At 66.4% G+C, this 115,343-nt stretch carries 96 protein-coding genes and 1 tRNA gene (2 of these 97 cut by a window edge); 54 read left to right on the top strand and 43 right to left on the bottom strand.

The window, feature by feature from the left end; translation table 11 throughout:
* A protein-coding gene (locus tag NMD1_RS19240) for a VWA domain-containing protein (RefSeq protein ID WP_125956578.1) crosses the window boundary here: on the top strand, positions 1–1,662 show its 3' portion. Its footprint begins 33 nt before the window's first position; only the last 1,662 of its 1,695 coding nucleotides appear in the window; its start codon lies off the left edge, out of view; its stop codon occupies positions 1,660–1,662.
* 121 nt (positions 1,663–1,783) lie between these two features.
* Complete coding sequence (locus NMD1_RS19235; RefSeq protein ID WP_125956576.1) at positions 1,784–2,326, top strand: helix-hairpin-helix domain-containing protein; 543 nt, start codon at positions 1,784–1,786, stop codon at positions 2,324–2,326.
* A 7-nt stretch (positions 2,327–2,333) separates the two neighbouring features.
* Here NMD1_RS19235 and NMD1_RS19230 read toward each other — a convergent pair whose 3' ends face one another.
* From NMD1_RS19230 to NMD1_RS19215, 4 genes are read right to left on the bottom strand one after another with little or no spacing between them, the layout of a single operon-like run.
* Positions 2,334–2,954, bottom strand: coding sequence for a DUF2238 domain-containing protein (locus NMD1_RS19230; protein ID WP_125956574.1), 621 nt, complete (start codon positions 2,952–2,954; stop codon positions 2,334–2,336).
* A gap of 4 nt (positions 2,955–2,958) precedes the next feature.
* The gene (locus NMD1_RS19225; RefSeq protein WP_124808456.1) at positions 2,959–4,083 is read right to left on the bottom strand and encodes a glycosyltransferase family 2 protein; all 1,125 of its coding nucleotides are present in this window, start codon (positions 4,081–4,083) and stop codon (positions 2,959–2,961) included.
* Between the two features lie 13 nt (positions 4,084–4,096).
* Positions 4,097–5,155, bottom strand: a complete 1,059-nt coding sequence (leuB, locus tag NMD1_RS19220; RefSeq protein WP_125956571.1) for a 3-isopropylmalate dehydrogenase — start codon at positions 5,153–5,155, stop codon at positions 4,097–4,099.
* Positions 5,156–5,168: 13 nt separating this feature from the next.
* Positions 5,169–5,774, bottom strand: a complete 606-nt coding sequence (locus NMD1_RS19215) for a DNA repair protein RecO (RefSeq protein ID WP_125956569.1) — start codon at positions 5,772–5,774, stop codon at positions 5,169–5,171.
* 91 nt (positions 5,775–5,865) lie between these two features.
* On the opposite strand from NMD1_RS19215, the gene apaG reads away from it, so the two are divergent.
* Both apaG and NMD1_RS19205 read left to right on the top strand, forming a co-directional pair.
* Positions 5,866–6,264 carry a Co2+/Mg2+ efflux protein ApaG gene (gene apaG / locus NMD1_RS19210; protein WP_124808459.1) on the top strand — a complete coding sequence of 133 codons (399 nt, stop codon included), beginning with the start codon at positions 5,866–5,868 and terminating at the stop codon, positions 6,262–6,264.
* A 19-nt stretch (positions 6,265–6,283) separates the two neighbouring features.
* Complete coding sequence (locus tag NMD1_RS19205; RefSeq protein ID WP_125956567.1) at positions 6,284–7,090, top strand: LysR family transcriptional regulator; 807 nt, start codon at positions 6,284–6,286, stop codon at positions 7,088–7,090.
* A 27-nt stretch (positions 7,091–7,117) separates the two neighbouring features.
* On the opposite strand, the gene NMD1_RS19200 is transcribed toward NMD1_RS19205, so the two are convergent.
* Positions 7,118–8,317: a multidrug effflux MFS transporter gene (locus NMD1_RS19200; protein ID WP_233497860.1), complete on the bottom strand. Its 1,200-nt coding sequence runs from the start codon at positions 8,315–8,317 to the stop codon at positions 7,118–7,120.
* A 146-nt stretch (positions 8,318–8,463) separates the two neighbouring features.
* On the opposite strand from NMD1_RS19200, the gene dinB reads away from it, so the two are divergent.
* The gene (dinB, locus tag NMD1_RS19195) at positions 8,464–9,606 is read left to right on the top strand and encodes a DNA polymerase IV (protein ID WP_124808462.1); all 1,143 of its coding nucleotides are present in this window, start codon (positions 8,464–8,466) and stop codon (positions 9,604–9,606) included.
* Between the two features lie 157 nt (positions 9,607–9,763).
* On the opposite strand, the gene NMD1_RS19190 is transcribed toward dinB, so the two are convergent.
* From NMD1_RS19190 to NMD1_RS19160, 8 genes are all read right to left on the bottom strand, one after another.
* Positions 9,764–10,708, bottom strand: coding sequence for a copper resistance protein B (locus NMD1_RS19190; protein ID WP_223806503.1), 945 nt, complete (start codon positions 10,706–10,708; stop codon positions 9,764–9,766).
* Between the two features lie 2 nt (positions 10,709–10,710).
* Complete coding sequence (locus tag NMD1_RS19185) at positions 10,711–12,441, bottom strand: copper resistance system multicopper oxidase (protein WP_125956562.1); 1,731 nt, start codon at positions 12,439–12,441, stop codon at positions 10,711–10,713.
* Between the two features lie 71 nt (positions 12,442–12,512).
* Positions 12,513–13,685, bottom strand: a complete 1,173-nt coding sequence (locus NMD1_RS19180) for an aminotransferase (RefSeq protein WP_125956559.1) — start codon at positions 13,683–13,685, stop codon at positions 12,513–12,515.
* A gap of 46 nt (positions 13,686–13,731) precedes the next feature.
* Positions 13,732–16,953, bottom strand: coding sequence for an error-prone DNA polymerase (locus NMD1_RS19175; protein ID WP_125956557.1), 3,222 nt, complete (start codon positions 16,951–16,953; stop codon positions 13,732–13,734).
* The gene (locus tag NMD1_RS19170; protein ID WP_375600811.1) at positions 16,950–18,356 is read right to left on the bottom strand and encodes a DNA polymerase Y family protein; all 1,407 of its coding nucleotides are present in this window, start codon (positions 18,354–18,356) and stop codon (positions 16,950–16,952) included. The genes NMD1_RS19175 and NMD1_RS19170 overlap by 4 nt, the downstream gene beginning before the upstream one ends.
* 40 nt (positions 18,357–18,396) lie before the next feature.
* The gene (locus tag NMD1_RS21610) at positions 18,397–19,242 is read right to left on the bottom strand and encodes an ImuA family protein (protein ID WP_233497827.1); all 846 of its coding nucleotides are present in this window, start codon (positions 19,240–19,242) and stop codon (positions 18,397–18,399) included.
* Positions 19,243–19,326: 84 nt separating this feature from the next.
* Positions 19,327–20,568 (bottom strand): DUF4010 domain-containing protein, encoded by a 1,242-nt coding sequence (locus NMD1_RS19165; RefSeq protein ID WP_125956552.1) that lies wholly within the window; start codon positions 20,566–20,568, stop codon positions 19,327–19,329.
* Between the two features lie 7 nt (positions 20,569–20,575).
* Entirely contained in the window at positions 20,576–21,268 is a 693-nt protein-coding gene (locus NMD1_RS19160) for a VIT family protein (RefSeq protein WP_199558176.1), read from the bottom strand.
* Positions 21,269–21,446: 178 nt separating this feature from the next.
* Here NMD1_RS19160 and dgcN point away from each other — a divergent pair, with 178 nt between their 5' ends.
* The 13 genes from dgcN (at position 21,447) to NMD1_RS19090 (ending at position 34,177) form a co-directional block, all read left to right on the top strand.
* Positions 21,447–22,457 (top strand): N-acetyltransferase DgcN, encoded by a 1,011-nt coding sequence (gene dgcN, locus NMD1_RS19155; protein WP_125956550.1) that lies wholly within the window; start codon positions 21,447–21,449, stop codon positions 22,455–22,457.
* Positions 22,442–23,434: an N-acetyl-D-Glu racemase DgcA gene (gene dgcA, locus NMD1_RS19150; protein ID WP_125956548.1), complete on the top strand. Its 993-nt coding sequence runs from the start codon at positions 22,442–22,444 to the stop codon at positions 23,432–23,434. The genes dgcN and dgcA overlap by 16 nt, the downstream gene beginning before the upstream one ends.
* A 309-nt stretch (positions 23,435–23,743) precedes the next feature.
* Positions 23,744–24,628 (top strand): LysR family transcriptional regulator, encoded by an 885-nt coding sequence (locus NMD1_RS19140; protein ID WP_125956545.1) that lies wholly within the window; start codon positions 23,744–23,746, stop codon positions 24,626–24,628.
* Between the two features lie 116 nt (positions 24,629–24,744).
* Complete coding sequence (locus tag NMD1_RS19135; RefSeq protein WP_125956543.1) at positions 24,745–25,863, top strand: acyl-CoA dehydrogenase family protein; 1,119 nt, start codon at positions 24,745–24,747, stop codon at positions 25,861–25,863.
* Complete coding sequence (locus NMD1_RS19130) at positions 25,860–27,065, top strand: acyl-CoA dehydrogenase family protein (RefSeq protein ID WP_125956541.1); 1,206 nt, start codon at positions 25,860–25,862, stop codon at positions 27,063–27,065. Before NMD1_RS19135 ends, NMD1_RS19130 begins: the two co-directional genes overlap by 4 nt.
* A gap of 16 nt (positions 27,066–27,081) precedes the next feature.
* Complete coding sequence (locus NMD1_RS19125; RefSeq protein ID WP_125956539.1) at positions 27,082–28,239, top strand: acyl-CoA dehydrogenase family protein; 1,158 nt, start codon at positions 27,082–27,084, stop codon at positions 28,237–28,239.
* 22 nt (positions 28,240–28,261) lie between these two features.
* On the top strand, positions 28,262–29,242 hold the full coding sequence (locus tag NMD1_RS19120) for a nitronate monooxygenase family protein (RefSeq protein ID WP_124808474.1): 981 nt from the start codon (positions 28,262–28,264) through the stop codon (positions 29,240–29,242).
* Positions 29,243–29,365: 123 nt separating this feature from the next.
* Positions 29,366–30,568: a glycosyltransferase family 4 protein gene (locus NMD1_RS19115; RefSeq protein ID WP_233497858.1), complete on the top strand. Its 1,203-nt coding sequence runs from the start codon at positions 29,366–29,368 to the stop codon at positions 30,566–30,568.
* Between the two features lie 72 nt (positions 30,569–30,640).
* Positions 30,641–31,567 carry a CmcJ/NvfI family oxidoreductase gene (locus NMD1_RS19110; RefSeq protein ID WP_125956534.1) on the top strand — a complete coding sequence of 309 codons (927 nt, stop codon included), beginning with the start codon at positions 30,641–30,643 and terminating at the stop codon, positions 31,565–31,567.
* An 85-nt stretch (positions 31,568–31,652) separates the two neighbouring features.
* The gene (locus NMD1_RS19105) at positions 31,653–32,129 is read left to right on the top strand and encodes a lyase (RefSeq protein WP_125956532.1); all 477 of its coding nucleotides are present in this window, start codon (positions 31,653–31,655) and stop codon (positions 32,127–32,129) included.
* Positions 32,130–32,310: 181 nt separating this feature from the next.
* Positions 32,311–32,592 (top strand): DUF2061 domain-containing protein, encoded by a 282-nt coding sequence (locus NMD1_RS19100; RefSeq protein ID WP_124808477.1) that lies wholly within the window; start codon positions 32,311–32,313, stop codon positions 32,590–32,592.
* A 36-nt stretch (positions 32,593–32,628) separates the two neighbouring features.
* A complete protein-coding gene (locus NMD1_RS19095; protein ID WP_125956529.1) occupies positions 32,629–33,117 on the top strand; it encodes a flavin reductase family protein in 489 nt (162 codons plus the stop codon).
* A 364-nt stretch (positions 33,118–33,481) separates the two neighbouring features.
* Positions 33,482–34,177, top strand: a complete 696-nt coding sequence (locus NMD1_RS19090; RefSeq protein WP_124808479.1) for a Crp/Fnr family transcriptional regulator — start codon at positions 33,482–33,484, stop codon at positions 34,175–34,177.
* A 160-nt stretch (positions 34,178–34,337) separates the two neighbouring features.
* Here the strand turns inward: NMD1_RS19090 and NMD1_RS19085 are convergent, their stop codons facing one another.
* Positions 34,338–35,021 carry an OmpW family protein gene (locus tag NMD1_RS19085; RefSeq protein ID WP_124808480.1) on the bottom strand — a complete coding sequence of 228 codons (684 nt, stop codon included), beginning with the start codon at positions 35,019–35,021 and terminating at the stop codon, positions 34,338–34,340.
* Positions 35,022–35,257: 236 nt separating this feature from the next.
* Here NMD1_RS19085 and ccoN point away from each other — a divergent pair, with 236 nt between their 5' ends.
* The 10 genes from ccoN to hemN are packed head-to-tail and all read left to right on the top strand — an operon-like array spanning position 35,258 to position 44,655.
* The gene (ccoN, locus tag NMD1_RS19080) at positions 35,258–36,919 is read left to right on the top strand and encodes a cytochrome-c oxidase, cbb3-type subunit I (RefSeq protein WP_125956527.1); all 1,662 of its coding nucleotides are present in this window, start codon (positions 35,258–35,260) and stop codon (positions 36,917–36,919) included.
* 25 nt (positions 36,920–36,944) lie between these two features.
* Entirely contained in the window at positions 36,945–37,697 is a 753-nt protein-coding gene (gene ccoO, locus NMD1_RS19075) for a cytochrome-c oxidase, cbb3-type subunit II (RefSeq protein ID WP_124808482.1), read from the top strand.
* The gene (locus tag NMD1_RS19070) at positions 37,694–37,870 is read left to right on the top strand and encodes a cbb3-type cytochrome c oxidase subunit 3 (protein WP_124808483.1); all 177 of its coding nucleotides are present in this window, start codon (positions 37,694–37,696) and stop codon (positions 37,868–37,870) included. The genes ccoO and NMD1_RS19070 overlap by 4 nt, the downstream gene beginning before the upstream one ends.
* A complete protein-coding gene (ccoP, locus tag NMD1_RS19065) occupies positions 37,860–38,795 on the top strand; it encodes a cytochrome-c oxidase, cbb3-type subunit III (protein WP_125956525.1) in 936 nt (311 codons plus the stop codon). The genes NMD1_RS19070 and ccoP overlap by 11 nt, the downstream gene beginning before the upstream one ends.
* A gap of 5 nt (positions 38,796–38,800) precedes the next feature.
* Positions 38,801–40,273, top strand: a complete 1,473-nt coding sequence (ccoG, locus tag NMD1_RS19060) for a cytochrome c oxidase accessory protein CcoG (protein ID WP_124808485.1) — start codon at positions 38,801–38,803, stop codon at positions 40,271–40,273.
* On the top strand, positions 40,270–40,752 hold the full coding sequence (locus NMD1_RS19055; protein WP_255352119.1) for a FixH family protein: 483 nt from the start codon (positions 40,270–40,272) through the stop codon (positions 40,750–40,752). The genes ccoG and NMD1_RS19055 overlap by 4 nt, the downstream gene beginning before the upstream one ends.
* Entirely contained in the window at positions 40,749–42,896 is a 2,148-nt protein-coding gene (locus NMD1_RS19050) for a heavy metal translocating P-type ATPase (protein WP_375600810.1), read from the top strand. Before NMD1_RS19055 ends, NMD1_RS19050 begins: the two co-directional genes overlap by 4 nt.
* Positions 42,893–43,042 carry a cbb3-type cytochrome oxidase assembly protein CcoS gene (gene ccoS, locus NMD1_RS19045; RefSeq protein WP_124808487.1) on the top strand — a complete coding sequence of 50 codons (150 nt, stop codon included), beginning with the start codon at positions 42,893–42,895 and terminating at the stop codon, positions 43,040–43,042. Before NMD1_RS19050 ends, ccoS begins: the two co-directional genes overlap by 4 nt.
* Before the next feature lies 1 nt (position 43,043).
* A complete protein-coding gene (locus NMD1_RS19040) occupies positions 43,044–43,316 on the top strand; it encodes a hypothetical protein (RefSeq protein ID WP_124808488.1) in 273 nt (90 codons plus the stop codon).
* Positions 43,306–44,655 (top strand): oxygen-independent coproporphyrinogen III oxidase, encoded by a 1,350-nt coding sequence (hemN, locus tag NMD1_RS19035; protein WP_125956521.1) that lies wholly within the window; start codon positions 43,306–43,308, stop codon positions 44,653–44,655. Before NMD1_RS19040 ends, hemN begins: the two co-directional genes overlap by 11 nt.
* Here hemN and NMD1_RS19030 read toward each other — a convergent pair.
* Positions 44,639–45,886, bottom strand: a complete 1,248-nt coding sequence (locus tag NMD1_RS19030) for a diguanylate cyclase (protein ID WP_125956518.1) — start codon at positions 45,884–45,886, stop codon at positions 44,639–44,641. The genes hemN and NMD1_RS19030 overlap by 17 nt on opposite strands.
* Positions 45,887–46,206: 320 nt before the next feature.
* On the opposite strand from NMD1_RS19030, the gene eda reads away from it, so the two are divergent.
* From eda to sthA, 3 genes are all read left to right on the top strand, one after another.
* Complete coding sequence (eda, locus tag NMD1_RS19025) at positions 46,207–46,821, top strand: bifunctional 4-hydroxy-2-oxoglutarate aldolase/2-dehydro-3-deoxy-phosphogluconate aldolase (protein ID WP_125956516.1); 615 nt, start codon at positions 46,207–46,209, stop codon at positions 46,819–46,821.
* A gap of 34 nt (positions 46,822–46,855) precedes the next feature.
* Positions 46,856–49,639: a phosphoenolpyruvate carboxylase gene (locus NMD1_RS19020; RefSeq protein ID WP_124808492.1), complete on the top strand. Its 2,784-nt coding sequence runs from the start codon at positions 46,856–46,858 to the stop codon at positions 49,637–49,639.
* A 198-nt stretch (positions 49,640–49,837) separates the two neighbouring features.
* Complete coding sequence (gene sthA, locus NMD1_RS19015) at positions 49,838–51,238, top strand: Si-specific NAD(P)(+) transhydrogenase (protein WP_125956514.1); 1,401 nt, start codon at positions 49,838–49,840, stop codon at positions 51,236–51,238.
* Positions 51,239–51,367: 129 nt separating this feature from the next.
* Here sthA and NMD1_RS19010 read toward each other — a convergent pair whose 3' ends face one another.
* The 8 genes from NMD1_RS19010 to pdeM all read right to left on the bottom strand — a co-directional run bounded on the left by NMD1_RS19010 (position 51,368) and on the right by pdeM (position 58,749).
* The gene (locus NMD1_RS19010; protein WP_125956512.1) at positions 51,368–52,486 is read right to left on the bottom strand and encodes a TrkA family potassium uptake protein; all 1,119 of its coding nucleotides are present in this window, start codon (positions 52,484–52,486) and stop codon (positions 51,368–51,370) included.
* A 78-nt stretch (positions 52,487–52,564) separates the two neighbouring features.
* Positions 52,565–53,821 (bottom strand): HupE/UreJ family protein, encoded by a 1,257-nt coding sequence (locus tag NMD1_RS19005; RefSeq protein ID WP_125956509.1) that lies wholly within the window; start codon positions 53,819–53,821, stop codon positions 52,565–52,567.
* Positions 53,814–55,175 (bottom strand): hypothetical protein, encoded by a 1,362-nt coding sequence (locus NMD1_RS19000; RefSeq protein ID WP_125956507.1) that lies wholly within the window; start codon positions 55,173–55,175, stop codon positions 53,814–53,816. Before NMD1_RS19000 ends, NMD1_RS19005 begins: the two co-directional genes overlap by 8 nt.
* A gap of 28 nt (positions 55,176–55,203) precedes the next feature.
* Positions 55,204–55,953 (bottom strand): DUF4331 domain-containing protein, encoded by a 750-nt coding sequence (locus NMD1_RS18995; protein ID WP_233497825.1) that lies wholly within the window; start codon positions 55,951–55,953, stop codon positions 55,204–55,206.
* Positions 55,953–56,630: a hypothetical protein gene (locus tag NMD1_RS18990; RefSeq protein WP_125956505.1), complete on the bottom strand. Its 678-nt coding sequence runs from the start codon at positions 56,628–56,630 to the stop codon at positions 55,953–55,955. Before NMD1_RS18990 ends, NMD1_RS18995 begins: the two co-directional genes overlap by 1 nt.
* Before the next feature lie 290 nt (positions 56,631–56,920).
* Entirely contained in the window at positions 56,921–57,442 is a 522-nt protein-coding gene (gene infC / locus NMD1_RS18985; RefSeq protein WP_124808498.1) for a translation initiation factor IF-3, read from the bottom strand.
* Between the two features lie 156 nt (positions 57,443–57,598).
* Positions 57,599–58,030, bottom strand: a complete 432-nt coding sequence (locus NMD1_RS18980) for a hypothetical protein (protein ID WP_125956502.1) — start codon at positions 58,028–58,030, stop codon at positions 57,599–57,601.
* Positions 58,027–58,749: a ligase-associated DNA damage response endonuclease PdeM gene (pdeM, locus tag NMD1_RS18975; RefSeq protein ID WP_124808500.1), complete on the bottom strand. Its 723-nt coding sequence runs from the start codon at positions 58,747–58,749 to the stop codon at positions 58,027–58,029. The genes NMD1_RS18980 and pdeM overlap by 4 nt, the downstream gene beginning before the upstream one ends.
* Positions 58,750–58,793: 44 nt before the next feature.
* Here pdeM and hemF point away from each other — a divergent pair, with 44 nt between their 5' ends.
* From hemF to NMD1_RS18945, 6 genes are all read left to right on the top strand, one after another.
* Positions 58,794–59,672 carry an oxygen-dependent coproporphyrinogen oxidase gene (hemF, locus tag NMD1_RS18970; RefSeq protein ID WP_125956500.1) on the top strand — a complete coding sequence of 293 codons (879 nt, stop codon included), beginning with the start codon at positions 58,794–58,796 and terminating at the stop codon, positions 59,670–59,672.
* Positions 59,673–59,762: 90 nt separating this feature from the next.
* Entirely contained in the window at positions 59,763–60,305 is a 543-nt protein-coding gene (locus NMD1_RS18965; RefSeq protein ID WP_124808516.1) for an N-acetyltransferase, read from the top strand.
* 76 nt (positions 60,306–60,381) lie between these two features.
* Complete coding sequence (locus NMD1_RS18960) at positions 60,382–62,475, top strand: bifunctional (p)ppGpp synthetase/guanosine-3',5'-bis(diphosphate) 3'-pyrophosphohydrolase (protein WP_125956498.1); 2,094 nt, start codon at positions 60,382–60,384, stop codon at positions 62,473–62,475.
* A gap of 279 nt (positions 62,476–62,754) precedes the next feature.
* Entirely contained in the window at positions 62,755–71,403 is an 8,649-nt protein-coding gene (locus NMD1_RS18955; protein ID WP_125956496.1) for an SdrD B-like domain-containing protein, read from the top strand.
* Between the two features lie 5 nt (positions 71,404–71,408).
* On the top strand, positions 71,409–75,701 hold the full coding sequence (locus tag NMD1_RS18950; protein ID WP_125956493.1) for a TonB-dependent receptor: 4,293 nt from the start codon (positions 71,409–71,411) through the stop codon (positions 75,699–75,701).
* 16 nt (positions 75,702–75,717) lie between these two features.
* Positions 75,718–76,290 (top strand): hypothetical protein, encoded by a 573-nt coding sequence (locus NMD1_RS18945; RefSeq protein WP_125956491.1) that lies wholly within the window; start codon positions 75,718–75,720, stop codon positions 76,288–76,290.
* Here the strand turns inward: NMD1_RS18945 and NMD1_RS18940 are convergent, their stop codons facing one another.
* From NMD1_RS18940 to NMD1_RS18920, 5 genes are all read right to left on the bottom strand, one after another.
* Positions 76,291–76,911, bottom strand: a complete 621-nt coding sequence (locus NMD1_RS18940) for a DNA-3-methyladenine glycosylase I (protein ID WP_125956488.1) — start codon at positions 76,909–76,911, stop codon at positions 76,291–76,293.
* A gap of 79 nt (positions 76,912–76,990) precedes the next feature.
* The gene (locus NMD1_RS18935) at positions 76,991–77,875 is read right to left on the bottom strand and encodes a polysaccharide deacetylase family protein (RefSeq protein WP_125956486.1); all 885 of its coding nucleotides are present in this window, start codon (positions 77,873–77,875) and stop codon (positions 76,991–76,993) included.
* A gap of 76 nt (positions 77,876–77,951) precedes the next feature.
* Positions 77,952–80,102 (bottom strand): TonB-dependent receptor, encoded by a 2,151-nt coding sequence (locus tag NMD1_RS18930; RefSeq protein WP_158454017.1) that lies wholly within the window; start codon positions 80,100–80,102, stop codon positions 77,952–77,954.
* 287 nt (positions 80,103–80,389) lie between these two features.
* Positions 80,390–80,737, bottom strand: a complete 348-nt coding sequence (locus NMD1_RS18925; protein WP_125956481.1) for an EthD domain-containing protein — start codon at positions 80,735–80,737, stop codon at positions 80,390–80,392.
* A gap of 92 nt (positions 80,738–80,829) precedes the next feature.
* Entirely contained in the window at positions 80,830–81,867 is a 1,038-nt protein-coding gene (locus NMD1_RS18920) for a homogentisate 1,2-dioxygenase (RefSeq protein WP_125956479.1), read from the bottom strand.
* A 258-nt stretch (positions 81,868–82,125) separates the two neighbouring features.
* Here NMD1_RS18920 and NMD1_RS18915 point away from each other — a divergent pair, with 258 nt between their 5' ends.
* Complete coding sequence (locus NMD1_RS18915; protein ID WP_233497823.1) at positions 82,126–82,548, top strand: MarR family winged helix-turn-helix transcriptional regulator; 423 nt, start codon at positions 82,126–82,128, stop codon at positions 82,546–82,548.
* Between the two features lie 51 nt (positions 82,549–82,599).
* Here NMD1_RS18915 and NMD1_RS18910 read toward each other — a convergent pair whose 3' ends face one another.
* Positions 82,600–83,574, bottom strand: a complete 975-nt coding sequence (locus tag NMD1_RS18910; RefSeq protein WP_125956474.1) for a 3-keto-5-aminohexanoate cleavage protein — start codon at positions 83,572–83,574, stop codon at positions 82,600–82,602.
* A gap of 152 nt (positions 83,575–83,726) precedes the next feature.
* On the opposite strand from NMD1_RS18910, the gene NMD1_RS18905 reads away from it, so the two are divergent.
* Both NMD1_RS18905 and NMD1_RS18900 read left to right on the top strand, forming a co-directional pair.
* Positions 83,727–84,128, top strand: coding sequence for a nuclear transport factor 2 family protein (locus NMD1_RS18905; RefSeq protein WP_125956472.1), 402 nt, complete (start codon positions 83,727–83,729; stop codon positions 84,126–84,128).
* Complete coding sequence (locus NMD1_RS18900; protein WP_125956470.1) at positions 84,128–84,886, top strand: SDR family NAD(P)-dependent oxidoreductase; 759 nt, start codon at positions 84,128–84,130, stop codon at positions 84,884–84,886. Before NMD1_RS18905 ends, NMD1_RS18900 begins: the two co-directional genes overlap by 1 nt.
* Positions 84,887–84,940: 54 nt before the next feature.
* Here NMD1_RS18900 and NMD1_RS18895 read toward each other — a convergent pair whose 3' ends face one another.
* Both NMD1_RS18895 and NMD1_RS18890 read right to left on the bottom strand, forming a co-directional pair.
* The gene (locus NMD1_RS18895) at positions 84,941–85,708 is read right to left on the bottom strand and encodes an SDR family NAD(P)-dependent oxidoreductase (RefSeq protein ID WP_125956468.1); all 768 of its coding nucleotides are present in this window, start codon (positions 85,706–85,708) and stop codon (positions 84,941–84,943) included.
* Positions 85,709–85,838: 130 nt separating this feature from the next.
* Entirely contained in the window at positions 85,839–86,753 is a 915-nt protein-coding gene (locus NMD1_RS18890; protein WP_158454016.1) for a LysR substrate-binding domain-containing protein, read from the bottom strand.
* A gap of 97 nt (positions 86,754–86,850) precedes the next feature.
* On the opposite strand from NMD1_RS18890, the gene NMD1_RS18885 reads away from it, so the two are divergent.
* From NMD1_RS18885 to hpaI, 5 genes are read left to right on the top strand one after another with little or no spacing between them, the layout of a single operon-like run.
* Positions 86,851–87,408, top strand: coding sequence for a carboxymuconolactone decarboxylase family protein (locus NMD1_RS18885; RefSeq protein WP_125956464.1), 558 nt, complete (start codon positions 86,851–86,853; stop codon positions 87,406–87,408).
* A complete protein-coding gene (locus NMD1_RS18880; protein ID WP_125956462.1) occupies positions 87,405–88,394 on the top strand; it encodes an ornithine cyclodeaminase family protein in 990 nt (329 codons plus the stop codon). The genes NMD1_RS18885 and NMD1_RS18880 overlap by 4 nt, the downstream gene beginning before the upstream one ends.
* Positions 88,395–88,424: 30 nt before the next feature.
* Positions 88,425–89,540: a cupin domain-containing protein gene (locus NMD1_RS18875; protein ID WP_125956459.1), complete on the top strand. Its 1,116-nt coding sequence runs from the start codon at positions 88,425–88,427 to the stop codon at positions 89,538–89,540.
* Positions 89,537–90,385 (top strand): 2-oxo-hept-4-ene-1,7-dioate hydratase, encoded by an 849-nt coding sequence (gene hpaH / locus NMD1_RS18870; protein ID WP_233497822.1) that lies wholly within the window; start codon positions 89,537–89,539, stop codon positions 90,383–90,385. Before NMD1_RS18875 ends, hpaH begins: the two co-directional genes overlap by 4 nt.
* Positions 90,386–90,410: 25 nt before the next feature.
* Positions 90,411–91,217 (top strand): 4-hydroxy-2-oxoheptanedioate aldolase, encoded by an 807-nt coding sequence (hpaI, locus tag NMD1_RS18865; protein WP_125956457.1) that lies wholly within the window; start codon positions 90,411–90,413, stop codon positions 91,215–91,217.
* Between the two features lie 30 nt (positions 91,218–91,247).
* On the opposite strand, the gene NMD1_RS18860 is transcribed toward hpaI, so the two are convergent.
* Positions 91,248–91,324 (bottom strand) — tRNA-Arg (locus NMD1_RS18860).
* A gap of 59 nt (positions 91,325–91,383) precedes the next feature.
* Between NMD1_RS18860 and NMD1_RS18855 the strand changes: the two genes are divergently transcribed.
* Positions 91,384–92,196: a queuosine precursor transporter gene (locus NMD1_RS18855; RefSeq protein ID WP_125956455.1), complete on the top strand. Its 813-nt coding sequence runs from the start codon at positions 91,384–91,386 to the stop codon at positions 92,194–92,196.
* 143 nt (positions 92,197–92,339) lie between these two features.
* Here the strand turns inward: NMD1_RS18855 and NMD1_RS18850 are convergent, their stop codons facing one another.
* Both NMD1_RS18850 and NMD1_RS21280 read right to left on the bottom strand, forming a co-directional pair.
* Positions 92,340–92,579, bottom strand: a complete 240-nt coding sequence (locus NMD1_RS18850) for a PspC domain-containing protein (protein WP_125956453.1) — start codon at positions 92,577–92,579, stop codon at positions 92,340–92,342.
* Positions 92,576–92,719, bottom strand: a complete 144-nt coding sequence (locus NMD1_RS21280; RefSeq protein ID WP_158454015.1) for a hypothetical protein — start codon at positions 92,717–92,719, stop codon at positions 92,576–92,578. The genes NMD1_RS18850 and NMD1_RS21280 overlap by 4 nt, the downstream gene beginning before the upstream one ends.
* Positions 92,720–93,127: 408 nt before the next feature.
* Between NMD1_RS21280 and rimP the strand changes: the two genes are divergently transcribed.
* The 4 genes from rimP to infB are packed head-to-tail and all read left to right on the top strand — an operon-like array spanning position 93,128 to position 98,628.
* The gene (gene rimP, locus NMD1_RS18845; RefSeq protein WP_124810766.1) at positions 93,128–93,706 is read left to right on the top strand and encodes a ribosome maturation protein RimP; all 579 of its coding nucleotides are present in this window, start codon (positions 93,128–93,130) and stop codon (positions 93,704–93,706) included.
* Positions 93,707–93,708: 2 nt separating this feature from the next.
* A complete protein-coding gene (nusA, locus tag NMD1_RS18840; protein WP_125956451.1) occupies positions 93,709–95,346 on the top strand; it encodes a transcription termination factor NusA in 1,638 nt (545 codons plus the stop codon).
* Positions 95,327–96,061, top strand: a complete 735-nt coding sequence (locus NMD1_RS18835) for a DUF448 domain-containing protein (RefSeq protein ID WP_125956448.1) — start codon at positions 95,327–95,329, stop codon at positions 96,059–96,061. Before nusA ends, NMD1_RS18835 begins: the two co-directional genes overlap by 20 nt.
* A gap of 5 nt (positions 96,062–96,066) precedes the next feature.
* Entirely contained in the window at positions 96,067–98,628 is a 2,562-nt protein-coding gene (gene infB, locus NMD1_RS18830) for a translation initiation factor IF-2 (protein ID WP_199558165.1), read from the top strand.
* Positions 98,629–99,040: 412 nt separating this feature from the next.
* Here the strand turns inward: infB and pnp are convergent, their stop codons facing one another.
* The 4 genes from pnp to NMD1_RS18810 all read right to left on the bottom strand — a co-directional run bounded on the left by pnp (position 99,041) and on the right by NMD1_RS18810 (position 103,139).
* Positions 99,041–101,338: a polyribonucleotide nucleotidyltransferase gene (gene pnp / locus NMD1_RS18825; RefSeq protein WP_125956444.1), complete on the bottom strand. Its 2,298-nt coding sequence runs from the start codon at positions 101,336–101,338 to the stop codon at positions 99,041–99,043.
* A gap of 164 nt (positions 101,339–101,502) precedes the next feature.
* Complete coding sequence (gene rpsO / locus NMD1_RS18820) at positions 101,503–101,772, bottom strand: 30S ribosomal protein S15 (RefSeq protein ID WP_124809182.1); 270 nt, start codon at positions 101,770–101,772, stop codon at positions 101,503–101,505.
* A 21-nt stretch (positions 101,773–101,793) separates the two neighbouring features.
* Positions 101,794–102,687 carry a tRNA pseudouridine(55) synthase TruB gene (gene truB / locus NMD1_RS18815; protein WP_124809181.1) on the bottom strand — a complete coding sequence of 298 codons (894 nt, stop codon included), beginning with the start codon at positions 102,685–102,687 and terminating at the stop codon, positions 101,794–101,796.
* A 62-nt stretch (positions 102,688–102,749) separates the two neighbouring features.
* On the bottom strand, positions 102,750–103,139 hold the full coding sequence (locus NMD1_RS18810) for a DUF6491 family protein (protein WP_124809180.1): 390 nt from the start codon (positions 103,137–103,139) through the stop codon (positions 102,750–102,752).
* A 279-nt stretch (positions 103,140–103,418) separates the two neighbouring features.
* Here NMD1_RS18810 and NMD1_RS18805 point away from each other — a divergent pair, with 279 nt between their 5' ends.
* The 4 genes from NMD1_RS18805 to NMD1_RS18790 all read left to right on the top strand — a co-directional run bounded on the left by NMD1_RS18805 (position 103,419) and on the right by NMD1_RS18790 (position 108,909).
* Positions 103,419–105,509 carry a catalase gene (locus NMD1_RS18805; RefSeq protein WP_125956441.1) on the top strand — a complete coding sequence of 697 codons (2,091 nt, stop codon included), beginning with the start codon at positions 103,419–103,421 and terminating at the stop codon, positions 105,507–105,509.
* Complete coding sequence (locus NMD1_RS18800) at positions 105,506–107,242, top strand: FAD/NAD(P)-binding protein (RefSeq protein WP_125956439.1); 1,737 nt, start codon at positions 105,506–105,508, stop codon at positions 107,240–107,242. The genes NMD1_RS18805 and NMD1_RS18800 overlap by 4 nt, the downstream gene beginning before the upstream one ends.
* 89 nt (positions 107,243–107,331) lie before the next feature.
* Positions 107,332–108,294, top strand: a complete 963-nt coding sequence (locus NMD1_RS18795; protein ID WP_125956437.1) for a carbon-nitrogen hydrolase family protein — start codon at positions 107,332–107,334, stop codon at positions 108,292–108,294.
* An 18-nt stretch (positions 108,295–108,312) separates the two neighbouring features.
* Entirely contained in the window at positions 108,313–108,909 is a 597-nt protein-coding gene (locus tag NMD1_RS18790; RefSeq protein ID WP_125956435.1) for a cysteine hydrolase family protein, read from the top strand.
* Between the two features lie 63 nt (positions 108,910–108,972).
* Here NMD1_RS18790 and NMD1_RS18785 read toward each other — a convergent pair whose 3' ends face one another.
* The 5 genes from NMD1_RS18785 to NMD1_RS18765 all read right to left on the bottom strand — a co-directional run.
* A complete protein-coding gene (locus NMD1_RS18785; RefSeq protein ID WP_125956433.1) occupies positions 108,973–109,698 on the bottom strand; it encodes a GntR family transcriptional regulator in 726 nt (241 codons plus the stop codon).
* Between the two features lie 77 nt (positions 109,699–109,775).
* The gene (locus tag NMD1_RS18780; protein WP_125956430.1) at positions 109,776–110,414 is read right to left on the bottom strand and encodes an isochorismatase family protein; all 639 of its coding nucleotides are present in this window, start codon (positions 110,412–110,414) and stop codon (positions 109,776–109,778) included.
* Positions 110,414–111,610 (bottom strand): CaiB/BaiF CoA-transferase family protein, encoded by a 1,197-nt coding sequence (locus NMD1_RS18775; RefSeq protein ID WP_125956428.1) that lies wholly within the window; start codon positions 111,608–111,610, stop codon positions 110,414–110,416. The genes NMD1_RS18780 and NMD1_RS18775 overlap by 1 nt, the downstream gene beginning before the upstream one ends.
* Before the next feature lie 12 nt (positions 111,611–111,622).
* On the bottom strand, positions 111,623–113,509 hold the full coding sequence (locus NMD1_RS18770; protein ID WP_375600809.1) for a hydantoinase B/oxoprolinase family protein: 1,887 nt from the start codon (positions 113,507–113,509) through the stop codon (positions 111,623–111,625).
* Positions 113,510–113,532: 23 nt separating this feature from the next.
* Positions 113,533–115,343: the 3' portion of a hydantoinase/oxoprolinase family protein gene (locus NMD1_RS18765; RefSeq protein ID WP_125956423.1), read on the bottom strand. The gene runs 238 nt beyond the window's last position; the window shows 1,811 of its 2,049 coding nt (coding positions 239–2,049); its start codon lies off the right edge, out of view — the gene reads right to left on this strand; its stop codon occupies positions 113,533–113,535.

The following is a 115,343-nucleotide window of genomic DNA, read 5'->3' as shown; positions in this document are numbered from 1 at the left end:
ACCGCCGTTGCCCTGCTGGCCGGGTGCGCCGCGAAGCAAGCCGCGCCGGAGAAGGCCGTGGGCGCCGCGCAGGGTGTGGACGAGACGGTGAACGACGTCGTGGTAACCGCGCAGCGCGCCGGTCCCGTAGCCAACCTCCAGTCACCGCCAGCATCACCGCCGCCGCCTCCGCCGCCGATGTATGCGCCAGCGCCGGCCATTGCCCGCGCCGAAGCGGTGCGGGGCAAGGGATTCGTCCCGCCGGTGGTGGTGCCGTCCGATCCGGGCAACGAGCGCTATGACGGCAAGGAGGTCAGCCCGGTCCATCTGACGCGGGCCGAGCCGGTCTCCACGTTCTCGATCGACGTCGACACGGGCGCCTACGCCAACGTTCGCCGCTTCCTGTCGCAAGGACAGATGCCGCCGAAGGACGCGGTGCGGACCGAGGAACTGATCAACTACTTCCGCTACGATTATCCGCTGCCCGAAAAGCGCGAGGCGCCGTTCAGCGTGACCACCGACGTGGCGGTAACGCCGTGGAATCCCGATACGCGCCTGCTGCGCGTGGGCTTGCGCGGCTATGACCTGCCCCGTGCAAGCCGCCCGCCGGCGAATCTGGTGTTCCTGGTCGACGTTTCGGGCTCGATGAGCGATCCGGACAAGCTGCCGCTGGTCAAGAGCGCGCTGGCCGGGCTGGCCGACGAACTGGGCGAGAAGGACCGCGTCTCGATCGTGGTCTATGCCGGCGCGGCGGGCATGGTGCTGGAGCCGACCAACGACAAGGCCAAGATCCGTGCCGCGCTCGACCGGCTGAACGCGGGCGGTTCGACGGCGGGCGGCGCGGGGCTGCAACTGGCCTATCAGGTGGCGCGCGGATCGTTCATCGACGGCGGAGTGAACCGCATCCTGCTGGCCACCGACGGCGATTTCAACGTGGGCGTGTCCGACACCAAGGCGCTGCTGCAGATGGTCGAGCGCGAGCGCGACAGCGGCATCACGCTGACTACGCTGGGCTTCGGGCAGGGCAACTACAACGAAGCGATGATGGAGCAGGTCGCCGATCACGGGAACGGCAACTACGCCTATATCGACAGCGCGCTGGAGGCCCGCAAGGTGCTGGCCGAGCAGATGGCGTCCACGCTGTTCACCATCGCCAGCGACGTAAAGATCCAGGTGGAGTTCAATCCCGCCGTGGTCTCGCAATACCGCCTGATCGGCTACGAGAACCGCGCGCTGCGCGAGGAGGACTTCGACAACGACAAGGTCGATGCGGGCGAGATCGGCGCCAGCCATCAGGTCACCGCGATCTACGAGGTGGTGCCGACGGGCGGCAAGGGCTGGATCGCGCCGCGCAAGTACGAGGATGCCCCGGCGGTGGCCGCCACCACGAAGGCGGGCGAAATGGCCACGGTCAAGCTGCGCTACAAGCTGCCGCGCGAGACCGCCTCGCGCCTGATCGAGCGGCCGGTACCGACGCGACTGCTGGCGGGCGCCGCCGCCCCTTCGGGCGACATGGCCTTTGCCGTGGCGGTGGCCGCGTTCGGCCAGAAGCTGCGCGGCGATACCATGCTGGGGGCATGGTCCTGGCCCGATATTGTCCGGCTGGCGGGGCCGCAGCGCGATTACTGGCGGCAGGAATTCGGCAAGCTGGTGTCGGTCGCCGGATCGCTGCAGAAGGAATAGCGTGCTTGACCGGCCCGCTCACCCGTTGATCTGACTTGGCAACACGCCCGCGCCGTGGGAAAGGCGCGGGCGTGTAAGGCTTGCCGGGGGATGTCCGGTGCGCCGGGTTGGGGAGCGTTTCATGGTCGATTGGATCGAGGCGAACTGGATTGTGGCGGGCGCGGCCGTGGTGCTGGCGCTGCTGGTCATCTGGTGGCTGTTCGGGCGGGTAAAGCCGGCTCCCACCCGGCGTGAATTCGATGACGTTCTGTCCGAAGGCGCGGCGCCCGCGCAGCGCAACACCGCGCTGATCGATGCGCCGCCCGCCGCCGCCATTCCCGCGATCACGCCTCCGCCGGGCGTGGAGCTGATGGCGGGCCTGGGCGAAGTGGTGGCCGCCGCCGCGACCAGCGAACTGACGCAGGTTGCGGCATCGGCTGATGATGAAGCGGACGACCTTTCGAAGATCAAGGGCGTAGGCCCCAAGCTGCGCGCAGCGCTGACCGAACTGGGCGTGACCCGCTATGCCCAGATCGCCGGCTGGACCGACGAAGACATCAAGGCGATCGATGCGCGCCTGGGCACGTTCGCCGGCCGCGCGACGCGCGACAACTGGGTGGACCAGTGCAAGTTCCTCGCCAGTGGTGACACCGCCGGCTACGAGGCGAAGTTCGGCAAGCTGTAGGCGGGCGCTACTTGCGGCGCAGGGTGAGCCACAGCGCGGTGCAGACCGCTCCGACGGCGGCGCAGGCCATGTCCTTCTGCGCGTCCCACATATCGCCCTGCTGGCCGTTGTAGGCGTCCGCGTCAGCGCCGGCCATGACGACCGTCAGCAGCCATTCGAAGATTTCGTAGAAGGCGCTGGCGCCCAGCACGAATTCGACGGCGAGATAGACCGACAGGCCCCGTCGCACGCCGCCGTGGCGCGCGAGCCATGCCGATACGGGTGGCACCATCAGCAGCCCGAAGCTGAAATGGACCAGCCGATCATAGCTGTTGCGGCGCAGGCCGAACAGGCCACCCGGCGCGGGAAGGCCCAGCGCGCGCGCCCAGGCATCGTATGGCACGTTGGAATAGATGTAGCGGCCGCCCAGCGTGTGCAGCGCCAGGAACAGGCAGATGCAGGCCACGGCGCCGGTCGGGATCGGCCAGCGGCGCAGCGCCAGCGCCAGGCCGCCGGCAATCACCAGCGTCGGCAGGTTCTGCAGCGGAGCAAGGTGCGGGAAGGGCGTGTCGATCAGGCTGAACAGCGCGCCCGCCGCTGTCAGTAGTAGCAGCGCGGCCTGCGGCCGGGGCAGGCGCGCGCCGTTCACCGGATCAGTACTTGCCCCAGACGAACTTGGACGAGAGCGCGAAGTTCCACACCGAACCCAGCACGATGCCCACGATCACCGCGACGAAATCGTGGAAGCCCATGGCCTTGAGCGCCGCTGCCGAACCGACGTTGGTGAGCAGGCCCAGCGAGCAGGTCATGGCGAACTTGGCCCAGCCGCGCATCAGCGGGACGAAGCCGCGCAGCCGCTTGTCGGAATAGGTCAGCTCGTTGTTCAGCACGAAGTTGAAGGTCATCGCGATCACGGCGGCGATCGTGTTGGCCACGTTGAAGGTCACGTTGCTGGACCAGTGGCCATAGACGAAGCGTTCGCCCAGCAGCAGGTGCAGCACCAGCCACAGCGCGCTCATCTGTACGCCCACGCCCAGCGCACCCACGGTGCCGAACAGGGCGAAGCGGGTGGGGATGAAGCGGCCCAGCCACTTGTCGTAAAGGCCGATGAGGAATTCGAACACGACCGTCTGGTCGAGCTTGGATTCCCCGTCCAGCCTGGCCGCGAAATGCAGCGGCAACTCCTTGACGCGCAGCGGCGCATCGACCGTGGCGAGAATGTCGAGCAGGATCTTGAAGCCCACGCCGGAAAGACGGTGCGCATCGGCGCGCAGCGTTTCGGCGCGCAGCATGAAGAAGCCGCTCATCGGGTCGGACAGCTGCACGCCGGTCACTTTGCGGGCGATCCGGTTGGCGAGGCCCGATGCCTTGACGCGATCGGGCCGGCCCCAGGCATCGACGCTGGCGCCTTCGGCGAAGCGCGAGGCGTAGGCGAGGTCGTATTCCCCGCTTTTCACCGCCGCGAGCATTTCGGGCAGCAGCGCGGGATCGTGCTGGCCATCGGCGTCCATCACCGCCACGATCGGGGCGGCGGTGGCGCACATGCCCTCGATCGCGGCGGAGGCAAGGCCACGCCGCCCGAAGCGCTCGATTACGCGGATGCGCGCATCCTGCTGCGATATGGCGCGGGCTTCGTCTGAGGTGCCGTCCGGGCTGTTGTCGTCGACGAAGATGGCTTCCCACGCGATGCCGGCCAGCGCGGCGTCGAGCCGGGCGACCATGGGGGCAAGGTTCTTGCGTTCCTTGAACGTGGGCAGGATGACAGCGAGTTCGATCATAAGGGGCGGGCCTTTACAGCCTTGCCAGCACGGCGTCACCAATTTCCGTCGTTCCCGCCGTTCCGCCAAGATCGCGGCCGAACACGCCGTCTTCCAGCGCGGCTGCCACGGCGCGTTCGATACGGTCGGCCTGTTCGGCCAGACCCAGCGAGTGGCGCAACAGCATCGCGGCGGACAGGATGGTGGCCATCGGGTTGGCCAGGCCTTTGCCGGCGATGTCGGGCGCGGAGCCGTGAATCGGTTCGTACAGGCCGAACGTGCCGTATTCGGTCTGGCGCTCGCCAAGCGAGGCCGAGGCGAGCATTCCGATCGAGCCGACGCACATGCTGGCCTGATCGGACAGGATATCGCCGAACAGGTTGCCGGTGACCATCACGTCGAACTGGCCGGGGTTGCGCACCAGCTGCATCGCCGCGTTGTCCACGTACATGTGATCGAGCGTGACGTCGGGATATTCCTTTGCGACTTCGACGATCACGTCGCGCCACAGCTGCGAGGTTTCGAGCACGTTGGCCTTGTCCACCGAGCAGACGCGGTGCGCGCGGGTGCGCGCGGCGCGGAAGGCGACGTGGGCGATGCGACGCACCTCGCTTTCCGAATAGGACATCACGTCATAGCCTTCGCGTTCGCCGCTGGCGGTGGTGCGGAAGCCTTTTTCGCCGAAATAGACGTCGCCGTTGAGTTCGCGCACGATCAGCAGGTCGATGGCGGAAGCGACTTCGGGGCGCAGCGCGGAATGATCCTCAAGGCCCTTGAACACCTTGGCCGGGCGCAGGTTGGCGAACAGCGTCAGTTCCTTGCGCAGCCCCAGGATCGCCTGTTCGGGGCGCAGGTGCCGGTCCAGCGCGTCGCAATCGGGATCGCCCACCGCGCCGAACAGGATGGCATCGGACTGGCGCGCGATCTCCAGCGTCGCGGGGGGCAGCGGATGGCCGTGGGCCTTGTAGGCCGCGCCGCCGACGGGGGCCTGCTCCATGGCGATATCGCCCAGGCCAAGCGCTTCGATCACCCGTACCGCTTCGTGCGTCACTTCGGGGCCGATGCCGTCGCCCGGCAGAACTGCGATCTTCATGTGCATCCCTCAATCAAGCGTCCATGCGTTTCAGCCGGTCCAGCAGAATCGCGCGGGCCGCCATAACATCGCGGTGGCGATCGGCAAGCAGGCGGTTCCCGATGGCCGTGCCATGCCGGTCCAGGCGGTTCAGGAGCGCCGGCCAGTCCTCGTCCGCCGGCGGGGCGGGGGCTGCTCCATAGCCCACTTCCCGCAGTAGCAGCGCTTCGTACCCCGCCAGCGCCCGTGCCCAGCCGCGCGCGGAAGGAGCATGGCATATCGCATCGAGCGTCGCCCCCAGCGCGGCGTGAAGCGCGGGATAGGGATAGCCTTCGGGCAAGGTCGCGGCGGTCAGCGCGCAGGCCCAGCCGATCGCCGCGCTGGGCAGCGGTTCGGTCAGCCATGGTCCGCGGCTGGTGACGAGTTCGATCCGCGCGGAGGGAAGCTGGCTGTCGTTGCGCGCGCGCAGATCGGCGTCCAGCACGTTACCCGGGATCAGCAAGGGTCGCATTTCCCGTCCGCGCGCACCCGCGACATAGGCGGCGACAAGCCCGTGATCGGCGGTCAGCATGCGCACCACGGCCCCGTGTTCGCCGTGGGCGCGGACGGCGCAGAGGATGGCGGGCGCGCGAATGTGCATCGCGTTTTCCTGTGGGGGCCAAATCGCATTCGGGCAAGCGCGACAATTCCTTGATTGGAACCGGAGCCGATGTGCGATAGGCTCCCAAGGTATGAAGCAGCTCTTCCAGCATGCCGCAGTGACGGAGGGCGTGACCGTCCGGGTCGCGGTCAATTTCCTGCCCGAACAATCCCGCGTAGATGCGGGCAAATGGTTCTGGGTCTATCACATCCGCATCGAGAACGACTCGGCGCAGCGGTTCCAGCTTCTGTCGCGCCACTGGCGGATCACCGACGGGCGCGGCAACGTGAACTTCGTCGATGGCGAAGGCGTGGTGGGCGAACAGCCGTTGCTCGAACCGGGGCAGACGCACGATTACGTTTCCGGCTGTCCGCTCGGCACGCCGCAGGGCAGCATGGAAGGGCACTACACCATGCAGCGCCCGGACGGATCGCTGTTCGAAGTGGCGATCCCGTTCTTCCCGCTGGCCGCTCCGGCCACCGCGAACTGACGCAGGGAAGGAAACGAGGATGAAGCGGACGCACCTGCCGCTCAATGGCCTGCGCGTGCTCGATGCGGCGGCGCGGCACCTTTCGTTCACCCGCGCGGCCGATGAGCTGGCGGTGACGCCGGCGGCCGTGGGGCAGCAGATCCGCGCGCTGGAAGACCTGCTTGGCGTGGTCCTGTTCCGTCGCACCTCCAAGGGTCTGGAACTGACCGACGAGGCGCTGGCCGGGCTGGATGCGATCCGCGAAGGCTTCCTGCGGTTCGAGGAAGGCGTGCAGGCGATGCAGGCCGGCCAATCGAGCCATGTCTATACCATCGCCTGCCCGCGCGACGTGTTCGCCGCCTGGCTTTCCCCACGCCTTGCCAGCTTCCGCGCAAGCAACGACCAGTTGCGCTTCGCGCTGGTGGGGGGCGATGTGGACATCGATTTCACCGAAGCCAATCTCGATCTGGCCGTGCGCTGGGCCGAAGGGCCGGGCGATCTGGAAGGCATCGCGCTGGGCGAAGCGGCGGTGATCGTCGTGACGGCCGTCGGCAGCGATGGCGGCGACGCGCCGTGGATCGGCTGGCCGGGCGATCCCGCGCCGGGCGGTGAAGGTGCGGACGTGGCATTTTCGGTCGGCGATGCCGGCACCGCGATCAGCGCTGCCGCCGCCGGGCTGGGCAAGGCGCGCGTGCCGGTGCTGCTGGCGCAGACTGCCCTCGCCGAAGGGCGTGTCGCCGCCGTGGGCGAAGCCGAGCCGAGCCGGCGCGGTTATTGGCTGGTCGCGCCGCTGCCGCAATGGCGGCAGAAAAAGGTCAAGGCGCTGATCGCCGCGCTGACGGACTGATCCGCGTCGGGCGCGAAGCCTGCTGCCTCAGTGGTCGACGATGATGCGCGGCGTTCCGGGCGGGTGCAGGCGGCGGAACAGGCGTCCCTTCTCGCTGAACAGCACCAGCATCAGGGCCAGGATTCCGGCGGCCAGGAAGGAAACCGCGAGCGGGCGCGCGGTGCCGTCGAACGCCTGCCCGATCATCATGCCGATGAACGAGCCGAGCGCCATGCGCATGAACGCCTGGACCGAACTGGCCGCGCCGGCGATCTTGGCGAAGGGCTGGAGCGCGATCGAGCTGAAATTGGCGCCGACGAAGCCCATCAGGCACATGTTCATGGCGATCAGCGGCATGAACTGCCACAGCGTCTGGTGCGGGCGCGTGGCGAAGAACACCTGCAGACAGCTTACGCCGATATAGACGAACAGCGCCGTGTGCGACACGCGCCGTGCGCCGAAGCGTTCGACGATGCGCGAGTTGGAGAAACTGGCGCAGGCCATCGTCACCGCCGTCGCGCCGAACAGCAGCGGAAAGGCGCTGCCCGCGCCGAAGTGTTCCGCCACCAGCTGTTGCGAGGAATTGATGTAGCCCAGCAGCGCGCCGAACATCAGCGATCCGCCAAGGACATAGCCGATCGACGCGCGGTTCGAGGCGGCGGCGATCATGTTCACCACGATCGCCGTCGGATTGATCGGCTGCCGGAATTCCGGCCGCAGCGTCTCGTCGAGCCTGAGGGCGACCCACAGCCCGACCAGCGCGGCCATCACCGCCAGCATGATGAAAATCCAGCGCCAGCCTGCGAACAGCAGCACGAACTGCCCCACGCTGGGCGCCAGCATCGGCACGACCATGAACACCACCGAGATCGTCGACAGCATTCGCGCCATGCGATCGCCGCTGTGGCGATCCCGGATGATCGCACCGGGCAGAACCGTAACGCCCGAGCTGCCGACCGCCTGCAGCGCCCGCAGCACCAGCAGCGTATCGAAATCCCGCGCCATCGCGCAGGCCAGCGAGAACGCGATGTACAGGCCCAGGCTGGTCAGCACCACGGGGCGCCGGCCGAAGCGGTCCGCCAGCGTGCCGGGCAGCAGCGCTCCCACGCCGGCGGAGAGCAGGAACACGCCCACCACCAGTTGCCGTCGGTTGGGGTCGGTCACGTTCAGGTCGTGCGCGATCTGGCCCAGCGCCGGCAGCATGCCGTCAATCGCCAGCGCCTGCAGCGCCATCAGCATGGCCATCATCGCCACGAATTCGCGTCCCCTGGGCGTTCCTCGCGTTTCCTCTGGCTGGTGGTGGTTCTCGCTAGTCATTGAAATCGGGGTAGTCCGTTCGGGGGATTCACCCCAGCCCTTTATGCCCTGGGGCGAAATAGGCTAGCCTGCAAATCATGGAACCGGCGCGAAACGATCCCGGCGAGGAAGAGTCCGGCGACGGGCTGCGTAAGATCATCCATGTCGACATGGATGCCTTCTATGCCAGCGTCGAACAGCGCGACGATCCTGCCCTCAAGGGCAAGCCGGTGGCGGTCGGCGGTTCGTCGGAGCGTGGGGTGGTCGCGGCGGCAAGCTACGAGGCGCGGGTATTTGGCGTGCGCTCCGCCATGCCATCGGTCCGGGCGGCGCGGCTGTGCCCCGGCCTGATCTTCCGCAAGCCCCGGTTCGATGTCTATCGCGGTGTATCGCAGCAGATCCGCGCGATCTTTCACGACTACACGCCGCACGTCGAACCGCTGGCGCTGGACGAGGCCTATCTCGACGTCACCGACGACATCCGCGGGATCGGCTCCGCCACGCGCATCGCCGAATTGATCCGCCAGCGCATCCGCGCGGAAACCGGGCTGACCGCGAGCGCGGGCGTATCGTACAACAAGTTCCTGGCCAAGCTGGCGAGCGACCAGAACAAGCCCGATGGCCTGTGCGTGATCCGGCCGGGCGAGGGCGCGGCCTTCGTCGCCGGCCTGCCGGTGCGCCGCTTCCATGGCATTGGTCCGCGCGGCGCGGAGAAGATGGCGGGGCTGGGGATCGAAACGGGCGCGGACCTGCTGGCGAAGGACCTGGCGTTCCTGCGCAGCCATTTCGGCAGCCTGGCGGATTACCTCTATCGCGCCGCGCGCGGGATAGACCTGCGCCGGGTGCGCGCCGACAGGCCACGCAAATCGGTGGGTGGCGAGCGGACGTTCGATCGTGACCTGTCTTCCGGCCCTGCCTTGCGGGAGGCGCTGGAGCGGATCATCGACATCGTATGGGACCGTATCGAACGGGCGGGCGCGCAGGGCCGAACAGTCACCCTCAAGATGAAGTCCATCGATTTCACCAATATGACGCGGGCGAAATCGTCCCCGCGCGCGGTGGCGGACAAGACCGTGTTCGCCTCCATGGCGCGCGATCTGCTGGAAGCCGTGCTGCCCCTGCCGCAACCGATCCGGCTGATGGGCCTCACGCTCTCCGCGCTGGAAGGCGATCACGACGACGACGATGCGGAGCCGCAGTCCGGGGAGGCGGGGCGGCAGCAGGCGGAACTGCCGTTTTGAGGGGGCGACGGGGTGAGTGATATGGTGGGACGGTTACAGTACAACGATAGCGTTCAGAACGCACATTAGGGCAAGCATGAGCATGAAAGTGCCGACCACAAGGCAGCCAAACGTGGTTCGATCAGGCTTTCGGCGATTGGTCATCGCGCCTTGCCGCCTAGAACCAGCTTCGGACGCCGATCGCCAGACTGACGGTTGAGGCCCTTTCGCCGGCCAACGCCCCAAGGCGGGCGGTTTCACCGAGCCGGCGTTCCCAGTGGACGCCGATGTAGGGCGCAAGCTGGCGTGTGATCTGGTAGCGTAGCCGCGCCCCGGCTTCGAGCCGGTCGAAGCCCGCGCCGGTGCGCAGTTCGGGCACGTCCTGGAACGCGGCGTCAAGTTCCACGGCGGGCTGGAGGATGAGGCGGTTGGTCAGCCGCAGGTCGTAGCTGCCTTCGACGCGGGCGTGGACATCGCCCTTGTCCGAGACCAGCAGCTGCGCTTCCACATCGAACCAGTAGGGGGCCAGGCCGTCTATCCCGAACGTGGCGTACGTGCGTTGCGGGCCGGGCTGGAAATCGTGGCGGACGCCGGCTTCCACGTTGAAGTAGGGCGCGATGGCGTGGCGCCACAGGGCGCGCAGTTCGATCCGCTCCGCCGTTTCGCCGAACGCGCCTTCGCCTTCGCTAGCGATGACCAGCTTGTCCAGATCGGCGCCGATCCAGGCCTCGCCTTGCCAGCCATAGCCGTCACGCCCCCGGACGGCGCGGTATTCCAGCCGGTCGACGATCAGCGCGTTGCCGAAGAAGCGGCCTTCCCTTGCCAGATCGGCACGCGCGGCGGCCATGCGCGCGGGATCGAAGAAGCGGTCGGCCGGATGGTCGGTGGGGACGGGGGGAGGCGGTGCGTCGCCGGGCGTGTCGGCATCGTCTTCATCCGAGGCGGGCATGGCGTGCCCCGCGTGCGGATCGCTCTGCTCCATGCCCTGCATCGGGTGGCCCGAATGATCCATGGCGCCCATGTCGTGTCCCGCGTGAACATCCTGGGCGTGGGCATCCTGTGCGTGGGCGGGCATGGCCAGCGTGAACGTGGCGGCGGCGAGCAGGAGGGGCAGGGCACGCACGGTCACGCCTCCCCTTCGCGGCGCACGGTGACGACGCGCATCATCCCCGCGTGCATGTGCAGCAGCATGTGGCAGTGGAACGCCCAGTCGCCCTCGGCATCGGCGGTGAGATCGAACGCGACCTTGCCGCCCGGCAGGACGTTGACCGTATGCTTGCGCGGGCGATGCCCCGGATCGCCGGTGACGAGTTCGAAGAAGTGGCCGTGCAGGTGGATCGGGTGCGGCATCATCGTGTCGTTGATCAGGGTAACGCGCACCCGCTCGCCCAGCCGGAACGGGATGGGCTTCGCGCCGCCCGAGATCGTCTGGCCGTCGATCGACCACATGTAGCGTTCCATGTTGGCGGTCAGGTGGACGTCGATCTCTCGCGTGGGCGTGCGCTTATCCGGGTTGGCATCGCGCGCGCGCAAGTCGGCATACGTGAGGACGCGGTGGTCCACGTCCTCCAGGCCGGTGGGGCGGTCGGCCAGCCGGTCCACCGGCATCGGCGCGATCATGGCGACGCCCGGCCCCATCTTCACCGACGGCGCGTTGGCGCCATCGCGCATGGCCATCGAATGGTGCATTTCGCCCATGCCCTTCATATCCATGCCCATATCGCGCATGGTGAGGACCGGGCGGGAGCGGATCGGCGGGATCGGCGCCACCATCCCCGGCTGGGTGGCCAGCGTGGCGCGCACCTGTCCGCTGCGGTCCAGCGCCTCAGCCACGATCGCATGCGGGGCGGCGCCTGCGGGCGTGACGATCACGTCGTAGGTTTCGGCGATAGCGATCTGTATTTCATCGGTTTCCACCGGCTGAACATCCAGTCCGTCGGCGGCGATCACGGTCATCGCCAGGCCGGGAATGCGCAAGTTGAAGTTGGTCATGGCGGATGCGTTGATCACGCGCAGGCGCACCCGTTCGCCGGGGGCATAGAGCGCGGTCCAGTTCGCCGCGCTGTCATGCCCGTTGACGAGGTAGCTGTAGGTGCTGCCGGTCACGTCGGAAATGTCGGTCGGGTCCATGCGCATCCCGGCCCAGGCGAACCGGTCCTTCGCGCTTTGGTCGCGCCCCGCCAGCAGGCCGGACAGCGTCTGCTTGCGCATGTTGAACGTGCCGCTCATCGCCTTCAACTGGCGCATGATCGCGTGCGGATGGAGCGGGCTCCAGTCGGCCAGCATCAGCACGTATTCGCGATCGTATGCCACGCCGGAAGACGTGGCGGGATCGATTACGATCGGGCCGTAGAGGCCGATCGCTTCCTGCATGCCCGAATGGCTGTGATACCAGTAGGTGCCGGCCTGCCGGACGGGAAATTCATAGGCGAACGTCTCGCCCGGATCGATGCCGGGGAAGCTGAGGCCGGGCACGCCGTCCATCTGGAACGGCACGAGCAGCCCGTGCCAGTGGATCGAGGATTGCTCCCGCAACCGGTTGGTCACGTCGATCCGCACGGTCTGCCCTTCGCGCAGGCGGATCAGCGGACCGGGAATGGAGCCGTTGATGCTGACGGCGGCGGCTGATCGCTTTCCCACCGAGAACCGGCTTTCCCCGATCGTCAGCGCGATCCGATCGCCGCTGAGTGCGGCACCGATGCCGGCCGTTGCGTCGGGGCCGGTTGCCATACCATGATGGCCGCCGTGCGCGCCGCGCGCCCAGGCGGGGAACAGCGGGGCCAGCGTAGCGGCAAGCGCAAGCGCGCCTTGTCCCATGAGCAGGTCACGGCGGTTGAAAACAATAGGTTCGGCCATGGACCGGGAGATAGGCGCTGGTGGCCCATGTCGTCCAGCGGCGCAATGCGCGCCCTGTGAAAGAACGCGGTTTAGAGGCTCTCGCGCCAGCGGGCGAGACGGAGGACGGCTTCTTCCAGCATCGCCGCCGGCTTGCAGTGGCACAGGCGCAGGATCGACGTGGGGCCGTCGGGGCCTTCCCACAGCGCGGAGAGCGGGATCGAGGCGACGCCCGCCTCGCGCACCGCGCGCTCGCTGAACGCGCGATCGTCGAGCGCGATGCCCGAGGCCGCAAGGTCGATGCAGGCGAACCATGTCGCCGCGTTGTCGAGCACCGCGAAGCCTTCACGGCGCAGGCCGTCGATCAGCACGGCGCGCGAGGCGGCCCAGCTGGCCTGCCGTCCGGCGGCGATGGCGGGATCGGCCAGTGCGTCGGCCAGCGCCCACTGGAGCATCGGCGGTGTGGTGAAGGTCAGGAACTGGTGCGCGCGGCCCAGCACGGTGGCCATGGCCGGCGCGGCGACCATCCAGCCGACTTTCCAGCCGGTGGCGCCGAAGATCTTGCCGGCCGATCCGATCTTGATCGTGCGCTCCGCCATGCCGGGCAGGGCCAGCAGCGAACGGTGCGGCTTTCCGTCGAACCGCACGTTCTCCCAGACTTCGTCGCAGATCGCGATCAGGTCGTGCGCCACGCACAGCTCCGCCAGCACGGCAAGTTCCGCGTCGGACGCGATCGTGCCGGTGGGGTTCAGCGGATCGTTGAGAACGAGCGCGCGGGTGCGCGGCGTGATCGCGGCGGAGATGGCGTTGTGGGAATAGCGCCAGTGCGGCGGGCGCAGCGGTACGAACACCGGTATCCCGCCGGCGCGGCGCACCAGTGGCGCATAGGCGTCGTAAGCCGGGGCGAACAGGATCACCTCGTCGCCGGGGCTGACCACGGCCAGGATCGCGGCGGCTACGGCTTCGGTCGCGCCGGAGGTGACGATCACGTTGTCTCGCGCAAGGGGCAGCCCTTGGGCACGGGCATAGAAGCCGGCCACGGCATCGCGCAGTTCGGCGAGGCCGGCCATCGGCGGATACTGGTGCGAACGTTCGCGCGTGGCGCGGACGACGGCCTCGACCAGTTCGGGCGGCGGCGTATCGTCCGGAAAGCCCTGGCCCAGATTGATCGCGCCCTGTTCGCGGGCAAGGCCGGACATATGTTCGAAGATGGTGACGGGCATCCCGGTATAGACCGGACTGAGGCGTTGCGCGGGCGTGGTCATCGCCGGTCGGTCTAGCTTGGAGGCGCGGCGGAAGAAAAGCGCCCTTTCAATGAAAATCACGCGAACGCGGCAGAATGCGGACATTGCGCGGGTGCCGGCGGGCGGCGCCGGGCGGATTGGGCATGGTGGGCCGGATGGCCTCGTCGGCGCGGGAAGGCGGGCCAAGCACGGCCTGCGTTTCGGACAGATGGGCGAGCATGGCGGTCACGTCGGTCACCCGGCTGGCCATCAGATGCACGACGCCTTCCTTGCTGCGCTGGATTTCGCCCGCGATCACCATCAGCCGCGCGGCCATGACGGCGCGGCGCTGCTTCTCGAAATCGCGCGCCCACAGCAGCGCGTTGACGATTCCCGTCTCGTCCTCAAGCGTGATGAACACCGCGTTGCCCTTGCCCGGCCGCTGGCGGACCAGCACCGCGCCGGCGCAGCGCACGCGCGCGCCGTCCTTCGCGGCGTTGACATCGGCGCAGGAAAGCACGCCCCGCCGGGCAAAGCGCGCGCGCAGGAACTGCATGGGGTGGCCTTTCAGCGACAGGCGGTGCGTCTGGTAATCGGCCGCCACTTCTTCCGAAAGCGGCAGCGCGGGCAGGGCGGGGTCGCGTTCGCGGCCCAGTTCGGGCGCGTCCATCGCGGCAAACAGTGGCAGCTGCACCGGCGGCATCCGGCGCACTTCCCACCCCGCCTCGCGCCGGCCATGGCCCAGCGAACCGAGCGCATCGGCATCGGCCAGCAGATGCAGCGCGCGGGGCGGCAGATCGGCGCGGTGGGCCAGCGTCTCGATCGAGACGAAGGGCGCGTCGCCGCGCACGCGGGCGATTGCTTCTGCCCAGTCCTGCCGGAAACCGTCGATCTGGCGCAGGCCCAGCCGCAGCACCCGCGCGCCTTCCAGCGTATTGTCCCACGCGCTCGCACCCACGTCGATCGGATGGACGGTGACGCCGTGTTCTCGCGCATCGCGCACGATCTGCGCGGGGGCATAGAAGCCCATCGGCTGGCTGTTGAGCAGCGCGCAGGCGAAGACCGCCGGATAGTGGCATTTCAGCCAGGCGGAGACATAGGCGAGCGAGGCGAAGGCCTGCGCGTGGCTTTCGGGAAAGCCATAGTCGCCGAAGCCCTTGATCTGTTCGAAGCAGCGTTCGGCGAAATCGCGTTCGTAGCCGCGCCTGACCATGCCTTCGACCAGCTTCTCCTCGTAGTTGTGGATCGTGCCGTTGCGGCGGAACGTGGCCATGGCGCGGCGTAGGCCGTCGGCTTCGGCCGGGGAGAACCCGGCGGCGACGATAGCGAGCTTCATCGCCTGTTCCTGGAACAGCGGCACGCCCAGCGTCTTGCCCAGCACGTCGCGCAACTCGCCTGGCGGGCCGGGGAAGACGACGGCCTCCTCGCCGTTGCGCCGCCGCAGATAGGGATGGACCATGCCGCCCTGGATCGGACCCGGCCGCACGATGGCGACCTGGATGACAAGGTCATAGAGGGTGGCCGGTCTCATCCGGGGCAGCATGGCGATCTGCGCGCGGCTTTCGACCTGGAAAGTGCCGATGCTGTCTCCCTTCTGGAGCATGGCATAGGTTGCCCCATCGTCCTGCGGCACGGTATCCAGCCGGTGATCGCCCAGCTGCCACTGGCGCATCAGGTCGAAGCTCTTGCGGATGCAGGTGAGCATGCCGAGCGCGAGGACATCGACCTTCATGATCTGCAGTTCGTCGATGTCGTCCTTGTCCCATTCGATGAAGGTGCGATCCGGCATCGCCGCATTGTGGATCGGCACCAGTTCGTCGAGCCGGCCCTGGGTCAGCACGAAACCGCCGACGTGCTGCGACAGGTGGCGCGGGAACTGGAGGATCTGGCCGACCAGATCGCGCAGGCGGGCGAGTTCGGGATTGGCGGCATCGAAGCCGGCTTCGCCCAGCCGCGCCTCGGGCAGTTCCTCGCCGCCCCAGCTTCCCCAGATTGTGCCCGAGAGCCGCGCGGTCACATCCTCGGTCAGCCCCAGCGCCTTGCCGACCTCGCGGATCGCGCTGCGCTGGCGATAGTGGATCACCGTGGCGGCGATGCCGGCGCGCTCGCGGCCGTAGCGTTCGTAGATGTACTGGATCACTTCCTCGCGCCGCTCGTGCTCGAAATCGACGTCGATGTCGGGCGGTTCGTTGCGGTTCTCGGACAGGAAGCGCGAGAACAGCAGCTTTTCTTGCACCGGATCGATCGGCGTCACGCCCAGCAGATAGCAGACCAGCGAATTGGCCGCGCTGCCGCGCCCCTGGCACAGGATCGGCGGATCGAGGCTGCGCGCATGGCGCACCACGTCATGCACGGTCAGGAAGTAATAGGCATAGGTGCGCTCGCGGATCAGGCGGAATTCCTCGTCCAGCGTCCGGCGGTAAGCCTCGGGCAGGCCATCGGGGAATTTCCGCATGGCCGCTTCGTGGACCAGATGTTCCAGCCAGGCCTGCGGTTCCCAGCCTTGGGGAACGGGTTCGTGCGGGTATTCGTAGCGCAAGTCGTTCAGCGTGAAGGCGATGCAACCGAACAGGTCGCGCGTCGCCGCCAGCGCTTGCGGACAAGCCTGGAACAGACGGGCCATTTCCGCCGGGGGCTTCAGATGCCGTTCGCCGTTGGCGGCCAGCAGGCGTCCGGCGGTTTGCAAGGTCCGCCCCTCGCGGATGCAGGTCAGCACGTCGTGCAGTGGCCGCGTGTCCGCCGTGGCGTAAAGCGCATCGTTGCTGGCGATCGGTGGAACGCCGGTTTGCGTGGCCAGCGCCAGCCGCCGCGCCAGCAGCCGCGCGTCGCGCCCGGCGCGCGGCATGGTGACCGCCAGCCACAGATGCGGGGTGGCTTGGCGCAGCGTGCGCAGCAGCGCGGCATCGCCGTCCATCGCGATCAGCGCCATATCCTCGCAATGGTCCACAAGATCGGCCAGGGTCAGGTGGCACGATCCCTTTTCGGCGCGGCGGTTGCCGACCGTCAGCAGGCGGGTCAGCCGGCCCCAGCCGTGCCGTGTCGTGGGATAGGCGACCACGTCGGGCGTGCCATCGGCAAAGACCAGCCGCGCACCGACGATCAGGCGAAAGCCGCCGCCCGGCCCGCCGACCTGCTTCCACGCGCGATGGGCGCGGACCACGCCGGCTACGGTATTGCGGTCGGCGATGCCGATGCCGGCCATGCCGAGCGCGTGCGCCTGCCCCACCATGGCTTCGGCCGATGAGGCGCCGCGCAGGAAGCTGAAATTGCTGGCCGCGACCGGTTCGACGAAAAAGGACGGCACGGTCATGCGAACAGGCCGTGCAGGAACCAGCGCGGATCGCTTTTTTCGTCGAACAGGCCGTGGCGAAACATCCAGTAGCGCCGGCCTTCGCTATCCTCGATCCGGTAATAATCGCGGGTGAGGCCGCCCAGCTTGCCGAGGTGCCCATCCTGCCGCCGCCACCATTCGGGCGCGATCCGTTCTGGGCCTTCCGCCAGCCGCACCTCGTGGACCTTGCGCCGCCAGCGGAAGCGCTGCGGCGGTCCGTCCGGCACGCCGGCGATCACGGCGACCGGCTGGGGCGGATCGAACAGGGTGAGGGGGCGGAGCGCCACGTCCCTTCCTGAAGCGAGGGGCCATGTCGAAACCGGGGCCGATACCGTGTTCTCGATGGCGGGACGCAGGCGTTGCGCGGCTTCGGGAATATGCGTGTCGGCGGGATGCAGGCGCGTGACCCGGTCCGCGCCCAGCCGCACGCTGAGCCGGTCGATCAGGGCATCGAGCGTATCATCGGCCGCTGCGCGCCCGCCTTCCAGCGCATCCTGCCGGGGGGCAAGCGGTTCCACGCGGGGGACATCGAGCAGGATCGCGTCGAAGCCGAAACCGGGATCGAGCGGATCGGCCAGCGTATCGATGCGTTCGCGCATCAGGCGCAGCACCGTGGCGGGATCGCGCACCGGGTTGCCGGTATCGATCGCGAGTTGCCGTCGCGCGCCGTCGCTGCGCTCCAGCGTGACCGCGAACCGGCGCCCGCCCGCGTGCCGCTGCTCCATCTGCTGCGCCGCCTGCCGCAGCAGGTCCTCGATCACCTCCAGCGCATCGTCGGTGCGGATCAGCGGCTCGGCGAAGCGGGCCTCGGCCCGGACCGGGACGGGGGGCAGGCGCGGGGCGACGGGGCTGGCCGTTTCGCCCAACAGCTGCCGCAGACGCATGACCGCGCTTTCGCCGAAGCGCGCCGCCAGCCCCGCCTGTGGCCGTCGGGCCAGATCGCCGATCGTGCGCAGCCCCGCGCGGCGCAGCGCGGTCAGGGCATCATCGGGCAGGTCGAGCGCGCTGACGGGCAGGGCGTGGATGTCGCCCCGGTTCCCGTCCGCGCCATGCCGGGCCAGCGCGCGCGCGGCCATGGCGTTGCCGGCGAAAGCGTGGCGGGTGGTGGCCCGCGTGGCGGCAAGGACGCGGCGGGCGAGCGCTTCCTCTCCGCCGAACAGGTGCGCGCAGCCGGTCACGTCGAGGATCAGCCCGTCGGGCGGATCGGGCGTGACGACCGGGGTGAAGCGCAGCATGGCCCGGGCCAGGTGATCCAGCGCCTGCCGCTCGGCGGCGGGATCGCACGGCAGCGTCGCCAGCGCGGGGCAGCGCGCCCGTGCGTCCGCCAGCATCATCCCGGCGGAAAGACCGGCCTTGCGGGCATGGCTGTCCACCTGCGCCAGGCGCAGGGCGTTGCCCGTGCGCATGACCAGCGCGAACGGCTCAGGCGGCGCGGGGAGGGACGAAGCCGCCGCTTCCCGCGCCCGCTCGCACGCCAGGTACGGGAACCACAGTGCCAGACAGCGCCGGTCCGTGATGGAGGGCGCGCTCCGCTTCCCGGAAGGTTCCATGATCCGCATTCCATTCCAGCCGCCAGCGCAGGCCGCCCATGCCGCCGCGCTGGCGCAACAGTTCCGCTTCGATGGCCGGCCAGCCCGGCGCGTTCGCTTCCAGCGCCGTGGAAGGCGCGCTGATGATGGCCCAGCGGGTGCGGGCCGCGCTGGGGCGGGGCGGAGCATCGCCGCGCAGCACGATCACTCCCTTGCCATCCTGTTCCGCCGCCAGCGCCAGGCGCCGGCTGGTGGTGAGGTCGTAGCGCGCCAGCCGGCCCTGCGTTTGCAGCAGGACCGTGCCGACGCCAGGGCAGCGGGCCGCTTCCAGCCCCGCACGCAGCAGGTCCAGCTCGCTGGCCGTCCGCACGATTACCAACTGCTCTGGCGCAAGGCCCAGGGCCGCTAGCCCTTCCGCGCAAGGCAGGACGGGAAAAGCCGCGGGGCCGGGGCCGCCGATCAGGAAGATCGCCTGCCCGTGCCTGCTCGCCCCCTGCCTGCCCGCCCCCTGCCTGCCCGCCCCGTGCCTGCCTACCTCATGCCTGTCTTGTTCGCTGTCCCGGCGGATCGTGGAAAACAGGGCGAAGGCCATGGCCGCCGCCCAGTCTTCCGGCGCGGCGTGGATTTCATGCAGCCCACCCGCATCGAGCGGCGGCATCCGTGCGGAAACCCGTTCCCTTGCATCGGGCCGCAGGGACAGGGGCAGGGGCCGGCCCAGTGGAAAGACGTTGCCAGTCATACTCCGAATCACATAATTGTTCTCTTTATGTTCCAACTTTGAGGGGGATTTGTCCATCGCCGATGATGGAGTGGGGACGAACGTCTAAAGCAGCGCCCAGAAGGCCAGCGCCGCACCCGATGCCACCAGCGAAGTGGCGAGCGGCAAGGCGGCGCGCACGCCGCCGGCACGCCAGCCGATTACCGCGGTCATGCCGGCCTTGACCGCGGTATTGGCCAGGATCGGGGCGGAAAGGACAAGACCGGCGGTGCGCCCGTCCAGCGCGTCGGCGGGAAGGTTGGCGAGCGTCAGCACGGCCGCGTCCACGTCGGACACGCCGATCAGTCCCAACACCACCGCGATGCCGCTGCTGCCGAAGCGGGACAGCGCCCAACGCGCCGCCAGCGACAGCACGGCGACCAGCCCCGCCAGCAGCAGAGCGGGGGTAAAGCTGAGCGGATTGCCCAGCGTTACTTCCCCGGTTCGCGTTTCCTGTCCGCGCCAGGCGATCAGCGCCAGCAGCCCGGCAACGAGCGTGGCGGGCGCCATGGCTACCGCAAGCGAGGGTAGGGCACGCGGCACGAGAGCCAGCACCAGCAGTTGCACGCGCACGAACATGACGATGGAAGCCAGCGCGATTCCGGCGGTCAGGGCCCCGCGCGCTTCGGGTTCGGAACGCAAACGGCGCGCATATTCCGCCGTCACCGCCGTCGACGAGACGATGGCCCCGGTCAGCGCGACGAACAGGATGCCGCGATTGGTCCCGTAGCGCCGCGTCACGACATAACCCGCGAACGACAGGCCGGTCACGAAGACCACGACCAGCCAGATACGGCGCGGGTTCCACGCCTGGTAGGGGCCATAGGCGGCATCCGGAAGCAAGGGCAGCACGACCAGCGCGACCAGTACGAAGCGGGCGGCCGCCTCCACCTCCTCGGCGTTCAGGCCCCTGAGCAGCGCATGCATCGATTGCCGGCCACTTAGGATCGCGAACATTGCCGCCGCCGCGCCGAGCGCCACGGTCGGCGAAATACGCACCGCGACCAGCCCAACGCCGAATGTCAGCATCGCCGCGATCGTCGTCGTGGCGGACAGCCGGTTTTCGCGCATGGTGCGGACATAGCCGACGACAAGGACCGCCAGCGTGCCGAGGCCGATGACCGCAGCCAGGCCATCGCCCAGCAATCCCGCGATGCCGCCCAGCAGACCGATAAGCCCGAACGTGCGGAACCCCGCGACCCGGTTGCCTTCGCCTTCTGCGCGCTGGCTGAAGCCGCGTTCGATCCCCACCAGCAGCCCGGCGGCAACCGCGGCAAGCAGGCCAATGAGGGAAGACGCCGCCGCCATCAACGGGTCAGACGCTCGCGCCCACCAGTCGGCCGATCCCGGCGGTAATGGCCATGGCCAGCGCCCCCCAGAACACCACGCGCAAGACCGGCCGCGCCGGGCTGGCCCCGCCCGCCCGCGCACCGATCCAGCCGAGCAGGGCGAGGAACAGGATCGACCCCACCGCTTCGCCCGCCACGGTCACGCCTGCGGGCAGAACCGCAGCAAGGATAACCGGCAGCAGCGCTCCGGCGGTGAAGGTCGCCGCAGAGGTGAAGGCAGCCGTGACCGGGCGCGCGGTCGTCAGTTCGGTGATGTGCAGTTCGTCGCGGGCATGGGCGCCCAGGGCATCGCGCGCCATCATCTGCGCGGCGACGCTGCGCGCCAGATCGGGTTCCACCCCGCGTTCGACATAGAAGCCGGCCAGTTCATCGAGTTCGGCTTCGGGCTGGGTCGCCAGTTCCTGCCGTTCGCGATCCAGGTCGGCGCGTTCGGTGTCGGACTGGGAACTGACAGAAACATATTCGCCAGCGGCCATCGACATCGCCCCGGCGACCAGCCCGGCGATTCCCGAAACCAGCAGCGAGGAGCGTGAAGCGCCCGATGCCGCCACGCCAATGATCAGGCTGGCGGTGGAGACGATGCCGTCGTTGGCGCCCAGCACGGCCGCGCGCAGCCAGCCGATCCGGGCGACGAGATGGCTTTCGCGATGATGTGGCATCAGGGGACGGCGCAAGGCGGTTCCTTTCCTTTGGTCGCGACGGTCTTACACCGCCATGAAGGGGCGTGCCACGTCGCATACGTCCTATAACTCCAGGTTATAGAGGGTGCCCCTCTTTGGGCTTGGCGATGGCGCCACAACCCGCGAAACCGGCGGCGCAGCGAAGCGAGGAAACAGCATGATACCCGGCCCCTATCTGGTCTATCTTGGCGCGGTTACCGATCCGCTGGCCGCCAAGACGGCGCGTGGCATCGCGTTCTGGCGTCCCGGCATGGCGATTGCCGAAATGGCCGAACCGGGCTGCCCGGTCACGGTGGGCCTGCCCCGGATGAGCCTTGCCGAAGCCGTGGCAGCCGGCGCGCGGACGGCGGTGCTGGGCTATGCCAATGCCGGCGGGGTGATGGACGCGGGAACGGTGGCCTTCTGCCTGGAAGCCCTGCGCGCCGGGCTGCATGTCGCTTCGGGCCTGCACGCGCGCCTTGCTGGCAATCCGGCGATACGGGCCGCGGCGGAAACCGCCGGGCTTTCGCTGTTCGACGTGCGCGAACCGCCCGCTTCGCTGCCGCTCGGCACCGGGCGCAAGCGGGCGGGGAACCGGCTGCTGACGGTGGGCACCGACTGTGCGGTCGGCAAGATGTATTCCACGCTGGCGATCGAGCGCGAACTGCGCGGTCGGGGTGTTGCGGCCGATTTCCGCGCCACGGGGCAGACCGGCATCCTGATCGCCGGATCGGGCGTGCCGATCGATGCGGTGATCGCCGACTTCATCGCCGGGGCCGCCGAATGGCTTTCGCCCGAACGCCACGATGGCGGCTGGGACCTTATCGAGGGGCAGGGGTCGCTGTTCCATCCCTCCTATGCCGGCGTTTCGCTGGGCCTGCTGCACGGCGCGCAGGCGAGGGCGCTGGTGCTGTGCCACGAGGCCGGGCGCGAGACGATCCGCCATGCTGGGGACTATCCGGTGCCGGTGCTGGTCGAATGCCTGGCGCGCAACCTGGAAGCCGCGCGCCTGACCAGCCCGGATGTGATCGCGGTGGGCGTCGCGGTCAACACGTCGGCGCTGCCAGCGCAGGAAGCGCAGGCATACTGCCGGCGCGTGGAGGATGAACTGGGTCTTCCGTGCCAGGACCCGGTGGCGATGGGTGTGGATCGGATCGTGGATTGGCTGCTGGCATGTTGCGCAGCGTAGATATTCGCGTCGAATGCTGGCCCTTGCGCGCGCCGTTCCGGATAGCGCGGGGCACGCGCACGGACATCGCGGTGGTGGTCGTCACGATCGGCGAAGGGAGCGTGGCCGGGCCGGGCGTTGTCGGGCGGGGCGAGGGCACGCCGTCCGCCCGCTACGGCGAGACGCCGGAATCCGTGCGTATGCAGATTGAAGCCGCGATACCGGCGCTGCAGGCCGGTTGCGACCGCGCGGCGCTGCGCACGCTGATGCCGCCCGGCAGCGCGCGCAATGCGATCGATGCCGCGCTGTGGGATCTGGAGGCACGCCATGCCCGAAACACCGCGCCCGTACTGCCGCCTCTCACCAGCGCGCAAACCGTCTCGATCGACCGGCCCGAAGCGATGGCGCGGGCGGCGCACAAGCTGGCGCGGGCGCGGCTGGTCAAGGTCAAGGTCGATGCCGCCGATCCGGAAACCTGCCTGCGCGCGGTGCGGTGCAGCCTGCCGGACACGACGCTGATCGTCGATGCCAACGAAGCCTGGACGATGCCGCTGCTGGTGGCGATGCAGCCGGTGCTGGCGGAACTGGGCATTGCGCTACTGGAACAGCCGTTGCCGGCCGGGCAGGATGGCGCGTTGGCAGGCTTCACGGCGCAGGTGCCGATCTGTGCCGACGAATCCTGCCACGTCGCTGCCGATATCCCTCGGTTGCGCGGGCTTTACCGGTTCGTGAACATCAAGCTCGACAAGACTGGCGGACTGACCGAGGCGCTGGCGCTGTACGACGCGGCGCGGGCCGCAGGCTTGGGCGTGATGGTCGGCTGCATGCTGGCGACCTCGCTCGGCATAGCGCCGGCGCTGCGGATCGCCGCACGTGCCGATTTCGTCGATGTCGATGGCCCGTGGTGGCTGCTCGAGGACCGGTCGGGCGGGTTGCGCGTGCTGGACGATGGTGTTGTCGTACCGCCGCAGCCGGGTTTCTGGGGCGGTGTTGTCTAGGGTCAGGACCCATTACTGGCGCGGTCGAGGCGTCCAAATGGCGAACATATCGGGCCGAAAGGCGCGCCGCGAAGGCTGGTTGCCTTTGCAAGCGCCTTTCGGTTCGAGATGGAAGCCATTTGGACGTCCCGCAGGGATTTGACCAAAATGGCCCAGCGCTGCGTCGGAGCGGCTTGAAATATCGACATATTCCTGCGCCCCTCCTCCTTGCGCCGGGCCATTTTGCCTCAAACCTCGACCGCGCCAGTAATGGGTCCTGACCCTGAGGATCGGGCTTGCCAGGCGCGGACGTGCCCATAAGGTCGCCGCATGATCAGCCTGCGGCATATCGAAGTGTTCCACGCCGTCTATCAGACCGGCTCGCTCAGTGGCGCGGCGCGATTGCTGGGCGTGTCGCAGCCATCGGTGGGCAAGGTTCTGCGCCACGCCGAAACGCGGCTGGGCTTCGCGCTGTTCCGCGTGGTCAAGGGGCGGCTGGTGCCGACCGACGAGGCGCACGAACTGTTCTCGGATGCCAGCGCGGTGCGGCACAGCGTCGACATGCTGCGCGAATCCGCGCGCAACCTGCGCCGGATCGAGCAAGGCCGGCTGCGCGTGGCGATGATCCATTCGCTGGGGCTGGAGGTGGTTCCCGATGCGGTGGCCGCGTTCGCCGCGCGGCATCCTGGCGTTTCGATCGATTTGCGGACGCTGCACAGCGAGGAGCTGGTCGAGGCGCTGCAGGCCCGCACCAGCGATATCGTGATCGGCTATGACGCGCCGCGCCATCCCCGGCTGGCGCCCGTCATGCTCGGGACCGGCCAGATCGTGTTGTTGTTCCGCCGGCGGGATATTCCCGATCCTCCGGAGCGGATCGCGCTGGAGGACGTCCGCCACCTGCGCGTGATCGAACTGCTCAACGACGGCACCATCGGCAGGTTGCTGAGCCGTCGGCAGCCCACCGCGGATGACGGCGCCCCGGTGATCCAGACGAAGACCTATTTCGTGGCGGCGGCCCTGGTCGAACGCGGGCTGGGCGTGGCGATCATGGACGAATTCACCGCCCGGGCCTGCGCCAGCGAAGCCATGGATTATCGCCCGTTGAACGAAGCGATGCGCTTTGATGTGATTGCCGCGCATCTCGAAGACCGGCCGCTTTCCACCGTTTCGCACCATTTCCTCGAATGTGTCCGGGGCGCCTTGGCCACGCGGTGAGGGCACCTTTGCCCTTGCCTGATGCCTGTTCCTGTGTAGTTTAACTGATCGATTAAAAGAGGGTGGCGGCGCGCGCTGGATCTTGGCCGAACGCCGCGGGAAAAGGGGTGCGTGAAATGTCGATCCTTCTTGACGAGGGACAGCAGGCGATTGCGACGGAGTGCCGGCGCGTTCTGGAGGCGCGGTCGGACAAGGGGCGCTTGCTGGGCTTGCTGGAGCAGGTGGGCGCTTGCGACGCGGTGTTCCGGGATACGGCGGTGGAGCAGGGCTGGACGGCGCTGGCGATCGCGGAGGAGCATGGCGGGCTTGGTCTGGGCCTGATCGAGCTGGGGCTGGTGGCGCAGGCGACAGGCGGGGTAATCGCGGGCGCGCCGTTCCTGACGGTGGGCTATGGCGCGGCGCGGGTGCTGGCCGAGGCTGGATCGGCCGAGGTGCAGGCAGCATGGCTCCCCCGGCTGGCGAGTGGCGAGGCGACGGCGACGGTGGCCTTCGCGGAAGGCAATGCGCCGCTGCCGCTACGCCCGACCACGGTCTTCGCGGCCGGTCGGCTGACGGGCGTCAAGGAAGGTGTGGTGGCCGGGCTTGCCGCGGACATCGCGGTGGTCTGGGCCATGAACGAGGGTGAGCCGGCGCTGGTGCTCGTCGAACTCTCAGGTGCCACGCGCAATCCGGTGGATGGCTTCGACAACAGCCGCCTCTATGCCGACCTCGCCTTTGCCGAGGCGCCGGCCACGCTGCTGGCGCGGGGCGAGGCGGCGCGCGCTCTGGCGCTTGACGTGCTGGCGCGGATGGCGGTGGTGACGGCGCACGAGCAGACCGGCGGGGCTGAGGCTCTGCTGACGATCGCGCGCGATTATGCCGTGACGCGCAAGGCCTTCGGCCAGCCGATCGGCGCGTTCCAGTCGGTCAAGCACCGCATCGCCGAGCTGTACGGGCTGGTCGAGATCGCGAGGGCCAACTGCATCCACGCGGCGGCGCTGGCGGATGCTGCTGACGGGACGCCCAATGGGACAGCCAACTTCCTCATCGCGGCGGCGGATGCGCGGATTTCCGCGACCGAGGCCTATGACACCGCCGCGCGCGATTGCGTGCAGATCCACGGCGGGATCGGCGTGACCTGGGAGCAGGGGCTGCACCTGCACATGCGCCGCGCGCGCAGCCTGGCGATCGAGCAGGGCAACCTGCTGTTCTGGGAAGACCTGCTGGTCGATCACCTGACGGGAGAAGCGGCATGAGCGATTACGAAGCCTTCCGCGCCCGCGCGCGCACGTGGCTGCAATCGGTGGCGGGCGAGTTCGGGCGCGAGGCCCGGCGCGGGCTGGACGTGGAGCAGGATCTGGCGCTGGGCCGGCGCTATCTGGCCGCGCGGTTCGACGCGGGCTTTGCCGGGATCAACTGGCCCACGGAGATGGGCGGGCAGGGTCTGACCCACATCGAGAAAGTGATCTTCGATACCGAGGAGATGGGCTTCGGGATGCCCACGGCCTACTTCGGCATTTCGCTGGGGATGCCGGTGCCGATCCTGATGCGCTTCTGCGAGGACAAGGCCTTCGTCAAGGAACGGGTGCTCAAGGCGCTGCGCGGTGAGGAAATCTGGTGCCAGCTGTTCTCCGAACCGGCGGGCGGATCGGATCTGGCTGGCCTGCGCACCCGCGCCGAAGTGGACGGCAACGGCTGGAAGCTCAACGGGCAGAAGGTGTGGACCAGCTGGGCGCAGTATTGCGACTATGGCGTGATCGTGGCGCGGACCGATCCCACTGTGCCCAAGCACAAGGGGCTGACCTATTACTGGGTGGACATGAAGGCGCCCGGCGTCGATGTCCGTCCGATCAAGCTGGCGGGCGGGGACAGCCACGTCAACGAGGTGTTCTTCGACGACGTGCGGCTGGAGGATAGCCAGCGGATGAGCCCGGTGGGCGGCGGCTTCGCGGTGGCGATGGCGACGCTGATGATCGAGCGCTACGTGGCGACCGACAGCGGCGGCTTCGGCCCGCATCTTGACCTGTTCGTGGATCTGGCGCGGGACGTGGAAGTCAACGGCCGCCCGGCGATCGCGGACGGCCGCATCCGGTCGCAGATCGCGCGCAACCACGCGATGCGCGCGGGGCTGGAATCGATCACCACGCGCGCGATGCTGATGATGCAGGCGGGGATGGAACCGGGGCCGGAAGGCTCGCTGAACAAGCTGGTGGCGGTGCGCAGCCGGCAGAAGCTGTCGGAACTGGCGATCGACCTGCAGGGCAACGCTGGCCTCGCGTTCGATCCGCATGCCTCGCAGAAGGAGAACTGGACGGCGAGCTGGCTCAACGCCCCTACCGGGCGGATCGCCGGTGGCGCGGACGAGATGCTGCTCAACACCATCGCCGAACGCATCCTGGGCCTGCCGCAGGACCATCGCCCGGACAAGGGCGTGCCGTTCAACCAGATTCCCGCGTAAGGACGATGGCGCAAGCATGACCGAAAACGAGGACATGGCGGAAATCCGCCGCGCGGTGCAGGCGCTGTGCGCGGATTTTCCGGGCGAATACTGGCGGGACAAGGACCGCGACCGCGCCTATCCGGCGGAGTTCGTGGACGCGCTGACGCGGTCCGGGTTCCTGGCGGCGCTGATCCCGCCGGAATACGGCGGTTCGGGCCTGAAGCTCGATGCGGCCGCGGTGATCATGGAGGAAATCCAGGCATCGGGCTGCAACGGGGCGTCCGCCCACGCGCAGATGTACATCATGAATACCCTGCTGCGCTATGGCAGCGCGGAACAGAAGCAGCGCTACCTGCCCGGCATCGCCAGCGGGGAATTGCGGTTGCAGGCGTTCGGCGTCTCGGAACCGACCAGCGGCACGGACACGCTCTCGCTGCGCACGGTGGCGGTGCGGGATGGCGATCACTACGTGGTCAACGGCCAGAAGATCTGGACCAGCCGCGCCGAATATTCGGACCTCATGCTGCTGCTGGCCCGGACCACGCCGCGCGATGCGGTGGCCAAGCGGACCGAAGGGCTTTCGATCTTCCTGGTCGACATGCGCGAAGCGGTGGGCAAGGGCATGACGATCAAGCCGATCCGCACGATGATGAACCATTCGACGACCGAGGTGTTCTTCGACGACATGCGCATCCCGGCCTCGGCGCTGATCGGAGAGGAAGGGCAGGGCTTCCGCTACATCCTTTCGGGGATGAACGCCGAACGCATCCTGATCGCCTCGGAATGCGTTGGCGATGCCAAGTGGTTCATCGCGCGCGCCAGCGACTACGCCCGGGAGCGCAAGGTCTTCGGCCGGGCGATCGGGCAGAACCAGGGCATCCAGTTCCCGATCGCGCGCGCCTATGCCCAGATGCGCGCGGCCGAGCTGATGGTCCACCATGCGGCGCAGGTCTACGACAGCGGCGGCAATCCAGGCGCGGAGGCGAACATGGCCAAGCTGCTGGCAAGCGAGGCAAGCTGGGCGGCCGCCGACATGTGCGTGCAGACCTTCGGCGGCTTCGGCTTTGCCGAGGAATACGACGTCGAACGCAAGTTCCGCGAGGCGCGGCTCTATACCGTGGCGCCGATCAGCACCAACCTGATCCTCAGCTATCTTGCCGAGCATGTGCTGGGGCTGCCGCGCAGCTACTGACGAACACGGGAGAGGACGAACAATGGCTTTCAAGACGCGCATTACCGAGATGCTGGGGATCGAGCATCCCATCGTGCAGGGCGGGATGATGAACGTGGGCTATGCCGAACTGGCGAGCGCGGTCTCGAACGCGGGCGGGCTTGGCATCATCACCGCGCTGACCCAGCCGACGCCGGACAAGCTGCGCGAGGAGATCGAGCGGACCCGGGCGATGACGGACAAGCCGTTCGGCGTGAACATGACGATCTTCCCGACGGTCAATTCGCCCGACTACAAGGCCTATGCGCAGGCGATCATCGATGGCGGCGTGAAGATCGTGGAAACGGCGGGCACGCAGGCGGTGCGCGAGATCTGGGAAATGCTCAAGCCGCACGGCGTGACGATCCTGCACAAGTGCACGGCGGTGCGCCACGCGCTTTCGGCGGAGAAGGCGGGGTGCGACATCGTCTCGATCGACGGCTTCGAATGCGCTGGCCACCCCGGCGAGGACGACATCCCCGGCCTGATCCTGATCCCGGCGGCGGCGGACAAGGTGAAGATTCCGCTGCTCGCCTCGGGCGGGTTCGGTGACGGGCGCGGGCTGGTCGCGGCGCTGAGCCTGGGCGCGGAAGGGATCAACATGGGCACGCGGTTCTGCGCGACGCAGGAAGCGCCGATCCACGCCAACGTGAAGCAGGCCTATATCGACAACGACGAACGCGGCAGCTTCCTGATCTTCCGCAACTTCAAGAACACCGCGCGCGTGGGGCGCAGCGCGGTATCGGAAGAAGTGGTGCGGCGCCTGTCGCAGCCCGATGCGGTATTCGAGGATGTGCGCGAACTGGTTTCGGGCGTGGCCGGCAAGGAGCTTCTCCAGACCGGCGACCTGACCAAAGGTGTGTTCTGGGCCGGTATGGTCCAGGGCCTGATCCACGATGTGCCGACCTGCCAGGACCTGATCGACCGCATCATCCACGATGCCGAAAACATCGTCCGCCAAAGGCTCGATCGCTTCCTGGCCTGAGGTTCGGCGCTTGCGGCACTGACGCGCGGCTTGTTGTCCGCTATAACCCCGCCCTGATGCCGCACCGCAACCACGGAGCGGCCACGGGGGAGCGGGCCTTTGTCGGAAATGCCGGTGCCGAAGATGAAGATCCTCTGGGCCAGCGTGTTCAGCCTGCTCGATACGTCGAGCGGCGCGGCGATCGCGATCCGCGAAATGCTGATGCAACTCGTCCATCGGGGGCACGAAGTCGATATTCTGGGGGCCACCGTTTTCGATCACCCGGCGGGCGTCTCGCGCATCGCCGATTCCTGGGACGAGGTGCGCGCACGGGCGGGGCAGTGGGTGAACGTGGACGATGGCCCGCTCCGGCATCGGCTCTACGTGACGGGGGAGACCGCGCGCCCGCTGCTGACATCGCGCGAGGAAGGCGACTGGCACGAGGCGCTGCTGGGCCGTCTGGACGCGTTCGGGCCGGACATCGTGTTCTTCTATGGCGGCCAGACGCTGGAGATGCTGACCGCGATCGACGCGCACCGTGCCGGCGCGGGCGTGGCCGCCTATCTCGGCAATGCGCAATACCACGGCACGCGCTGGTGTCGGGATGTCGATCTGCTGCTGACCGTCAGCGAGGCCAACGCCGCGCTCTACCGCGAGCGCGAAGGCTACGAGGCGCACTCGGTGGGCGTGTTCATCGATCCCGCTGCCGTCGTCGCGCCGGCGCCCCGGCCGGAGCGGGTCCTGTTCGTCAACCCCACCCTGGATAAAGGGGCCGCGGTTGTCTGCCGCATGGCCATGCTGCTGGAACGCCGCCGGCCGGACATCGTCTTCGAGGTGGTGGAGTCGCGGGGCAAATGGGAAGACATCGTCCAGATGGTGACAGCCGCGTTCGGCGAGCCGCGCGACAGTCTGTCGAACGTGGTGGTCACCCCGAACACGGCGGACATGCGGCCCGTCTATGGCCGCGCGCGCTGCCTGCTGATGCCCACGCTGTGGTGGGAAAGCGCGGGCCGGGTGATCGTGGAAGCCATGCTCAACGGCATTCCGGCGATCGTCAGCAACCGAGGCGGGCCGCCGGAAATGCTGGGCGAAGGCGGCTTGCGCATCGCGTTCCCGGAGGCTTGTTACCAGCCGCCTTTCACTGAGCTGCCCAGCGACCGGTTTCTGGAACAGATCATCGAGAAGATTGTCGCGCTTTTCGACGATCCCGGCTTCCACGGGCATTTTTCAGGCCGTGCGCGCCAGCTGGCGGCAACGAAACACGATCTGCGCCACAACACGGATGCCCTGGAGCGGGAATTTGCGGCGCTCGTGGCCCGGGGCCAGGGTATGCGCAAAGGCGCGTAAATTCCTGGACAGGAATTACACATACGTGTAATTCGGTCAGCTAACAATATATGGGAAGGGAAGAGCCGGACGATGGGTAGCACGGTGGAGCCGATCGAGGCCGATGCGATCGAAGCCGGTGCTCGCGCGGCGCCTGCCCTCATCCGCTATCTGGCCGAGGGCGACTATGTAACGCGCCGCTATGTGAGCCGTGGCGCGGAGATCAATACCGGCGATTATGTGGACCACGCGATGGTGGTGCGCGACGGGATGCCGATCCGCGATCACTTCACGCTGGACCGTCACGGTTTCATGATCGGCCGGCATCGCTCCGCCATCACCGATTTCCACGACAAGGCGGCGGTGGACGCGGGCTATCTGCGCGAGGTGGAGCAACTCGTCGCGCGGATGTGCGGGGCAGACCGCGTGGCGGCGCAAGGGTGGATGATCCGCACATCGGCCGATCTCAGCGCGCGGGCCAAGGAGAAGGTCGAGAATTACCAGCACGCCGGCGGCATCCAGCCCCCGGCGGGCGAAGCGCATGTCGACTACAACGAGATTACCGGCCGTCGCGCGGCGGCGCGGATTCACGGCCAGGCGTTCCCCGATGCGCCGCCCTATGCCCGCTACATCTGCTTCTCGCTATGGCGCACGTTTTCGCCGGGGCCGCAGGACTGGCCGCTGGCGGTATGCGACGGGCGCACGGTGCGCGACGAGGAAACCGCCTCCAACACGCTGTTCGTGGTCGATGAATTCCCGACCGGCGATGCGCTGACCGCGCCGGTGGAGGGCGAGGAGGACATGATCGCAGCCACGATCTTCCGCTACCGGCCGCGCCATCGCTGGTGGTATTTCTCCAACATGGCAGCCGATGACGTGCTGCTGTTCAAGTTCCAGGACAGCGACCATTCCGTGACCTGGCGCTGCCCGCACACTGCCTTCCACGATGCCAGCCTGCCCGATGCGCAGACCCGCTCCAGCATCGAGGTGCGCTGCGTGGCCTATTTTGACCGGGCCTAGGCGGCTTGGATAAATTCAGGAGCAATTGGGGCGACCGAGAAGGGTTGGTTAGCTGCGGTTCGCCTGCGGTGTTATGCCGAGTTCTATGAACGAGCGATACGAACCTGCTTCCGATTTCCTGAAAGCAATAATCGCTGAGGAAGTGCCGCTGTCAGGCTCCGCCTTTGCTGATGCCAATCTGGGGCGGCTTATCTCGCTGACGCAGGATCGGGACCTTTCGAACCGGGATTGGGCTACGATGCTCCTTGCATCGGAGGAAGTGGACACGCCCGTGATCCAGGATGCGCTGCTTGCGGCTCTTCGTGACGAAAACGATGTGGTAAGAGCGGAGGCGCTGCTGGGTTTGGCCAGGCGAGACCCGGTTCTGGCAATCCCATTCGCTTTGGAAGCGCTGTCTAACGAGCAGGCGTGCATGGCCGTCTTCGAGGCCGCCGAACTGATCGCGGATCCGGCGTTGGCAGATGCGCTTCTGCCCTGGACTGAGCCATCCGACAACGAATGGCTAGACAAGCTTGCTCGTGACGCGTTGGCAGCTTGCGAGAGGGGCTCGTCTGCGACCTAGGTGCTGTTACGTCCGCAACTGGCGCAATCTGTCATTCGATTTGTCCACGCGCCCTGGGATTCTCTCCTTAGGGCCAGGGACTCTAAAGCCCGGCTATCCCGTGGCGAACGATTTCGCGCTATTCACCCCGCGGCGGCGCGGCTAGGGGCCGGTGTCGCACACCCGCCACCCGGGAGATGGCATGATACTGTTCAGGGGCCACGAGACACACTCGCGCTCACTCATCAAGGGCATCAGCTGGCGCGCGCTCGGCAGCATCGATACCTTCCTGCTGAGCTGGTTCTTCACCAGCAACGCCAAGGCCGCCGGCGCCATCGCCAGCACCGAGATTATCACTAAGATCCTCCTCTACTATTTCCACGAACGCGCGTGGGCTTCGGTCAACTGGGGCGCCAAGCGCGAACCGGAGGCCGAGGAGGGCGATGTTCTGGCCGGTATCGTCAGCGGCGCCGACGCGACCTGACTTGACCTTGCGCGCCATTGCGGACAACGAGAGCCAATGATCGATCCCCGCCATTTCCGCGACGTTCTCGGCACCTATCCTACCGGTGTCTGCGTGATTACCGCCGTTGACGCGGACGGTCATCGCAGCGGGCTGGTGGTCGGCTCGTTCACGTCGATCTCGCTCGATCCGCCGCTGGTGGGCTTCTTCCCCGACAAGCGATCGGGAACCTGGCCGAAGATCGCGGCTATCGGTCGCTTTTGCGTGAACGTGCTGGGCGCCGACCAACTCGACCTCTGTCGCCGCTTCGCTTCAAAGGCGGACGACAAGTTCGCCGAACTCGCGCACGGCCACACGCCGTCGGGCCAGCCGCTGCTGGACGATGCGATCGCGTGGATCGACTGTGCGGTGGAGCGAGTCGAGGATATCGGCGATCACTGGCTGGTGGTGGGCGCGGTCGAGGCGATGGAGCGCCGCGAACATGGCACTCCTCTTCTGTTCTTCCGTGGCCAGTACCACGATCTCGTCTGCCTTCAGGACAGCTGACCGGCACGCGAAGGGAGCGGGCCGGCCGGAAAAATTTCCAACGCCTGATATTTTTTGCAGATGCGCGCCCGTTTTTGACTTGCGTCAAGGTGGGGAGAATCGATCGGGGGCATTCCTTGGGCGTCGAAAGGAAGCAGCAACGCCACCCGTTGGGGTTTCCTTCCGTGATTTCTCCCCAACTCGGGCGGTCGTGAGGCCGCCCTTCTTTTTTGTGGCCCGGAACTGACTGGTTCGCATATCCGAAAATAGAACGACGGGTATTCGCCCAAGCGCGGTCTCCCTTAGCAATCAGGGGGTTGCGCAACCGTCAAATACGACGCAAGTGTGATTGTCGTGGTTGGGGGAAGATGATAGGCGGGCCGTCATGTCTTCGTGTGAAACCTGCGTCGTCCGCAATCGGGCCATCTGCTCGGGGCTGGACAATAAGGAAATCACCGCTCTTAATTCGATGGGGCGGCGTCGTTCCGTGTCGGCGGGGGAGCCGCTGATCTGGGAGGATGACGATTCCCTCCTTGTCGCCAACGTCATCGATGGCGTTCTCAAGCTGGTCACCAGCACAGAGGACGGCCGCGAGCAGATCGTGGGCGTGGCTTATCCGTCCGATTTCATCGGCCGCCCATTCGGCCAGACCAGCCGGGCCAGCGTCGTCGCGCTGACGGACGCGCGCGTCTGCGTATTCGCGCGCAACGATTTCGACCGCTTCGCGCGCGAGCATCCCGAACTGGAGCATAAGCTGCTGGAGCGCACGCTGTCCGAACTGGACCGCACGCGGTCCTGGATGATGCTGCTGGGGCGCAAGACCGCACCCGAAAAGATCGCGACGTTCCTGCTGGAAATGTCGGAGCGGCTCGCCGAAACGGGCTGCCAGCCGAGCTTCGGCCCGGCCAGGCGCTTCAGCCTGCCGTTTTCGCGCCAGCAGGTGGCCGATGTGCTGGGGCTGACGATCGAGACGGTGAGCCGTCAGTTCACCAAGCTCAAGAACGATGGCGTGATCGAACTGCCATCGCGGCGCGAGGTGGAGATCGTCAATCGCGGAGCATTGCTCGCGCTCGCGGGATAATCGGTTCGCCGCACGGCGCGCGCTGCCCAGCGGCGTATTTCGGAAGTGACGAGCGGGCCGAACCGAGGCGATCCCAGAACCCCTGTTCGACCCGCCCGCCGCCCTTCCGGTCTGCCCCGCGCGTGGGTTGCGGGGCAGCGGCCGGACGGGAAGCCCTGGATCAGAAGCGGTAGCTCAGCCCCGCGCTGATCACCCAGGGATCAAGCGAGTGCTTGGTCCGCAACACTTCGGTGGACCCGGCATAGAAATGCGCGGTGGTGTCCATGAAGTACTTCTTGGCATCGAGGCTGACGCCGAGCCCGTTCTTGTTGACCGGGATGTCCACACCGGCCTGGAGCGCGACGCCCAGCTTGTTCGACATGTTCACCTTGGTCACGCCCAGCGGTACGATGCTCGCGCCCGGCTTCTCGTCGATGTAGAAGAACACCGAGGGACCGACGCCGACATAGGGCTTGATGCCGCCGGGCAGCGGCAGGTGATACTTCGCCGTGAGCGTGGCCGGCAGGATCAGCACATGGCCGACGATATCGGTCGCGGCGGCAAGCGTGCCGGTGCCGCTGACGTGGTGCTGGGTGAAGCAGCAGATCGTTTCGACCGAGACGTTGGGCGAGAAGAAATACTCGACCGCGAGCGTCGGCACGACGTTGTCGTTGGCCTTGGTGTTGGCACCGGTGGTGAGCCCGAGCGGGTCCAGCTCTACCTTGGTGATCTTGCCGTCGGGCAGTACGCCTGTGCCAAGCAGCTTGACCTGGAGCTTGCCGTCCGGCGAGCCGGCCATGGCGGGGGTGGCGGCCAGCGGAGTGAGCATGGCGGCGCACAGCGCGGCCGCGAGTACCTTCTTCATACCTTGCAGTCCTGTGCCGCGGTTGCCTGCCCCTCGCAGGCCGAAATCCGAACCGTGGCGTGGGAGCCTGATGCACCGGTTGCGAATCACCGACATTGACGGAGCGCAAAAATCGGCAGGAACCGCGCAAGACCAAGGTATGATGCGCAAATCCGGGCAATTTGTCCTGCATCAATGTTGTAGCGCGCCATACGTTGCACGCGCCTTCTCACATCTTGCATGGAAGGGAAGGCTCCATGGTTTCGCTAGTAACGCGCAGCGGCATATGGTTCGCTGTGCTTCTCCTTGCTGTCATGGCGAGCGCGCTCGCCAAGGACGGCGGCTTCGCCATTCACATGGCAATCTGTGCGCTTGCCGCGCTGATCGGCATGATCGTCACGCTGCGTCAGGCCGACGTGGATTCGATCGCGCGCGGCATCCTCAAGATGCCCGATCAGGGCCGGTACGATGACGACCCCATCCGCTGGGGCGTGATCGCGACGGTGTTCTGGGGCATGGCGGGGTTCCTCGCCGGGCTTTACATCGCGCTCGAACTGACCTGGCCGCAGCTCAACCTGGGCCTGGAATGGATCAACTTCGGTCGCCTGCGCCCGCTGCACACTTCCGCGGTCATCTTCGCTTTCGGAGGCAATGCGCTGATCGCCACGTCATACTACGTGGTCCAGCGCACTTGCCGGGCGAGGCTGGCCTTCCCCGGCCTCGCCCGTTTCGTCTTCTGGGGCTACCAGCTGTTCATCGTGCTGGCCGCCACCGGCTATCTGCTTGGCATCACCCAGGGGAAGGAATACGCCGAGCCGGAATGGTACGTCGACCTGTGGCTGACGATCGTGTGGGTGGCTTACCTCGCGGTCTTTGTCGGCACGATCGTCAAGCGGACCGAGCCGCACATCTACGTGGCCAACTGGTTCTACCTCTCGTTCATCCTGACGGTGGCGATGCTGCACATCGTCAACAACCTGAACCTGCCGGTCTCGATCTTCGGGTCGAAGAGCTATCCGGTGTTCGCGGGCGTGCAGGGCGCGCTGGTGCAATGGTGGTACGGCCATAACGCGGTGGGCTTCTTCCTGACCGCCGGCTTCCTGGCGATGATGTACTACTTCGTGCCCAAGCAGGCCGAACGCCCGATCTACAGCTATCGCCTGTCGATCATCCACTTCTGGGCGCTGATCTTCCTCTATATCTGGGCGGGTCCGCACCATCTGCACTACACCGCGCTGCCCGATTGGGCGCAGACGCTGGGCATGGTCTTCTCGGTCATGCTGTGGATGCCCAGCTGGGGCGGCATGATCAACGGCCTGATGACGCTGAACGGCGCCTGGGACAAGATCCGCACCGATCCGATCATCCGCATGTTCGTGATGAGCCTGGCCTTCTACGGCATGAGCACGTTCGAAGGCCCGATGATGAGCGTCAAGGCGGTCAACAGCCTGTCGCACTATACCGACTGGACCATCGGCCACGTCCATTCCGGTGCGCTGGGCTGGAACGGGATGGTCACCTTCGGCACGCTCTATTACCTCACGCCGCGCCTGTGGAACCGCGAACGGCTCTACAGCCTGCGCATGGTCAACTGGCACTTCTGGCTCGCGACCACGGGTATCGTGTTCTACGCCGCCTCGATGTGGGTGGCCGGCATCACCCAGGGCCTGATGTGGCGCGAATACGGGCCGGACGGCTACCTGGTGAACTCCTTCGCCGAAACCGTTGCCGCGCTGCACCCGATGTACGCGCTGCGCGCCTTCGGTGGGCTGCTCTACCTCAGCGGCGCAACGATCATGGCGGTGAACATCACCCGCACGATCCTTGGCCACACGCTGCGCGACGAGAAGCCGATGACCGAGACGCCCTACGACGCCGCCAGGGACGTGCCGCTCGCCGGCGCCCCGGCGCACGCCTGACACGCCCGGAGAAGGAGAAAAGACAATGGCACTCTCCATCATGGAGCGTCACAAGAAGCTGGAACGCAACATCACCCTGCTGGGCATCTGTGCCTTCGCGGCGGTGACGGTGGGCGGCATCGTGGAAATCGCGCCGCTGTTCTGGATCGACAACACGATCGAGAAGGTGGAGGGCATGCGGCCCTACACCCCGCTGGAACAGGCCGGGCGCGACATCTACGTCCGCGAAGGCTGCTACGTTTGCCACAGCCAGATGATCCGTCCGTTCCGCGACGAGGTCGAACGCTATGGGCACTACAGCCTGGCCGCGGAATCGATGTACGACCATCCGTTCCAGTGGGGCTCGAAGCGCACCGGGCCGGACCTTGCCCGCGTGGGCGGCCGCTATTCCGACGAATGGCACGTCCAGCACCTGAAAGATCCGCGCGCGGTCGTGCCGGAATCGATCATGCCGACTTACGCGCACCTCGCCGAGCACGATCTCGACGCGGGCGATATGACCGCATCGCTGCAGACGCTGTACCAGGTCGGCGTCCCCTACACCAAGGACGACATCGCCAAGGCCAACGACGACCTGAAAGCGCAGGCCGATCCGCAGGCCGACGTGGCCGACTTCAAGAAGCGTTACCCCAAGGCGCAAGTGCGTGACTTCGACGGCGATCCCAAGCGTCTGACCGAAATGGATGCGCTGGTCGCGTATCTCCAGGTTCTGGGCACGCTGGTCGATGTCAACGCCCCCGCGGCGCAGGAGCAGCTCGCCAAGGAGAAGGGCCGATGAGCGCGCACTCCACCTACGACCTGCTGCGCCACCTGGCCGATAGCTGGGGGCTTCTGGTGATGACCTTCGTGTTCCTGGTTCTGTGCCTGTGGCCGTTCCTGCGGCCCGGCGCGCGCCAGCTCAGCGACGAAGCGGCCACCTCGATCTTCAAGGATGAGAACGATGGCGAATAAGCGGATCGACGACGCCACGGGCGTCGAAACCGTCGGCCACGAGTGGGACGGCATCGAGGAACTGAACAACCCGTTGCCGCGCTGGTGGCTGTGGACGTTCTACGCCTGCATCGTCTTCGCGATCGGCTATTGCGTGGTCTATCCCGCGATCCCGATGGTGAAGTCGGCCACGGCGGGCACCTTCGGCTGGACCAGCCGGGGCGCGCTGGCGACCGAGATGAAGGCCGCTGACGCCAGCCGGGCGGGTCTTCGGGCCGCGATCGCGGCAACGTCCGTGGAGCAGCTCGGGGCCGATCCCAAGTTGCTGCGCGCGGCGATCGAGGGCGGCCGCGCCGCGTTCAAGGTCAACTGCGTGCAGTGCCACGGCGCCGGCGCGGCGGGGGCCAAGGGCTACCCGAACCTCAACGACGATGACTGGCTGTGGGGCGGCGATATCGCCACCATCCACCAGACGCTGGAGCACGGCGTGCGCCAGCCCGGCGACGACGCCACCCGCATGAGCCAGATGCCGGCCTTCGGGCGCGACGGCATCCTGACGGCGGCGCAGGTGCAGGATGTTGTCAGCCATGTCCGCGTCATCAGCGGGCAGGAAAAGCCGAGCGCTTCGGCACAGCGCGGCGCCAAGATCTTCGCCGAGAACTGCGTGGTCTGCCACGGCGCGAATGGCGAGGGCAACCGCATGGTCGGCGCGCCGAAGCTGAGCGACGCGATCTGGCTCTATGGCGGCGATCGCGCCACGTTGACCGAAACCGTGACCAACGCCCGCTATGGCGTGATGCCCGCCTGGGGCGCGCGTCTGGACCCGGTCACCGTCAAGATGCTGGCGGCTTACGTCCACTCGCTGGGCGGCGGTGAAGCCACGCCGGCACCGGCACCCCAAGCTGCGCCGGCACCTGCCGCCGCGGCGGCTCCTCAAGCAAAGTAACGGCCATGAACGCGCAAGATCCCACCCTCGGCGCCGATCATTCCAACGACCTCGGTCTTTACGCCAAGCGCAAGTCGGTCTTCCCCAGGAAGACCGACGGACCGTTCCGCCGCTTCAAGTGGGCGGTGATGGCGTTCTGCCTCGCGGTGTACTGGGGCACGCCATGGATCCGCTGGAACCGTGGCCCCTACGCACCCGACCAGGCCGTGCTGGTGGATCTTGCGCACCGCCGTTTCTACATGTTCCAGATCGAAATCTGGCCCCACGAGTTCTACTTCGTTGCCGGATTGCTGATCATGGCGGGGATCGGCCTGTTCCTCGTCACCAGCGCGGTCGGCCGCGCGTGGTGCGGCTATGCCTGCCCGCAGACGGTGTGGACCGATCTGTTCCAGCATGTCGACCGCTTCATCGATGGCGACCGCAACGCGCAGATCCGTTTGCAGAACGCACCGTGGACCGCTTCCAAGATCGCCCGGCGGGTGTTCAAGTGGGGCGTCTATCTCACCATCGCGTTCCTGACCGGCGGCGCCTGGATCTTCTATTTCGCCGATGCGCCCACGCTTCAGCGCGAATTCTGGACAGGCACCGCCGCGCCGGTCGCCTATGCCACCACCGGCGTGCTGACGTTCACGACCTTCTGGCTGGGCGGCTTCATGCGCGAGCAGGTCTGCGTCTACATGTGCCCCTGGCCGCGCATCCAGACGGCGATGCTTGATGAAAAATCGCTGACCGTCACCTACAAGCACTGGCGCGGCGAACCGCGCGGATCGGTCAAGGCGGCGGCGAAAAGCCCGGTGCCGCTGGGCGATTGCATCGATTGCCTGCAATGCGTGGCGGTTTGCCCCACGGGCATCGACATCCGCGAAGGGCCGCAAATCGGCTGCATCACCTGCGCGCTGTGCATCGATGCCTGCGACCAGGCGATGAGCAAGGTCGGCCGCCCGCGCGGGCTGATCGACTACTGCACGCTGGAAGATGCCGAGCATGAGGAGAAGGGTGAGAAGCCCACGCCGATCCTGAAGACGATCTTCCGTCCCCGCACGCTGGTCTATTTCGCGGTGTGGGCCGCGATCGGCGTGGCCATGCTGTTCATGCTGGGCCAGCGCAGCCGGCTCGACGTTTCGGTGGCGAAGGATCGCAACCCCGAATTCGTCATGCTGAGCGACGGTTCGGTGCGCAACGGCTTCACTGTGAAGCTGCGCAACATGGAAGACCGCCCGCGCAAGATGGAACTCGCGCTCGACGGCCTGCCGGGGGGGGCGATCTACACCGACGAGATGGAAGCGGACGAGGCGAAGCGGTTGCTCGCGCTGGACGTGCCAGCGGACACGACGCGGCGCCTGCGCGTCTATGCCGTGCAGCCCCGTGCGGCGGCGAGGCCGGCGGACTTCGCCTTTACGGTGAAAGCAACCGATACCGAGGGCGGGCAGGACCGCGCCGCCACGACATTCACCACAGCGGAAGGAAACGGCCAGTGACCCAGCATAGCCGTAACAGCCAGCATGCGCCGCGCCCGTTCACCGGGCGGCACATGGCGATGATCATGATCGCGTTCTTCGGCGTCGTGATCGCCGTCAACGTGTTGATGGCGCGTTTCGCGGTATCGACCTTCGGCGGCGTGGTCGTCGAAAACTCCTACGTCGCCAGCCAGCATTTCAACCGCTGGCTGGACGAAGCCCGCGTCGAAGGGGCGCTGGGCTGGAAGGCGGTGCTTTCGCGCACTGCGGACGGCCGCGTGATCGCCGAACTGCGCGACAGCGCGGGCAAGCCGCTGTCGGGGGCGAAAGTGACGGCCACGGCCGAGCATCCGCTGGGCCGCCGCCCCGAAACCGAACTGGCTTTCCGTGAAAGCGCGCCTGGCACGTATGCCGCCGCACTGGAACCGGGGCGCTGGCGGCTGCGGCTGGCGGTGACGGCGGAGGGCCATGAATGGCGAACGGTCGGGGAAGTCCAGTGAACGCCCCCGCGGGGCCGGCCGGAGCCGATCTGGCCCACCGCGATGCAACGGCGGACGATCTGCTGCACACCGTACTGTCCGTTCCGGGGATGCATTGCGCCGGCTGCATGGGCAAGGTCGAACGGGCCTTTGGTGAGGTGGATGGGGTCGTCGCGGCGCGTGCCAACCTGACCGCGCGCAGCGTCGATGTGTCGCACCGCGCGGGCGTGGAAGCGCCGGATCTTGTCGCCGCGCTGGCCATGGCGGGGTTCGAGGCGCAGCCGCGCGCGGCGGAGCGCGAGGCGCCCTCGGCGGTCAAGCCCTTGCTGGCGCCGCTGGCCGTGGCCGCCTTCGCCTGCATGAACGTGATGCTGCTGTCGGTCAGCGTCTGGTCGGGGGCCGACGGCACGACGCGGGACCTTTTCCACTGGCTTTCGGCGGCGATCGGCGTGCCCGCGATCGTCTTTGCCGGGCGGCCGTTCTTTTCCTCCGCCTTCGGCGCGCTGAAGCGTGGGCGGACCAACATGGACGTGCCGATCTCGATCGGCGTGACGCTGGCGACGGGGCTTTCGCTCTACGAGACCGTCACCCACGGGCAGGAAGCCTGGTTCGACGGCACGCTGATGCTGCTGCTGTTCCTGCTAGCGGGGCGTGTGCTGGACGCGATGATGCGCGATCGCGCGCGCGCGGGCGTCGATGCGCTGCTGCGGCAGGCGGCTACGGGCGCGATGGTGATCGAGGCCGATGGCGCGACGCGCTGGGTCGAGGCCGGGGCGCTGCTGCCGGGGATGCTCATGCGCGTGGCGTCGGGCGAGCGGCTGGCGGCCGACGGCGAGGTGCTGCGCGGGGAAAGCCGGTTCGACCAGTCGCTGCTGACCGGTGAAAGCGAACCGGTGGCGGCCGGGCCGGGAACGGCTGTCCACGCCGGCACGCTCAATGTCGATGCGCCGGTGGATGTGCGCGTTTCCGCGGTCGGGCAGGATACCGCGCTGGCCGAAATCGCGCGGCTGATGGAAGCGGCGGGGCAATCGCGCTCCAGTTACGTGCGGATCGCGGATCGCGCCTCGCGGCTCTATGCGCCGGCGGTGCATACGCTGGCGGCGCTGACGTTCGCGGGATGGATGATAGCCGGGGCGGGGCTGTACAAGTCGCTGGTGATCGCCATCGCGGTGCTGATCATCACGTGCCCCTGTGCGCTGGGCCTGGCCGTGCCGGTGGCGCAGGTGGTGGCGGCGGGCGCGCTGATGAAGCGCGGCATTCTGGTCAAGGACGGTTCCGCGCTGGAGCGTCTGGCGGCGGTAGACCGCGCGTTGCTCGACAAGACGGGGACGCTGACGCTGGGCCGCCCGGTGCCCGACGAAGCGGCGCTGGGCGCGCTTTCCGTCGCCGAGGCGGAAGTGGCGCTGGCGCTGGCAAGCCACAGCCGTCACCCGCTGTCGCTGGGGCTGGTGCAGGCCCTTTCCGCGCGCGGGGTGCGGGCTGCGGAACTGGACGATGTGCGCGAGGAGCCGGGGCGCGGCGTGACCGGCCTGTGGAACGGTACGCGGGTGACACTTGGCCGGCCGCAGGTGGCGCAGGGCATGGCCACCGCGCTGACGCTGGGCAGCGGCGTGATCTGCGTGATCCCCTTCGCTGACCGGCTGCGTCCGGACGCTGAAGCCGCGTTGCAGGGTCTGGCTTCGTTGCATGTGGAGGCCTCGATCCTGTCGGGCGATTCGCTGCCGGCGGTGGCCGCAGTGGCGCGGGCGACCGGGCTGACCGCACAGGCGGCCGCTTCGCCGTCCGACAAGAAGGACGCCATCGCGCGGCTGCAGGAGGCGGGGCGTAATGTGCTGATGGTGGGGGACGGGCTCAACGACGGGCCGGCGCTCGCCGCCGCCAATGCCTCGATCGCGCCGGGCAGCGCCAGCGACGTTGGCCGGCAGGCGGCGGATCTGGTGTTCACCGGGGATTCGCTGCTCGCCCTGCCGCGCGCCGTCCGCGCCGCGCGGGCGACGATGCGGGTGGTGCGGCAGAACTTCGTGCTGGCCATCGGCTACAACGTGCTGGCGGTGCCGCTGGCGATGGCGGGTGTGGTGACGCCGCTGATCGCGGCGGTGGCGATGTCCACCAGTTCGCTGATCGTGGTGGGCAATTCGCTGCGACTGGCGGGAGCGGCCCGATGACGAGCATCGCTTTTCTTCTCCCGATCGCGCTGGGCATGGGGCTGTTCGGCCTGGCGGCGTTCTTCTGGGCGCTGCGCAAAGGGCAGTTTAACGACCTGGATGGCGCGGCCGCGCGCATCCTGATCGACGAGAACGAGGAAGGCTGACATGCACCGCGCCTCCCTTTCGCTGGCCATGCTGGCGCTGATCCAGCTTTCCGCGCCGCTTTCGGCGGGTACGGGCAGCGGTCCATCGTTCATGATGGTGCCATTCTGCGGCGAAGCCGGTGGGGCCAGGCCGATCCGCGTGCCGCGTCGGGACGATGGCACAAGTGGAGGCTGCTGCAAAGTTTGCCATATCTCAATGCGCAAGCGCGGCGGCGGCGATAGCTGTTGTGGCCATGATGGCGAATCCGATCAGGAAGACGACAATGTCGGTTGAACACGCTGAGCGAACCGGCGTCTTCGCGGACTGGACCTATTACCCCGAACTGCTGGCCCGGCCGGTCCCGCGATACACCAGTTATCCGACGGCGGCCGAGTTCGTGGACGAGGATTTCGAGGCGCGTCAGCGCGTCGCGATCCGGACAGTCCGAGGCACGGTCTCGCTCTATATCCACATCCCCTATTGCCGGGAAATCTGTTGGTATTGCGGGTGCAACACCGGCGCTGCCAATCGCACGCAACGTCTGACGCATTACCTCGAGGCGCTGCACCACGAGATCGAGTTGCTCGCTTCCGAACTCGATCCTTCGGTGCGGATCTCGCGGATCGCGTTCGGAGGGGGCAGCCCCAACGCGATCCAGCCGACCGATTTCGTGCGGCTGGTCGATACGCTGACGGTGAACTTCCGGATGGACCGGCCGGTGCTGTCGATCGAACTCGACCCGCGCAGCCTTTCTTCGCCATGGCTGATGGCGATCCGGGGCATTGGCGTGATCAAGGCCAGCCTTGGCGTGCAGACGCTGGACGCGCGCGTGCAATCGGCGATCGGACGCGTGCAACCGAAGGATTCGATCGAGCGCGCGGTAGAAGGGCTGCGCCGGGCGGGCGTGGATTCGATCAATTTTGACCTGATGTACGGCTTGCCGTTCCAGGATGACGCAGTGCTGGCGCAGACGCTGGACGAAACGATCGCGATGGGCGCCGACCGGGTGGCGCTGTTCGGCTATGCCCATGTGCCGCACATGATCCCGCGCCAGCAGCGCATCGATGCCAGCCGGCTGCCGGGGCAGGTGGATCGCTTCCGCATGGCGGCGGAAGGGTATCGCCAACTTGTCGATGCCGGGTACCAGGCCGTGGGTTTCGATCACTTCGCGTTGCCGGGCGATGATCTCGCGCGGGCTGCGCGGACCGGTGCGTTGCAGCGCAATTTCCAGGGGTTTACCGACGATTCCGCACCGGTGCTGCTCGGGCTGGGGGCTTCTTCGATCAGCGAGTTCCCCGACCTGTTCGTGCAGAACGAAAAGAACGCCGGCGCCTATCGCACGCTGGTGCATGATGGGCATCTGTCCGGCCGGCGCGGGGTTGAGCGCACTGCGGAGGACCGGCGGCGGGGGGACATCATCACCGGCTTGCTCTGCCATAACGAAGCGCGGGTGCCGCCGGACCTGATGGACGAGGCGCAAGCGCGGTTGCAACCCTTTGTCGAACGGGGGCTTGCGACCATCGCGGACGGGCACATCCGGCTGGAGCGCGGATGCGAACCCTATGCCCGGTCAATCGCGGCGGTGTTCGACGCCTACCGCGCTGGCCCGCATCAGTTCAGCTCGGCGGTGTAGCCCGTTCGCGCGGCGCGGACGGCAGATGATCAAATAGCGTGGCCATGGCCGGCTCCCCGCCCGCCGCAAGGTTGATTGAGAGCGGGATGGGCCTGGTGTCGTTGCCGGGCGGCAGGGCCACGACGCAATTGCGGCCCATGCGCTTCGCTTCGTAGCAGGCGTGATCGGCACGGCGCATCACGTCGGCGAACGTTTCGCCCGGCAGCGCGCAGGTGGCGCCGCCGCTGACGGTGAACGCCGGGCGGGCCTCACCGGATTCGGTTGCGGCCGCTCGTCTGATCCTCTCGGCCAGTTCGCCGATGTCCTCGATCGAGGCCGATGGCAGCATGACCACGAATTCCTCGCCCCCGGTCCGGGCCAGCAGCGCGCCCCGTGGCGCCGCGCGGCGCATGATATCGGCGAAGGCGACGATCACATCGTCGCCTACATCGTGGCCGTGGGTGTCGTTGATCGCCTTGAAATGATCGAGGTCCAGCACCACGACGGCGCCACCTTCGACGAACTCGCGCTGGCAGCGGCGGTCGAGGCCGCGCCGGTTGAGCAGGTCCGACAGCGGATCGGTTTCGGAGTCCACCAAGGATTCCTGCACGATGGACTGGATCACGATCAGCATGATGACGAGGCCGGTGGCGATCAGCAGGATCCCGGACCCGGCCTGCGAGACGACGGCATAGGAACTGTCGGTATAGTCGCGCGCGCTGCGGCCGGAGCCGAGCATCGACGCAAGGAACGGCTTGGTCAGGAAGTGCAGCGTGATCAGCCCGAACAGCACCGCCAGCGTGCGATGCAGCACGCGCCCCCGGGCGATGCTCCACGCCGTCCACGCGCACAGCGCGATGGCGGCGGCGTGGGGCGCCTGATAACACAGTTCGTAGACCACGTTGTTGCGTGGCCCTCCCCAGATCGCGGCGCGCATGATGACGGCGAAGGCGAACAGCAGGCCGATCATCCGCCAGTGTGGGCGCTGCCGGTCGAACAGCGAAAGCGCCGCCGACGAGGCCAGGAACGCCACCAGGAACGCGCCATAGCTGACGATCATGAACGGGGTTGTGATGGTGCTGTAACGGATTGCTATTTCGGCGAGCGGCGTGAGCATGCCGACGAGATAGGAGAAGCCGAAACCCGCCACGGAGCGCTGCGACCGGTTGGTCACGGCCAGGGCGGCGTAGCTCAGCCCGAACAGTCCGGCGACTGCCGCGTTGACAATCAGTAAGGCGACCGCCCCGTTCATTCCGTTCCCTTCCGGTTCCCGACCTCCTAGCGGGTCACGGTTAACGACGCGTCTCCACAAGGCGGAAAAGGCCGGATTCCACGTGCTTTGGGAGCAAATGGCGTATCCGCTCCAATGATAGCGATGTCATAGGGTGGAACGGCGCTACCAAGAGCGATCCGCGCGCATTCGGCGTTGTTCGCGCTTGCACGCTTCTGCCGAATTGGAACGGTATTTCCGGGGTGCATCAAAGAATAGCTATGCGCGGGGGCGTTAGCAGGTGCACAATCCCGACGAGTCGCGTTAAGCCACGCTCTCCGGAAAGCGAGAGGAAAGACGCCATGAAGCCGATCGAAACCATCATGCGGACCGCCCCGGTCATTCCGGTGCTGGTGATCGACGACGTGGCCCATGCCCTGCCGGTGGCGCGGGCGCTGGTTGCCGGCGGCCTGCGCGTGCTGGAAGTGACGCTGCGGACCCCCGCCGCGCTCGAAGCACTGACCGCGATGAAGGCCATCGAAGGCGCGATCGTGGGTGCGGGCACGGTGACCAACCCGGACGAGCTGAAGGCCGCGATCGATGCCGGGGCGGAGTTCATCGTCTCCCCCGGCCTGACCGACCGGCTGGGCAGCGCGGCGGTGGCGGCGGGCATTCCCTTCCTGCCGGGCATCGCCAGCGCGGGTGACATCATGCGCGGGCTGGATCTGGGGCTGACGCACTTCAAGTTCTTCCCGGCCTCGACTTCGGGCGGATTGCCGGCGCTGAAGGCGCTGGCGGCGCCGTTCCATCAGTGCCGCTTCTGCCCGACCGGCGGGATCAGCGCGGCGAGTGCCGGCGAATGGCTGGCATTCGATCCGGTGCTCTGTGTGGGCGGAAGCTGGGTTGTGAACAAGGGTGTCCCCGACGAAGCGGCCATCGAAGCCGCGGCGCGGGAGGCATTCGCACTTGGCGGTTAGGACGGTTACGCGGCGTTCCAAGGGGGGAAAGCGCATGAAGACAGTCGGCGAGTTGAGGACGAGGCTCCAGCAATTGCATGAACGGACGGCCGAAACGCCGCTGTTCAATCCGGTGTTCCAGCTCAGCCACGATCTTTCGCGCCAGCTCGAAGGTGGCGCGCTGAACCTCTCCGACATCGAAGGCCTGGTCGCCGAGCTGGAATGCGCCGCGCTGCAAAGCCGGGCCGCGCGCCTGCGGCGGCTGGTTGCGCCGACCGACACGACCGAAAACCTCGATGCGATCGGCCGGCTGCTGAACGAGGAAGACGGCTTCAGCGCCTTCCGCGCGCGCTGGGAAAAGCCGCTGCTCCATGCGGTGTTCACGGCGCATCCCACATTCCTGCTCAGCGCCGCGCAGTCGGATGCGGTGGCCACTGCCGCCATCGCCGACGATCCCGAAGCCGCGACGGTCTGCGCGCTGCCGGCGGCGGCCGAAAAGATCACGCTCGAATTCGAGCACGTCGAAGTGTGCAACGCGATCGAACGCGCGGCGGCTGCGCGCGACCGCATCAACGCGGTGCTGCTGGCCCATGCGCGGCAACGCTGGCCGGGCCGCTGGCTGGATTTCCGGCCGCTGCCGTTTCGCTTCGCCACCTGGGTCGGCTATGACATGGACGGTCGCACCGATATCGGCTGGACCACGTCGATCGCGTTCCGCCTGCGCGAAAAGGCGCGGCGGCTGGCCAGCTACGCCGCCGGGCTCCGTTCGATCGACGCCGGCCATCCGCTGGTGGAAACGCTCGACGCCGCGCAGGCCCATGCGTCGCAAATGGCGGAGCTGTTTTCCGCGCCGCTGACCGAACCCGATGCCCTCGCCGCCGTGGCCAACCGGATGACGGCGGACGATCCCGCCAAGCTGCTGTCGTTGGCCCCGATCATCGCGCAGCTTGAGGACGAGGCGAAGGCGGCCGAGGGCGACGCCGCGATCGCGCTGGCCACGCTGGCGGGCGCGATGCGCGCGGATGGCCTTGGCATGGGCTGGATTCACTTCCGCGTGAACTCGTCGCAATTGCACAACGCGCTGCGGCGGCGGATCGATCCGGACGGCACGCTCGATCTGTCGAGCAAGGGCGCGATCTCGCGCCTGCGCGAACTGCTGGCGGAGGCGACGCCGCTGCGCGTCAATTTCGCGGCGCTGGCGATCGAGACGTCCACCGCGATGCGCCAGTTCCTGGTGATGGCGAAGATCCTGCACCATATCGATGCCGACGCGCCGATCCGGATGCTGATCGCCGAATGCGAACAGCCACAGACGGTGCTGGCCGCGCTCTATTTCGCCAAGCTGTTCGGGATCGACGACAAGGTCGATGTTTCGCCGCTGTTTGAGACCGAGAGCGCGCTGGAGCATGGGGGGCGCTTCCTGGAAGCCTTGCTGGCGGAGGAATCCTACCGTGCCTATGCCCGCGTGCGCGGCCGGGTTTCGGTGCAGACCGGCTTTTCGGACGCCGGGCGCTTCATAGGGCAGGTGCCGGCGGCGCTGGCGATCGAGCGGTTGCAGGGCCGGCTGGCCGACGCCATGCGCAACAACGGGCTGACCGACGTGGCCGCGCTGATCTTCGATACGCACGGGGAATCGATGGGCCGCGGCGCGCACCCTTCGGGCTTCGCGGATCGCCTGACCTGGCCGCTGAGCCGCTGGGCGCGCGGCCGGTTCGCGCGCGCGGGCATCGCCATCGAACCCGAAGCGAGCTTCCAGGGCGGCGACGGATACCTGTTTTTCCGCAACGACGAACTCGCGCTCGCCACCCTCACGCGGATCGCCGAGGCGGAAGCGTCGCTGGCGGCCGATGGCGAGAAAGACCCGTTCTATGACCGGACCGACCTCAGTCTCGATTTCTACCGCTCGATCCGGCGGGTGCAGCGCGATCACTTGAAGTCCGCGACTTATGCCCGCGCCGTCACCGCGTTCGGGCTGGGGATGCTGAAGGCTACCGGCAGCCGCGTTTCGCGCCGCCAGTCGGACATCGGCGCCGACCGTTCGATGAACTTGCGGCAGATCCGCGCGATCCCGCACAACGCCATCCTTCAGCAGATCGGCTATCCGGTGAACGTGGTGGCCGGCGCCGGCACGGCGGCCGGGGACGAGGCGGAATCGATCGCCGAACTGCTCGGCCGGTCGGAACGCGGGCGGCAGCTGGTTCGCCTGCTGCGCGCGGCCAACGGGTTAGCCAGCATCAAGACGGTGGCGGCGCATGGCGAACTGTTCAATTCCGCCTATTGGGCGAGCCGCCCCTATCGCGGCACCGAGAACGCGCTGGAAAGCGCGTGCATGGCGCTGGCCGAACATCTGACCAAGGACGATCGCGCCGGGGTGTTCCGTCGTCTGACCTCGCGCCTGCGGGTGGACTGGATGAAGCTGCACCGGATGCTGGCGATGGTGCCGGGACAGGCCGAGGCGCGCGACCCGGGCACCGATGCACAACGGCGCGAGATCGGGCTGCTCCAGGCGATCCGGTTGGCCCTCTTGATGCACATGTTCCTGCGCGCGGTGCAGGTGCCGCCGTTCGCACGCGCCAACGATGTCAGCCGCGAGGACGTGCTGGAAATGGTGCTGTCGCTGCGGGTGGACGACGCGCTGGCGCAAATGCGCCGGGCCTATCCGGTGATCGAGCCGGGCATAGCCGACTTCGCGGTGGACGAGCCGACCGATTATCCGGACCACCGGGGCGAGGATTACGGCGTGATCCGCGCGCGCTTCATCGATCCGATCGAACACGCCCACGCGCTCAACATCCGCATCGCCGTGGCCATCGCCAACTACTTCGGCGCACACGGATAAGCGCGGGGGCGGCCGTTCACGCAATCTTTGCCGGAGCGGGCTATGCTCCGGGATTGCCAGAACGGTTCCACCGGGCAAGATTGGAAACCGTGACCGGACGCAAAGGGGGCGGCCGGCGCGGTTGGGGGAGACGGTTCCTGGCGAGGCGGGAGAAGCCGCGGCGCTGCGCGCGCGGTGGCATGTGCCTTGGGGGGAACCATGGAGGAATACGAACTCATCGTTATCGGCAGCGGCCCGGCGGGTCGGCGCGCTGCGGTGCAGGCGGCCAAGCTCGGCAAATCGGTGCTGGTGGTGGAAGGGCGGCGGCGCGTGGGCGGCGTCTCGGTCCACACCGGCACGATCCCGTCCAAGACCCTGCGCGAGACCGCGCTCAACCTCTCGGGCTGGCGCGAGCGCGGGTTCTACGGGCATTCCTACCGCGTGAAGCAGGAGATCGGCGGGGATGACCTCGGCGTCCGCCTGATGAAGACGCTGGAGCACGAGATCAACGTGCTGGAGCACCAGTTCCATCGCAACAAGATCCGCACCGTCAACGGCACGGCGCGCTTCACCGGGCCGAACGAGGTGGCGGTGCGCCGCGCCGACGGCAGCGACCTGGCGGTGCGGGGCGAACGCATCCTGATTACCGTGGGTACGATCCCCTACCGGCCCGACAGCGTGCCGTTCGATGGCGACCATGTGGTCGACAGCGACGCGATCGTCGAATGCCCGCGTGTTCCGCGCAGCCTGACCGTGATCGGCGCGGGGGTGATCGGCATCGAATATGCCACGATCTTCAGCGCGATGGACGTGCCGGTCACGCTGATCGAGCCGCGCGAGACGTTCCTGGACTTCATCGACCGCGAGATCATCGACACCTTCACGCACGAGTTGCGTGACCGGGGCATGGTGATCCGCACCGGCGCGGAAGTGCGCTCGATCGAAAAGGGTAAAGACGGCTGGGTGACGACCACGCTGGCCGACGGGCGCACGGTGCGCACCGAGATGCTGCTCTACGCCGCCGGCCGCACCGGCGCGACCGCCCCGCTCGATCTCGACAAATGCGGGCTTTCGGTGGACCACCGGGGGCGCATCACGGTCGATCCCAAGACGTTCCAGACCGAGGTGCCGCACATCTATGCGGCGGGTGACGTGATCGGCTTTCCCAGCCTTGCCTCCACCTCGATGGAGCAGGGGCGCATCGCCGCGTGTCACGCCTTCGGCCTGCCGCTGCCGCCCGCGCCGCAATACTTTCCCTATGGCATCTATGCCGTGCCCGAGATTTCGACCGTTGGCATGAACGAGCAGGAAGTGCGGGCGCGCGGCATCAGCTATGAAGTGGGGATCGCGCGGTTCCGCGAAACCTCGCGCGGGCACATCATGGGGCTGAATTCCGGCATGATGAAGATGCTGTTCTCGCTCAAGACGCGCCGCCTGCTGGGCGTGCACATCTGCGGCGAAGGCGCGACCGAGCTGATCCACATCGGGCAGGCGGTGCTGAACCTGAAAGGCACGCTCGATTACTTCATCGAGAACACCTTCAACTATCCGACGCTGGCCGAAGCCTACAAGATCGCCGCGCTGGATGCATGGAACCGGATGCCGGCGCGGGAAAGCTGACCTTAACTCATTGTGCCCCACATCGTCATTGCGAGCGTGAGCGAAGCAATCCAGAGTCCCACGTGCGGCTCTGGATTGCCGCGGGGCTTCGCCCCTCGCAATGACGATTCAAGGTGATGTCATCCGATCTTACCGCCCCGGCGTGATGAACGAGCGGCCGTGGCGCACCGGGCGCGCGGGGGCGGAAAAGATCGCGCCGGCCGAAAGGCGGCTGCCGCGCACCACCAGCATCACGGAATCGCCCGGTTCGATGCGCACCTCGTCGCCCGGATGGGCGATCGACTGGCCGTTCGCGCGGTCAATCTGAACGATGAAGAACGCGCCGTTGCCCTGCCGTTCGGCCTCGCGCACGTTCAGCCCGGTCAGCGCACCGTGCTTGATCGCGGTCACCACTTCCAGTTCGAGGCCGAGATCGTGGAGGCCGCGCTTCATGTCGGAGACCGCGCCATCGCTGCCCACGGCCTTGCCCGTGGCGGGATAGAGGATCAGTTCCGTGATGCGCTCCGCCCCGATGTGGGTGGGCAGCACGACCTTGTCCGCCCCGGCGTGGAACAGCTTGCTTTCGGTGCTGGGCGCTTCGCCGCGGGCGATGATCTCGATTCCGGCGTTGAGGTTGCGCGCCGAAAGCGTGATGAACACGTTGGCCGCGTCATCGGGCAGGACCGAGGCGAGCACGCGCGCCTTGGCGATGCCGGCCTGGCGTAGCGTATCCTCGTGCGTGGCTTCGCCGACCAGGCTGAGATGGCCGTGCGCGCGCGCTTCCTCGCACTTCGCGGGGCTCCGTTCGATGATGACGAACGGGTGCCGCGCTTCGGCCAGCGCCATGGCGAGTTGCACGCCGATCCGGCCATAGCCGCAGATGACGACGTGATCTTCGAGTTTTTCGATTTCGGTTTGCATGCGGTCCAGCCCCAGCAGGCGGCGGAACTGGAACAGCGTGAAGACCTGCACGAGCGCGCCGGTCAGCACGATCATGCCGGTGCAGCCCAGCACGATCGTCAAGGTGGTCCAGATCCGCAGGAACGTGGTGTCGATCGGGCGGACTTCGCCGTACCCGACCGAGAAGATGGTCAGCAGCACCATGTAGGCGGCATCGCCCAGCGGCCAGCCGGCCCGGACGTAGCCCATGGTGGAAATGCAGAACACGGTGGCCACGAACAGCAGCGTGCCCGTCAGCAGGCGCAGCGGCGAGCCGAGCACAGTGTTGGCGCCCTGCGACAAGGCAGAGCCGTGGCCGTTTGCGTCCATTAGTGCTTCCCGATCCCCGAAACGGACCTTGGCGCGGGGGCGGGGGCTTGTCCAGTGCTGCGGATGCGAAACGGATGGTCAGGCGCGTTGCGCGCGCGGAAGAACGGTGCGCAGCAGGACCAGCGCGGAGACCAGCAGGATCAGCGCAAAGCTCCACGGGATCGCCGTTTCGAACAGCGCGGCAGCGGGGATCACAAGCCCGGCGACGCGCTCCACCAGCCAGATCGCGGCGGCGAGGCCGATCACCGCGGCGAGCGCGGTACGGGCGGGAGGGCCATGGCGCCAGCGCGCCACGGCGAGCAGCGCCGGCAGGGCGCCCAGCACGACGAGAAGCTGCACCGCCTCGATCCCCAGGTTGAAACCGAGGATCGCGGTCACGCGGGTCGCCGCGCCCAGGCCGAAGTTGGCGATCAGCGTGGCGAAGGCAAGTCCGTGGACGAGACCGAAGCCGAGCGCGACCAGCGGCTCGCGCCCCGGAAAGATCGGCCGCGCCGCGTGGATTGCCGAGATCAGCACGGACAGCGCGATGCCGGCTTCGACCGGGGCCGCCGGCAGATGCGCGCCAAACAGCGCGGCGGCGATCAGCGTCAGGCTGTGCCCCACGGTGAACGCGGTGACGATCATCGCGAGATGGCGGAAGGTGGCGCGCGGTTCGCGCAGGGCGGACCAGCGCCCGCCGGCGGCCAGCAGCGGTGCCGGCAGCAGCAGCGCCAGAAGGAACATCAGGTGGTCATAGCCTTCGGCGATATGGCGCGCGCCCAGTCGGAAGCTGTTGGCGAAAAGGCCGGCCATGCCGGCATGGCCGCGATCGACCGCGAGGACGGGCCGCGCGGCGGTGAGCGCGCCGACGAGTTCGCGCTCGCCCCGCGTGCCACCGGCCAGGTCTCCGCCGATCACCAGAAGCGCGAAATGGGTGGGAACCTCGCGCGTGATGACGCGCCAGTCGACGCGGAAGCTGCGGTCGCCGGCGCCGGGCGGCGGCAGCAGTGTGGCCGTGGCATGGAGATCGGGCGGGCCGATGATCGTTTCGAACGCGATCCGGTCGATCGCCACGCGCCATTGGCGGCCGTCCGGTGCGACGACCGCGAAGTGGCCCAGCAGATAGGCGCGCGCGGCGGCAAGGCTTGCAGGCCGGTTGTCGGTGGCAAGGCCGGTAGCATAGCCGAACTCGCTTTGCGGCACGACGATATCGGCCACGATCGCGCCGGGGGCGAGATCGAGGCGGATTTCCGAATTGGGCGTGAGATGCGCGGCGGCGGGGACGGGCAGCGCGAGCAGAAGCAACAGGACGGCCAGCGCGGCGATGAACCGCGCCGGCATGCCGCGTTCAATCATGCCCGAACCAGACGAACCGCGCGGCGGGATCGGCAGCTTTGGGATTGATCTTCAACGCGGCCTTGCGCGCATCCTCCGCGTCATCGCCCCGGCCCAGCGCGTCGAGCGCCTCGGCTTTCTGCATCAGCAGCAGGGCGGAGCGCCAGCCGCCCTTTTCAGCGCGTTCGGTGGTGGCCAGCGCGCCTGCCGGATCGCCGGTGAGCAGTTGCGCGCGGGCAAGCAGCGCCAGGGTGGCGCCGTGCGGGCGCCGTGTGGCGTCCTGCCGGGCCAGGTCAAGCGCGCGGCGCGGATCGCCGACGGCCAGTTCGTGCTCGATGACGTGCGCGGCCGCGGCCTCCGGTAGGGCTTGCAGGCGTTCGGCCCAGATCGCGGCGGCACGGTCCGCCCAGGCCCGGCTTTCCTGGCCTTTGCCCTCGAGGCGCAGGAGGTGGGCGAGCGCGTCCATCACTTCGGGCGCGTTGGTGCGGTTGGCGATATCGGCATAGCGCCGTGCCGCTTCGTCCGGCCGGCCTTCAACGGCCGCCTGTTGCGCGACGAACGCCTCGTTCAGCCAGTTGCCGGGAAAGAAGCTGTCGGCAAAGCGCGCCCAGCGGCCGGCGGTGGTCCAGTCTCCCACGGCATAGGCCACGGTCGCGCGCTGGATGGCGGCCTGTGCCTTGGCGAGGCGTGTCAGCCGCTTGCCGCGCAGCACGGCGTTGACGCGCCGGCGCGCGAGTTCAGGATCGCCGGTGCGCAGCGAGAGCATCGATTGCCGCAGGGCGAGCCCGGCGTTGTTGGCGGCGGCTTCCGCCTTGGCATAGTCCTCGCGGGCGGTGGCATAATCGCCACGCTGCATCGCGATGTCCCCGCGCAAGGCGAGCGCGCTGGAGGCTTCCTCGCTATGCGGGCTGGCCTTCTGCGCGTCGAACCGGGTGAGAGCCTTTGTGGCATCGTCCAGCCGGTGCAGCGTGACCGACAGCGCGGCGCGCGACAGGCTGGGACCGGCGGGAAACTCGGCCATGCCTATCGCCCGGTCCAGCACCTTGTCCGCTTCGGCCAGATCGGCGTAGCTGCCGGTCAGGCGGTATCGGCCGACCAGGGCATCGCCCAGGATTTCCATGTGGAGCCAGTCGGTCTTGCCGCTCTTTTCGCGTTCGCGCCCGCCATCGATCTGCACCGTGGCGGCGTTCACGGCTTCTTGCTGGTTGCGGGGGCCGAACCAAGGCGTGACCTCGCCCGGCGCGGGATCGGGCGGGCCGTGCCGGTGGCTCCAGCGCTGCCAGCCATAGCTGGCCGCAAGCACGATGATCACGGCGGCAAGGAGCAGCCAGGGCCAGCGCAAGGTGTTGCGCTGGCCTGCCGAAGCTGTGTTCATGTCAAGTTTTCCCGCGACCCGCGTGCCGTCACGATGTGCGGGCGCAGATCTTCAGGCCCAGATTGGTAAGATCGTCGCCGATCAGGTCGAAGAACTTGTGCAACTCGTTCTTGTATTCGGCGAGGTATTTGTTGTTGGTGGCATCGTCCGCCGGCGTGGCGTCGTTGTAGCTGTTCTTGGTCGAGGAGCCGACCAGCGCGGTGGCGATCGCCGGGTTGCCCATGCGATCCACGCTGACATAGGCCGAATCCGCGTCCGTGCGGAAGTTGAAGCCCGATCCCGTGCCGCTCGCCACAGCCGGCGAACCGTTGGGATTCGCCAGGAAGGGGAACGTAAGGCTGAACGGCTTGTCGTTGGTTGGCGGATTAAGCGGAATGTTGGCGAACGTGTTCGGCCCCTGGCCCGTCACCGTCATGTCGAGGAACAGTTCCGCGAGCAGGATGTCCACTACCGGATCGGCAGGGTGCCGGCCGTTGGGGAAGCGGGTCGAGCGCGTGATGTCCAGCTTCAGCGTGTCCGGGATGATCTGCGATTGCAGCGTTGCCGTCACGCCGGTCTGTCCCTGGACGGTCTGCGTGAAGCAGTTGTCCACGTTGTAGGATACGGCCGTGGCCGTCGGCGTGGGGGTGGCCGTGCCGGTTCCGCTCGGCAACGGGGCGGGGACGACCACCTGGCTGCCGGAGCCGCTGTCGCCGCAGGCGGCCAGAACGGCGGTCAGCGCCAGCGGCGTCGCGAAGAGCATCGCGGCGCGGCGCAAGGAAAACGGAGAGGCTTGCATCACAGGTTCCCCCCGAAGCGAAGCGTCTGACCCCAGACGTCCAGATTGCTGCCGATCGTGCCAAGGTTGGCATCCGGAATTTCCAGGACCAGCGCGGTATCGTTCTGGCCATCGAAGAAATTGCGATCGTTGCGGATGCGGATGGTGCCGAACGAGCGCGTTTCGCGGAAGCCGATCAGGTCGAAGAAGAACGGCTCGTCATACAGGCCAACGCGCGCCTTGACGCCGTTGGCGGTAAGCGTCGTTTCCACCGGCCCTTCCAGCGTGCCGGTCACGCCGGGCAGGCCTTCGATGCGGACGCCCCAGTCGTTCGCGCCTTGCCCCTTGCCGAAGCGGAACTTGATCACGAATTCCGGCGAGGTTCCGGGGGCCTGCGTGGACACGTTGATCTTGTAGAGCACGTCGCGGTCGTAATAGGTCGGCGCGGTGGTGGCGACCGGACCGGCGAAAGTCATCGCGATCTTGGTCGTGCCGTTGGAATGCCACGCGAAGACGTCGGCGATATCGGCTGGAATATCCGGCGTGGTATCGAACCCGGCGTCGGTGCGGGTGGGCGGATCGAGGTGATCGGCGCTTTCGGCCACATCGGCGGGAAGGAGCAGAAGTCCCGACAGAGCGGCACAAGCGGCACCAGCCGCTAGCCCCCTGGCTCCAACAGTCCTGAAAAAGCTGCGCACGGCGTATCTCCGACTCTGGGTAACGAATGACGGTGCGACCTTGATGTCGCCTCATTCTTCCCGAATCGCTGTGCCGGCCCTCACACATCCGCGTATTTATCGCGGCGCCTGAACAAAGGGCGGCTCCGATTCAATGCGGAGGCCGTTACCCGGGTTGTAACTCTAAAAAGACGTTGCCGTGAAGGGGGAAAGTGCCGGCATCGAATTCGGGATGCCTGGCGCGCGGATGATGCGCATAAAAAACGGGGCGATAAACGCCCCGTTCTTTTCGTCTGGCGATGAAATGGCGCTTATTTCGGCGCCAGCACCATCAGCATCTGGCGGCCTTCCATGCGGGGAAAGGCTTCGATCTTGGCGATTTCCGCCACGTCGTCCTGCACGCGGCGCAGCAGGTTCATGCCGAGTTGCTGGTGCGACAGCTCGCGCCCGCGGAAGCGCAGCGTGACCTTCACCTTGTCCCCTTCCTCGATGAAGCGCTGCACGTTGCGCATCTTCACGTCATAGTCGTGATCATCGATGTTCGGACGCATCTTGATCTCCTTGATCTCCTGCGTCTTCTGGGTCTTGCGGGCAAGATTGGCCTTTTTCTGGGCCTCGTACCGGAACTTGCCGACATCAAGGAACTTGCAGACCGGCGGATCGGCGTTGGGCGAAACCTCGACCAGGTCCAGTCCGACTTCGGCTGCCTGTTCGATAGCCTCGCGCGTGTACATGACGCCGAGATTTTCACCGTTCTCATCGATCACGCGCACCTTGGGCACGTTGATGAGCTGGTTGTAGCGCGGCCCGCTCTTGACGGGGGGCGCCATCATGCGCCGGGGTGGGGGAGCTATAGTGCGTTCTCCTGCAGTTGCTCGAAAGGTGATTTTGGCGCGCTCATATCACATTGCGGTCGCAGATAAAGGGCCAAGCGCCGAATGTGGGGTTTTCAGGGCGTGATTCAAGGGTGGGGAGGCGGATTGGAGCCGTCAGCGGCGGCCCTCGCGGGCGCGCCGGCGTTCGTAAAACAGCAGCGCCAGCGCGTAGAACACGACATCGGCCGCGATCTTGCCGGCACCGACTCCCAGTGCTTCCCCGAGCAAGGAAACGGTGGACAACGTGATAGCCGGGCGGACGACCAGCGTATCGAGCGCTTCGGCTATGCCGAAATCGTGGAGCATGGCGAGCAGCACGGGGCGCAGCCGACGTTCACCGCTTGGCAGGGCGCGCCAGTCGCGCAGGAAGATCGTGCCATAGTACCCGACATTCTCGCCGAGCGCCGCGCCGAACGCGGCCAGTTCCGGCCCGGCACCGGCGGCGGACAGGGCGAAGAAGCCGGCATAGCTCCCGGCGAAGCCGCAAGCCTCGGCCCAGCCGAAGCGCGCCAGCCAATGTCGCCAGCGCGGACCATGCGCGGTCATGCCCCGGTTTGTGCCGGCTGGCGCCAGAGCGGGAAGCGCGCCAGCCGATCCGCCGCAGGCACCAGCGCCTCGATCTCGGTAGCGGGCTGCATGGCGGCGAGGATCGCGGGATCGGCCGCGTCCATGCCGCCGGTCAGTGCGCCGATCGCGGGCAGGATCATGCGGCCGCCGTGCGCTCCGCCATCGCTTTTGCCGACCACCAGGCACGGGCGCGCGATGTTGCGGCCGCGCACGGCCAGGCGCAGCTTGGGGTGGAAATGGCCGGAAAGTTCGGGGGCTACTTCCCCCGCCTTCGCCTCGTGCCGTAGCACGATGCCGCTGACGGCGAGTTCTTCGACCCGCGTGCCGCCGGGATGATCGGCCACATCTTCGTCATGGTTCCCGGTGATCCACACCCAGTCGGTGGCGCGCGTCAGCGCCGCCAGCATGCCGGCGGCGTGGGGTTCCAGCCTTTCCGCGCCGAAGCGGTCATGGAAACTGTCGCCCAGGCAGAACACGCGCCGCGCGCCGGTTTCCCGGATGGCGCGCGCGATGCGTTCCAGCGTTTCGCGGCTGTCATAGGGTGGCAGCATCTGTCCGAAACGCGCGTAGAAACTGGCCTTTTCGAGATGCAGGTCCGCGACCAGCAGGGCCTGTTCGTCCGGCCAGTACAGCGCGCGGCCATCGCCGATCCGCGTGCCGAGCCGAAACTCGCGATGGGCGAACGAAAAGGGAACCATGGGTTTCCCTTGCCGCAGGGGGCGTGATTTGGCAAGCGCCCGGCATGACCGACTGGACCGAACAGACCGCCCAAGCCCGCCACTGGTTCGAATCGCTGCGCGACCGCATCTGCGCCGCGTTCGAGGCGATCGAGCGCGAGGCCGGCAGCGACGCGGCTTTCGTCTATACGCCCTGGAGCCGCGAACAGGCGGGCGAACCGGCGGAAAACGACGCCAATGCGAACCCCGGCGGCGGCGTGCGTGGCGTGATGAAGGGCAAGGTGTTCGAGAAGGTGGGCGTCAACGTCTCCACCGTGGGCGGCGCGTTCAGCCCGGAATTCGCCAAGACGATCAACGGTGCGGACCCGGAAAACCCGGTGTTCACGGCTACCGGGATCAGCCTGGTCGCGCACATGGCCAATCCGCACGTTCCGGCCGTTCACATGAACACGCGCTTTCTCACCACCAGCAAGGCCTGGTTCGGCGGCGGCGGCGATCTCAATCCGCCGCTTCCCTATGAAGAGGATACCGCCGAATTTCACGCCGCGTTCAAGGCGGCATGCGACGCGCATGACGGGGAGTACTATCCGCGCTTCAAGAAGTGGGCGGACGACTATTTCTACATTCCCCACCGCAAGGTGCACCGGGGCGTGGGCGGTATCTTCTACGATCACCTCGAATGCGCCGACCTCAATGGCTTCGCCGCCAACTTCGCCTTCACCCGCGATGTGGGCGAGGCATTCCTCGACGTGTTCCCCAGGCTGGTGCGCCGGCGCATGGGGATGGACTTCACGCCCGAGGAGAAGCAGCGCCAGCTCGAATGGCGCGGCCGCTATGCCGAATTCAACCTGGTCTATGACCGGGGCACGCTGTTCGGCCTGAAGACCGGCGGGAACATCGACGCGATTCTGATGAGCCTGCCGCCCGAAGCGGTGTGGAGCTGACGGTTGGACTACGACCACCCCGAACCTCTCGCCCCCGGCTACCATGCCGTCCGCCCCGGCGATCTCGCCTGCGTGGTGACCGCGCTGGAAATGCGCGAGAAGCCCGCGGCGTTGCGGCGGCTGGTGCCGGAAGGCGATGTGCCGGTGCAGCTTGTCCGCTGGGAAGCGCCGGCGATCGAGAAATACCGGATGCTCTACCGCCGTGTCGGCGCGCCGTGGCTGTGGTGGTCACGGCTGGTGAAGGATGATGGCGAACTCGCCGCGATCGTCCACGATCCGCAGGTCCACGTCTTCGCGGTGGTCGATCGCGCCCGCGTGGAAGTGGGGATGCTTGAACTGGACTTCCGCGTGTCCGGCGAATGCGAGATCACGTTCTTTGGCCTGATTCCGGGCGCGACCGGGAAAGGACTGGGCAAGTGGCTGATGCGCAAGGCCTTGCAGTTGGCCTGGCGCGAGGGCGTGGGCCGGGTATGGGTGCATACCTGCACGCTCGATGGCCCGCAGGCGCTGCCGTTCTATGTCTCGCAAGGCTTCGTGCCCTATGCGCGGGCGGTGGAAGTGTTCCCCGATCCGCGCCTTGGCGACGTGCTGCCGGAGGACGTGGCGCCCCATGCGGCGCTGCTGCGCGCCTAAGCGATTACACTGATCAGCATTTCCGCGACCTTTACCCCTTGCCCTGACCGCATGGTTCCGCCCATTTAGGCAGGACATGCTACGTCAGTACGAACTTGTCGAACGGGTGCTTGCCTATGATCCGGACGCGGATGAGGCTATCCTCAACCGCGCCTATGTCTATACCGTGCAGAAGCACGGCACTCAGAAGCGCGCATCGGGCGATCCCTATTTCTCGCACCCGGTGGAAGTCGCCGGGTTGATGACCGAGCTGAAGCTCGACCAGGCGACGGTGGTGACGGCGCTGCTCCACGATACGGTGGAGGATACGCTGGCGACGGTCGATGAGATCGAGCGGCTGTTCGGCGCCGATGTCGCGAGGCTGGTCGATGGCGTGACCAAGCTCTCGAAGATCGAGACGATGAGCGACAACGAGCGCGCCGCCGAGAACCTGCGCAAGTTCCTGCTGGCGATGAGCGAGGACTTGCGCGTCCTGCTCGTCAAGCTGGCCGATCGCCTGCACAACATGCGTACGCTTCATTTCATCAAGAGCGAGGAAAAGCGCCGCCGCATTGCGCGCGAGACGATGGATATCTATGCCCCGCTGGCCGAGCGCGTGGGCATGTACGAATACATGCGCGAGATGCAGTTGCTGGCCTTCGAGCAGCTCGAACCCGAAGCCTATGCCACGATCAGCGGGCGTCTCGCCGCGATCCGCAGCGAGGAGAACGGCCAGGTCGGGGCGATCGCGCTGGAGATCAAGCAGGCGCTGGCCGAAGCGGGCCTAAGGGTGGAAGTCTCGGGCCGCGAGAAGCACCCCTATTCGATCTGGAAGAAGATGGCCGAGCGCCATGTCAGCTTCGAGCAGATCACCGACATCATGGCCTTCCGCGTGCTGACCGAGAACGAGGACGATTGCTACAAGGCGCTGGGCATCCTGCACCGCACCTGGCAGATGATCCCGGGCCGGTTCAAGGACTACGTCTCCACGCCGAAGATGAACGGCTACAAGAGCCTGCACACCTCGCTGATCTACAACAACGCCATGCGCGTGGAAGTGCAGATCAAGACGCGCGCGATGCACGAGACCAACGAGTTCGGTCTGGCCGCGCACTGGTCGTACAAGCAGGGCGGGGTCACGCCCGACGGGCAGGTGGGCTGGCTGCGCGATCTGCTGGAAATCCTCGAAGCCAGCAACGATCCCGACGAACTGCTCGAAAACACCAAGATGGCGATCTATCAGGATCGCATCTTCGCCTTCACGCCAAAGGGGGCGCTGTTCCAGCTGCCCAAGGGCGCGACGCCGATCGACTTCGCCTTTGCCGTTCACACCAATCTGGGCGCGCAGGCGGTGGGCGCGAAGATCAACGGGCGGCACGTGCCGCTGCGCACGCCGCTCAACAACGGCGATGTGGTGGAGATCATCAAGAGCCGGACTTCGGAGCCGCAGCTTTCATGGCTCGCCTTCGCCGTCACGGGCAAGGCGCGGGCCTCCATCCGCCGTTTCGTGCGCCAGAAGGAACGCGCCGAAGTCGCCGCCATCGGGCGCAAGCTCTATGAGGAGATCGTCGAGCGCCTGCCCGGCACGGTGGGCAAGAAGGCGCTGGCTGACGCGATCAAGCGGCTGAAGATGGCGGGCGAGGAAGACCTGATGTTCGCCGTCGGATCGGCCAAGGTCGATGACCGGCAGGTGATGGAAGCCCTGATGCCGGGCAGCGCGGCGAACCTGCCCGATCCCGATCACTGGCCCAAGCAGAAGCGCGCGATCGCGGTGCGCGGACTGACTCCGGGCATGGCGTTCCAGCTTGCCGCCTGCTGCCATCCGGTGCCCGGCGATCGCATCGTCGGGCTGCGCCGGCCGGGCAAGGGCGTGGAAGTCCACGCGATCGACTGCCTCAACCTTGCCAACGGGATCGATGCCGACTGGATCGACCTTTCGTGGGATGCGCGGACTGACGGCGCGATCGGCCGCTTGCGCGCCGAGCTTTACAATCGCCCCGGCACGCTGGCGGAAATGGCGGGGATCTTCGCCAAGAACCACGCCAACGTTGTCAATCTGGAAATGACCCAGCGCGAAAACCCGTTCCATACCTACGAGGTGGATCTGGAAGTGCGCGATCTGGCGCATCTGACGCGCATCATCAGCGCCTTGCGCGCCAGCGACGCCGTGGCGCAGGCCGAGCGCATCTGATCCTGCCGGGCGCGGCATTGCCAGCCGCCAGGCCCCGTGATCGCGGGTGTTCCGTGTTTCCGGCAGAGGGTTTCCAGTATCCGAAACGGACTATGTTTATGATGCGGATTTTTTCATTTATTTTCCGGTGCTTGATTGTCTCTTAAAAAAGATGCAGCGTAAAACGGATATTTAATGCGTTTTACAACTGGGTAAATAATTACCGGGAATTAACCACTATTTACTTATCCGACTGGCGTCTGTCGCGACGAAAATTGCGCGACGAGGGGTCGGTTTATTATGAAATTTACAAAGTCGATCGCGGTAATACGCGTATTTATCGGACTGTATGTTTTCCTGCTTGGCGGGATGGCTTACGCCGCAGACTTGCAGGTTTCACAGTATTCAGCCGACCCTGATCCAATAGGCTCGGGCGCCCAGGCGACTTTTTCAGTCACCGTCGCAAATAACAGTACCCCGACGGTCAGCAACGCCGTGGTCACGATCGCGGTGCCGGGCAACTTCGAGGTTGCCGGTACGGCGGGCGACATCCCTTCGTATTGCGCGCTGTCCGGCACGCCAGGCAGCCAGACGCTGACCTGTACCCTGACGACCCTGCCGGGCGGTGGGGTGGCCAATGCCCGGACTTTCAGCTTCAAGGCGACCGCCAAGACGCCGGGCGCCAGCAACTCGACCGCGACCATAGCCGCAGCCGGGAACAGCGATTCCAATCCGGGGAACGACAGCCTGACTATCACGCCCACGGTGCGGGCGGGTGCGGACATCGCGCTGGTGAAAGCCGGATCGGCTTCCAGCGTGCCGGCCGGCGGCATTCTGCAATATACCCTGTCCGCGACCAACAACGGGCCGAACACCACCGCGGCGATCCGCGTGGTCGACAACCTTCCCGCCGCCAGCGACTTCCAGTTCCAGTCCGCCACGGGCTCGGGGTGGACCTGCAACCTTTCCGGGACCACGCTGACCTGCGACTACAGCGGTAGCGCACCGGCGGTCGGCGGCAGCTTTCCGGCGATCACGATCAGCGGCAAGATCACCAAGAACACCGCCGGCACGATCAGCAACATCGCGGCAGTGAGCATCACCGATCCGCTGGTGCTCGATCCGGCATCGGGCAACAACATCTCCAACACCGTCGTGACCAATGTCGAGGCGGGCGCCGATCTTCAGGCGATCAAGTCGATGACTTCCACGATCACCGTGGGGCAGGGCGGCAACATCGTGCTGTCGATCCGCAATACCGGGCCGCAGACGACGCCAGCGGGAACGAAGATCGCCGACACCATCGACAGTTCGCTGACGATCGGCGCATTGCCCTCCGGCTGCGCGCGATCCGGCCAGACGGTGACCTGTACGGCGGCGTCGATTGTCGCCACGGGGCAGGTGGATTTCGTCATTCCGGTAACGGGCGCGTCGGCAACCGCAGGCGTCCTGACCAATACCGCGCACGTGACCCCGCCCAGCGGGTTCAACGATCCGGATATGAGCAACAACGATGCCTCCGCGCCTTTCCAGGTGGTGCTGCCGAACGCGGACCTTGAACTCTATTCCAAGTCCAAGAGCCCCAGCCCCGTCGCGCCCGGCGCGGACATCACCAGCACCATCGTGGTGCGCAACCTGGGGCCGTCCGCAGCCAGCTGGACCCCGGCCACGCCGATCCGCGTGACCGACACGCTGAGCGCCGACGAAACCTACGTCAGTGTTTCGGGCAACTGGTCCTGCTCGGTCTCCGGCGTGGTGGTCACCTGCCAGACGACGGATTCGGGGACGCTGCAGGTCGGGGACTTGCTGTACCTGTCGCTCGTCACCAAGGCGGGAACGGGTGTCGATACGGACGTGGTCAACACGGCCTGTACCGACCGTACCGCCGGTTCGGGCCACACGCCGTCCTCGCCCGCCAGCCACACCGGCAACGATTGCCGCTCAGCCGGTGTGCGTTCCACGACCAAGGCGGCGGACATTTCCATCGCCAAGGACATGAGCCTTTCGCCCTCTGGCGGCTGGACCCATAACCTGACGGTCGCGAACACCGACGGCAGCTATTACATCCGCCTGCGCGTATCGAATGCCGCCGGCGGCGACCTGGCGCGCACGGTTTACGTGACCGACGCCATTCCCGATTTCATCACCAGCGGCAGCTACGTCACCGCCGTCAACCAGAACAGCGTCAGTTCGGGCAGCATGAGCTACAACCAGTGGAACGGGCTCGTCACCTGGGCGCTGTCCAACCTGGCGGCGGGCGCCACCGAAACGCTGGTGATCCGCGTGGACCGGCCGTTCGAAAGCGGTTCCTACACCAACTTCGCCTCGGTGTTCTCGCCCGACACGACCGAGACCAACAACGCCAACAACAGCGATTCCGCGAACTTCAGCGTGGGCGCGGTGGCCGACATGACGATCAATTCCAAGTCGGTAACGCCCGATCCGGTGCGCGTGGGCGTGCCTGCCACCTATATCATCAGCGTGCGCAACGATGGCGCCAACCCGGCGGACAACGTGCAGGTGGTCGACGTGATCGATCCGGCGCGGTTCCAGATCACCGGTACGCCGAGCACGACCAAGCCCGGCGCAAGCTGTTCGGTCGTGCAGGCCACGGGGACCGTGACCTGCGCCATGGGCCAGTTCGCGCGGACCGAGGTGCGGCAGATCAGCATCGATGTGCTGCCGAAGTACCCGTTCGGTTCCGAGACGGTGGCCACGCTGCCGGCGACGCAGGCGAACAAGGCTACCGTCACCACCTCGACGCTCGACGCCAACGGCGGCAGCGATCCCAACGCGGGCAACAACGCCTTCACGCTGAACCACACCGTGAACGGCCCGGCGTTCGATCTGGCCGTGACCAAGACCGAAAGCGACCCGGTAAACGACGATCCGGTGCGGTTCGACGAGACGCTGAATTACGACATCCGCGTTTCCAACTACGGCCCTTCGCGCGCCACCAACGTGATCGTGACCGACATTCCCTCGCCGCCGGCCGGGCTGACGACCACGCTGCAGTCGGTGACGGTGAACCCCGTCCCCGCCAACGGCGGGCTGTCGCTCCAGGCGGCGCCCAACGCAGGGTGTACGCCTTCGGGCGCGACCTATGTGTGCCGCATCGATGCGTCGAACGCGGATGCCAACTACCTCGATCCTTCGCGGCAGGTGGTGTTCCGGCTGGTCTTCGCCATCGGCGGCACGCCGCCTTCGGCCCCGGTTACCTACAGCAACGCGGCGGAAGTGACCTCGGCCGAACAGCCGGTGTGGAACGGCACGGGCGCGGATTCGCAGACGGCCAACAACCGCGCGGTGCAGACGACGACGATCCGGCCGTCCACCGATCTCCAGATCGTGAGCAAGACGCGCACCGGAGCGCTGATGCGCAACGTCAACGAACCGGTCGAATTCACCATCCGCTTCCGCAACAACGGGCCTTCCACCGCAACGCGGGTGCGCGTGACCGACGTGCTGCCCGCCGGCTTCGTCTATGCCGCGGCCCCCGCGCCTTCGACCGCCATTCCCGGCGGCAGCGGCGCCAGCGTTTCGGGCCTGACCTGTTCGGGCACGACCACGATCACCTGCGATATCGACGGCAGCTTCCCCGTGGGCGCCGCGCAGCTTGTGGACCTGAAAGTCCGCGCCAAGGCACAAGGCCCCTACAGCGGCGCGCTTTCGCCGATGGACGCGACCGACACCGCCACGATCACCCCCGGCCTTGACGGCAGCGGCGATCCGCTGAGCGAGGATGCCGACAACACCAACAACAGCCAGTCGGCGGTCGTCCAGATCAAGCCTTCGTCGATCGCGGGCACGGTCTATGCCGACAACAACGACAACAACGTGTTCAACGGCGGCGAAGGCATTGCCGGGGTCACCGTGTCGCTGACCGGCACCGACATCTATGGCAACGCGGTTTCGGCCACGGCCATCACCAATGCGTCGGGGGCGTTCGTGTTCGACGTGCTGCCGCCTTCGGACGCGGCGGGCTATGCGATCGTCGAAACGCAGCCGACCAACTTCTACGACCTCAACGAAACCGCGGGCAGCGCCGGCGGCACTGTCAACAACGCGGTCCGTGGCAACACCCCGGCGGAGAACACCATCGGCGGCATCGTGCTGGCGGCGCAGACTGCTGCGACCGGTTACCTGTTCCAGGATCACGCCAGCGCGGTGATCATGGCGGTCAACGACAACCCGCCAGCCGTCAACGGCGCGACCGGTCAGACGAACATCGTCAATGCCTTTGCCAACGATACCGTCAACAACGCTGCCGTCGATCCGGCGAAGATAGTCACCACGATCGTGACCCCGGCGACGAATCCCGGTGTGACGATGGATACCGCGACCGGTCTGGTCAGCGTGGCGCCGGGTACGCCGGCGGGCACTTACACCATCGACTATCGCATCTGCGACAAGGCCGATGCCGCGACGTGCGCCACGGCGCGCGTAACGGTGATCGTCACCGCATCGCCGGTCACCGCCACCAACGACACGATCAGCGGGATCAACGGCGCCACCGGCGCGGCGGACGTCCTGTCCGCGCTGACCGGCGATACCGTCAACGGCGCCGCGGCGACGACTGACATGGTGACCATTGCCGTTGCCACCGGATCGACGGTGCCTTCGGTGCTGACGTTCGATACCGCCACCGGCAAGGTTTCGGTCCATGCCGATACGCCGGCCGGCACCTACAGCTTCAACTACCAGATCTGCGAAAAGCTGAATCCGGCCAACTGCGCCATCGCCACGGAGACCGTCTCGGTCGTCGCCGGCGCGATCGCGGCGGTCAACGACAGCGCGACCGGCATCAACGGCGCGGCGGGCGCGACCGGAGTGCTGAATGTGCTGACGGGCGACACGCGCAACGGCGCGGCGGCGACCACGGGCACCGTCACCATCGCGGTGGCGCCCGGTTCGACCGTGCCGTCCGAACTGACCTTCGATACCGCCACCGGCGCGGTCTCGGTCAAGCCGGGGACTCCGGCGGGCACCTATCTGTTCAACTACCGCATCTGCGAAACGATCAACCCGACCAACTGCGCCACCGCCGAAGCGCGCGTGACGGTGGTGGCTGGCGTGATCGCGGCCGTGAACGACACGGTTGGCGGGGTCAACGGGACGCTGGGCGGTAGCAATGTGCTCAACGTCCTGGCGGGCGATACGCTGAACGGCGCGCCGGCCACGACATCGACGGTGGCGATCACGCTCGCGCCCGGTGCCACGGTCCCGGCCGGGCTCACGTTCGATCCGGCGACGGGCAACGTCTCAGTCGCGCCGAACACACCGGCGGGAACCTATCACTTCGACTACCGGATCTGCGAGAAGCTCAATCCGACCAACTGCTCCATTGCGACCGCGACGGTAACCGTGGTCGCCGCGCCGATCACGGCGGACGACGATGCCTCCTCGCCCCTCACGGGGGCGACCGGCGCCGCCGACGTGGTCGACGCGCTGGACGGGGACGCGCTCAACAACGCGCAGGCCAAACTGGCCGACGTGACGATGACGGTCGTTACCCCGGCCACAGCGGTGGGTGGCAATCCGGTGCCCGTGCTCGATACGGCAACGGGCAAGGTCAGCGTGCCGGCGGGAACGCCTTCGGGCACTTACACCATCGATTACCGGATCTGCGAAAAATTGAACCCGGCCAATTGCGCCACCGCCAGGATCACCGTGCCGGTAACGGCGGCGGCGATCACGGCGGGGAATGACAGCGCGACCGGCATCAACGGCGCGGCGGGCGGCTCGGGCGTGCTCAACGTTCTGTCGGACGACCGGCTGAACGGGGTGGCGGTGACCACGGGGACGGTGTCCATCGCCGTTGCCGCCGGATCGACGGTGCCTGCGGTGCTGACATTCGACCCCGCCACGGGCGCGGTCTCGGTCAAGCCGGGCACGCCGGCGGGCACCTATCACTTCGACTACACGATCTGCGAAAAGCTGAACCCCACCAACTGCGCGACGGCCACGGCCAGCGTGACGGTGGTGGCCGCGCCCATCGTCGCCACCCCTGACAGCGCGACCGGCATCAACGGTGCATCGGGCGCGGCGGGCGTGCTCAACGTGCTGGGGGGGGATACGCTCAACGGCGTGGCCGCCACCACGGGAACGGTCACGATCGCGGTGGCCTCGGGCGCCTCGGTGCCTGCAACGCTGACGTTCGATCCCGCCACGGGCGCGGTCTCGGTCAAGCCGGGGACGCCGGCGGGCACCTACAGCTTTGATTACACGATCTGCGAAAAGCTGAATCCCACCAACTGCGCGACGGCCACGGCCAGCGTGACCGTGGTGGCCGCGCCCATCGTCGCGACCAACGACACCGTTCCGCCGGTCAATGGCGGCCAGGGTGGCGCGGGCGTGATCGACGTGCTGGGCAACGACACGCTGAACGGTGCGCCGGCCGACAAGGGCACGGTCACGATCTCGGTCGTCACGCCGGCCACGCCGATCAATGGTGGCGCCGTGCCGGTGCTCGATCCGGCCACGGGCCTGGTCAGCGTGCCGGCGGATACCCCGGCGGGCACTTACACCATCGACTATCGCATCTGCGAGAAGCTGAACCCGACGAACTGTTCGACAGCAAAGGTGACCGTGCCGGTCAGCGCCGGGCCGATCACGGCGAAGGATGACAGCGCCACCGGCATCAACGGAGCATCGGGCGCGGCGAACGTGGTCAACGTGCTGGGCGGGGATACCCGCAACGGCGCGGCCGCGACCCCGGCGACCGTCACCATCGGCCTTGCGCCGGGGGCGACGCTGCCGGCCGGGCTGGCGTTCGATACGGCCACGGGCGATGTCTCGGTCAAGCCAGGCACGCCGGCGGGCACCTACAGCTTCGACTACCAGATTTGCGAGAAGCTGAATCCCACCAACTGCGCGACCGCCAAGGTCAGCGTCACGGTCATTCCCGCGCCCATCGTGGCGGTGGATGACACGGTTTCCGGCATCAACGGCGGTTCGGGTGCGGTCAACGTGCTGAACGCGCTGGGCGGCGATACGCTGAACGGCCAGCCGGCAACGGTGGCCACGGTCACGCTGGCACTGGTGAACGCGCTGCCCACCGGCTTCACGTTCGATCCGGCCACCGGCAACCTCGGTGTCGCACCGGGCACGCGCGACGGCACTTACGCCATCCCGTACCGGATCTGCGAGAAGCTGAACCCCACCAACTGCGCCAGTGCGACGATGACGGTTACCGTGATCCCGCCGCGCAGCACGGTTTCGGGCATCGTCTATCTCGACGGCAACCTCAGCCGCACGCACGAAAGCAGCGAGGCGCTGCTGGAAGGCTGGACCGTGGAAGTGGTGCGCGGTGGCGCGGTGGTCGGCACCACGCATACCGATGCCAAGGGCTTCTACAGCATTCCGGACCTGCTGAGCGGCGATGGCTATTCCATTCGCTTCCGCCATGCGGCGAGCGGGGTGGTCTATGGCCGGATCGACAGCGCGGTGCTGCCGGTCAACGCCACGCTGGCCGAACAGAACATGCCGATCGATCCGTCCGGCGTGGTCTATGACTCGGTCACCCGCAGCCCGGTTCCCGGCGCGGTGGTGACGCTGGTGGACGATGGCGGCGTGCCGCTGGCGGATACCTGCTTCATCGATCCGGGCCAGGCACGCCAGGTCACCGGTGCCGACGGTCTCTACCGCTTCGACATCGTGGCGGGCGCGGCGACCCAGTGCCCGGCGGCACGCACCGGCTATCACCTGAAAATCACACCGCCTGCGGGATATTCCGGGCCGGAATCGACGGTGATCGCGGCGCAGCAGGGCCTGTTCAACCCCGCCGGCCGCGGCAAGCTGGCGCCCGTGGTGGCCAATGCCGGCGCGCCGCAGGCTTCGGACCCGACGACCTATTTCCTCGGCTTCCTGCTGGGGCAGGGTGACGGCAACGTGGTGAACAACCACATCCCGCTCGATCCCTTCCTGTCGCGCACGCCGCTGATCGTCACCAAGACCAGCGACAAGCGCACCGCGAACGTGGGTGATCTGGTGCCTTACACCATCACTGTGCGCAACACCGAGGCGCTGACCCGCGCCGGGGTGGCGGTGGTGGACATCCTTCCGCCGGGCTTCCGCTATGTCGCGGGATCGGCACGGGTGGAAGGCCTGCCGCTGGAGCCGGTGGCGAGCGACCGCGAACTGCGCTGGAACGGCCAGGTCGTGCCGGGCAACACCACGCTGACCTATCGCATCATCGCGGTGATCGGCGCGGGCGTGACCGAGGGGGATCGCGTCAACACCGCCGTCGCCCGCAGTGGTGGCGCCGGGGGCGGGGCGAACGGCTCGGACATCTCGAACCGGGCGCAGGCCGTGGTCTCGATCGTGCCGAGCACGCTGTTCGACTGCGCCGAAGTGATCGGCAAGGTTTATGACGACCTCAACGGCAACGGTTACCAGGACGCAGGCGAACCTGGCATCCCGGCCGCGCGCCTCGCCACGGTGAACGGCCAGCTTGTGACGGCGGACGATCATGGCCGCTACCACATCACCTGTGCCGCCGTGCCCAACGCGCTGATCGGCTCCAACTACGTGCTCAAGCTCGACACGCGGACGGTGCCGGAAGGCTATGCGCCGACCACCGACAACCCGCAGTCGATCCGCCTGACGCGCGGCAAGATCAGCGAGTTGAACTTCGGCGTGCAGCGGGCGCGGGTTGTGGCGGTTGCCATCGACGCCCGGGCCTTCGCAGCCGGCAGCGCCGATCTGCTGCCCGCCTTCGCCACGCGGCTGGAAACCCTGAAGACGATCAAGGCCGCAAGGCTGGCGATCCGGGCGACCTACGCGGCCGCCGCCGGTGAACCCGCCGCGCTGGTCGAGGCCCGCCTTGCCAGCCTGCACGACCGGATCGGCGAGGTGTTCCGCAACGGCTGGGATGGCCCGCCACCGGTGATCGAGATCGACATGATCGCCGCCGGCAGCGCTCGCACCAGCGCATCGGGACAGGAGTAAGACCAATGAACCGCAAGACCATCCTGGCCCCGCAGCCCGCGTCCAAGGCGCGCCATGCCACCCTGCTTGCCAGCGTTTCCGCGCTGGCCGGGCTTGGGATCGCCACGCCGGCCTTTGCCGCGCCGCAACCCGGCTCCGTGGCGTCGCAAGGCGATTTCGCGCGGCTTTCCAGACTGGCGATAGGCGCCAACCTGACCGACCGGGCGGCGTTGCCGGGCGCGGAGACACGCCTTGCCGCGCTCTCGGCCAGCATCGTGCCGATCGCGCCCATGCCGGTCCTGTCGGTCGGGCTGGTCGGCTCGGAGAGCACCGTGCGGCGCGGCGATGCGGCGCTGTTCCTAGGGTACAGCAACTATCCGGCGTTCGTCGATCGCGCGGAACTGCGCGTATTCGCGCCGGATGCGCCGCTCGCCGGGCCGCCGCACGCGGTGGTGGAGGCCGATCGCAACGGGCTGATCCGGTGGACGCCCAGCACGTACGCGGGCGATGCCATGCGCTACGTCTATCGCGTCTACGACCGGGAAGGCCGCTTCGACGAGACCGCGCCGCAGCCGCTCACGGTCTTGTCGGCGGTGCACCTGCTCCCTGCCGAGCCGGTGGCGCGGGCCGACTTCGGCATGGTCGATAGCGCAGCAATCCGTCAGCTCCTGCTCGACGGCGCGCAGGCGGTGGCGGTGGAGGGGCAGACGTCCGCGCCGGATCAACTCGTGCGCATCGCCGGCCAGATCGCGCCAGCCGATGCCGCCGGGCGCTTTGCCGCCGTGCAACTGCACCCGGCCGGCTGCGGCGCGGTGGCGGTCAGCGTGACCGGCGCGTGCGGTGAGAGCACGACCCGGCACGTCATGCCCGATCCGGCGCAGACCGTGCCGGCCACCGCGATGGGAGCGGGCGATGGCCTGAACATCGCCCTGGCCGATCCACACGCCGAAGCCGTCGCAGCCACGCCTCTCACGGCCGACAACCCCTATGCCATCCGCGTGCGGACCGATGCCGCGCGGGTCGATCCCGTCCTCGCGGCGGGGCTGGTCGAAAGCGAACGGGCGGTGGTGCGCGGGAAGGACGCCACGTTCATCCGCTATACCAACTACCCCGCGATGGTGGCGCGTGGCGAGGTGCGGATTTTCCGCGCCGATGCCTCTCCCGATGGCACGCCGCTGGCGGTGGTGCCCGCCGACCACGACGGCGTGGCGCGCTGGACGCCGGGCGAGGATGCCGGGGGCGACCTGTTCTACGTCTATCGCGTCTATGACCGCGATGGCCTGTTCGACGAGACCGCGCCGCAGGAACTGACCGTGGTGGATACCCCGTTCGAGGGCAACCCGCCGCCGCGCCCGCTGTTCGGATCGCGCGACGAGGCGGCGGTGCGCAACATCCCGTTCGGGCGGACCGCGACGGTGACGGTTACCGGCCATGCCGACGCTGGCGCGGAAGTGGTGCGCGTGGGCGGGCAGATGATCCCGCTCCAGTCCGACGGGCGGTTCGTCAGCCAGCAGATCGTCGCGCGCGATGCGCGGCAGGTGTGGGTAACGGTGGGGCAGGGCGAACAGACCCGATTCACCGCGATGCGCGACATCGGTGTGAAGCAAAGCGACTGGTTCATCGTCGGCCAGGGCGATCTGACGTTCGTGTCCTCCAAGGGCCATGGCCCGGCGGTGGAAGTCAGCGGCGATCCGATCGCGGCGGGCGAGCATGTGACCGGCCGCGCGGCGTTCTACGCCAAGGGCACGTTCGCCAGCGGATGGAAGGTGACGAGTTCGCTCGACACCGGCGAAACGCTGCTCAAGGACCTGTTCAGCAACCTCGACCGCAAGGACCCGCGCCAGTTGCTGCGCCGGCTCAATTCCAACGAATACTACACGACGTATGGCGACGATTCCGCGCTGGTCGAGGATGCGCCGACGCAGGGGCGGTTCTACCTGAAAGTGCAGAAGGACCGCTCCAGCCTGCTGATCGGCAATTACGTCGCCGATATCCGACAGGCGGAACTGGCGCAGCTCAATCGCGGCACGTTCGGCGCGATCGTCAGCCACCAGAGCGTGAAGACCACCAGCTTCGGCGAAAGCCGGGTGCAGGTAACCGCCTTCGCCTCCGATCCCGGCACGATCCCGGGCCGCGACGAATTCCGGGGCACGGGCGGTTCGCTCTATTACCTCCAGCGCCGCGACGTGACCGTGGGATCGGAACGGCTGGCGGTGGAAGTGCGCGACCGGATCACCGGCGTGGTGCTTTCGCGCCGCAGCCTGCAGGCGCAGGAAGACTACAGCATCGATTACTTCCAGGGGCGGCTTACGCTGCTCCAGCCGCTTTCGTCCTATGCCGCCGATGGTGCGACAGTGCGCGATGGCACGGCTTCGGCGGGCGTGCCGGTGCTGGTCGCAAACTACGAATACACCCCGGCGGTGGGCGATGTGGGGGGCTATACCGTGGGCGGCCGCGCCGCCGCGTGGATCGGCAATACGGTGCGCCTGGGCGTGACCGGCCAGCGCGAGACCACCGGCACCGCGGACCAGACGCTGCTGGGCACCGATGCCACCGTGCGGTTGCATCCGGGCACTTATGTGAAGGCGGAAGTTGCGCAGACCGAAGGGCCGGGCTTTGGCCAATCGAACTCGGTCGACGGCGGCCTCACCTTCGCCAGCTATGGCGCGACCGGCAGCGCCAACGTGAAGGCCATGGCCTATCGCGCGGAAGTGGCGGTGAACTTCGCGGAACTGGCGGGCGGCAAGCCGGCGGACGCTGGTGGAACCGGAATCGATAAGGGCAAGTTCTCCGCGTGGTTCGAGCATCTCGACGCGGGCTTCGGCGCCAACGCGCAGCTGACGGCCAGCGCCACCGAACGCTGGGGCGCGCAACTGGCGCTGCCGATCGGCAGCCGCACCGCGCTGGCGGCCAAGGTGCAGCATCTGCGCACCGATGCGGCCGGCACCCGCACGGTCGGTTCGGCGGACGTGACGCAGCGGCTGGGCGGCGGTTTCACGCTGGCCGGCGGGCTGCGCTACAGCCAGGACGCGGTCGGGCTGGCCTACAACAGCACCGAAAGCGGCAAGCGGACCGACGCCGCGCTGCAACTGGGCTACAAGCCGGAGCACGGCAAGTGGTCGGTCTATGGCTTCGGGCAGGCGACGCTGGACCGCGACGCCGGCCGGCGCGGCAACAACCGCGCGGGGCTGGGCGGAAAGGTGGAGCTTTCCGACCGGCAGTCGCTGGCGGCCGAAGTATCCGAAGGCGACGGCGGGCTGGGGGCGAGCGCCACGCTAAACCATCGTTATGGCCGGGGCTCGGAAACCTACCTCGGCTATGCGCTGGTCACCGACCGGGCCGACCAGGGGCTGGAGCCTTCCACCAGCTTCACCCGCACCAATCGCGGCACGCTGACGCTGGGCGCGCGGCACCGGTTTTCCTCCGCGCTGTCGATCCACGGCGAGAACAAGCTGGGCCACGGCGGCACCGCGCCCAGCCTGACGCGCAGCTTCGGGCTGGACTGGACACCCACGGAGCACTGGTCGTTCTCCGGCTCGTTCGAAAACGGCCATATCGACGATGTGACGACGGGCCGCTTCCGCCGCACCGCCGCCACGTTCGGCGTGGCCTATACCAGCAAGGGCGTGCAGTTCGGCACCAACGTAGAAGGCCGGTTCGAGCGGGGGGCGGGGCGCAGCCAGAACGTGTGGCTGTTCCGCAACCATGCCTCGGTCATGCTCAACCCGGACTGGCGCGCGCTGGCGCGGCTGAACTTCGCCATCGCGGACAACACCACCGCCGATGTCAACGCCGCCGACTATGTCGAAGGCACGGTCGGCTTCGCCTATCGCCCGGTGGCGAACGACCGGCTCAACCTGCTGACGCGCTATACCTACCTCAAGGACATGGGGCCGGTGGGGCAGGTGACGCAGGGCGGGCAGATCGGCAGCCCCAAGCAGAAAAGCCAGATCTTCGCGATCGACGCGAACTATGATCTGACGCGCACGCTGACGCTGGGCGGCAAGTATGCCTTCCGCAAGGGCAGCGTCTCGCTCACGCGCGACAGCGATACCTACGTCACCAGCAACACCTGGCTGGGCGTGGCGCGGATCGACTGGCGGCTGGTGCGGCAATGGGACGTGCTGGTTGAAGGGCATTACCTGTCCGCCGATCGTGCGGGCGATCACCGCTGGGGCGGTCTGGCGGCGGTCTATCGCCATCTGGGCAACAACGCGAAAGTCGGCGTGGGCTACAGCTTTTCCGACTTTTCCAGCGACCTTTCGAACCAGAGCTACACGAGCAAGGGCGTGTTCGTGAACCTGCTGGGCAAGTTCTGACGCGGGGAGAGCGGGGATGAAGACCATGCGTTCGTGGATCGCGGCTGGCTGCGTTCTGGTCGGCGGCCAGATGGCACCGATGTCGGTGATGCCAGCACAGGCCGCGCCGATCGAGCAGTTGCGCTGCATCGACGACCGGCTGAACGAGCGCCAGCGGGCGGATATCGCCGGGCTGTTCGCGCAGCAGCCGGATGATCCCGCCGGCCGCGTGAAGACTGCCCAGGGTTCCGCCGCCGCATCGCGCGACATGACGCTGGCGCTGGCCAGTTGCACCGCGCGGTTCGGCTGGAGCAGGGCGGCGCAGGACGCGGCATCGCGCTATCTGGTGGAGATTGCCCGCCTGGCGCGGATCGCGGTGGACCATGGCGCCACCTGGAGCGTGGCCATGGAACGGTACGCGCCGCTTGCGGCCAAGCGGCTACCCGACGGAAAAGACGTGGAAGAGCATCTTCGCGCGCAGATCGTGGCAGGGGCCATCGCCAACGGCAGCGGCGCGATCCGCGCGGAGCAGGGAGACGCTGTGATCGCCTATCTGCACGGCTGGCGCGACGTGGATCGCGCGCGCGGGGCTTTTGCCGGCGTGAAATGATCAGCGCGGCGGGGCGGACGGGGCAGGGCGCACGAAGTGCGCCCGCGCCTGTTCCGCTTCGGCATGGATCGCGCATTCCTGCGCATGGTCGTTGATCAGCCCCATCGCCTGCATGAAGGCGTGGACGGTCGTCGGGCCGACGAACTTCCAGCCCCGCTTCTTCAGATCCTTCGACATCGCGATCGACGCGGGCGAGGTGGAAGCGAGGTGAGGGACCGCTTCACCCCGTGGTTCGAAGCTCCAGACATAGGCGGCGAGCGAGCCCTTTTCGTCGATCAGGTCCAGCGCGCGGCGGGCGTTGTTGATCACCGCCTCGATCTTGCCGCGGTGGCGGACGATGCCGGCATCCTGCAGCAGCCGTTCGACATCGGCCTCATCGAACGCCGCGACGCGCGCGAAATCGAAGCCGTGGAAGGCCGCGCGGAAATTGTCGCGCTTCATCAGGATGGTGCGCCAGCTCAAGCCGGACTGGAAACCTTCGAGCGAGAGCTTTTCGAACAACCGCCGATCATCCTCCACGGGGAAGCCCCATTCGCGATCATGATAGGCGATGTACTCCGCCGAGGCCGCACACCAGCCGCACCGTGGCCGTCCGTCATCGCCCGTTGTCAGACCGACCATTTCTCCCGCTCTCCATCATCCCGAATCACGTCAATGTTCTTTCTATGTTCCATTGACGCGCCGGATGCAAATCCGCCGATCAGGCACGTTCCATGGCATCCCGGTACCAGCGATTGATTTCGCCGCCGGTTGCCAGCCATACGCCGTCGTGACGGGCAATGTATTCCAGCGCCTGCTCGATGTGTTTCATGCGGAACGGATGCCCCGACACGGGGGGATGAAGCGAGATTGACATCACTTTCGGCAGTGTTTGCGCTTCGTGGTACAGCACATCGAACTGATCCCGGATGATCTGGCCGAAACCGGCGGCAGATTCGCCCTTGCCCAGTATGGTCGGCACGTCGTTGACCTCGACGGTGTAGGGCAGGGTCAGCAGCGATCCGCCCGTGACGCGCAGGGGCACGGGCAATTCATCGTGCGCGTAGTTTGACAGGTATTCGATACCCTCTTCGGCCAGGATGTCCGGCGTCTCGATGCTTTCGGTCATGCACCAGCTGATCCAGCCTTTGGGGCGCTGCCCGGTCTCCTGCTCTATCGTGTCGAGCGTCGATCGGACGAAGCCGCGCTGCCGGTCCGGTGTCATGTCGATCATCAGGCCCTGATTGTGGTCGCCAAGGCCCAGCCATTCCCAGTTTCGTTCGTTTCCGGCGGCGATGACCTGCGGGTATTCCCGGCATACATCCGTGCTGAGATGGGCGGTGGCGCGGAAGCCGTGCCGGTCCATCGCGGCCATCAGGCGCCAGATGCCAACGCGGTGGCCATAATCGCGCCAGCCATGGTTCAGGATGTCGGGAACGAGATGCGTGGTGCCGGGATAGATCGCGTGGCCGGGCGCCGTGGTCAGGAATGGGACGTGTTCCAGGTTCACGTAAAGCAGCACGGCCAGGCGCTTGCCGTCCGGAAAGGGAATGGGCTTGCGCTGCGTGATCGGCGTGAAATCGTAACGGGGCGATTGGGTGAGCATGGTCCTCTCTCCCGCATGAAGATGGCCGCCCGGGCGTGAACCCGGGCGGCACCCCCTCAAACGTGTTGCTCGTGTCTCAGAAGTTTGCGGTAACGCGCGCGCCGAACGTGCGCGGTTCCTCAAGATAGGCGGTGCCGGGGCCGGGAATGCCGGCTGCCGCCGATGCGGCGATGACCGCGATGTTGCTGATGTTCTTGATCCACAGGCCCGCGCTCCAGCGGTCGTTCTCGGCATAGTAGGTCAGGGTGGCGTTGGCCTTGGCATAAGGCCGCTGGCGAACGCCGAGGCTGTGCGCATAGTCCGCCCACCACTGGCTTTCATACCGGGCGTCGGCCTGCGCGCGGATATAGCCGGACTTCAGGTGGAAATCGTGGCTCACGCCGCCGCTGATGGTCCAGTCGGCCGCATAGGGCGGGTTGAGACCGTTGTAGCTCGTTCCCAGCGGCGTCACGAAGTTCTTGTTGCGGGCGTGGACGTAGCTGACCGACAGGTTGATGCGGTTGTCGCTGTCCGGTTGATAGAGAATATCAAGCTGGTTGCCGGGGATCGTCACCTTCGCCGCATTGAAGATGGGATTCAGGATCGCGTTGACGTTGATCGCCTGCAACTGGAGGTTGCGGTAATCGTAGTAGAAGAATTCGTCGTTGATCTGCAGCGTGTTGTCCAGCAGCCGCGTCTTGATGCCGGCGGTAATCGCCTTCAGCGTGGCAGGCCGCACCTCGGCATTGTTGAGCGGGGTGGACTGGAACTCGTTGTAGGTGCCCGGCTGATACCCCGTCTGGTATGTGACATAGGCCATGGCATGCGGCGCCACATCGTATTCCACGCCGATCTTGTAATCGAACCGGTGGTACTTCTTCGAAAAGCGGTACGTGGAAACCTGGTCCAGCGGGGTGATGCCGTTGCCCTGGCGATCATCTACGCCATAGCGGCCACCGACCGTCAGGCGCAGCGCATCACTGAAGCTGTACGTCGCCTGTCCGAACACCGCCGCGCCCTGCAGCCGGTTGCGCTGCACGTTGCTGATGAAGAACGCGCTGGGGAAGCCATAGAGGAAGACGGCCGATCCCGAATTGACGGTGCGGTAGGCATAGAGGCCCGCCAGCCATTTCAGGTTCGAGGACGAGCCGGACAGGCGCAGTTCCTGCGTGACTTCCCGGTATTCGGCCGACTGGCGTGCGGGCAGCGCGCCCAGCCAGTAGTTGCGGATGTCGGACTTGAGATAGAGGTAGCCCGGGATGTAGCTGAGCGTCAGGTTGTTGCCGAGTTCGAGATCGACCTGCGCGCCGCCGGCCCAGTTGTGGAACGTCTGGTCCGGCGCGACTGGCTGGCCGAACGGGGCAAGCGCGGCCAGGCTGCCTTCGCGCTTGTCGTTCCAGGGGTTCGACGTCAGGAACGTGTTCTCGCTGTAGCCGCCCGTGGCCGGATCGAAGCCCTTGTTGACCAGATTGGGCGTGTGCCCGTTCTTCTGGACGGTGTAGCCCCACAGATAGACGCTGAGGTTCGAGCCGGGCTTGTAGAGCAGGCTGAGACGCGCGCCGAAATCGTTCTTGGAATCCGCGCCGGATTTCATCACGCCGTTGCGGTAGGTGTAGTCCACCGCCGCGCGGATCGCGAGGTCCGACGACAGCGCGAGGTTCTGGATCGCGGTGGCATGGGCTAGGGAATAGTTGCCGCCTTCGAGGATCAGCTTGGTTTCGTTGTCCTGCGTCGGGCGCTGGAACGAGACGTTGACGGTGCCGCCGATCGCACTGCGGCCGTAAAGCGTGCCCTGCGGCCCGGGCAGCGCTTCGAGCTGGGCAATATCATAGAGCGGGACGCTGGTGGCTTCGCGCGGGATGTAGAGCCCGTTGAAGTTGAACGACACGCCTTGTTCGATATTGGCGAAATCGGCGTTGGAGCCGACACCGCGCAGGAATACCTGCGTGGAGTTGCCTTCTTGCTGGAAGCGGGCGCCCGGCACCAGTGTCTGCACGGCGCGCAGATCGGCAACGCCGGTGCTGACGAGCTGCTCGCCCGTTACCGCGGTGACAGCGGCGGCCGTCTTCTGGGCGCTTTCCGATCGTTTTTGAGCGGTGACGACGATTTCGCCGATACCAGCGGAGGCACCGTCCTCCGCTTCTGCCGCGTTCGCCTGTGGTGCGGTCTGGGCCTGAGCGGCGGCGGTGCCGTGAATCGTCAGGGCCATTGCGCTGACAACGAATGCAGAAATTGTGCGAGAAGCCATCTCGATCCTCCCATCCATGGTTTCCGCCCCGGACTGGCTTGTTCTCTCCGGTAGGCGGTTTCGCGGCGCGCAGGCGGCGTGACATCGCCATTCCCACCCTTCGACAATTGCATTTATATAAAGGTATTATGAGTCGCGCAATAACTTTTATATAGTGGTAATATACGGCGTTGGCTTTCTACCAAGTAGCAATGCAAATAGTTGATATTAATTGATTTATATTAGATGTCGGCATGGCCCTCCGATCGATGGCTCGGAAGGTGCTATCCCGCCGTCGGCGCCATGGCTCAGACGACGCGGTTTTCCTCGGTGATCATGAAACTGCAGTTCGCGATATCGGCGAAGTTCGGCTCGTCGGGCTTGACGTTGGCGACGTAGTCCGGGTCGGTATAGAACGCCTGCATCTGCTGCAGATCATCGAACCAGAGTTCAACAAGCGCGTCATAGCGCACCGCGCTGCCATCATGCGACTGGTGCTCGTCCGGCTGTACGAAGCTTTGCACGTATCGGCGCACGTAGACGCTGCTGGCGGGGCAGGCCCGGACCAGTGCGGCATGGTGCGTCGAAAGGTATTCGCGGAATTGTTGCCGGGTAAGCGCGGGATTGCGCCGCACCAGAATGGCGAGTTTCAGCATGGCATTTCCTCTCCGGCGGCTGGTTGTGGTCTTCACCGGCGCGGAAGGGCGAGGCCTATGCCTCTTGTCCAACCCGCGCCGGACCGCCTTTGTCAGTCCTGATAACCGTATTCGCTGGTTTCGATCAGGCGCGCGTGCTGCCGCGCGGCGTCGGTCAGCCGCATGGTCTGCCGCACTTCGAGCAGCCAGGCCTGATAGCCCGCCGGTACATCCTCCACAGGCCCATGGTGCGTGACGCCCTTGGGTACCCACGTGACCGTGCCGGGTTCGCTGATCCCGCCCCATGCTCCGGGGCCTTCCGCAAACAGGATGATCTCGTCATAGTCCGCGTTGACGTGGACCGGTGGACGCGGGCCGGGCCGCGCGCTGAGCGTGAAGGCCATCACGCCGGTATCCACGGTCGACAGGAACTGCGCCGGGGGACCGCCACGTTCGCCATAGGAAACCGGCACGATATCCCGCAGGTTCAGCGCCCAGACCGGGGGCGGGCCGCCGACTTGCGCCAGCGCGCGGATCGGGTCGTGAACCATGTCGAACTCGGTCACGCCATCGAACGTGCGCAGGCACAGCCGCGTCGTTCCCGGCGCGCCTTGCGGGGCGATCGACGGCTTGCGCACCGCCTTGCCGAAATTGATCATGCCGAATGGCGCGGGCGTATCGAAGCGCAGCGGATCGGGGCTGGTCAGGATGAGCGCGGCATAATCCTGCGATAGCGGGTCGATACGGTAGGTGATCGAGCGGGGGATATGCACGAAATCGAGCGGCCCGGCTTCAAGCTTGCCGAAATCGGTGACGAAACGCGCCGATCCCGACTGGACCAGATGCAGTTCGTCGCCTTCGGTATTCCGCAGCGCGTAAGGCATCGGCTGGCGCCGGCGCGACACCGCGAGTTCAAGGCCGTTGCGCGCCACCAGAACCGGCGTGGGCAACGCTTCGGCATCGGACTGGTCCTGCGTTTCGATGGCGAGAAGGTTGAAACGGTGGGGAGCGTGCGGGCCACGGACCGAGCGATACGTGGGTGTATAGTCGTTGCGCAGCGCAATCGCGTTCGATCCGGTGAATCCGTCGCGGCTCCAGAGATTGGGCGTTGGCGCACCGGCGGCGGGATGGGCGTGATCGCTATCTGACATGAGTCGTTGCCTCTCCTGAAAAATATTTATATAAAAGTATATTCGCAGTGCATTCGTCCGTCAACGCTTCTGTATTCGCCCTGGTGGCGGCCAGGCGCAAATCGGCCTAAGAACAGGAAGCGCAAGATGATGAACGGGGCAGCCGGCAAAAGCTCCAAGGCAGGATCAAGAATGGTGACGGACAGCAAGGCGGGCGCCGCCGAGAATGGGAAGACCAATGAATCGAAGGAAAAAGTAGCTCTCCCGCCTGAAAGCAGCGTGGCCTTCCAGATCCGGCGGGCGCACCTGGCGTTCGATCGCCTGTTGAGCATGCGGCTGGCCCGGCACGGGATCAAATCGGGGTACTACAACTATCTGCGCGCGCTCTGGATCAAGGACCGGGTGACGCAGCGCGATCTTAGCGATGCCACGCGGGTAACCGAAACCACCACCGTCGCCCTGCTGAAAGGCATGGACGACGAAGGGCTGATCGAGCGGGTCCGCGATTCGGTCGACAAGCGCAAGATCCTGGTCACGCTGACGCCGCTGGGGCGCTCGCTGGAGCCGGAAATCCTGCCGCACGCCGCCGAATTGAACGAGATTGCCACGCGGGGCATCGATGCCGCCGAAATCCGTACCTTCATCAAGGTTGCCCGCAAGATCGCGGCCAATCTGGAAAAGGCATTCGGGGAATCCGACTGATCGTGCGCAAGCTGCCCTGACGGCGCCCGTCCGGGCGCCGCCAGTTGCGCGTCATTTTTGTGGCAGGCCGACAAGGCCGCGGTAGTAGTTGGCATTGCCGGGCGTGCGGCCCAGCAGGCCCGCGATGTCCTTGGCCATCGTGAACATCTCGAGATTGCTCTTGAGTTCGACGTTCTGGTTGGGGAACTTCCAGGGCGTGTCTTCCACACCGACGCGAATGTGGAGACCCATCATCGTCGCCAGGGTCGTCATGTACAGCGTGGAACGGCCGGCGGCGCATACCGAGATCACGCTTTCGGGATCGATCTTCCGGATCTGGTCGACCATCAGGAACAGGTGCTGTGCCATTTCCTGCGCATCGCCGACCGAGGTGCCCGAAGCGAGCGAGCGCCCCACGTTGAACGGCAGGCCATAGAGGATCAGCCAGTTGTAGGGCTTCTTGAGAATCCCGGTCTCGATCAGCTTGCGGCGCGCCAGTTCGATTTCGCCGCTGTGGTGGACGGCCAGCTCCGGCTTCACGCCCAGTTCCTCCATCGCGCTGACCGCCGGGATCATGAACGCATCCGGGTGCCCCGGCGCGCAGGGGCAGGCTTCGGCAAGGCCCGCGCGGGCGGGGCTGAGACAGACGTCGAACGTCGTGCCGTTGAGCACGTTGAGGTTGGGCACGAAGTCATTGCCGAAGCGCTTGCGCAGCGGCTCGATCACGGCGGTGTAGGCATCGACCGGGGGCAGATCGCGATCGAGGCGGCGGCCATGCTTGTCCGTCACCCAGGTGAAATCGATGTGAACGCCGCAGGCGCCTGCCTCGATCACTCGCGATGCCTCGTCCACGTAGTCTTCCAGCGAGGTGGGGTTGGCGGCATCGGCCGAAGCGCCTTCGGTAAAGCGGCCCGATACCGCGACGTTGATCGCGATCGTTTCGGGCACGGTCCACTTCGGCTGCACGTCCGCCGAGGAGACGAACTGGTACTCTTCCATTTCGCGCTTGGCGGCTTCCCACAGCGGCAGCGGGGTGATCTGATTCATGATCGTTCCTCTCAAGGTATCCATGGTTTTGGGGATGTGTGTGATTGACACGAAAAACACCTTTATATAAAAGTAAAACATCGGTCAAGCCCACTCCCGGAAATTGCCCCGAAGGGCACCGCACGGAGCCGATCGGAGAGAGGAAAAACGAAATGGCGTATCAATGGGTTAAGGATTTTTTCGCGGCAGCCGACTCGCTGGACGTCGAGCGCTTCTGTGCGGCCTTGCCACGGGACATCGTATGGCGCTTCGCGAATTTTCCGACGGCGCACGGGATCGGGGAACTGCGCGCGCAGTACGAAATGGTCGCGCAGATCCTTGAAAGCATGCGGCACGAGATCGTGGGTATCTGGGACGCGGGCGATTGCGTGACGGCGGAAACGCGCGTGTTCTATGTCGATGTCCACGGGCGCGAGTTCGATTGCCCCGGGTGCGACGTTTTCCTGCTGCGCGATGGCGCGTTGGCGGAAGTGCGGATTTTCGTCGACAACCATGTGCTGTTCACGCCCCCCGCCGGCACCGAGCCAGCCGTGCTTGGCGAAGGAGTCGCGTGATGGGGCGGCTGCAGGGCAAGGTTTGCCTTATCACCGGAACCGGCGGCAGCATGGGCCGTGCCGCCGCGCTGGCCTTCGCGCGCGAAGGAGCGCGGATCGTGGGCTGCGATGTCAACGTCGAGCGCGCCGAGCAAACGCGGGAGGCGGTACGCGCCGCCGGTGGCGAGATCGTGTCGCTGCACCCGTGCGATCTGACCGACGTGGCGAATTGCGAGGCGCTGGTCGATCTCGCTGTCCGGACGTTCGGCGGGATCGACGTGCTGTTCAACAACGCTGCCATGGCCTATTTCGGCCCGGTGCCCGATCTGGCGCTCGACGACTGGCACCGCACGATCAACGAGGAAGTCCATCTGGTCTATTATCTCGTGCGCGCGGCCTGGGCGGAACTGGTCCGGTCGTCGGGCGTGATCGTCAACACCGCCTCGATTTCCGCGCATCAGGCCTATCGACCCTTGCCGGCGGTTTCGCACATGGCCGCGAAGGGCGCGATCCTGGCGATGACGCGGCAACTCGCCATGGAAGGCGCCCTGCATGGCATCCGCGCCAACACCATTTCCCCCGGGCTCGTGGCGACGCACCAGACCGTCGATGTGCTGGGCGATGCCGACCTTTCGCGCCAGATGACTGAGCAGATCATGCTGGGCCGCCCCGGCCGCCCGGAAGAAATCGCGGCGGCGGCACTGTTCCTCGCCTCGGACGAAAGCAGCTTTGTCACCGGCGCCGATCTGCGCGTCGATGGCGGAACGACAGCCTGGTAACGGATGACGCCACGAAGAGGCCGGACACGACGTCCGGCCTCTTCGGAACTGATGTCAGATGGCCAGATAGCCGCCATCGACCGGGATGCCGGCGCCGTTCACGAACGAGGACTGGTCGGACAGGAGCCAGACCGCTGCATCGCCGATCTCGCCCGGCTGGCCGAAGCGGCCGATCGGATGACGATCGCGCAGCTTGACGAGGAACGCCTTGAAATCGGGATTCTGCGCCAGCGCGTCGATCACCGGCGTCTGGATGATGCCGGGCAGGATCGCGTTCACGCGGATGCCTTCGGCACCATAGTCAGCAGCGGCGGCGCGGGTTAGCCCCATCACGCCGTGCTTGGCGGCGACGTATTCGGAGGCGTTGGCGATGGCGACCTCTCCCAGCGAGGAGGCTGTGTTGACGATCCTGCCGCCACCGGTCTCCAGCATCGCCAGCACCTGGTACTTGATGCACCAGAATACCCCGGAAAGATCCACGCGGATGGCGCGGTCCCATTCTTCGGTGGTCACTTCGTGCAGGCGCTTGCCGGTCTGGACGATGCCGGCGTTGTTGAACGCGCCGTCGATCCGGCCATGCCGCGCGACGATGGCCGCGATTAGCGCGGCGACATCGCCTTCCACGCCAACGTCGGCGCGCAGGAACGATGCCTGTCCGCCTTCCGCCGCGATCTCGGCCAGTACCGCCTGTCCCTGTTCCGCGTTGATGTCGCTGATCACGACGTGCGCGCCGGCCGCCGCGATCCGATGCGCGCTGGCACGGCCGATGCCGCTGCCCGCGCCGGTGACCAGCACCACTTTGCCTTCCAGTGCCCTGCTCATTGTCCTGTCCATCCTCCGGTTCATTGTGATTGGTGTTATGCAAGCGTATCGGGCTCGATATTATACATTTATATAAAAGTAAAGTGCTCTGGAGAGGGTTCTGTCCGCACAAGAGCAAGTGCGGCATCGACTATCCCGCCAAGGGCAGGGCCGGATCGCTTTCCACGTGCTCCAGAAAGCGCCGGATTATCGGCGTTTCCATGCCGCGCCGCCACGCGAGCCCGAACCGGACCGAGCCGAGCGCTTCCGGCGCGCTGCCCAGGTTGAGCGGGCGAAACGAGACTCCCCGCATCCGCAGCCGTTCGGCCGAAGCGGGCAGGATCGCCACGCCTTCGCCGCAGGCCACGATGCCCACGACGGCCTCGGTCGTGGGCGCCTGATGCACGATGTCCGGCGCAAAGCTGGCGAGGCTGCACAGCGCCAGCAGGTCGGCATGGAAGTTGAAGCCGCGCGTGGGCTCGTATGTAACGAACGGGGACGAGGCGAGCTGGCCGATCGTGATCGCGCTGCTATCCGCTAACAGGGGATGCCCAGCAGGCAACGCCACGATCAGCGGTTCGGCATAGACGAAGCGGGTGGCGATCATCTCGTCGAACACCGGCAGACGCAGGATACCGATGTCGATCACGCCTTCGCGCAGGGCCTCGATCTGGTTGAGCACGGGCATGGCGCGGAAGCCGATCAGCACGTCGGGCGCGATCCTGCGGAAGCCGGCGACGAGCGAAGGCAGCAGCGAATAGACGGTGGAGCCGCCGAAGCCGAACGTGAGCGTGCCGCTATAGCCGGCGGCGGTGCGTTGCGCCCGATGCCGGCCTTCCTCGATCATCGCCAGCGATCGCCGCGCGTCCTCTACCATGCTGGCGCCGGCCGGCGTCAGCGCCACGCGATGCTTGTCGCGATCGAACAGCCGCGCGCCGATATCCGTTTCCAGATCGCGGATGGCGCGGCTGAACGGCGGCTGCGACACGTTGCAGCGCGCCGCCGCGCGCGTGAAGTTCAGCTCTTCCGCCAAGGCGATCAGGTAGCGCAGTTGCCGCAGGTCCATGTGATACCCCTTTGGTATTGCCAATGATCCCATAATGTATTTCCGATCTAAGCGGCAAGAAGCGATGAAGCCTCCGCGACCAATGCGGAGAGAGCGGATGAGCGAGAGAATAGTGCGGCTGGAGTTCGATGCGCTGGCACCGCGCTTGCAGGAAATCCTCGAGGCACGGGTCGCGCGGCTTGGCTACCTTGGCGAATTCTTCAAGTGTTCGGGCGTGCAACCGGCCATTCTCGCGCCGTTCATGGAAATGACCGAGGCGCTGAAGAAGGCGCTGCCGGACCGTCTGACCGAAACCGGCGCGCTGACCGTGGCGACGCTGATGGGCAACCGCTATGAACTGCACCAGCACGAGCGGCTTTCGCGCAAGCTGGGTTTTGGCGAAGCATGGGTCGCCGCGGTGGAGCAGGTTTCGCCCGACAGCGCGCCAGAGATGTCGGACGCCGAACGCGCGGTGCAGCGACTGGTGATCGCGATGGTTGAGCGCCGGGGCAAGGGCGTGCGACCGGAAATCGAGGCGGCGATCGACCGGATCGGCGCGGATGCCACGATCGCGGTGATGTTCCTTGTCGGCCGCTACATCACCCACGCTCTGATCGTGAACGGGCTGGAACTTGCCCCGCCCGTTCCCTCGATCTTCGAGGAGCAGCCGGCATGAGCTGCGGGCTGTGGATTTCCGAAGCGGACGTTGTTTCGCTGATGTCGCTGCCCGAAGCGATCGACGCGCTGCGCGACGGGTTGCGCGAGGAGGCGGCCGGCCGCGCCGCCAACATGGTCAAGACTCACGCCACCTGGGACAACGGTTCCACATTGCACGCCATCGGCGCGGTGTTCGAGGGCTGGGGCGTGGTGGGCACCAAGACCTGGGCGCATACCGCCGGCGGGGCCATGCCGCTGCTGATCCTGATCGATGCGCAGGATGGCGCGGTGCTGGCGATCATCGAGGCTTTCGCCTTGGGGCAGATGCGCACCGGCGGCATCAGCGGACTGGGCGCGGACGTGATGGCGCGGGCCGATGCCCGGCGCATGGCGATTGTGGGCGCGGGCAAGCAGAGCCTGGCCCAGGTGGCTGCCGTGGCCGCGGTGCGGCCGCTGGACCGCGTGACCGTGTGGAGCCCGACGGCCGCCAACCGCGAGGCGCTGGCCGCGCGGATCGAGGAGACCCTGCGGATCGAGGCGATCGCGACGGCCACGCTGGACGAGGCGCTGGACGGGGCGGACGTGGTCACGCTGGCGACCCGCGCCCGCACGCCTTTCCTCACGCGCGATGCCTTGCCGCGTGGCGTTCACATCAATGCCGTTGGCGCGATCACGCCGGAGCGGGCCGAGTTCGAACCGGCGCTGCTGGAGCGGGCCGGAGTCCTGGCCGCCGACAGTGTGCCGCAGGTCCGCAAGCTGAGCCGTGAGTTCATTGAGGCCTTGGGCGATGACGAAGGCGCATGGGCGCGGTTGCAGCCGCTGAGCGCGCTGGTCGCCGCCGGCACCACCCGCCCGGCCGACGCGGACCTGACCGTGTTCAAGGCCATGGGCATGGGCATTTCCGATCTCTCGCTGGGCATTGCCGTACTGAAGCGCGCGCGCGCCGCCGGTCTCGGCCGTCCGCTGCCGGAGGTCAAACGTCAGGCGCCGCGCCTGACCGCCTGATTTTACCCTGTTTGCAACAAGGAGAGCGCCATGAACGATCTGCGCACCAATTTCGAGGACACCGTCGGAAAGTTCGTCGACGTCAGCGGCCAGTATTATCCGCTCAACGATCCCTGGGCACCGGCGATCATCACCAAGGAACAGATCGACGCCGAGATCGAGCGGCTGGCGTCGATCGACCGACCCGAGAACGGGCGCCGCAGTTCGCTGATCGTGCATCCGCGCGCCAATCCGGCCACGCCGGGCCTGGCGACCTCGGTACAGGTTTCGCTGAACGTGCTGAAGCCGGGCGAGCGCACGCAGGCGTTCCGCCACAACGCCACCGAGGTCAATTTCTGCATCCGGGGTGAGGGCGTGGCCGTGATCGGCGACCGCCGTATCCCGTTCCGCAAGTACGACGTGTACAACACGCCGTCGTTCGTCCCCTACTGGCGCGAGAACACCGGGACCGATCTTCAGGTGTTCCTGACCTATACCAACGTCCCGCTGCTGCAATTCATGCAGGTTCACCACTGGGAGGACAATCCGCCGCTGCTGGCCGCCGTGCCGCACGAGGAGGAGGACGCGATCAATCCGCGCCGCAACAGCCCTTATGGCACCTTCACGATCGGTGACGACGGCGCGATGCTGATGCCCTACGAAAAGCTGATCAATCCGCCGACGGTGGAATCCAACGCGCTGCACTGGCCGTGGGAAAAGGTCGAGGCGGAACTGAAGAAGCTGCAGGATCTGGGGCAGGAGTACATCGGCCGCCGTCTCTACCTGCTCTACAATCCGATGACCGGCCGTACCAACGGCACTACCCCGAACTTCTTCGCCACGATCACCATTCGTCCGCCCAAGATTGTGGACCGCCCGCACCGGCACGTTTCGGAATCGATCAACTATTATTTCCATGGCACCGGCCGCAGCACCGTGGCGGGCAACGTCTATGAATGGAAGGCGGGCGATCTCATGCTGTCGGCGCCGGGCTGGGCAGTGCACAACCATGCGTCGTATGACGATTACGTCTATGAACTGACGATCCAGAACCAGCCGCTGACGATCGCGATGGAATCGCTGCTGTGGCAGGAGAACCTTAAGGAGCCGCCCGCGCTGCTGGGCGCGCAGATGGGCTTCGACACGAACCGCAAGTCGGCCGCGTGACCTTGGCCCCGGCGATTTCTAACCCGGGCGGAACAGCGGGCGTCACCCTGGCGGATGACGCCTTGCTGGCGGCGGCACGGGCACTGGACAAGGCGGAGCGCACGCGCACGCAAATCCGCCTGCTGACCGATGCGCACCCGGCGATGACCATGGACGATGCCTATGCGATCCAGGCTGCGTGGGTGGCCGCGAAAGTGGCGGCGGGCGATCCGGTGATCGGCTGGAAGATCGGCCTGACGTCGAAGGCGATGCAGGCCGCACTTTCCATCGATATTCCGGATTCGGGCGTGCTGTTGCACAGCATGGCGTTCGCGAACGGGGCGGAGATTGCCGGGGATCGATTCATCCAGCCCCGCGTCGAGGCGGAAATCGCCTTCGTGATGAAGAAGGACGTGGCGCCGGACGCCACGCCGGCGGAGATCCTGGCGGCGACCGACTATGTCGCGCCGGCGCTGGAAATCCTCGATACGCGCATCTTCCGCCAGGACCCGGTTTCGGGCCGGCTGCGCACCGTGTTCGATACGATTTCGGACAATGCCGCGAACGGCGGCGTGGTGCTGGGCCAACCGGTGCGCGATCTTGCGGGCATCGATCTTGGCCGGGTCGGCGCGGTGGTTTCGCGCAATGGCGAGGTGGAGGAAACCGGGCTTGGCGCGGGCGTGCTGGGCGATCCGCTGATCTCGATGGCATGGCTGGCGCAGCGGCTGGGCGCTTATGGCCAGCGCATCGAACGCGGCCAGATCGTGCTGTCGGGCTCGTTTATCCGCCCGGTCGAAGCGCCGAGCGGCAGCCGGATACGCGCCGATTTCGGCCCTTGGGGCACGGTCGAATGCCGTTTTTTGTGATGTCCGCCAACGGAGGAACGATGCGATGAACGCCTTCAAGCAGGCCATTGCCGATGGCGTTGCCCGGATCGGATTGTGGCAGGCGCTCGCCTCACCCTACACGTGCGAAATCTGCGCCGGGGCGGGGTTCGACTGGCTGCTGATCGATGCCGAACATGCCCCCAACACCATACCGCTGGTGCTGGCGCAGTTGCAGGCCGCGGCAGCCTATCCGGTGGAGCCGGTGGTGCGCCTGCCGATCGGTGATGCGGTGCTGGTGAAGCAATACCTCGACATCGGGGCGCGATCGCTGCTGATCCCGATGGTCGATAGCGCGGAAGCGGCGGCGCACATGGTGGCGGCTACGCGCTATCCGCCGCAGGGTTTCCGGGGAGTCGGCTCGGCGATCGGCCGCGCGAGCCGGTGGAACCGCACAGCCGGCTATCTCGAACGGGCCGCGGACGACATCTGCCTGCTGGTGCAGGTGGAAACGCGTGCCGCGCTAGCCGCGATTGCCGAGATTGCGGCGGTGCCGGGCGTGGACGGCGTGTTCATCGGCCCGTCCGATCTCGCGGCCGACATGGGGCACCTCGGTAATCCGGGGCACCCCGCGGTGCAGGCCGCGATTGAAAGCGGCATCGCGGCGGTGCGCGCCGCCGGAAAGCCCGTGGGCATGCTGATCGCCGACGAGGCACTGGCGCGGCGCTACCTGGAACTCGGTGCAAGCTTCGTGGCGGTGGGAACCGACGTGACCATCCTGGCACGCGGCGCAGAAGCGCTGGCGCGGCGCTTCGCCGGCCCGGCGGGGCAGGATGCCGGCGCGGCGGGTTCGGGGAAGGGCAGCGTCTACTGACGCGCACAGTCGACCAAGTTATTGAAAAATTGGCGCGCCCGGCAGGATTCGAACCTGCGACCACCAGCTTAGAAGGCAGGTGCTCTATCCAGCTGAGCTACGGGCGCGCGCGAGCAGCCCCATAAGGCGGCTTTGCGCCGTGTGCAAATCGCGATAGCAGGGATTCATGAACGATCCCCATCCTTCATCGCCCGTTTCTCCGCCCCTTTCCCGAATTGCCGGCAGCGCGGGCGCGCGCCGGCATTTCCGCTATTTCGACTACATGATGGCGGGGTTCGTCGGCATACTGCTGCTGTCGAACCTGATCGGCGCGGCCAAGCTGGCCACGTTGGGTGGCGTGACGTTTGGCGCGGGCATCCTGTTCTTTCCGGTGTCCTACGTGCTGGGCGACGTGCTGACGGAAGTCTATGGCTATGCCAACGCGCGGCGCTGTGTGTGGATGGGGTTCTTCGCGCTGCTGTTCATGGCGGTTATGAGCTTCGTGGTGGTGGCAATGCCGCCTTCGCCGGACTGGGGCTGCGCCTCCAGCGCGGACGCGCGGTTCGCGGAACTGGTCGCACGCGAATCCGCCGGGGCGATCTGCCAGACCACCTATGAATCGGTGTTCGGCAGCACCTGGCGGATTGTGGCGGCCTCGGTCATGGCGTTCTGGGCCGGCGAGTTCGTCAACAGTTTCGTGATGGCGCGGATGAAGGTGTGGACGCAGGGCAAGCACCTGTGGACGCGCACGATCGGATCGACCGTGTTCGGGCAGGCCGTGGACAGCGTGATCTTCTATCCGGTCGCCTTTCTCGGCATCTGGTCGCACCAGGCGGTTCTGACCGTGATGGTCACGAACTGGGCGATGAAAGTGGCGTGGGAGGTGGTGCTGACGCCGGCGACCTACTTCGTGGTGGGATGGCTCAAGGCGCGCGAAGGTGTGGACGTGTTCGATACCGACACGGACTTTTCGCCTTTCGCCAAGACCGACGCAGTCTGACAAGGCGCGCGGTCTGATTGGGGTAGTGAGGCTCCTCCCCTAGGGGGCAGGGGGGAGGAGCCTCGTTTGACGCCGCCGGTGTTCGGGGGGATGGCGGGCGTCAGGTCGCGGCGCTGTTGCGGCTTCGCGAACCGGATGTGCGATCAGGAATCCGCGATCAGGCCGATGGCGAGATAGATCAGGAGCAGCGAGCCGAAGCCGACCAGCGTGCCGACGACCCAGGCGATGCGCACCAGAGTGACATCGATCCCGAAATAGTCGGCGATACCGGCCGAAACGCCCATGATCTTGCCACGGGCCTTGTTCAGGCGGAACTGGCCGGAGCGGGCGGCACGGCTTGAAACCGGGCGGACGGCGGAATCTTCAAAGCGCAGGTCGGTCATGCGACGTACCCCGAAACGGTGGTGGCAGCGACCGGCGACGAGGCCGGCGTGGAGACGGTGCCGCTGATCAGCGCCAGCGAAAGGGTAAGCGCGGCGAAAGCGGCGGCGATTTGGTTCGAGAACGAGCGAATGGCGATCATGGTCGGGTCCTTTCGGGTTTGAATGTCCGGGTTTGAATGTCCGGGTTTGAATAGGCTGACGAAGCGTGTGTTCCGTCGATGCCAACTCCATTGCAGAAGGCGTGCCAAACCCGAAGAATGGCTCAAATCCGCCGTTTACTGACAAGAGGCGGCCTATTCACCGGATGTTCATTCCTGAAATTCGGTAAAAATTCCCAATCTATGGCATTTGCCTGATGGGTAATCGCGGTTCGTGCTCCGTTCGCGTTTTACCGTTCGGTTTGGGCTTGCAAAATCGTGCGCTCGGGCCTATCTGCGCTTCATCCCGACATTGTGAAGGCAAGGTCAGGGCTGGCGCCGGAAGGGGCCGGCACGATCGGCCTTTCCCGTTTCCGGGGTTTTGCCGCATCATCGGCGCTTGGAGTTTGCATGGCGGATATCGCGCGGATCATCGAGGTTGTCGAACCCGAGGCCAAGGCCCTGGGTTTCGATCTCGTGCGCGTGCGCCTGTTCGGCAAGACCGAGGTGGGCGACGAGGAGCACACGCTCCAGATCATGGCCGAACGGCCCGAAACCGGCCAGCTGGTGATCGCGGACTGCGCGGCGCTGTCGCACCGCATTTCCGATCGCATCGACGCGCTGGAAGAAGCGGGCGAAGTGCTGATCGAGGACGCCTATCGCCTGGAAGTCAGCTCGCCCGGCATCGATCGCCCGCTGACTCGGCTCAAGGATTTCGCCAACTGGACCGGGCATGAAGCCCGGATCGAGCTGGATGACCTGCTCGAAGGGCGCAAGCGGTTCCGTGGCGAACTGCTGGGCCTTGAGGGCGAGACCATTTCGATTGCCGACGACGGCGTGACCTATGCCGTGCCGTTCGGCCTGATTGCCAATGCCAAGCTTGTTCTGACCGACAAGCTGATCGCAGCCTCCCGGCCGATCGACGCTTCCGGAGTTGATGTGGAAGAGTTCGATGGTGCGGACGATATTCTTGAGGAACAGGAAGACTGACCATGGCCAGTGCGATTTCCGCCAACCGCGCCGAGCTGCTCGCGATCGCCAACGCGGTTGCGACCGAGAAGATGATCGACAAGACGATCGTCATCGAGGCGATGGAGGAGGCGATCCAGAAATCGGCGCGTAACCGTTACGGCGCCGAAAACGATATTCGCGCGAAGCTGGACCCGCGCACCGGCGACCTGCGCCTGTGGCGCGTCGTCGAAGTGGTCGACGTGGTCGAGGACTACTTCAAGCAGGTCGATCTCAAGCAGGCTGAAAAGCTGCAGCCGGGTGCAAAGGTGGGGGACTTCATCGTCGATCCGCTGCCGCCGGTTGATCTTGGCCGCATCGACGCGCAGTCGGCCAAGCAGGTGATCTTCCAGAAGGTTCGCGATGCCGAACGCGATCGCCAGTATGAAGAATTCAAGGATCGCGCGGGCGAAGTGATCACCGGCGTGATCAAGTCGGTCGAATTCGGCCACGTCATCGTCAACCTCGGCCGCGCCGAGGGCGTGATCCGCCGCGACCAGCAGATTCCGCGCGAAGTGCCGCGCGTGGGCGAGCGCGTGCGCGCGCTGATCCTGAAGGTCGAGCGCCAGAACCGTGGCCCGCAGATTTTCCTCAGCCGCGCGCACCCGGACTTCATGAAGAAGCTGTTCGCGCAGGAAGTGCCCGAAATCTACGACGGCATCATCGAGATCAAGGCCGCCGCCCGCGATCCGGGCAGCCGCGCCAAGATCGGCGTGATCAGCCGCGACAGCTCGATCGATCCCGTCGGCGCCTGCGTAGGCATGAAGGGCAGCCGCGTGCAGGCCGTCGTGCAGGAACTGCAGGGCGAAAAGATCGACATCATCCCGTGGAGCGAGGACACCGCGACGTTCGTGGTCAACGCGCTGCAGCCGGCCACCGTCAGCCGCGTGGTGATCGACGAAGAGGAAAGCCGCATCGAAGTGGTGGTGCCCGATGACCAGCTTTCGCTGGCGATCGGTCGCCGTGGCCAGAACGTGCGCCTCGCTTCGTCGCTGACCGGTTCGGCCATCGACATCCTGACCGAGGCCGAGGCTTCGGAGAAGCGCCAGAAGGAATTCGCCGAGCGTTCGAAGATGTTCGAGGAAGAACTCGACGTCGACGAAACGCTGTCGCAGCTGCTGGTTGCCGAAGGCTTCAGCGAGCTGGAAGAAGTCGCCTACATCGACGTGGCCGAACTGGCGACGATTGAGGGCTTCGACGAGGAACTGGCCGAGGAACTGCAAAGCCGCGCGGCCGAGGCGTTGGAGCGCCGAGAGGACGGTTTCCGCCAGGAACGTCGTGCGCTGGGCGTCGAGGATGCGCTGGCCGAGCTGCCGCACCTGTCCGAAGCGATGCTGGTCACGCTGGGCAAGGCCGGGATCAAGACGCTGGACGATCTGGCCGATCTGGCCACCGACGAACTGATCGCGCGCAAGCGGGCCGAGCAGCGCCGCCGCGACAACACCCGCCGCGACCGTTCGGAACGGTCGGAAGACAAGGGCGGCGTGCTGGGTGAATATGGCCTGAGCGAAGAGCAGGGCAACGAGATCATCATGGCTGCGCGCGCGCACTGGTTCGATGACGAGCCGGAAGCTGCCGCCCCCGCATTCGAGGAGGCCGCTGATGCGGAATCCTCACAATGAGCCGCTAGTCGCCGAAAGGCAGAAGACGCGCACGGCGGGGGAAGCCTCGCCGGAGCGGCGTTGCGTGCTCACCGGTCGTCACGATGACCGCGATGCGCTGATCCGGCTTGCGCTGTCGCCCATGGGCGATGTCGCGCCGGACCCTTTGGCGCGCGCGCCGGGGCGGGGCGCCTGGATCGGCGTGAGCCGGGCCGAGCTGGCGCAGGCGCTGGCCAACGGCAAGCTCAAGGGCGCGCTGGCGCGGGCTTTCAAGGGCGCGCCGCTGACGATTCCGTCCGACCTTCCCGAACGGACCGAAGCCGCGCTGCTGCGCGCGCTGACGGATCGGCTGGGCATCGAACTGCGCGCTGGCAACATGCTGCTGGGTACCGAAAAGATCGCGCAGGGGTGCCGGGCGGGCGCGGTGACGTTCCTGGCCCACGCCAGCGATGCCGGCAGCGATGGACCGAACAAGCTGGCGCAGGCCTGGCGGGTGGGCGAGGAAGCCGAAGGCACGGGTCTGAAAGGCATCATCTTGCCGCTGGACCGGGCGGCGCTGTCTGTGGCATTGGGCCGCGACAACGTCGTTCATCTGGCGCTGACCGACGACGCGGCGGCCGCTAGGGTTGCCGCACCGCTTCAGCGGCTGCTGCATTTCATGGGGCGTGACGAAAAGTCCGCCGGTGATGTCGCTGCTTCGGTGGCGAATGACGATTTTGATACGAAGGGCGAATGAGTTCGATGAGCGATAGCGACAAGAAGCCGACACTGGGCCGCAGGCCGCTGGGCCTGAAGACCTCGGTCGAGGCGGGAGAGGTCAAGCAGACCTTCAGCCATGGTCGCACCAATAAGGTGGTGGTCGAGGTCAAGCGGCGCAAGCTGATGCCGCGTGCCGGCGGGCCTGAGGCCGCCCCGGCCGCCGCGCCCGCTCCGGAACCCGTTGTCGCGCGGCCGGCCCCTGCCGCGCCGCCGGCGCCGCCCCCGGCCGCGCCCGCCGCATCGCGCGAAACGCGCCAGGAATTGCAGGCACGTCTGCTGCGCGAGGCCGAGGAAGCCCGTCTCGCCGCGCTGGAGGCCGCCAACCGCCGCGAACAGGAAGAACGCCAGCGCGCGGTGGACGAAGAGCGTCGCCGCGCCGAGGAAAACCGCAAGGCCGAGGAAGCGCCCGCGGCTGCGGCGCCGGAACCGCAGCCCGAACCCGTGGCCGAGGCGGCTCCCCCGGTGGAAGCCCCGGCCGCTGCGCCGGCTGCTCCCGCTGTTGTGGAAGAGCGAGCCGCGCCGACGTCGAACACGGGTAGTGCGACGCCCGCACCCGCGCCGCGCCGCTTTACCCCGGTTGCTCCGGTCAAGCGGCCCGAACCGCCGAAGAAGCCGCAGCAGCGTGACAAGAACGCGGTGGACCGCCGCCAGGCGGGCAAGCTGACCGTCACGCGCGCGCTGAACGAGGATGAGGGCGCCCGCGCCCGTTCGCTCGCGGCGCTGAAGCGCGCCCGCGAAAAGGAACGCCGCGCGCATTATGCCGGCCAGCAGCACCAGCGTGAAAAGCAGGTGCGCGACGTGATCGTGCCCGAAGCGATCACGGTGCAGGACCTGGCGAACCGCATGGCCGAAAAGGCGGCGGACCTCGTCAAGGCGCTGTTCAAGATGGGCATGATGGTCACCATCAACCAGACCATCGACCAGGATACCGCCGAACTGCTGGTCACCGAATTCGGCCACAACATCCAGCGCGTCAACGAAAGCGATGTCGATATCGATACCGCCGCCGACGTCGATGCGGATGAAACGCTGAAGACGCGCCCGCCCGTGGTGGCCATCATGGGCCACGTCGATCACGGCAAGACCTCGCTGCTCGATGCGCTGCGCGGCACCGACGTGGTGCGTGGCGAAGCCGGCGGCATCACGCAGCACATCGGGGCGTATCAGATCAAGACCAAGGGGGGCGACTATGTCACCTTCCTCGATACGCCGGGCCACGAAGCCTTCACCGAAATGCGGATGCGCGGCGCCAACGTCACCGATATCGTCATCCTCGTGGTGGCGGGCGATGACGGGCTGATGCCGCAGACGATCGAGGCGATCAACCACACCAAGGCGGCCGGCGTGCCGATGATCGTGGCGATCACCAAGAGCGACAAGCCGGAGTTCAACCCGCAGAAGATCCGCGAGCGCCTGCTCGAGCACGAAATCATCGTCGAAGAGATGTCGGGCGACGTGCAGGACGTGGAAGTCTCCGCCAAGACCGGCGCCGGGCTGGACGAGCTGATCGAGAAGATCCTGCTCCAGGCGGAACTGATGGAGCTGAAGGCCAACCCCGATCGCGCGGCGGAAGCCACCGTGATCGAGGCCAAGCTAGACAAGGGCAAGGGGCCGCTGGCCACTGTGCTGATTAACCGCGGCACGCTGCGGGTTGGCGACATCCTCGTCGTCGGCACCCAGTCCGGCCGTGTCCGCGCCATGCTGGACGACAAGGGCCGGCAGGTGAAGGCCGCGCCGCCCGCGCTGCCGGTGGAAGTGCTGGGCATCGGCGGTGTGCCGATGGCCGGCGATACGCTGACCGTGGTCGAGAACGAGGCCCGCGCTCGCGAAGTGGCCGCCTACCGTCAGGAAAAGGCGACCGCCAAGCGCACGACGACCGCCCCGTCCAGCATCGAGAACATGTTCTCCGCGCTTGCCGCGAAGAACACCGTGATCGAATACCCGCTGGTGGTGAAGGCGGACGTGCAGGGGTCCACCGAAGCGATCGTCAACGCGCTCAACCGTATCTCGACCGACGAGATCAAGGTGCGCATCCTCAATTCGGGCGTCGGCGCGATCACCGAAAGCGATGTCATGCTGGCGCAGGCCAGCGGGGCACCGATCGTCGGCTTCAACGTCCGTCCGAACGCCAAGGCGCGCGAACTGATCGAACGCAACAAGGTGCGGCTGAAGTATCACGACGTGATCTACCAGCTGACCGACGACATCCGTTCGGAAATGGCCGGCGAGCTTGGACCCGAACGGATCGAAACCGTTGTCGGCCGCGCGGAGATCAAGGAAGTGTTCCCGGCGGGCAAGAAGGACAAGGCAGCCGGTCTGCTGGTTCTGGAAGGCTATATCCGCAAGGGCATCAATGCCCGCCTTACGCGCAACGATGTCATCGTCAGCAAGACCGTCATCGCATCGCTGCGCCGCTTCAAGGACGACGTGCCGGAAGTGCGCGCGGGGCTGGAATGCGGCGTGGTGCTGCAGGACACCAACGACATCAAGCCGGGCGACATGCTCGAAGTGTTCGAGGTGGAAGAGCGCGAACGCACGCTCTGATCCTTACCCGATCGACACACAAAACGCCGGGGCAGCCGAAGGGCCGCTCCGGCGTTTTTGTTTGGGGGGCTCGGCTTTGCGGGCACATGGCGTGGAGGCCCACCCCGTTGCGACTAGCGCCGCCTGCGGCGACGCAAGTCTCACTCCCCTCCCGCTTGCGGGAGGGGCCGGGGGTGGGGCACGCCCCGCGATCCAATCCCCCCCAACGAAAGGCGATGATGTCGCCTTACCCTAGGCGTTCGTCATTGCGAGCGTAGCGAAACAATCCAGAGCGGCTTGAGGGTGACTCTGGATTGCTTCGTCGACTGCTTCTCCTCGCAATGACGATGGTGATTTTGCAAAAAACGTAAACGCCAAAAGAAAAGAGGCCCGCGTTGCCGCGAGCCTCTGTTTCTTTTCCGGTGAAGGCCGATCAGTCGTCGGACTTCAGGAACGCCGGCATGTGATCGGGGGCCGGGCCGTCGTCGCGATCGCGGCGCGGGCCGCGGTCGCCATCACGGCGGGGGCCACGATCACCGCGACCGCCACGGTCGCCGCGCGGGCCACGGCGGTCACCACGATCACCGCGATCGCCACGCGGTTCGCGCGGTTCACGGGGCGGGCGGGTGTCTTCGAGTTCCGCGCCGGTTTCCTGATCGACCACGCGCATCGACAGGCGGACCTTGCCGCGCTGGTCGATTTCGAGAACCTTGACGAAGACGTCCTGGCCTTCCTTGACCACATCGGTCGGCTTCTCGACGCGCTCGTTCTTCATTTCGGAGACGTGGACGAGACCGTCCTTGCCGCCCATGAAGTTCACGAAAGCGCCGAAATCGACGATGTTGACGACCTTGCCCTTGTAGACCTTGCCCACTTCGGCCTCGGCCACGATGCCGATGATCCAGTTCTTGGCGGCCTCGATCTGCGACAGGTCGGACGAGCTGATCTTGATCAGGCCTTCGTCGTCGATGTCGACCTTGGCGCCGGTGGTGGCCACGATCTCGCGGATCACCTTGCCGCCGGTGCCGATCACGTCACGGATCTTCGACTTGTCGATCGAGATCGTTTCGATGCGCGGGGCATGGGCCGAAAGCTCGGTGCGGACTTCGCCCAGGGCCTTGGTCATTTCACCCAGGATGTGCGCGCGGCCTTCCTTGGCCTGCGCCAGCGCGGTCGCGAAGATTTCCTTCGTGATGCCGGCCACCTTGATGTCCATCTGCATCGTGGTGATGCCTTCGCTGGTGCCGGCCACCTTGAAGTCCATGTCGCCGAGATGGTCCTCGTCGCCCAGGATGTCCGAAAGGACCGCGAACTTGTCGCCTTCCAGGATCAGGCCCATCGCGATGCCCGAAACCGGGCGCACGATCGGAACGCCCGCGTCCATCATCGAAAGACAGCCGCCGCACACGGTCGCCATCGAGGACGAGCCGTTCGATTCCGTGACGTCCGACAGGACGCGGATCGTGTAGGGGAAGTCTTCCTTCGACGGCAGCACCGGATGCAGCGCGCGCCATGCCAGCTTGCCGTGGCCCACTTCGCGGCGGCCCGGGGCGCCGAAGCGGCCCACTTCGCCGACCGAATAGGGCGGGAAGTTGTAGTGCAGCATGAAGCTTTCGTAGCGCAGGCCGTCGAGGCCATCGATCATCTGCTCGGCGTCCTTGGTGCCCAGCGTGGTGGTGCAGATCGTCTGCGTTTCACCGCGCGTGAACAGCGCCGAACCGTGCGTGCGCGGCAGGAAGCCGACGATGCTTTCGATCGGGCGGACCTGCGTGACAGTGCGTCCGTCGATGCGCTGGCCGTCCTTGAGGATGGCGGTGCGCACGATGTCGGCCTCGACCTTCTTCAAGGTCTTGATCGCGACCATCTGGGTCTGCGGGGTCTCGTCGGAGAAGGCTTCCTTCGCCTTGGCGCGGGCTGCGTTGAGCGCGTCCGAGCGGGCCGACTTGTTGGTCAGCTTGTAGGCGGCGGCGATATCCTTGCCGACCAGGCTCTTGAGCTTCTTCTTGATGTCCGCGGTGTTGTCGGTGAGATCGATTTCCCACGGATCCTTCGCGGCCTTTTCGGCCAGTTCGATGATCGCAGCGACGACCTTGCGGCTTTCGTCATGGGCGAACATGACCGCGCCGAGCATTTCGTCCTCGGTCAGTTCCTTGGCTTCCGATTCCACCATCATCACGGCGGTATCGGTAGCGGCGACGACCAGATCGAGGCGGCCTTCGGCGACTTCGGCCGACGACGGGTTGAGCTGGTATTCGCCGTCCTTGAAGCCGACGCGCGCGGCGCCGATCGGCCCCATGAAGGGCACGCCCGAGATCGTCAGCGCGGCCGAAGCGGCGATCATCGCGACGATATCGGGTTCGGTCTCGCCGTCATAGCTCAGCACCTGGGCGATGACGTTGATTTCGTTGTAGAAGCCTTCGGGGAACAGCGGACGGACCGGGCGGTCGATCAGGCGGGAAACCAGCGTTTCCTTTTCCGTGGCGCCGCGTTCGCGCTTGAAGAAGCCACCGGGGATGCGGCCGGCGGCGGAATACTTTTCCTGGTAGTGGACGGTCAGCGGGAAGAAGTCCTGCCCTTCCTTCACCGACTTGGCGGCCGTGACCGCGCAGAGCACGACTGTTTCGCCATACGTGGCGAGGACCGCGCCGTCAGCCTGACGGGCAATGCGGCCGGTTTCGAGGGTGAGGGTCTTTCCGCCCCACTCCAGCGATACGGTTTTGACGTCGAACATTTCGTTTCCTTCAGCCCGCGCGCCCTATTGCATCGCGGGGTTTGCTGCCGGGGAATCCCGTCCCGGTCCGGTGCGGGGCCATTGATCGTGCCCCAGAGGCCACTCGCCGGATTGCGAGCCAGGCCCAAAAGCAAAAGCGGCCCGCTAGGGGCCGCTCCGCTTGGTTACTTGCGCAGACCGAGCTTCTGGATCAGCGCGTTGTAGCGCTCGACATCCTTCTTCTTCAGGTAGTCGAGCAGGCTGCGACGCTTGTTGACCATCTGCAGCAGGCCACGGCGGGAATGGTTGTCCTTGTGGTGGCTCTTGAAGTGCTCGGTCAGCGTCTGGATACGGCTGGTGAGGATCGCCACCTGGACTTCCGGCGAGCCGGTGTCGTTCGCCGCGCGGGCGTTGCTCTGGATGACTTCCTGCTTCTTTTCAGCGGTAATCGACATATTCTTACTCCGCGACATCCTTCAAAGGTTGAAACCCCGCACCACGATCAGGCTTCCGCCTGAAAGCTCCACCAGCGCGACCGGCACTCTGCCGTGGCGCGCCCAGTATAGCCCGTCGTGAAAGGGCAACCCGGCCAGAACGCGGCCCTGACGGACCGCTCTTGCCTGTTCCGGGTCAAGGTCAAGAGCCGGGATGTCGACCAGCCCTGCCTCCAGCGGCAAGATCACGTTCTCAAGTGGCGCGCCTTTACCCACATCGTTCAATTTGTCCAGCGAAATCGCGTGATCCAGCCCGAACGGGCCGGCGCGCAGGCGGCGCAGCATGGTGACGTGCCCGACCGTGCCGAGCGCCCGCGCGATATCGCGCGCGAGGCTGCGGATGTAGGTGCCCTTCGAGACGTGCGCAACGAGGGTGACCTCCTCGACCGGTTCCTCCCCGTGGGCGAGGATATCCAGCGCATGGACCGTTACCGCGCGCGCTTTCAGTTCCACCGCTTCGCCCGCGCGGGCGCGGTCGTAGGCGCGCTGGCCATCGACCATCAGCGCCGAATAGGCGGGCGGCACCTGCTCGATCGGGCCGGTGAAGCGCGGCAGGATGGCATGAAGGGCGGCGAGGGTAGGGCGCACCACGCTTTCGGCGATGACGCTACCTTCCAGGTCCAGCGTGTCGGTTTCGCTGCCGAAACGGATGGTGAAGGCATATTCCTTGCTGGCATCCAGCATCCGCCCGCACAGCTTGGTCGCTTCGCCCACCGCGATGGGCAGGATGCCCGAGGCGAGCGGATCGAGCGTGCCGCCATGGCCGACCTTCGCCTTGCCGAGCCCCGCCTGCCGCAGGTTGCGTTTTACCGCAGCCACGGCCTGGGTTGAACCCAGGCCGATCGGCTTGTCGAGGATGATCCACCCGTTCGTCATGGCCCGGCGCCATAGAGCGACCGGGCGGCGATGTCAGCCGCGATAGTTCCAGCGCGGAGCGATCAGGACTTGTGCGCAGCGTTCGCCGACTTCACCGGCGGGGCATCGACTTTGACGAAGCTCTGGATCGGATAGTGCTGGCCGCGCACCACGACATCGGCCCAGCGATCCAGCCGGTCGGTGCCGCTGTTCTGGATGCCGACCGCTTCCACGAAGGGCAAGTCGAACGCCGGCGTCATCAGCGTGGCGCGATACCATTGCCGGCCGCTGTCCTGAAAATAGATCACGCGGTCGCCGTCCGCGCGCCAATCCCGGATCGCGCCGTGGTTGATGAAGGGGACCGACGCCTCCTCGCTTGGCGCGGCCCGCGCCATCGCGGTCGAAGCGGCAACCGGGGATGCCACCATGGCCAGCGCAGCCAGAGGGGCGAGGAACAGTGCTTTGTTCTTCATGGCTTTTGCTCCATCGAGTTTATGCCCCCGACATGGCGCGGCTTCGCACCGGTTCAAGCTGCCGATACACTAGATTACACAACGTGACGTTAGGATGAATGCGGTGACCGGGCGGCGCTGCCGGAGCGGTGTCCTCTTTCTTGCTGTATGTGAATATCCTGCGCGGCCGGCACCATCGCCATCCTCGCGAGTTGTGATGCCGGGGCACGATTGCGTGCGCCAACCCATCATCACCGCATCGTCGCCGCAAGGCGTCGCCACAGCAGGGAAGGCATCGCCATGGCCAAGTCGCCTCGACCCCCTTCGGACCGTCGCCCAGCGGCCGGAGGCGAGACTCATCAGCGCGCGGAGGATCTGGATACCGCGGTTCTCACCACCAACCACGGCGTTCCCGTTTCCGACAACCAGAATTCGCTGAAGAGCGGATCGCGCGGGCCGACGCTGCTCGAAGACTTCGTGCTGCGCGAAAAGATCTTCCACTTCGATCACGAACGCATTCCCGAGCGCATCGTCCATGCGCGCGGCAGCGGCGCGCACGGCGTGTTCGAGGCGACCGACGACATTTCCGACCTGACAAAGGCCGCGGTCTTTACCAAGGGCGAAAAGACCGAGGTGTTCGTGCGCTTTTCCACCGTCGCCGGCGGCGCCGGGTCGGTCGATACGCCGCGCGACGTGCGTGGCTTCGCGGTCAAATTCTACACGCGGGAAGGCAACTGGGATCTGGTGGGCAACAACATTCCGGTGTTCTTCATCCAGGATGCGCTCAAGTTTCCCGACCTTGTCCATGCCGTGAAGATGGAGGCCGATCGCGGCTACCCGCAGGCAGCCAGCGCCCACGATACGTTCTGGGACTGGGCCTCGCTGATGCCGGAGACGACCCACATGCTGTTGTGGGCGATGTCGGATCGCGCCCTGCCGCGCGCGTTCCGGACGATGGAAGGGTTCGGCGTCCATACGTTCAAGCTCGTCAACGCGAAGGGAGAGGCGAGCTTCGTCAAGTTCCACTGGAAGCCACGGCTCGGCCTGCAATCGACGGTCTGGGACGAGGCGCTCAAGCTGCAGGCGGCGGACAACGACTACCAGCGCCGCGACCTGTTCGAAGCCATCGATACCGGCAATTTTCCGCAGTGGGACCTGGGCATACAGGTGTTCGACCAGGCCTTCGCCGAGGCGCAGCCCTATGACGTGCTGGATGCGACCAAGCTTGTTCCCGAAGAGGACGTGCCCGTCCGCCTCATCGGCACGCTGACGCTGAACCGCAACGTCGACAATTTCTTCGCCGAGACGGAGCAGGTGGCCTTCCTGCCGTCAAACGTCCCGCCGGGCATCGACTTTTCGAACGACCCGTTGTTGCAGGGGCGGCTGTTCTCCTATCTCGACACGCAGAACTCGCGCCTCGGTACTACCAACTTCCACCAGATCCCCGTCAATGCGCCGCGCTGTCCGTTCGGCAATTTCCAGCGCGACGGCAAGATGCAGACCATGGTGCCCAAGGGCCGCGCCAATTACGAGCCCAACAGCCTTGCCGCGCATGGCGAGGAAGGCGGCCCGCGCGAAAGCGCCTTGGCCGGGTTTGCCACGGCGGATGCCGCTACCGGTGCGGAAGAGAGCGGCGAAAAGCTGCGCGTCCGTCCGGAGACCTTTGCGGATCACTACAGCCAGGCACGCCTGTTCTATCGCTCGCAGACGCCCAGCGAGCAGGCGCATATCGCCTCGGCCTTCGTGTTCGAACTCTCGAAAGTCGGCCTGCTCGATCAGGTGCCGCCGCGCATGGTGGCGAACCTGCGCAATGTCGACGAGGACCTTGCCCGGCGCGTTGCCAACGGGCTCGGCATCCCGCTCCCGCCCAAGACACGGGCGGCGAAGGAGCCGATCGACATGCCGCCCTCAGACGCGCTGTCGATCCACAAGAACATGAAGGAAACGCTGGAAGGCCGCGCGGTCGGCATTCTCATAGCCGATGGCACCGATGCCGCCGTACTCGACGCGGTGATCGGCGCGGTCAGGAAGGCCAAGGGCAAGGCCGTGATCGTCGCGCCCAAGGTGGGCGGGGCAAAGCTGAGCGATGGATCGGTGCGCAAGGCCGACGGCCAGCTTGCCGGATCGCCAAGCCAGATCTTCGACGCTGTCGCCATCGTGGTGTCGGACGATGGTTGCGCGGCCCTGCTCAAGGACGCGGCGGCCGTGCAGTTCGCGATGGATGCTTTCGGGCATTTGAAAGCGATCGGCCACAGCGACGCGGCGAAGCCCTTGCTGGACAAGGCTGGCGTCACGCCTGACGAAGGCGTCACCGGCCTTGGGAAGCCGTTCGTCGCCGCGGCCGCGCGCCGGTTCTACGATCGCGAGCCGAACGTGCGCACGCTGGCATGAAACTGCCGGCGCTGCAGGACGGGGACGCGCTTCGGGAAGTCGGCCCGGCGTCGATCGCGCTGATCGGCGCCGGGCCGACTTCCATCTATACGCTCCAGGCCCTGCTGGCGCGGGCGGCTGGCCCGCTCTCGATCACGATCTTCGAAGAGCAGGCGCGGGCCGGGCTGGGGACGCCTTACCGCCCCGGCTGGAACGATCCGGCGATGCTCGCCAACATCGCCAGCATCGAGCTTCCGCCCGTCGGGATGACGCTGGTAGAGTGGCTGGCGCGGCAGGCGCCCGAGCGGCTCGCGGGATACAACATCGATCCGGATGGCATCGACGAACGCACTTTCTACCCCCGCGTGGTGCTCGGCCATTACTTGCGCGACCGGTTCGAGGCGCTGGTCGCCGAGGGGCGTGCGGCTGGCCATGCGATCGACGTCCGTGTCCGGTCGCGGGTGACGGACATAGCGGCGGAAGGGGATGGCCTGTGCCTTTCCGTGCAGCCGTGCGGCGGCCCGGCCTACCAGGCGCGGTTCGGGCAGCTTGTGATCGCGACCGGGCATGAATGGCCCGAGGAACCGGAGGTTCGGCCGGGCTACTTCGCCAGCCCGTGGCCGGCCAGCGCGCTCAAGCGCATCCCGGCCGGGCCGGTCGGCATTCGCGGAACATCGCTCAGCGCGATCGACGCGGCGGTCGCGCTGGCGGTTCACCACGGCGCGTTCGTGATCGCCGCTGGCGAGGACGCGGGCGAGCCGGCGCCGGGGGAGAGCGCACCGGCGGAGGATCAGACGCTTCGCTGGAAGCCGCAGGCCGGCGGCGCCGCGCTGCACATCACGATGATGTCGCGCAAGGGCTTGATGCCGGAGGCGGATTTCTTTTGTCCCATCCCGCATGAACCGTTGACCATTTTCACCGAGGAGGCCGTGCAGGGGCTGATCGAAGCGGGCGAAAGTGGCCTGCTCGATCGCACCTACGGGCTGTTCGAGGAACAATTGCGATTTGTCGATCCGGACTATGCCGACAAGATCGGGAGGGATTCCTCCGTCGAGGTCTTCGGCGAGCGCTATTTCGCCGAACGCCTCGCCGCCGATCCCTTCGCGTGGGCGCAGGCCAATCTCGACGAGGCGCGAAAGAATTTCGAAACCGGGACCACCGTTCCGTGGCGCTATGCGATCCTGAGGGCGCACGAGGTGTTCGCGCTGATCGTGCCGCATCTCGATGAAGCGGATCACGCCCGCTTTTCACAGCATCTCCAGCCGATTTTCACGGACAATTACGCAACCGTGCCTCACGCATCGATCGAGCGCCTTCTGGCGCTGCATCGCGCCGGCGCGCTTGCCATCCTCGCGGTGGGCGACGATGCTAGGCTCGATACGCATTCGGACGCGTCGGGTGCGACCATGTCGTTCGACGGCCAACAGCATCATTTTCCCGCGTTCATCGACGCTACGGGCCAGCGGCCGCTGGAAGCGGCGGCGTTCCCGTTCCAGACCCTGCTCGATCAGGGCGTTGTGCTGGATGCGGGGGAAATCGGGGCGGGATACCGCGGGGTCGTGATCGACGATGACTTTCGGCCTGTCTCGGAGCAGCCGGTTGCCCGGCGCATCCATCTGCTGAGCCTGCCATTCATTCTGGGGCGGCATCCCTTCATCCAGGGCCTGACCAGCTGCCACGAAATGGGGGAGGCCGTCGGCGCGCGGCTCGCCGAACACGTGGCATGTGATCTGGAAAACATGGCCGCGTCTTGAGGGCGATTTTCGCACAACAAAGCACTTGTCACGGTATTGTATACATTTAACCTGCTCGCGTGCGCAATCGGGGAGCAGGTTTTTACGGCATGGCAAGGAAGCTGAAGGTCGCTGCGGCGCATATATCGCCGGTGTTCATGGACCCGATGGGCTCCGCCGAAAAGGCCGCCGAATGGATACGCCGTGGCGGTCGGGACGGCGTGGACTTCATCGTTTTCCCGGAGGTATTCATCCCGGGCTTTCCCTATTGGATCAACAGCTACGCCCCGCTCGCGCAACTGACGGCGAACCGGCTCTACCAGGATCGGTCGATCGAGGCGGATGGTCCGGAACTGGCGATCGTGCGCGAGGCGGCGCGCGATGCCGGCGTGGTGGTGGCGATGGGGGCCAGCGAACGCGCGAAGGGCGGCCGCACCTGCTTCAATTCGACCGCCTTTATCGATCGCGATGGAACGCTGCTGGGCATCCACCGCAAGCTCAAGCCGACCTACGCCGAGCGGTACATATGGGGGCAGGGCGACGGCTCCACGCTGTTCGTGCTCGATAGCGCGGTGGGTCGCATCGGAGGGCTTGCCTGCTGGGAGCATACGATGAACCTCGCGCGCCAGGCGCTGATCGAGCAGGGCATCGAGATTCACGCCGCTCTGTGGCCCGGACTTTCGACGATCAGGGGGCTTGAGGACATCAATGACCTTCAGGTCGAGGCGATGATGCGCAATCACGCGCTGACCGGCCAGTGCTTCGTGGTGTGTGCATCGAGCCCGGTAACGGAGGAGATGGTCCGGTTCATGACCGATGAGCTCGGGCCGCATGACTGGTTGAGCCCGGGCGGCGGCTGGACGAGCGTGATCCATCCCTTCGGCGCCACGCTCGCCGGGCCGCTGACCGGGGGCGGGGATCAGCTTCTTGTCGCGGAGATCGACCTCGACGATCGCCATGACGTCAAAATGTGGGTCGACAGCACGGGCCATTATGCGCGCCCGGACGTGCTGAGCCTGCGTTTCGACCGCCGCGCGCAGAAGACAGTCATAGAAGTGGGCGATGACGCCTGAAAGACGGGAAGCTTTGAAATGATGAAGGCGGAAGGATCGGCTCTGATCGTGGTCGATATGCAGAACGGGTTTCTCGAGGACGACAGCGCCATGGCGCGCATCGGCTTCGACGTGGGCCTGCTGCGCGCGGCGATCGAGCCTTGTGAGCGGGTGGTGGCGGCGGCGCGCAAGGCGGCAGTCCCGATAATCTGGACACGCTATGTGTACAAGCCGGACTATTCGGACGGTGGCGTGATGGTCGATCTGATCCCCGGCCTCAAGACCGAGCGCGCGGTATGCCAGGGCGATCGCGAGGTCGAGATCATCGACCGGCTCGCGCCGCTGCCCGGGGAGCTGGTGGTGGACAAGAACCGTCCGAGCGCCTTCTTCGGCACCAACCTGCTGGACGCCCTGAAGGAAAGGGGCGTGCGACAGCTGTTTGTCTGCGGCGTCACCACCAATTGCTGCGTCGAAAGCACGGTGCGCGATGCCGCGCATCACGATTACCCGGTCTATGTCATCGCGGATGCTTGCGCGGAAGCCGATGAAAGCCGTCAGGCCCATGCTCTCCAGGTCATGGGCCTCCTGTTCGCACGCGTGGTGACGGTGGACGAGGTCGAGGCCGCGCTGGGATAGATGCCGTTCGCCTGCGCGAACGAGACGGCGTGCGGTTCGATCTGAAGCCGCACGCCGTGGACGTCATTTCACCAGGGCAATCTCCGCCTTGCTGCCGCGGCTGCCTTTGGCGGGGGGCGTCTTGGCTTCCACGGGAGGAGGCGTCATAGCCTCCATATCGCCCAGCGTGACGTGATACGCGCGGCGGATGTGGTTATCCATGATCGACCGGGCCCATTCGCTGTCTTTCGCCCGGCACGCCAGCACCAATTCCTCGTGGTCGGCATGGCTTCGGGAGAGGCCGGCCTTGTCATAATTGCGTGCGGTGCGGTGCAGGATCGATTGTTCGACGATCAGGCTGCGCATCTTGATGAGCCGCTCCGACTGCGATGCCTGCAGCAGGACGTTGTGGAAATGGCGGTTGTGCGTGACGAATGCCTCGGCATCCAGCTTGATAGAGCCGTGGATCGCTTTCTCGATCTCGTCATTGTGGCGTTCGAGCGTTTCGATCTCGGCCGCAGTGATGCGGGCGGCGGCGCGGGCGGCGGCGTGGCTTTCCAGCAGCGCGCGCAAGGTGAAGATTTCCTCGACCTCATCGGCGCTCCAGTCGGGCACGAAGGTGCGCTGCGTATCGGTGCGGCGGACCAGCATCTCCGCTTCGAGGCGGCGGAGCGCATCGCGGATCGGCGTGCGCGACACGCCACAGAGCTCCGCCAGCTCTTCTTCCTTCAGCTGGGTCTGCGGTGCGAGCGCGCCGGACAGGATTCGCTCCCGGATCATCTCATAAGCGACATCGGACGCGCGCGACATTGAGGTCTCCAGTTTGTGTACAGTCCGGGGGCGCTATGCGCTTATCCCTATCCCGACAAGTGACTCTGGTGGTCCTTTCATCGCATTTTTGCAATTCCTGCCATCAAATCAAGTGCCTCCATCTCCGAGACAACTTCGGCGTACTTGTTTTGCAGGTCGAACAGGTTGGCCTCGTGCGGGCGCGGATCGCGGTCGCCACAGGCATCGGCGATGACATACGGCGTAAAGCCGTTTTGCAAGGCATCGAGCGCTGTCGCCCGCACGCATCCCGAGGTCGAAAAGCCGGTGATCATCGCGGTATCGATGCCCATCGCGCGCAACGTGGCGGCAAGCGACGTGCCGAAGAAGGCCGAAGCATATTGCTTGGATACAACGATTTCATCGGCGCGTGGTTCGATCCCTTCCGGAAAATCCCCAAGCGGCGAGCCTTCGAGGAATGCGGAGAGCGCGGCGATCTTCTTGTAGAACAGTCCGCCATCCGCTCCGCCGGCCTGATAGACGACCCTCGTGAAGATCACCGGTACTCCGGCTTTGCGTGCGGCATCGATGATGCGGATATTGGACGCCAGCGCTGACTCTACCCCGGCATAGAGCGGCGAAGCCTTGTCGAGATAGGCGGTGCATACATCGACGATGATCAGCGCGGGCGATTGGCCGAAGGGCAGCTTGCCGTTGAAACCGGCCTTGGCATAGTCGGCGTCGAGATCCTGTGTCATCAAATCACCTTGTCCGCGCGCAGTTGTTCGATCTCTCCGGTGCTCAGGCCCAACAGGCCGCCATAGATCTCGTCGTTGTGCTGACCGATCTCGGCAGGGGCGGGGGTCCGCACCGACCCGGGGGTAAGCGACATCTTCGGGAAGGCGTTTTGCATCTTGATCGGACCGAACCGTTCGCTTTCGATGTCGACGATCGCCTCGCGCGCGGCGAAATGCGGATCGGAGAGCATCTCGGGCGCGCGGAACATCTTGCCGGCGGGCACTGCATATTCGAGCATCAGCGCCTCCAGATCTTCCATCGTCTGCGTCGCCGTCCAGTCATTGATGATCTGATCCAGTTCCGCCTGCCGCTTGCCGCGTTCGATATGCGTGGAATAGCGCGGATCGGTCGCCAGATCGGGGCGTTGCATTGCCTGGCACAGGCGGGCGAAGATAGTGTTCTGGTTGGCGCCGATCAGAAACTCGCCATCCTTGCAGGTATAGACGTTGGAAGGCGCGATGCCGGGAAGGGCGGAGCCCGACCGCTCGCGGATGAAGCCCGATACGACATATTCCGGGATCAGGCTTTCCATGACCTGCAGTACCGACTCGTAAAGCGCGGAGTCGACGATCTGTCCCTGTCCGGTCTTCTCGCGATGATGGAGCGCGGCGAGCGCCCCCATGCAGGCATAACTCGCCGCGAGTGAATCGCCGATCGATATGCCCATGCGCGATGGCGGCCGATCCGGATCGCCATTGATGTAGCGCCAACCACCCATCGCCTCGCCAATCCCACCGAAACCGGCGCGCGAGGCATAAGGACCGGTCTGACCGTAACCCGACACGCGAACGATGATCAGGCCGGGATTGTCCGCCATGAGCACATCCGGTCCCAGACCCCAGCCCTCGATGGTGCCTGGGCGGAAGTTCTCGATCACGATGTCGGCCGTGCCAATCAGCTTTCGGGCGAGGTCCTGACCGCCCTTCTGGCGCAGGTCGATGCTGACCGCCTTCTTGTTGCGCGAGACGACCTCCCACCAGACGCTATGATCGCCCCGGCCCCACTGGCGCATGGCGTCACCCATTTCCGGGGGTTCCACCTTGATCACCTCGGCGCCCATATCTCCCAGCAACTGCCCGCAGAACGGACCGGCGATCAGGGTCCCCATCTCCACGACGCGCAGGCCCTTCAACGCGCCCCTGTTTTCGACTGGCATTCGACGATCCTCTTATTCCGCGGCCAGCGCATAGTGCCGCGCGGTGTTCCAGCTTGGCGCAACCGGTGCGGGCAAGCCCGTTTCGGCTTCCGAATTCTGTCGCAAGGTGTCGAGATCGGGGCCGAAGTTGAAGACTTCGATCGTCCCGCCCCGCGCGGCGCGCAATGTTTCGCGCAGGGCCTCCGTGGCCACGGAATCGACCACGCCGTTCCCGTCCGCGACGACGCCATAGGCCTTCGCGCCTTCGGCGGTGACGAGGCCTTGTACGATCTCCTTGCCGACCAGTGCCGGGTCGCGGGCATAAGGATCGCCCCAGCCACCGCCGCCCCAGGTGATGAAGTGGAGCACGTCGCCGGCCTCGACCGCAAGATCCTCCACCTTGTTGGGAACGATACTCTGCGAGCCGTCCGGCTTTTCCAGTATCTTGCGCGCGCGGGCGCCGGGTTCCCCGCCGTTGACGCCCCAGGGCGGCACGAACCAGCGATCATCGTGGATGGCGATCATGCCGGGTTCGAGGAAGCGATAGGACATGCGTATGCCGTTGCCGCCGCGGTAGAGGCCCGCGCCGCCCGAATCCACCTCAGTCTCGTAGCGTTCGATCACGAGCGGGAAATAGCGCTCCAGGAACTCGTTGGGCACATTGGTGAAGTTCGGGAACAGCGAGTGCCCGTCGGGGCCATCGCCCAGCGGACGGCCCGGAATGCCGCCGAAGCCGATCTGGAAGAGCTGGAAATACTTCCCCGCCTTGTCGGTGCCCGAATAGAAGAGGTGGGGGGATGAGGAAAAGCCCGCCGCGGTCAGGAACTCGGGCGTCTTCTGGCCGAGCAGGCCGCCCAGGATATCGAACATGCGGCCGAGCGCATGGGTGCGGCCCGACAGCGCCGCCGGGAAACGCGGCTTCAGCAGCGACCCCTCCGGAATGCGCACGTCGATCAGATCGTAATATCCGTCATTGAACAGGATTTGCGGATCGAAAACCATGATCATGTAGATGCCGAAAAACATCCGCATCATGTTTTCGTTGAGGAAGAAGTTGATCGACGCCTGACTCTGCGGATCGGTGCCATCGAAGTCCAGAACGACGCGGCCGTCCTCGCGCCACATGGTGCACTTGATCTTGTAGGGGCCGTAGCCGAGGCCGTCGTCGCAGATATAATCCTCGAAGCTGACCTTCTCCTCGCTGATTGCATTCTCGATCAGGTGTTTCATCGCGCGGTGGTTGCGTTCGAGCAGGTCCTCGCAGGCGGAGACGAACACGTCGTCGCCGAACCGCTCGCACATCTCGATCACGCGGCGCGAAGCGACGCGGCAGGACGCGACAAGGGCGTTGAGGTCCGCCCGGCACCATTCGGGCGTGCGGACCTGCGTCATGATCAGTTCGATCAGGTCGCCGTTGTATTCGCCCTTCTTCCAGATCTTGACGGGCGGGATGCGCACGCCTTCCTGGAAGATGGAGGTCGCGTCGATCGGCATCGAACCCGCCACCTTGCCGCCGATGTCGGACTGGTGTCCGAACATGGAAGTGTAGGCGATCAGGCGTCCGTTCTTGAACACCGGCAACAGCACCAGCCAGTCGTTGCAGTGGCTGATCGCCCCGCCAACCGAATAGGGATCGGACAGCATGATCATGTCGCCATCCTCGATCGTGCCGGTATAGCCTTCGAGAAACGGTCCGATGTACGAACCGAACTGGCCGACGATCATGCGGCCCTTGTGGTCCGCGATAAGCGGGAAGGCATCGCCCTGTTCGCGGATGCCCGGCGACATGGCGGTGCGGACGAGCGTGGTGTCCATCTCGACGCGCGCATTCCGCAGCGCGTTCTCGATGATGTCGAGCGTGACCGGGTCGATCGCCACCTTCTGGAACGGCGTTGTGTTGCTTTCAATGATGCTGGCCATGATGCGTCTCCTTGTGGCGGCGGTCAGGCCGGGGTGATGAGGATGTTGCCGAAGTCATCGACGGTGGCGATGTGCTTCGTTTCGATTAGCGTCGTGGAATCCATTTCGACCACGATCGCGGGGCCGGGGATGATATCGCCCGACTTCAGCCTGGCACGGTCATAGATCGCGGCCGCTTGCGGACCGCCGTCCATCCACAATTCATGGTCGCGGATCTTGGCGGCCGATGGGTCGCCATTGCCCTTCTCGATGGTGTTCGACGGCAGTTCCAGCGAACGGCCCAGTGCCACCGCGCGCAGGTTCACGAACTCGTGCTCGGCCTCCATGTTGAAAGTAAAGAGGCGATGATGTTCGTCATCGAACCGCTTGGCCAGGCCGGCGAGGCCAGCGCTGCCCAGATCATCGAGCGTGACCGGCATCGGCACCTCGAATGCCTGACCGGAATAGCGGATGTCCACTTCGAAGCTCGTTTCTATCTCGCTCTCCGCAAGGCCGTCCGCCGCCAGGCTGGAGCGCACCTGCCCTTCCATCTCGCCCAGCAGGGCGGCGATCTCTTCCGCGCTGGTTTGCGACTTGAGCTTGGAGAGCGAGCGCGCGGTTTCGGAGCGCATCCGCGTGGTTGCATCGCCCAGCGCGCAGAGCACGCCCGGAGAGACGGGCGAGACGGCGGGGTAGGAACCCATGAGGCGTGCGACCGCATTCACGTGGAGCGGACCCGCCCCACCGAAGCCCATCAGCGCGAAATCGCGGGGGTCATAGCCCTGCTGCACCGAGATCATGCGCAGCGCGCCGAACATGTTCTCGTTGACGATATCGATGATGCCGCGCGCGGCCTCCATCAGTCCGATGCCCAGTGCATCGGCAATGGTCTGCACCGCCTTGCGCGCGCCATCGCGGTCGAGCTTGAAAGTGCCGCCCAACAGGTTCTCGGGAAGATAGCCGAGCACGACGTTCGCGTCGGTCACGGTCGGCAGCGTGCCACCCTTGCCATAGGCGACCGGCCCGGGCACCGCGCCGGCTGACTGCGGACCAACGCGCAGGGCCTTGGTCAGTTCGGGCACGTAGGCGATCGATCCGCCGCCAGCGCCGACCGTTTTCACGTCTAGCGAAGAGGCGCGCACCGAGAGGTGGCCGACCTCGGTCGTGCGCACGCGGCGCGGTTCGCCGTCCTCGATCAGGGCGACGTCGGTCGAGGTGCCGCCGACGTCGAGGGTGAGGATATTCCTGAGCCCCGCATTCTTCGCCACCCAGAGTGCGCCGGTGACGCCACCGGCCGGGCCGGACATGAGCAGCGAGACGGGCTGCTCCTCCGATTTCTGCGACGACATCAGGCCGCCGTCCGAACGCAGCAGCGAAAGTCGCCCATTCATCTCGACCTGCTCCAGCCTGGCGCGCAGGTTGCGGACGTAACGCCCCACGACCGGGCGGACGGCGGCATTGGCAACCGTGGTCAGCGTGCGCTCATATTCCTGCATCTCCGGCAGGACCTCGTGGCTCAGCGACAGCGGGATGTCGGGCATTACCTCGCGTGCGATAGCTGCGACCTCGTTCTCGTGCGTGCCGTTGAGATAGGCGTTCATCAGCGAGATGGTCAGCGCCTCGATGCCGGCCGCCTTCAGCGCGAGCAGTTTGGCGCGAATTTCGTCATGATCAAGCGGGCGCAGTTCCAAGCCCTGCGCGGTCATGCGGCCCTTGATCTCGACCGTATCCTCCAGCTTGGCGAGCGGTTCCGGCTTCGGCCACACGATCCAGCCGGCCAGCCCGCCGGGGACGAAGCTGCGCGCGATCTGCATGATCTGGCGATAGCCCTCGGTGGTGACCAGCCCGACGCGTG

The sequence above is a fragment of the Novosphingobium sp. MD-1 genome (genome assembly GCF_001014975.1).
GTDB lineage: Bacteria > Pseudomonadota > Alphaproteobacteria > Sphingomonadales > Sphingomonadaceae > Novosphingobium.
Note: the sequence above shows the minus strand (reverse complement) of the source record. Positions and strands in the feature narration are given on the sequence as shown.

What these genes read in the sequence shown, in the direction of transcription:
- NMD1_RS19235 (WP_125956576.1), top strand. Translation starts at nt 1,784, where the DNA reads ATGGTCGATTGGATCGAGGCGAACTGGATTGTGGCGGGCGCGGCCGTG.
- NMD1_RS19225 (WP_124808456.1), bottom strand. Translation starts at nt 4,083, where the DNA reads ATGATCGAACTCGCTGTCATCCTGCCCACGTTCAAGGAACGCAAGAAC.
- leuB (WP_125956571.1), bottom strand. Translation starts at nt 5,155, where the DNA reads ATGAAGATCGCAGTTCTGCCGGGCGACGGCATCGGCCCCGAAGTGACG.
- NMD1_RS19215 (WP_125956569.1), bottom strand. Translation starts at nt 5,774, where the DNA reads ATGCACATTCGCGCGCCCGCCATCCTCTGCGCCGTCCGCGCCCACGGC.
- apaG (WP_124808459.1), top strand. Translation starts at nt 5,866, where the DNA reads ATGAAGCAGCTCTTCCAGCATGCCGCAGTGACGGAGGGCGTGACCGTC.
- NMD1_RS19205 (WP_125956567.1), top strand. Translation starts at nt 6,284, where the DNA reads ATGAAGCGGACGCACCTGCCGCTCAATGGCCTGCGCGTGCTCGATGCG.
- NMD1_RS19200 (WP_233497860.1), bottom strand. Translation starts at nt 8,317, where the DNA reads ATGATGGCCATGCTGATGGCGCTGCAGGCGCTGGCGATTGACGGCATG.
- dinB (WP_124808462.1), top strand. Translation starts at nt 8,464, where the DNA reads ATGGAACCGGCGCGAAACGATCCCGGCGAGGAAGAGTCCGGCGACGGG.
- NMD1_RS19185 (WP_125956562.1), bottom strand. Translation starts at nt 12,441, where the DNA reads ATGGCCGAACCTATTGTTTTCAACCGCCGTGACCTGCTCATGGGACAA.
- NMD1_RS19180 (WP_125956559.1), bottom strand. Translation starts at nt 13,685, where the DNA reads ATGACCACGCCCGCGCAACGCCTCAGTCCGGTCTATACCGGGATGCCC.
- NMD1_RS19175 (WP_125956557.1), bottom strand. Translation starts at nt 16,953, where the DNA reads ATGACCGTGCCGTCCTTTTTCGTCGAACCGGTCGCGGCCAGCAATTTC.
- NMD1_RS21610 (WP_233497827.1), bottom strand. Translation starts at nt 19,242, where the DNA reads ATGACTGGCAACGTCTTTCCACTGGGCCGGCCCCTGCCCCTGTCCCTG.
- NMD1_RS19165 (WP_125956552.1), bottom strand. Translation starts at nt 20,568, where the DNA reads ATGGCGGCGGCGTCTTCCCTCATTGGCCTGCTTGCCGCGGTTGCCGCC.
- NMD1_RS19160 (WP_199558176.1), bottom strand. Translation starts at nt 21,268, where the DNA reads ATGCCACATCATCGCGAAAGCCATCTCGTCGCCCGGATCGGCTGGCTG.
- dgcN (WP_125956550.1), top strand. Translation starts at nt 21,447, where the DNA reads ATGATACCCGGCCCCTATCTGGTCTATCTTGGCGCGGTTACCGATCCG.
- dgcA (WP_125956548.1), top strand. Translation starts at nt 22,442, where the DNA reads ATGTTGCGCAGCGTAGATATTCGCGTCGAATGCTGGCCCTTGCGCGCG.
- NMD1_RS19140 (WP_125956545.1), top strand. Translation starts at nt 23,744, where the DNA reads ATGATCAGCCTGCGGCATATCGAAGTGTTCCACGCCGTCTATCAGACC.
- NMD1_RS19135 (WP_125956543.1), top strand. Translation starts at nt 24,745, where the DNA reads ATGTCGATCCTTCTTGACGAGGGACAGCAGGCGATTGCGACGGAGTGC.
- NMD1_RS19130 (WP_125956541.1), top strand. Translation starts at nt 25,860, where the DNA reads ATGAGCGATTACGAAGCCTTCCGCGCCCGCGCGCGCACGTGGCTGCAA.
- NMD1_RS19125 (WP_125956539.1), top strand. Translation starts at nt 27,082, where the DNA reads ATGACCGAAAACGAGGACATGGCGGAAATCCGCCGCGCGGTGCAGGCG.
- NMD1_RS19120 (WP_124808474.1), top strand. Translation starts at nt 28,262, where the DNA reads ATGGCTTTCAAGACGCGCATTACCGAGATGCTGGGGATCGAGCATCCC.
- NMD1_RS19115 (WP_233497858.1), top strand. Translation starts at nt 29,366, where the DNA reads ATGAAGATCCTCTGGGCCAGCGTGTTCAGCCTGCTCGATACGTCGAGC.
- NMD1_RS19110 (WP_125956534.1), top strand. Translation starts at nt 30,641, where the DNA reads ATGGGTAGCACGGTGGAGCCGATCGAGGCCGATGCGATCGAAGCCGGT.
- NMD1_RS19105 (WP_125956532.1), top strand. Translation starts at nt 31,653, where the DNA reads ATGAACGAGCGATACGAACCTGCTTCCGATTTCCTGAAAGCAATAATC.
- NMD1_RS19100 (WP_124808477.1), top strand. Translation starts at nt 32,311, where the DNA reads ATGATACTGTTCAGGGGCCACGAGACACACTCGCGCTCACTCATCAAG.
- NMD1_RS19095 (WP_125956529.1), top strand. Translation starts at nt 32,629, where the DNA reads ATGATCGATCCCCGCCATTTCCGCGACGTTCTCGGCACCTATCCTACC.
- NMD1_RS19090 (WP_124808479.1), top strand. Translation starts at nt 33,482, where the DNA reads ATGTCTTCGTGTGAAACCTGCGTCGTCCGCAATCGGGCCATCTGCTCG.
- NMD1_RS19085 (WP_124808480.1), bottom strand. Translation starts at nt 35,021, where the DNA reads ATGAAGAAGGTACTCGCGGCCGCGCTGTGCGCCGCCATGCTCACTCCG.
- ccoN (WP_125956527.1), top strand. Translation starts at nt 35,258, where the DNA reads ATGGTTTCGCTAGTAACGCGCAGCGGCATATGGTTCGCTGTGCTTCTC.
- ccoO (WP_124808482.1), top strand. Translation starts at nt 36,945, where the DNA reads ATGGCACTCTCCATCATGGAGCGTCACAAGAAGCTGGAACGCAACATC.
- NMD1_RS19070 (WP_124808483.1), top strand. Translation starts at nt 37,694, where the DNA reads ATGAGCGCGCACTCCACCTACGACCTGCTGCGCCACCTGGCCGATAGC.
- ccoP (WP_125956525.1), top strand. Translation starts at nt 37,860, where the DNA reads ATGGCGAATAAGCGGATCGACGACGCCACGGGCGTCGAAACCGTCGGC.
- ccoG (WP_124808485.1), top strand. Translation starts at nt 38,801, where the DNA reads ATGAACGCGCAAGATCCCACCCTCGGCGCCGATCATTCCAACGACCTC.
- ccoS (WP_124808487.1), top strand. Translation starts at nt 42,893, where the DNA reads ATGACGAGCATCGCTTTTCTTCTCCCGATCGCGCTGGGCATGGGGCTG.
- NMD1_RS19040 (WP_124808488.1), top strand. Translation starts at nt 43,044, where the DNA reads ATGCACCGCGCCTCCCTTTCGCTGGCCATGCTGGCGCTGATCCAGCTT.
- hemN (WP_125956521.1), top strand. Translation starts at nt 43,306, where the DNA reads ATGTCGGTTGAACACGCTGAGCGAACCGGCGTCTTCGCGGACTGGACC.
- NMD1_RS19030 (WP_125956518.1), bottom strand. Translation starts at nt 45,886, where the DNA reads ATGAACGGGGCGGTCGCCTTACTGATTGTCAACGCGGCAGTCGCCGGA.
- eda (WP_125956516.1), top strand. Translation starts at nt 46,207, where the DNA reads ATGAAGCCGATCGAAACCATCATGCGGACCGCCCCGGTCATTCCGGTG.
- NMD1_RS19020 (WP_124808492.1), top strand. Translation starts at nt 46,856, where the DNA reads ATGAAGACAGTCGGCGAGTTGAGGACGAGGCTCCAGCAATTGCATGAA.
- sthA (WP_125956514.1), top strand. Translation starts at nt 49,838, where the DNA reads ATGGAGGAATACGAACTCATCGTTATCGGCAGCGGCCCGGCGGGTCGG.
- NMD1_RS19010 (WP_125956512.1), bottom strand. Translation starts at nt 52,486, where the DNA reads ATGGACGCAAACGGCCACGGCTCTGCCTTGTCGCAGGGCGCCAACACT.
- NMD1_RS19005 (WP_125956509.1), bottom strand. Translation starts at nt 53,821, where the DNA reads ATGATTGAACGCGGCATGCCGGCGCGGTTCATCGCCGCGCTGGCCGTC.
- NMD1_RS19000 (WP_125956507.1), bottom strand. Translation starts at nt 55,175, where the DNA reads ATGAACACAGCTTCGGCAGGCCAGCGCAACACCTTGCGCTGGCCCTGG.
- NMD1_RS18995 (WP_233497825.1), bottom strand. Translation starts at nt 55,953, where the DNA reads ATGCAAGCCTCTCCGTTTTCCTTGCGCCGCGCCGCGATGCTCTTCGCG.
- infC (WP_124808498.1), bottom strand. Translation starts at nt 57,442, where the DNA reads ATGATGGCGCCCCCCGTCAAGAGCGGGCCGCGCTACAACCAGCTCATC.
- NMD1_RS18980 (WP_125956502.1), bottom strand. Translation starts at nt 58,030, where the DNA reads ATGACCGCGCATGGTCCGCGCTGGCGACATTGGCTGGCGCGCTTCGGC.
- pdeM (WP_124808500.1), bottom strand. Translation starts at nt 58,749, where the DNA reads ATGGTTCCCTTTTCGTTCGCCCATCGCGAGTTTCGGCTCGGCACGCGG.
- hemF (WP_125956500.1), top strand. Translation starts at nt 58,794, where the DNA reads ATGACCGACTGGACCGAACAGACCGCCCAAGCCCGCCACTGGTTCGAA.
- NMD1_RS18965 (WP_124808516.1), top strand. Translation starts at nt 59,763, where the DNA reads ATGCGCGAGAAGCCCGCGGCGTTGCGGCGGCTGGTGCCGGAAGGCGAT.
- NMD1_RS18960 (WP_125956498.1), top strand. Translation starts at nt 60,382, where the DNA reads ATGCTACGTCAGTACGAACTTGTCGAACGGGTGCTTGCCTATGATCCG.
- NMD1_RS18955 (WP_125956496.1), top strand. Translation starts at nt 62,755, where the DNA reads ATGAAATTTACAAAGTCGATCGCGGTAATACGCGTATTTATCGGACTG.
- NMD1_RS18950 (WP_125956493.1), top strand. Translation starts at nt 71,409, where the DNA reads ATGAACCGCAAGACCATCCTGGCCCCGCAGCCCGCGTCCAAGGCGCGC.
- NMD1_RS18945 (WP_125956491.1), top strand. Translation starts at nt 75,718, where the DNA reads ATGAAGACCATGCGTTCGTGGATCGCGGCTGGCTGCGTTCTGGTCGGC.
- NMD1_RS18940 (WP_125956488.1), bottom strand. Translation starts at nt 76,911, where the DNA reads ATGGTCGGTCTGACAACGGGCGATGACGGACGGCCACGGTGCGGCTGG.
- NMD1_RS18935 (WP_125956486.1), bottom strand. Translation starts at nt 77,875, where the DNA reads ATGCTCACCCAATCGCCCCGTTACGATTTCACGCCGATCACGCAGCGC.
- NMD1_RS18930 (WP_158454017.1), bottom strand. Translation starts at nt 80,102, where the DNA reads ATGGCTTCTCGCACAATTTCTGCATTCGTTGTCAGCGCAATGGCCCTG.
- NMD1_RS18925 (WP_125956481.1), bottom strand. Translation starts at nt 80,737, where the DNA reads ATGCTGAAACTCGCCATTCTGGTGCGGCGCAATCCCGCGCTTACCCGG.
- NMD1_RS18920 (WP_125956479.1), bottom strand. Translation starts at nt 81,867, where the DNA reads ATGTCAGATAGCGATCACGCCCATCCCGCCGCCGGTGCGCCAACGCCC.
- NMD1_RS18910 (WP_125956474.1), bottom strand. Translation starts at nt 83,574, where the DNA reads ATGAATCAGATCACCCCGCTGCCGCTGTGGGAAGCCGCCAAGCGCGAA.
- NMD1_RS18905 (WP_125956472.1), top strand. Translation starts at nt 83,727, where the DNA reads ATGGCGTATCAATGGGTTAAGGATTTTTTCGCGGCAGCCGACTCGCTG.
- NMD1_RS18900 (WP_125956470.1), top strand. Translation starts at nt 84,128, where the DNA reads ATGGGGCGGCTGCAGGGCAAGGTTTGCCTTATCACCGGAACCGGCGGC.
- NMD1_RS18895 (WP_125956468.1), bottom strand. Translation starts at nt 85,708, where the DNA reads ATGAGCAGGGCACTGGAAGGCAAAGTGGTGCTGGTCACCGGCGCGGGC.
- NMD1_RS18890 (WP_158454016.1), bottom strand. Translation starts at nt 86,753, where the DNA reads ATGGACCTGCGGCAACTGCGCTACCTGATCGCCTTGGCGGAAGAGCTG.
- NMD1_RS18885 (WP_125956464.1), top strand. Translation starts at nt 86,851, where the DNA reads ATGAGCGAGAGAATAGTGCGGCTGGAGTTCGATGCGCTGGCACCGCGC.
- NMD1_RS18880 (WP_125956462.1), top strand. Translation starts at nt 87,405, where the DNA reads ATGAGCTGCGGGCTGTGGATTTCCGAAGCGGACGTTGTTTCGCTGATG.
- NMD1_RS18875 (WP_125956459.1), top strand. Translation starts at nt 88,425, where the DNA reads ATGAACGATCTGCGCACCAATTTCGAGGACACCGTCGGAAAGTTCGTC.
- hpaI (WP_125956457.1), top strand. Translation starts at nt 90,411, where the DNA reads ATGAACGCCTTCAAGCAGGCCATTGCCGATGGCGTTGCCCGGATCGGA.
- NMD1_RS18855 (WP_125956455.1), top strand. Translation starts at nt 91,384, where the DNA reads ATGAACGATCCCCATCCTTCATCGCCCGTTTCTCCGCCCCTTTCCCGA.
- NMD1_RS18850 (WP_125956453.1), bottom strand. Translation starts at nt 92,579, where the DNA reads ATGACCGACCTGCGCTTTGAAGATTCCGCCGTCCGCCCGGTTTCAAGC.
- NMD1_RS21280 (WP_158454015.1), bottom strand. Translation starts at nt 92,719, where the DNA reads ATGATCGCCATTCGCTCGTTCTCGAACCAAATCGCCGCCGCTTTCGCC.
- rimP (WP_124810766.1), top strand. Translation starts at nt 93,128, where the DNA reads ATGGCGGATATCGCGCGGATCATCGAGGTTGTCGAACCCGAGGCCAAG.
- nusA (WP_125956451.1), top strand. Translation starts at nt 93,709, where the DNA reads ATGGCCAGTGCGATTTCCGCCAACCGCGCCGAGCTGCTCGCGATCGCC.
- NMD1_RS18835 (WP_125956448.1), top strand. Translation starts at nt 95,327, where the DNA reads ATGCGGAATCCTCACAATGAGCCGCTAGTCGCCGAAAGGCAGAAGACG.
- infB (WP_199558165.1), top strand. Translation starts at nt 96,067, where the DNA reads ATGAGCGATAGCGACAAGAAGCCGACACTGGGCCGCAGGCCGCTGGGC.
- pnp (WP_125956444.1), bottom strand. Translation starts at nt 101,338, where the DNA reads ATGTTCGACGTCAAAACCGTATCGCTGGAGTGGGGCGGAAAGACCCTC.
- rpsO (WP_124809182.1), bottom strand. Translation starts at nt 101,772, where the DNA reads ATGTCGATTACCGCTGAAAAGAAGCAGGAAGTCATCCAGAGCAACGCC.
- truB (WP_124809181.1), bottom strand. Translation starts at nt 102,687, where the DNA reads ATGACGAACGGGTGGATCATCCTCGACAAGCCGATCGGCCTGGGTTCA.
- NMD1_RS18810 (WP_124809180.1), bottom strand. Translation starts at nt 103,139, where the DNA reads ATGAAGAACAAAGCACTGTTCCTCGCCCCTCTGGCTGCGCTGGCCATG.
- NMD1_RS18805 (WP_125956441.1), top strand. Translation starts at nt 103,419, where the DNA reads ATGGCCAAGTCGCCTCGACCCCCTTCGGACCGTCGCCCAGCGGCCGGA.
- NMD1_RS18800 (WP_125956439.1), top strand. Translation starts at nt 105,506, where the DNA reads ATGAAACTGCCGGCGCTGCAGGACGGGGACGCGCTTCGGGAAGTCGGC.
- NMD1_RS18795 (WP_125956437.1), top strand. Translation starts at nt 107,332, where the DNA reads ATGGCAAGGAAGCTGAAGGTCGCTGCGGCGCATATATCGCCGGTGTTC.
- NMD1_RS18790 (WP_125956435.1), top strand. Translation starts at nt 108,313, where the DNA reads ATGATGAAGGCGGAAGGATCGGCTCTGATCGTGGTCGATATGCAGAAC.
- NMD1_RS18785 (WP_125956433.1), bottom strand. Translation starts at nt 109,698, where the DNA reads ATGTCGCGCGCGTCCGATGTCGCTTATGAGATGATCCGGGAGCGAATC.
- NMD1_RS18780 (WP_125956430.1), bottom strand. Translation starts at nt 110,414, where the DNA reads ATGACACAGGATCTCGACGCCGACTATGCCAAGGCCGGTTTCAACGGC.
- NMD1_RS18775 (WP_125956428.1), bottom strand. Translation starts at nt 111,610, where the DNA reads ATGCCAGTCGAAAACAGGGGCGCGTTGAAGGGCCTGCGCGTCGTGGAG.
- NMD1_RS18770 (WP_375600809.1), bottom strand. Translation starts at nt 113,509, where the DNA reads ATGGCCAGCATCATTGAAAGCAACACAACGCCGTTCCAGAAGGTGGCG.